We start from the raw sequence: 115,343 nt of genomic DNA, 5'->3' as shown, positions 1-115,343 counted from the left end.
CGGTTTTTACCGCTTTACGTGCGTGGAAGAACGAATTTTAACAAATACAGGCTTGTCACTCATAGGGAGTGGCAAGTATTATCATCGGCCGTTTATTAAAAAGGCTGTAACATGCGAGTTAAGTACAGCTGGGCTTTGGTACTACTACTTTCTGGTTGCCAATTAACTCAGTCAGAGAATCCAGACCAAGCTTCCGAGCAAACCAACACCTCCCCTACTAAAGAAGTTTCTCAAGCGAACGTTTCATCGGGAGCGATCCAAGAACAACCAAAAGTTGAAACACCCGTCGTTACTCCACAAACACAGCAAGATGTTTGGAAACGTATTGCGATGCAACTTGAAATGGAAGTGCCGGACCAAAAGAAAGTCGACTACTACCGCACTTGGTACCTCAAGCACCCTGGTCATCTAAAAACTGTATCAAAACGCGCTGAACCTTTCCTTTATTTGATCACAACTAAGATTGAAGAAAGAGACTTGCCTTTGGAGCTGGCCCTGTTGCCCGTCGTTGAAAGCTCGTTTGATGCATTTGCTTATTCTCACGGTAGCGCTGCTGGACTATGGCAGTTCATTTCGGGTACTGGCAAAGCTTACGGACTAGAACAAAACTTCTGGTACGATGGCCGCCGTGACGTAGCCGCTTCAACCGACGCTGCATTGGATTTCTTAACCGACCTGAACAAACGTTTTGATGGGAACTGGCAACACGCAATCGCTGCCTACAACAGTGGCGGTGGTCGTGTGAACAGCGCAATCCGTAAGAACAAGAAGCTGGGTAAGCCAATCGACTTCTTCTCTCTAGACTTACCAAAAGAGACCAGCAGCTATGTACCTAAGCTACTTGCACTGGCCGACGTGATTGCCAACCAAGAAAAGTATGGCATCGATATCCCTGCGATCCCGAACAAGGCAGTACTGACTCTGGTTAACCCAAATGAACAACTTGATTTAGCCATTGCCGCAAGCTACGCCGACATTCCTGTCAAAGAGCTGCAAGGCTACAACCCGGCTTATAACCAGTGGGCAACGGCACCAGAGAAACACCAACAATTATTGCTTCCTCTAAGCTCTGTTGAGAAGTTCAACAAAGAAGTGGCAGCCAATAAAGGCAAAGGCATGAAGTTGGTGCGCTATAAAGTGCAATCTGGCGATAGCATCAGCGTACTGGCGAGTAAATACAACACCACCAGCAAAGTGATCCGCTCTGCAAACGGTTTGAGCAACAATAATATTCGTGTTGGTCAGCACCTATTTATTCCAACATCAACCAAAGACGATAAGACATACGCACTAAGCGCTTCAAATCGCCTAGCAAGCACACAGTCAAAGAGTCGTGGTCAATATAAGCTTAGCCATACCGTAAAAAGTGGTGATAGCCTATGGACGATTGCGCGCGCAAATAAGGTATCTCACCAATCACTGGCTAAGTGGAATGGCATGGGACCACGTGACACTCTTAGAATTGGTCAAGAACTGGTCATTTGGAAGAATAGTTCAGACGGTGCCATCATCCGAACTGTCTTTTATAACGTAAGATCAGGTGACACAGTCAGCGGTATTGCATCAAAGTTCAAAGTAAAAAGCGCAGATGTTGTAAAATGGAACGCTTTGCAGAACAAGAAATACCTACAGCCAGGACAAAAACTGAAGCTGTATGTTGATGTAACTAAGGTAAGTGTATGAACCCGTCAAGTAACCCACTCGTCATGCTGTTGGATATATTCCGTTCACCAACAGCGTGTTTCTTAGCGCTTTATCAACGAAGTGCTTGGGGATGGCAACCCTACGTCGTATTAATGCTCAGCCCATTCTTATTTTGGGGAGCCTATTTTTCGAATGTAGATTTTGCATGGTTAAGCGCTGAGTTGTCACAGCAACTGGCTCAAACAAACCCTGACCAATTGGCGTTACTTGACAGTAATACTCTACTCGCGAGTGAAATCATCAGTGATGTATTCGGCCGTACGTTAACCATCATTCTGTTGGCATTTTGGTTTAACTTAGCAACAAAGCCAAGCCAACACCAACATAGCTTTTGGCGATGGTTTGCAGCCGCATCGGTAGTGATATTCCCTGCCGTTCTAGGCGATGTAGCAAGCTACGCAAGCCTGATACTCAAGCACGGGCATGTGATGAGCTACGCGGCCGACTTGAACAGCTTAAACGGCTTAATCAAGTTGCCACTAACCAATGATTGGTCGCAATTTGCCAGCTCATTACCACTCTTGTTGCCTTGGTACATTGTATTGGGTTATGCCGCAGTATTAACTTGGACGGAGTTTGAGCGTGGTCAGGCACTGGTCATCTCTGGTTTGCCATGGGTTGGCTATTACCTAATCTGGGCTCTCTACATTTTAATCTTTTAAGCTGAATAGATAAAAACAAGGCTAGCGAAAATTCACTAGCCTATTTATTCCCCTGCTTATTACCCAAAGTAACCACAGTGTGAATGGTGAATAGCTAAGATCCAATGACTAATAGGCTAATAGGCTAATAGGCTAATAGGCTAGATAGCTTCTTCTATTTAGCCTTAAAGGTCACTCGCATAGGGTTATGATCAGAGGCGTCCGTAATGGGCGCCTTTGCTTTGTCTACTTCTAACCCTCGATAGAACACATGATCGAGCACCAACCCTGTCATAAACTGTGTACGGTTATCTGGTTCAAAAGCAACTTCCGTCAAACCTACCTGTTCCAACGCATCTTTCAATACAGCAAAGCGAGCTTCACTCCAACTGTTAAAATCCCCAGCAAAAATAACAGGCCCACGATACTTTTGGAGATTGTCGGTTAAGCTCTTGAGCTGAGCCTCATAATCTTCCGTACCAAAGGTAAAGTTCACCGCATGGATATTAATCACAGCCAGTTCTTCGCCATTACTTAGCAGATAGCGAGACCAAAGTGCAGATTTAGGTAATTGAAGCCAAGGTTCTTCATGAGTATAAGCACAAGCTTCAATCGGTAGATGCGTCGCTAGGTTGAGTACGCCTGCACTTTGTTCAAAAGCTTCAAATGCATTCACTCGAGTACTTCCCCATTGACCACTCGTTACCCATTGGCGAAGCCCTTCTGTCATACTCGCTTCTTGCAGCAAAACTAAATCGCTACCGGCTGACAGCTGATTTAACTCACTTTGCCAATTATTTCGGTTTTGCTTATAGATATTCCACACGGTAATGTCTAGGCCATCAGACACATCAATCGCTTTCGGGGCTGAGTTTTGGTAGCAGCTGTAGATATCGTTGCTAGTATTTTGAGAAGAAGTGATCAAATTGGGTTTATTCGGGATCACGAAGATAATATGAAAGCTAACAACAGCAAGCGTTATCAATAGCGTGATAACAATGATGGTTTTCTTAAACATACAGCACCCTACCAGAAATGAAAAAGGAGCGATAAACGCTCCTTTTAAGGTAATAGTTTTTTTATACGGCGTCTTCGTCTTCTTCGCCAGTACGAATACGTACCACACGTTCAACTTCAGTAATGAAGATCTTACCGTCACCAATTTTACCTGTTTGAGCCGTTTCGATAATGGTATCAACACATTGGTCAGCCACTTCGTCGGTCACAACAATTTCCAATTTCACTTTAGGTAAAAAATCGACCATGTACTCTGCGCCACGGTATAGCTCAGTATGACCTTTTTGACGTCCAAAGCCTTTAACTTCAGATACTGTCATACCCGTAATCCCCACTTCTGCAAGTGCTTCACGTACATCATCAAGTTTGAATGGCTTGATAATGGCTTCAATCTTTTTCATGTTCATCCCTTAAACTGTGCGAATAGCTCATTATCGGTTAGCTATAGTAAACATTCAATGAAAAAAGCCAGAGCATTAAAGCTCTGGCTCGAAATTTATCATCTTGTTTAATCAGCGCTTTAAGAAGGTTTTACTTAAGGCTTGAGTAGTAAGCAGCTAGATTAGCAATATCTTCATCACTCAGCATTGAAGCCTGAGCCTGCATTACAGCCGCCAAACCGCCGGTGCGCTGGCCGTTCTTATATGCCTTAATTGATGAAGCGATGTATTGCTCGTTTTGGCCTTTAAGATTTGGATATCCTGGGATCATTGCGATACCGTCTGCGCCATGACAAGCCGCACAGATTGCCGCTTTAGCTTGACCCGCAGCAACATCACCCGCCAGAGCGTTACCACTCAATAGTCCAAATCCAAGAACTAATCCTAGTGTAATTTTCTTCATTGCATATTCCATTAATTATTTTTATTAAAGTGACGATGAATTGTGACACAAACTTTTTCTACTTGCTCCAAAGCGCTTCACAATCTTGACCTTCGTAGTTTTTATCTACGAATAGGCCTAAAACAGCGATCACTCGATCGCCATCCATTAATATCGGCGTTCTACGTCTTAACCAGCTGGGTACTTGGTATTCCTGAAAAAGCTTCTTGAGTTTTCGACTATGACCACGACCAACTGGGTGAGCCGACACTCCTTCAGGGTTAAAGATCACTCGTAAGGTTCCGTTGGCTTTAGTAAGGGAAAAACGTTGTACATCTCGGTTATGAGATGCACTAGCACTCGACACCGCTTTCAAATGGATCTCACCTAAACCATCAGGCAATAATAAATTCTCATCAATCAAGATTTCACTTTCCCAGTTCGACAAATCTTTAGTGTCTTGTACCAAGTAGAGCTGATTATTAAAGCGCCTAATCTCAACATCATTCAACACCAGCTTAGGATTGGCGTCTGCCTGAGCACAAGCCACTTCATCCCAAATAAGTTTTAGCTGCTTTTGGCTTGGCATCGGTTGATTACAATGGCTGATCCACATTCTGATCAAACGTGCTCGTAACAAATCAGAATGCTGAGATAACGAATCAATGCTTAAGCTCTGGCTCTTACTGTTACAGCCTCCCAAAGCTTGTTGTAAGTGAGACTCAAGCAGTTCGTCGAGTAGCGACTCTTGTTCTGCACATAATTGAGCACTGCGACAGACCGATTCTCGAAAGCTAGGCCAGCGCTCTGTCAACGTCGGAGTGACTTGATGACGAATGAAATTTCGATCAAAGCGCAGATCCTGATTACTCTCATCTTCGACCCAAGTTAACCCCATATCGTGAGCCGACGCTTCGATGTCTAATCGAGTCACTGACAGCAGAGGTCTCACAATAAACGCTTTGCCAAACGACATCACTTTCGCCATTGAAGAGAGTCCTTTCGGACCACTGCCACGTTTTAACGCCAGCAAGAAAGTTTCAAGTTGGTCATCAATATGTTGGCCTGTAATTAGAACATCACCAAAACTAAGGTGCTTCTGAAGCGAATCATAACGAGCATCTCGAGCCAGCTTTTCAACACTTTCTCCGCTGTTAATATCTAGAGATACTCGCTCGATGGCTAAAGGAACCGACAAAGCATCACACCATGTTTGGCATTGCTCAGCCCAAAGATCAGCATTCTTACTGAGACCGTGATGAACGTGCACCGCACAGCACTCAATGTGATGGGACTTAGCGTATTTCGCGGCCAATTCCAATAACACTCGAGAATCAACACCGCCACTGAAAGCCACGATCAATCGACTAGGCTTGAGTGCGCTTTGATGAAGTACAGATGTGAAGGTTTCGATTAAGTGAGTCATGAGCGAGTGAACCATGAGAGTAGGTTTGAAGGGAGAATGCTTTAATAATAAAAAAGGGTTGGCACTGAGTCCAACCCTTTCATCATCTTGTTACTTGAAGCTGCCTCATTTCAAGGCACGCTTATCAGCAGTAACCGTAGCTCATTAGGCGTTGGTAACGGCGCTCAAGTAGTGCTTCGTTATCAAACTGCTCTAGCTCTTCTAGCTGTTTAACTAGCATGTCTTTCATGTTCTGAGCCGTTTGTACTGGATCGCGGTGCGCGCCACCTAGAGGCTCAGGAATGATTTCGTCGATAAGCTCAAGATCTTTCAGACGAGGAGCAACTAGGCCCATCGCTTCAGCAGCTTGTGGTGCTTTATCTGAATCACGCCACAAGATTGAAGCACAACCTTCTGGAGAGATTACTGAGTACGTAGAGTACTGAAGCATGTTCACGTAGTCGCCAACACCAATCGCTAGTGCACCACCAGAACCGCCTTCACCTACAACGTTACAGATAACCGGAACTGAAAGGCCGGCCATCACTTTTAGGTTCTTAGCGATAGCTTCAGATTGACCACGCTCTTCTGCACCAACACCTGGGTATGCACCCGCTGTGTCGATGAAAGTAATGATTGGCATATTGAAACGCTCAGCCGTTTCCATTAGGCGAAGTGCCTTACGGTAACCTTCTGGCTTTGGCATACCAAAGTTACGGATCACTTTCTCTTTAGTCTCACGACCTTTCTGGTGACCAATAACCATAACAGGACGACCATTTAGACGAGCCATACCACCCACTATTGCTTTGTCGTCAGCGTAAGCGCGATCGCCCGCCATCTCTTCAAACTCTGTGAAGGCATGCTCCAGGTAATCTTTGGTGTAAGGACGTTGAGGGTGACGAGCAAGTTGAGCTACCTGCCATGCACCTAAGTCACTAAAGATTTTCTGTTTAAGCTCTAAGCTTTTTTTCTCTAGTTGTTCAATTTCTTTGTCTAGATCTACCGCTGTGTCACCACCGTGACGCGAAACGTCACGTAGCGCTTCGATTTTTGCTTCAAGTTCAGCGATAGGCTTTTCAAATTCTAGAAAGTTCAGGCTCATCTATGAATCCTTGTTGATTCAGCTCCGCAGTTACGGAGCTAAATTTTAGTTAAATTCGAGTTCTACTTGGCTATTTCCAAGCAGCTGTTTTAATTCGTCTAGTAATGTATCACTTGGCGTCACACGCCATTCTGTGCCCAATGTTAACCGCGCTCTAGCGTCGGCACGTTGGTAGTATACATTGACTGGGACCGTTCCGGCTCTATAAGGTTCTAAGATTTGACCAAAGCGTTCAAAAAATTGACCGTTAATTTGGGATTGCTCGATAGATATCGACACCCCACGAGCATATTTCTCACGGGCGCTTCCTAAGTCCATGACCTCGCGCGCGGACATTTTAAGCCCACCATTGAAATCATCAAAGCTGACCTGTCCAGAAACAACCACAATTTTGTCTTTTTCGAGCAATTCTGCGTAGCGATCGAGCGCATCCGAGAACAACATCACTTCCATCCGACCCGATCGGTCATCAAGAGTCATCAAACCGATTCGAGTACCGCGCTTCGTGGTCATGACCCTAGCCGCAATGACCAAACCTGCAATCGTCAAGGATTGGTCACGACGAGTCGGCGTCGCATCTTTCAAGCGACAGCTGGTGTATTTCGCAAGTTCTTTAATGTAAGCATTCACCGGGTGACCCGTTAAATACAAACCAAGCGTTTCGCGTTCACCTTCTAGCCAAACCTTTTCAGGCCATTTAGGCACTTGAGTATACTTGTGTTCAACCTCTTCCGGAGCGTCGGTCAACACACCAAACATATCAGATTGACCGAACGACTCAGCATGGTGATGTTGGCTTGCTGCCTTAACCGCATCTTTCAAAGATGCCATCATCGCCGCTCGGTGAGGACCTAATCTATCTAAGGCTCCGGATAGAATCAACTTTTCGATAACACGTTTGTTGACCTTCTTCAGATCAAGACGTGCACAGAAGTCGAATAAGTCTTTAAAGTAACCACCTTTGTTACGCGCTTCGATGATGGCTTCAATTGGGCCTTCACCAACCCCTTTAATTGCACCGATGCCATAAACAATTGCGCCATCTTCATCCACATTAAAGCGGTAGAGGCCCGAGTTGATGTCAGGTGGAAGGAGCTTGAGCTTCATACGGAAACACTCATCGACAAGGCCAATAACCTTCTCGGTGTTATCCATATCCGCGGTCATTACTGCCGCCATGAATTCCGCAGGGTAGTGTGTTTTCAACCACAGTGTTTGATAAGAAACCAGTGCGTATGCAGCCGAGTGAGATTTGTTAAAGCCGTAGCCCGCAAACTTCTCTACCAAGTCAAAGATCTTCATGGACAGTTCGCCATCAACACCATTGGCTTCAGCACCTTCTTTGAAGGTACCGCGCTGTTTTGCCATCTCTTCAGGCTTTTTCTTACCCATCGCACGACGCAGCATATCGGCTCCACCAAGCGTATAACCCGCAAGGATCTGAGCGATTTGCATTACCTGTTCTTGATACAGGATGATGCCGTACGTAGGTTCTAGTGTCTCTTTAAGCGATTCGTGTTGCCACGTTTCATCAGGGTAAGAGACCGCCTCTCGTCCGTGTTTACGGTCGATAAAGTTATCTACCATGCCTGATTGCAGAGGGCCCGGACGGAACAAGGCCACCAATGCGATGATATCTTCAAAACAGTCGGGTTGCAGACGCTTGATCAGATCTTTCATACCACGCGATTCCAGTTGGAATACCGCGGTGGTTTCAGAATTTTGTAATAGGTTAAATGACGCTTGATCATCCAGAGGAATCGACTCGATACGAACCGGATCTTTCCCCTCTTTCGCTAAGCGAGGGTTTACTAGGCCTAATGCCCAGTCAATGATCGTCAGTGTACGCAGCCCCAAGAAGTCAAACTTAACCAAGCCAGCAGTTTCTACGTCATTCTTATCGAATTGCGTTACTGGGAAGTTACCTTCCGCATCGGCATAGATAGGTGCAAAGTCAGTAATCGTGGTCGGTGAGATTACAACACCACCCGCGTGCTTACCTGCGTTTCGCGTACAACCTTCTAGAATTCGACATTTATCAATCAGCTCACGAACTTCTTCATCACCGTCGTAGAGTTCAGGCAATGCAGGCTCTGCGAGGAATGCTTTCTCTAGCGTCATGCCCGGATCAGGCGGAACCAGCTTAGAAATTCGGTCAACAAAACCAAATGGGTGGCCTAATACACGGCCAACGTCACGGATTACCGCTTTTGCCGCCATAGTACCAAAGGTGATGATCTGAGAAACGGCATCACGGCCGTACATTTCAGCTACGTGGTCAATAACTTGGTCACGTTTATCCATACAGAAATCGATATCGAAATCGGGCATGGATACACGTTCTGGGTTCAAGAAACGTTCGAACAGCAAGTCATATTCAAGTGGATCAAGATCGGTGATATCAAGCGCGTAAGCCACCAAAGAACCAGCACCAGAACCACGACCTGGGCCTACTGGTACATCGTTATCTTTTGACCACTGGATGAACTCCATTACGATCAAGAAGTAGCCTGGGAAACCCATGTTATTAACTACTTCTAGCTCGATTTTAAGTCGCTCATCGTATTCAGGCCTGCGTTCAGCTCTGACTTTTTCATCAGGAAACAAGAATGCTAAACGTCGCTCAAGACCTTCTTCTGATTTTTTGATCAAGAAGTCTTCAATCGCTAAACCTTCCGTTGGGAAGTTAGGTAAGAAGTACTCCCCTAAACGTACAGTCACGTTACAACGCTTAGCGATCTCAACACTGTTCTCCAATGCTTCAGGGATATCTGAGAACAACTCACACATCTCTTCTTCGCTACGGAGGTACTGTTGTGGACTGTAGTTTTTCGGTCGACGTGGATCAACCATGGTAAAGCCGTCGTGAATCGCCACACGGATTTCATGAGCGTCAAACAAGTCTTCGGAAATGAAGACCACTTCATTAGTCGCGACAACTGGCAGGTCTTCTTGCTCGGCTAATTCCAGCGCAAAGTGCAGATAAGACTCTTCGTCCGTACGTCCAGTTCGAATGAGCTCCAGATAAAAACGGTCTGCGAAATGTGTTTTGTAAAACTCAACGCTGCTTGCAACCAACTCTCTATTGCCTTTCAGCAACGCTTTACCAATCTCACCTTCTTTTGCACCCGATAAAAGAATCAGGCCTTCCGCATGTTCAATCAGCCACTCTTTATCAATAACAGGCTGATGCTGCACATGGCCACGAAGGTAAGCTTTTGATATTAATAACGTTAGGTTGTTGTAGCCTTTATTACTCGTTGCAATAACGGTGAGTTTTGTCAATTCATCGCCAAAATCAGGAGACTGCATCAAGAAATCAGCACCAATAATTGGTTTAACCCCACACCCATGGGCAGTACCGTAGAATTTCACCAAACCGCACAGGTTGGTAAAGTCGGTCAATGCTAGAGCAGGCATACCCATTTCAGCGACTTTTTTAACTAATGGTGGCACCTTGGATAGGCCATCCACCATCGAAAAGTCACTGTGTACGCGTAGGTGAACAAATTTTGGATCTGACATTATTTTTCCTGAGTTCTAGGTTTGAGCCTAGGATTACAACTGTGTGTATTCTATTTTTTTCTAGCGTCACTAAGCAACTTTATTCGATGCCAAAATCCAATCAATAGGAAGCGCTAATCAACGTAAAGCTCTAATCTATATAGAACTTATTCAATTTGCTCTAATCTATGCCAAGAATACGTTTTACTGGCTTAAAGCTTTTACGGTAATGCTCGGTTACGCCATGTTTTTCAATCGCTTCAAAATGCGCTTTTGTCGGGTAACCTTTATGTTTAGCAAAACCAAACTCTGGATGAAGCTTATCAAGTTCTTCCATCTCTTGGTCACGAACCACTTTAGCGATGATAGACGCTGCGCTGATTTCAGCCACCCGTAAATCCCCTTTCACAATAGCCAGACCGGCCATCGGTAGCTCAGGGACTCGGTTTCCATCTATTAGCGCCATATCAGGTTGAACACTCAGCCCGGCAATAGCACGCTGCATAGCTACCATAGTCGCTTGTAAGATATTCAACTCATCAATTTCTTGTGGGGAACAACGACCCACAGACCATGCCAAGGCTTTCTCTTTAATTTCAGGAAGCAGAACAAGGCGCTTTTTCTCAGACAGTTTTTTTGAATCGTTCAAGCCTTCGATTGGGTTATTCGGATCGAGGATAACCGCGGCGGTAACTACATCACCAACTAACGGCCCACGCCCCACTTCATCAACACCAGCGAATAACTGGTAGCCTTGAGGATACTCAAAAGGAGGAGATTCTTTTTTCTCTTTTACTGCCATGACAATTCTCTTTGTAACTTTTAAGCAAATGCTTTTGAAAGAAGCACTTTATGATTCAACACACTCTCGACCGATCAATTTCAGAACTGCGTTAGCTGCCTGTTTGTCAGCATCTTTACGAATCCAGTGATGCATTTCAGTAAAGCGTTCAATAAGTGGCGCGTTGTCAGTTGAAAGCATCTTATCGACCGATGGGAAAAGGTAATCTGGGTGACACTCTTCAAGAATGTGTTCTTTTACGATTTCTTCACCCGCTAGGATATTCGGCAACGAGACAAATTCTGTGATCGACAATTTCTTAACGATATAGCCAGTGAGCTTGTTGACCTTGTAGCCAACGACCATAGGTCGTTTCAGCAACATGCACTCAAGAGCAACAGTACCAGAAGCTAACAAAACAGAATCAGCAGCAGTAATCACATTGGTAGCCGTATCTTCTACCAAGGTAAATTCAAGTTCAGGTGCCGTCGATTGCCAGATCTCTGTAAACTGTTTCTTGCGCTGTTCATTAACCAATGCAACAACAAAATTGATATCAGGGTACTTTTGCTTAATGCGCTGACAAGTTTCGATAAATGGTTGAGCAATCAAACTCATTTCACCACCACGGCTACCTGGCAATACCGCTAACCACGGCTTATCTTGCTCTAAACCCAAAAGATCGCGAGCCTCTTTCTTATTCGGCTCCAGTGGAATGGTATCAGCCAACGTGTGGCCAACGAATTCACAAGCAACGTTATATTTATCATAAAACGCTTTTTCGAATGGTAAGAAAGCCAGTACCAAATCCGTTGCTTTGTCGATTTTAAAGATACGCTTTGGACGCCATGCCCAGACTGAAGGGCTGACATAATGAACAGTCTTAATGCCCGCGTTCTTAAGATCTAATTCAAGTCTTAGATTAAAGTCTGGCGCATCGATACCGACGAAGACATCTGGCGGGTTTTGCGTAAAATACTTAACTAGCTCCGCTTTCACTTTTAGCAAGCGAGGTAAACGACCAAGCACTTCTACAAGCCCCATCACGGCAAGCTCTTCCATTTCGAAAAGAGACTCACAACCAAGCGCCTTCATTTTTGGTCCGCCAATACCCACGAATTCAGCATTCGGATATTGTGATTTGATCGCTTTAATAAAGCCTTCGCCAAGCGTGTCACCAGAGAGTTCTCCAACAACGATACCTACGCGCAGAGGTTCATTCGAAACAAAGTCCAAGCTATTGGTTGCTGCTTCTTGCTGTGCCATAGTTTTCTAATTCCCTTCTTGCCTAAAACAAAAAAGATCGCCTAACGAGTAGCGATCTTTTTGTTATACCAATCTAACGAGGTAACTATTGTCATACTCATATTGATTGGTACATAACCACATCAAGTATTAACGAATAATACCGCGCTCAGAGCTCTCTAGCATTTCTAACATAGGAGTTACCGAAGCAAACTCTTTCGCCATTTCAACTAAAGCGGCTTTCGCTTCTTCAAGTGTTTTGCCTGAACGGTATAACTCTTTGTACGCTTTCTGTAATGCTCGAATTTCTGGTTTTTCAAATCCGTTACGCTTCAAACCCACTAGGTTAAGGCCGAATGGAGCGGCATGATTACCCTGTGCAAGCACGTACGGCAGTACATCTTGAACAACCGCAGAACAGCCGCCAATGTACGCATAAGCGCCAATTGAACAGAACGGGTGAATCGCAGACAATGCCATTACACCAGCGTAATCGCCAACCGTCACGTGACCGCCAAGGATAGCGTTGTTACCAATGTGAGTGTGGTTTCCAACGATTACATCATGCGCTACGTGAGCATTTACACAAAGTAAGTTGTCATCGCCAATCACAGTGGTCGCTTTGTCTTGAGTTGTACCACGGTGGATCTGAACTGCTTCACGAATCACATTACGGTCACCGATCACAACAGTCGTATCTTCACCACCGTATTTCTTATCTTGGTTTTCTTCTCCAATCACTGCGTGTGGGAAGATTCGGTTTTGCTTACCAATTGTCGTGTGACCTTTGATCACAACATGCGACATCACTTCAGTGTCGTCACCAATTGTCACGTTACCAGCAATGTAAGTGAAAGGACCAACCGTCACGTTAGCACCGATAGTTACATCACCTTCGATTACTGCTGCCGGGTGAATTTTCGCTGTTTCATGAATCATATTAAAACTCTCTACGAGCACATTTAAGTTCAGCTGAACATACAACTACGCCGTCAACTTTCGCTACACCGTTGAACGATGCAATGCCACGACGTTCTTTTAAGAACTCAACTTCGATAACCAATTGGTCACCAGGCACTACTGGCTTGCGGAACTTCGCTTTATCTACGCTAGCAAAGTAGTAAAGCTCATTACCAGAAGGAGCACCAAAAGATTTAAATGCTAGAAGACCTGTTGCTTGCGCCATTGCTTCTAAGATCAACACACCTGGGAATACAGGAAGTTGTGGGAAGTGGCCAGTGAACTGAGGTTCGTTAACAGAAACATTCTTAATCGCAGTCAGTGTCTTTTCTTTTTCAAAGCTAGTCACACGATCAACCATTAAGAATGGGTAGCGATGAGGTAATAGTTCCTGAATTTCAGTAATGTTCATCGTTGTCTGTTCAGTAGTCAAAGTCGTATTCCTATGTATATTCTTTATTTAATGAGAAGGATTATAAACGAAAAAGACTCGCTGTACGCGAGCCTTTTATTAGAAATGCTGGAATTATGATTCCGCGCTGTTCTCGATAAGTTTTTCAACGGTTTTCAAACGCTTGTTCATTTCATCAATACGATGAACTCGCGTTGCTGTTTTACGCCAATCTTTATTTGGCTGCAAAGGAATACCTGAAGAGTACATGCCTTTTTCGGTGATACTGCGCATTACCATCCCCATACCGGTGATTGTAACGCCGTCAACGATTTCTATATGACCATTAATCACACAACCGCCACCAATAATACAGTACTTACCTATCGTTGTGCTGCCGGCGATGATAGTACCACCTGCAATAGCAGAACCATATCCGATGTGAACATTATGAGCTATCTGAAGTTGGTTATCTAAGATAACGTTATCTTCAATAATAGTATCATCTAATGCGCCACGGTCAACGGTAGTACACGCGCCGATTTCTACGCGGTTACCAACACGAACTGAACCGACTTGCGGGATCTTAACCCACTCGCCTTTCTCATTCGCATAACCAAAACCATCGGATCCAATCACTGTACTAGATTGAATCAAACATGCTTCGCCAATCACCACTTCATGGTAAACACTTACGTTAGCCCAAAGCTTAGTACCTGCGCCAATTTTTGCATTTTGACCAATAAAGCAACCAGCACCGATAACGACGTCATCACCAAGCACTACGCCAGTTTCAATCACAGCATTGGCACCAATAGACACATTTTGTCCAATGGTCGCGTCGCCTGAAATTGAAGCAGAATCAGCAATACCCGTAGCTGGCGCTGGCGTGGAATCAAGCGCTTGAGCAACCTTAGCAAAAGCAACATAAGGGTCGCTGACCACAATAATGTTGGTCTTACACAGTTCACGCTCGCTCTCTTTAACCATAATAGCGGATGCTTTACAGTCACCAAGGTGCTTGCTGTACTTCACGTTCGAAAGGAACGTAATATTTCCTTCTTGCGCTTTATCCATAGGAGCGACTGCTGAAACGGTAACTGCACCGTCTCCGTGTAGCTCTCCACCGGTAATCGTTGCCAATTCGGCTAAGGTCAGATTCTTCATAAAACTTATTTCAGTGATTTAATTACTTTTTCAGAGATGTTGTATTCTGGCTTACCGTACTGCAGAGCTTGAATATCAACGATCATGTCGTAGCCTTCTTTCTCTGCAACTTTAGTTACAGCATCTTGAATTACTTTGAATAGCTTCTGCTTCTCTTGTGCTTCACGACGTTGGCTTGCTTTTTCTAGTGCTTGAGCTTTGATTTTGTATTTGCTGTCTAGTTGGCCGACTTCAATACGAAGTTTCTCTACTTCATCAGGCCCTAATAGCTCACCATCACGCTTAAGCTTTTCAATCTTAGTCTTAGCTTCAGCTTGGATACTTTGAAGCTCAGCAGCTTTATCTTTGAACTCTTCCTGCATTTTTTGAAGAACAACTTCACGCTGAGGTAGAGCCTGGAATACTTGTGCAGTATTTACATAGCCCACTTTTTGCGCAGCTTCAGCCGCTGTTGCAAAGAAAGAAGAGCTAAGAACTACAAGGCCTAAACCTGCTGCTTTAATCATATTTTTCAAAATATTGTCCTTTAAAGATTAGAAAGTTCTACCAATGGTGAATGTGAAGAATTCTTCGTCATCGCCTTCGTAGATTTTGATTGGTTTCGCTAGAGAGAAAACCAATGGTCCCATCGGTGACATCCACTGAAGAGCGGCACCATAAGATGAACGGTAATTTGTTGGGTCAGAGTAATCGTAGTAGTACTGTTGACCGCTATTCGGTGCACCACGGTCTACGAATTCGGTATCCCATACACTTGCCATATCGAAGAACACGCTAGTTCGAATCTGACTGCGCGCTTCATCAGAAGCAAACGGTGTTGGTACGATTAACTCTACGCTAGCCAAAGCAACCGCATTACCACCAACCGAATCATCGGTTGCAGAATTGTACGTCGGGTTGTTGCCCGTGCTATTTCCGTAAACAGCTTTTGGACCAGCTGAGTTAGAACCAAAACCACGTAGTGTTGTAAAACCACCCGCGTAGTAGTTTTCGTAGAATGGGAACAAGTTATCATTACCATCCGTTTGACCATAACCGTTACCATAGCCTAATCGACCACGCATCAATAGTGTGAACTCATGCTTTTTAGTCAACGGAATGTAATGTTTTACATCGTATTGCGCTTTGAAGTATTTAGCATCCGAACCAGGTACTGTCATTTTCGCGAAAGCACGTTGGTGGTTACCTTCAGTAGGGAAGAAGCCACGGTTAAGGTTGTTGCGCGTCCAAGAGATATTGATATCGAAGTCATCGGTTAAGATATGCTCATCACCGTATTGGTCAATACTTCTCGCAAACTGTTCAACTTGAATATAGGTAGGAACGTTACCGATCTTGTTGTGCGTATAACCAAAACCAAACTCGAGACGGTTCAGCTCATCCATAGGGAAACCCCATGTTAAGCTCGTACCATAACTTTGGTTGGTATAATCGACAATACCAGCTTCAGAGGCTTCAAATTCGTTGTAGAAGATTTTGCCGCCCATACTCACGCCATCAAGGTTCCAGTATGGGTCGCGGTAGTCTAAGCTCACATTCTTTTGGTAATCGTTCATCATGGCGCTTACGCCAACACGGTTACCAGAACCTGCAAAGTTATCTTGCTGTAAACCAACCTGGAAGCTGACACCCGATTCAGTACCGTAGCCAACACCGAAGTTGACGCTACCCGAGTTCGCTTCCTTAACGTTGTAAACCAGATCCACTTGGTCTTCACTGCCAGGAACACGTACCGTTTGCACATCGACCGTTTCAAAAAAGCCTAAACGGTTAAGACGGCTCTTACCTGTATCAATCGACTTGGAGTTCAGCCAGCTGCCTTCCATTTGACGCATTTCACGACGCAGTACTTCATCTTTCGTTGAGTTGTTACCCGTGAATCGAATATCACGAACGTAGATACGGCTGCCCGCTTCTACATTGATAACCAACGACACTTCTTTGGTCTCATCGTCAAATTCAGGAATAGTACGAACTTGTGGGTACGCATAGCCAGATTCGCCTAGAATTCGTTTCACGCTCTCTTCTAAAGACGTTACAGAAGAACCGTTATATGTATCGCCATCTTCGAATGGCACTAACGCTTCGAAGTCAGCCTCGCGGCCGATAAGCTCACCACGGAAAGAGACATCTTTAACGGTATAAGCTTCGCCTTCGTCTAGGCCTAGCGTGATGTAAACACCTTTCTTATCAGGAGAGATCGCAACCTGAGTCGAATCTACCTTAAACTTAAGGTAACCACGGTCAAGGTAGTAAGATTTCAACGCTTCGATATCACCAGCCAGTACTTGCTTCTGGTATTTTTCATCCGCAAGGAAATTCCACCATGCAACATCAACGTTCAAGTTGAAACGACTAAGTAGATCAGCGTCAGAGAAAACTTCGTTACCGATAAAGTTAATTTGCTGAATCTTAGCGGACACGCCCTCAGTAAACACAAACTTAAGGTCAGAACGGTTACGAGGCAGAGGCGTCACTACGGCTTTCACTGTCGCGTTGTACTTACCAACACTGTAGTAAAAATCTTCAAGGCCCTTCTCAATGTTACTCAGTGTAGTTCGGTCAAGGGCTTCACCTTCACGAACACCAGATGCATCTAGGTTCTGCTGAAGTTGTTCTTCTTTGATCGCCTTGTTACCTGAGAATGAGATACTTGCGATGGTCGGTCGTTCTTTGACTTGAACAACTAAAACATCATCATCGCGAAGAACTTTAACGTCCTCAAAGTTGCCTGAAGCATACAGTGCACGAATGATCTCAGACACATCGCCGTCATCCACTTCATCGCCAATACGTACTGGCATTTTCAGTAGAGCTGCACCAAGTGCAACACGCTGTAAACCTTCGATCTTGATATCTTGAACTACAAAGTTTTGTGCTCCGTTCGCAGCCACACTAGTGGCCAATAGACTTGCGAACAGAATTTGCTTAATCGCCATACTTATTCTAATTATTCCTTGCTACTACCAATGCCTGTGAGAAACCATTCACAGACGAGTAAAATCATTAAATATTGCCAGAGCCATCAAAGAGAAGAGGATTGCGCCTCCCACTCTGTATCCCATTTCTTGAACTTTTTCAGGTACAGGTTTACGAGTAACGGCCTCAATAGCGAAAAAGAGCAAATGTCCGCCATCAAGCATAGGCAGCGGAACTAAATTAATAATACCCAAGTTAACACTAATCAGAGCTAAAAAACCTAAGAAGTAAACCAAACCGTAATCGGCGGTTGCCCCTGCGCCTTTAGCAATTGAAATTGGGCCACTCAAGTTATTTAAGCCAACATCACCAACGATAAGCTTCTTAAGCATTGTCAGTGTCAAACCTATGATTTGACCTGTTTTATCAAATGCTTTTCCTACAGACTCAATTACACCAAATTGTAACTCAAAGCGATAATCTTCTGGCCATTCTGCGACTTCGGGAGCAATACCCGCATAGCCGATTGTAGAACCATCAGAAAATTCGCGACTATTCGGCGTCATAACCAATGACCGCTCAACACCATTTCGTAATACGACAAGGTCCAAGGGCATCATTGGGTGTGAACGGATTAATTCAACAACCGACTTCCACTGTTCAATAGGCTGACCATTAATTTCGACAATTTTATCGCCAGATTCTAGCCCTGCAGAATAGGCAGCACCGTCATCAATAACTTGAGCGAGCACTGTCGATATCTCTGGAGAATAGGGTCTAAAACCAAGCGTTGTCATTGCTGACTCAGTTTCTGGGTTGAACGACCAGTCAGAAATATCCAATGTTATCTGTTGTTCAAAGCCGATGTCGTCTTGAGAAGAAACCGTTACAGTCATGGACTCATCACCAATATGTGATATCAAACCCAAGTTTACTGATTCCCAATCTGCGGTTTTGATTCCTGAAATAGATTTAAGTTCCATTCCAGTTTCAATTCCGGCTTGTGCAACAATAGATTGCGGGGTGACCTCACCGATCACCGGTTTAACCGCAGGCACGCCAATCAAAAATACCAGCCAATATGCGAACACGGCAAAGATAAAGTTGAATGCTGGACCTGCCCCCACAATCGCCGTTCGTTTCCACAACGGTTTCTTATCAAAAGCGTATTGCTGTTCGTCTTCAGAAAGGTCATCAACACGACCATCAAGCATCTTAACGTAGCCACCCAATGGAATGACTGACAAGCTATATTCCGTTCCATCGCGGCCAACTTTACTCCAGATCGATTTACCAAAACCAATCGAGAATTTTTCTACTTTCACACCGCAGCGACGAGCAACCCAGAAGTGTCCAAATTCATGAACAGCGACCAGAATACCAAGCGCTACAATAAAGGATGCGAAGTTCCACAGAATTCCACTCATGCTAGCTGCTCTTTTATAAATTGAATGGCTATTTGACGAGACATATTATCGAGCTCAAGAAGGCTTTCCAAGCTATCTAAGCCCTCAGAGTTATGTTGTTCACATACTTTGTTCATAACATACTCGTTAATGATAGCAATATCGGTAAACTTTACTTGATTGTTCAAGAAAGCATTGACTGCAATTTCGTTTGCCGCATTAATCGCTGTTGTTGCATGCTGACCCAAATAGCACGCCTCAATGGCTAATCTCAAACATGGGTAACGAGTTAAATCGGGCTCTAAGAAGGTAAGCTCGCCCACTTTGGTGAAATCCAGAGGCTTAACACCCGCTTCTGTGCGTTCAGGATAAGACATCGTCAAAGCGATTGGCGTTGCCATATCGGGTTCGCCCATTTGAGCGAGCACCGAGCCATCCTTGTACTGAACCATAGAATGAATCACAGACTGAGGGTGGATAATAACTTTGAGTTGCTCTTGAGAGGCATTAAATAGCCATTTCGCCTCAATGTACTCTAAGCCTTTATTCATCATAGTTGCTGAATCGACAGAGATTTTAGGGCCCATTGACCAGTTTGGGTGTGCGATAGCTCGTTCTGGTGTTACCGACTCTAGCTCTGCAACATCCGTATAGCGGAAAGGGCCGCCAGAACCCGTCAAGAGAATATGGTTGATACCGTTCTCTTCCAGATTACAACGACCTAGATTGGTTTGTACATTTTGCGGTAAGCATTGAAAGATAGCATTGTGTTCACTATCGACAGGAAGTAGCTCAGCGCCATATTTTTCGACTGCGTCGATGAACAACTGCCCTGACATCACTAAGGCTTCTTTATTAGCAAGTAAGATACGCTTGCCCGCTTTAACTGCTGACATCGTAGGAAGCAAACCTGCCGCACCCACAATAGCAGCCATTACCGTGTCCACTTCATCTAGAGAAGCGACCTGACACATGCCTTCAGAACCAGAAAGAACTTTGATGTTTGGGTAATTTGTAGACAACACTTCAGTCAGCTTAGATGCTGCATCAGGGCAAGCCATAGCAACATAGCTTGGTTGCCACTTTTCAACTAACGCCAGCATCTTTTCAACATTCGAGCCTGCAGCCATTGCTACAACCGAATAGAGTTCTGGGTTTTGTTCAACGACTTTTAGTGTACTTGCACCAATTGAGCCGGTAGCGCCAAGGATAGTTAGATTTCGCATCACATATGACCGTAGAAATGTAATAAAGGGCAGAATCACTGCCCTTTTTTATTAGAATGCTAAATAAAGCAGAGCAAAGACAGGGAACGCAGCCGTTAAGCTATCTATTCTATCAAGTATACCACCATGACCAGGAATCAGATTACTGCTGTCTTTCACCCCAGAAACACGTTTAAACATGCTTTCAACAAGATCACCAAGAACAGAAATAACGACGGTCACAAGAGTAATAACAATCATGTGGAGAGGACTTGTGAATTGGATATCAAACAAGTCAGCAAAGATCCAGGCCACGATCACTGCTGTAATGATGCCACCAATAAGACCTTCAATCGTTTTATTAGGACTCACCGCAGGGGCCATTTTTCGCTTGCCAAAGCTCTTTCCTGAAAAATAAGCACCACTGTCTGCAGCCCAAACAAGCAAGCAAACGAACATCACCAATTTTGCACCGTGGTAAGGATCAACATCGATACCGTTAGCACGCAGGATAACCACACTCCAGAAGAATGGTAGCAAAGTCAGCACGCCAAATGCGTGACGAAGAATTGATGAGTCTTTCCATGCTGGCATAGACTTAGGATAAGTCACTGCCATACCACTTGCGATTACCCACCAAATTGAACCAATCGTTAGAATGGCATAGTGAGCACTCGATAAGTTATTAAGGCTAAATGCATCAAAAGGTATAAAAGCAAAACTTGCAGCACTTACCACAACTGTTGGAATCAACGCTAAAGAACGCGATTTGCTTTCAACAAACTGAGTCCACTCCCAAAAACCCAGTAGCGAGATTACCGCTAGTGAAAGAATAAACGTGGGAAGTGATAACTCGAAAATACCTAGAATAACTAGGGGAGCTAAAATCAACGCCGTAATAATTCGTTGTTTCAAACCAAAAAAATCCTTATTAACTGTCCATCAGAGCTTTAATTTGCTCACCGGTGCATCCAAAACGACGCTCGCGGTTTACAAACCAAGTCACAGCTTCTACTAAGCTGTCTTCATTAAAGTCTGGCCAGAATTGTTCAGTGAAATACATTTCGGCGTAAGCTAATTGCCAAAGCATAAAGTTACTAATGCGGCACTCGCCACTGGTGCGGATAAGTAGATCGACTTCTGGAATATCTGCCATCGTCAGGTGCTGTGTAATCATAGCTTCATCAATGTCTTCTACATTAATATCGCCAGACTTAACCTGTTGAGCAATCGAAGTCATCGCTTGCTGGATATCCCACTTACCGCCGTAGTTAGCCGCAATATTAATAACCATACCCGTATTGGTGCTAGTCAAAGCTTCCGCTTCTTCTATTTTCTTTTGTAGTCGCGCATTAAAACGACTTTTATCACCAATAACACGAAGTTGAAGATTATTTTTATGAAGCTTTTTTACTTCACTCGACAGCACTGAAATAAACAGTTCCATCAAGACACCCACTTCTTCTTCAGGACGACGCCAATTTTCACTACTAAAAGCAAAAAGAGTTACGGCTTTAATGCCAAGTCTGGCTGCTGAAGATATGGTTTTTCGAACGGCTTGAACGCCATTTTTATGACCAAAGACACGAGGCTTACCCTGAGCTTTTGCCCAGCGACCATTACCATCCATAATGATAGCAATGTGTTTAGGAAGAGAGTCTGTGAACGCTTGAGAATTATGCATAAAAGAGTGAATCAAATTCTAATAGTCGAACAGAATAGCATAAAAAAACGCTGCACCGTGAGTACAGCGTTTTTCCTGAAAGAAAAGAATATGGAAAATTAAACTTCCATCAACTCTTTTTCTTTAACTGCTAGAACTTCGTCTACGTTCTTAACCGCAGCGTCAGTTAGCTTTTGAATTTCGTCTTGTGCTTTACGATCTTCGTCTTCTGAAATTTCTTTGTCTTTAAGAAGCGCTTTTAGATCGCCATTCGCGTCACGACGGATGTTACGAATAGCAACACGGCCACCTTCAGCTTCGCCACGAACGATTTTAACTAGGTCTTTACGACGCTCTTCCGTAAGCGGTGGAAGTGGAACGCGAATAACCGTACCTGCAGACATAGGGTTTAAGCCTAGGTCAGAAGTCATGATTGCTTTTTCAACAAGAGGAGTCAGTGTTTTATCAAACACTGTAATTGCTAGTGTACGTGCGTCTTCAGCAATAACGTTAGCTACTTGAGTCAAAGGTGTTGGTGCACCGTAGTACTCAACAGTAAGACCAGAAAGTAGGCTCGGGTGAGCACGGCCTGTACGGATTTTTTGTAGGCTGTTTTTTAGTGCATCAACACTTTTTACCATGCGCTCTTGAGCGTCTTTTTTGATTTCGTTAATCACAATTTCACCTTGATTATGTTCTTTCTTCAAGAAAGCTTTTTATTTGGAGTGATAAGGATAAGCTTACCGAGGCATTATACTTCAGTAAGCCCGAAAAATTAGTCAGCGTCGCTGATTAATGTACCTTCAGTTTCACCCATAACCACGCGACGTAGTGCGCCTGGCTTATTCATGTTAAATACACGGATTGGCATTTTGTGGTCACGTGCTAGCGTAAATGCGGCCAAGTCCATTACTTTCAATTCTTTCTCAAGAATTGTGTTGTAAGACAACGTATCATACAACTCTGCGTCTGGGTTTGCTACTGGGTCAGCAGTAAATACACCATCTACTTTTGTTGCTTTTAGAACTACGTCAGCTTCGATTTCGATACCGCGTAAACATGCAGCAGAGTCTGTAGTAAAGAATGGGTTACCAGTACCAGCAGAGAAGATCACAACACGACCTTGACGTAGTTGGCTGATTGCATCTGCCCAGTTGTAGTCGTCACATACACCTTTAAGAGGAATTGCTGACATTACACGTGCGTTTACGTAAGCACGGTGTAGTGCGTCACGCATAGCAAGGCCGTTCATTACCGTTGCAAGCATCCCCATATGGTCACCAACAACACGGTTCATACCCGCTTCTGCTAGGCCTGCGCCACGGAAAAGGTTACCACCACCGATAACAACACCAACTTGAACGCCTAGTTCAACTAATTCTTTTACTTCTTGAGCCATACGATCAAGGATCGTTGGGTCAATACCAAAACCTTCTTCGCCTTGTAGCGCTTCACCGCTAAGTTTTAACAGAATACGTTGATACGCTGGTTTAGGGTTCGTAGTCATGGAGCTTACCTTCCAAAGAGTTGATGATTAACAGTCATGGATAAAAACTGAAGAGCTCAGTTTGCATTCATAACAGCTAAAAGCCGGAAATAATTCATTATTCATAAAAAGACCGCAGCATTTGCCACGGTCTCTTTTCAAACAATACGCTAAGGATTAACCTTTTTGTACCGCTGCAACTTCGTCTGCGAAGCTCATTTCAGCTGCTTTCTCGATACCTTCACCAACTTCTAAACGAACGAAGGTAGTAACTGATGCGCCTTTCTCTTTAAGAATGTCAGCAACAGTTTTCTTAGGTTCCATGATGAAAGCTTGACCAGTAAGAGATACTTCGCCCGTGAATTTCTTCATACGGCCGATAACCATTTTCTCAGCGATCTCTTGTGGTTTGCCTTCGTTCATAGCGATTTCAACTTGAACAGCTTTTTCTTTTTCTACTACGTCAGCAGGTACGTCAGATGGGTTAACGTACTCAGGCTTAGAAGCAGCAACGTGCATAGCGATGTGCTTAAGCGTTTCAGCTTCGCCTTCACCAGCAACAACAACACCGATTTTCTCGCCGTGACGGTAAGAAGCTAGTGCAACACCTTCAACAAGCTCAACACGACGGATGCTGATGTTCTCACCGATCTTAGTTACTAGAGCGATACGTGCGTCTTCAAACTTAGCTTGAAGTGCAACGATGTCTAGACGTTCAGCTAGAGCAACTTCAGCAACTTCGTTAGCGAATGCAAGGAAACCTGCATCTTTAGCTACGAAATCAGTTTGGCAGTTCACTTCAAGAAGAGCAGCAACGCCAGCTTCTTCTTTAATGATGATTGCGCCTTCAGCAGCAACGTTACCAGCTTTTTTAGCTGCTTTCGCTGCGCCAGATTTACGCATGTTTTCAATTGCTAGCTCGATGTCGCCTTCAGCAGCAACAAGCGCTTTTTTACATTCCATCATGCCCGCAGCTGTGCGTTCACGAAGTTCTTTAACTAGAGCTGCAGTTACAGTTGCCATTCTCTATTCCTCAGTAAATTCTAAAAAAGATAAAAAACAGGGGCCTAATTAATTGGCCCCTGATATTGACTGTATTCAGTTCTTAAGCCATCGATTATGACCGCTTAATATGAACTAAATATGGCTCAGAGCCGCTATTATTCAGCTTCTACAAAACCGTCTTTTTCAGCAGCTACAGCAGCAACATCTTTGTTACGACCTTCTTTAACCGCGTCTGCAGCAGCGTTTAGGTAAAGCTGTACTGCACGGATTGCATCATCGTTACCAGGGATAACGAAATCAACACCGTCTGGGTTAGAGTTAGTATCAACTACAGCGTAAACTGGGATACCTAGGTTGTTTGCTTCTTTAACTGCGATGTGTTCGTGATCAGCATCGATAACGAATAGAGCGTCTGGAAGGCCGCCCATGTTCTTGATACCACCAAGAGACTTCTCTAGCTTCTCCATTTCACGAGTGCGCATTAGAGCTTCTTTCTTAGTAAGCTTGTCGAAAGTACCGTCTTGAGCTTGCGCTTCAAGTTCTTTCAGACGCTTGATAGACTGACGAACAGTTTTGTAGTTCGTTAGCATACCGCCTAACCAGCGGTTGTTAACGTAGAACTGGTTACTGTTGATAGCAGCTTCTTTAACAGCTTCAGATGCAGCGCGCTTAGTACCAACAAAAAGAACTTTACCTTTCTTCTCGCCAACTTTAGCGATTTCAGCTAGAGCGTCGTTGAACATTGGTACAGTTTTTTCTAGGTTGATGATATGTACTTTGTTACGAGCACCAAAGATGAATGGCTTCATTTTTGGGTTCCAGTAACGAGTTTGGTGACCGAAGTGAACACCAGCTTTAAGCATATCGCGCATTGATACAGTTGCCATTTTAAAATCCTCTATGGGGTTAGGCCTCCACATCCCCCATGAATCCGACCCCTAACAACTAACCACTTTTCAGCCGTTATCTGTGTTGTTGAGGCACCCCGGAACATGTGTCGGAATGTGTGTGATTTAAAGAAATAAGTTAGTGGACACAAAGCTTGTTTCGCCAATTGGAGAAAACAGTCCTGATGTCCGGCGCGCTTTATACCATATTTTGTCTATCTATGGCTAGAAAAAAATCCAAAAATGGCGACTGCTATACTCTAGCCTATTAGCGGATTTCACCGATAAATCGCGGCCTAATCAAATCGATTCAGCATCGTCTTACAGCGCAATATCGGCTTAAATTAAGTAGTATCCACCAGCATTGTATGGATATGGGAATGTTGCGCTAAAATGCTGCACTGATAGAATAGCCCCAATATGCACACTTAGGTGCTACCAAATTAAGAGATATGCAATGGCTGTAAAAATTAAAACTGCTGAAGAAATTGAAAAAATGCGCGTCGCCGGCAAGCTGGCTTCTGAAATTTTAGAGATGATTGAACCTCACATCCAAGTGGGTACAACGACAGAAGAGCTTAACCAAATCTGTCACGAGTACGCTCTAGAGAGAGGCGCATACTCAGCACCACTTGATTACCACGGTTTCCCTAAGTCTATCTGTACGTCTATCAACCACATCGTGTGTCATGGTATTCCAGCATCACAAGATGAGACTGGTAGCACAGGTCAATTCAAACCTGCAGTATTGAAAGATGGCGATATTCTAAACGTTGATATCACTGTGATTGTTCCTGATGACGAAAATGCAGACCTAAGCACTCGTCCGCAAGGTTACCATGGTGACACATCTAAAATGTTCCTTGTGGGTGAAGTTTCACCAGCAAACAAACGTCTATGCATGGTTGCTCAAGAAGCACTTTACGAAGGCATGCGTCAGGTTAAACCAGGCGTTCAACTTGGCCAAGTTGGTACTGCTATCGAGAAGTACATCAAGACAAACAACAAGAATAACCCACGCGCTAAGTTCTCTATTGTAAAAGATTACTGTGGTCACGGCATTGGTTCTGAGTTCCACGAAGATCCACAAGTCGTTCACTACAAAAACAGCGATCGCACAGTGCTAAAAGCAGGCATGTGTTTCACAATCGAGCCAATGATCAATGCTGGTAAATTTGGTTGCCGTCTAGATGACGAAGATAGCTGGACAGTGTACACAGCTGACAGCAAGAACTCGGCTCAGTGGGAACACACTTTAGTTGTTACTGATACTGGTTGTGAAGTACTAACACTACGCAGTGATGATACGATTCCACGTATCATGAAGAACGCTTAGTTCAACAAACTGAACACCTCAGACTTTTGACAATATCCTCGCATTGCCGAGGATATTTTTTTATCCGCTCAATTTCGATTTTGCATCAGCTTCTGTTAAATTGTTTACTATTCTCATTTGCTTGCACGGATAGCAGACTATGCCTTATCAATGCCCTATTACGTTCAATGACGAACAACTTGAAATCTGCGAATTAAAAAATCAGCTCGAAATCTTCACGCAGTATCAAAAGAGTGAATTTCTAAATCATCATCCAGTTACCGATTTGGTTCTGCTGCGCTCCGAATACATGGATTTGCTTCTCAACCGTTTATGGGAGCATTTCGGATTTAGCAAACTGCCTCATATTGCGTTGGTCGCAGTAGGCGGCTATGGCCGTGGTGAACTACACCCTTTATCCGATATTGATATTCTCATCGTCTCGCAAAGAACTCTGCCATCAGCACTAGGTGAGAAAGTCAGTCAATTCATCACCCTACTGTGGGATTTGAAGCTAGAAGTCGGCCACGCAGTCCGTACCATTGCCGAGTGTCTTGAGATTGGCATCGATGATTTAACCGTTGCGACCAACTTACAAGAGTCACGTTTACTATGCGGAAGCGAAGACACCTTTCAAGAGTTAAAGCTAAAGATTCATTCCGATTCATTTTGGCCAAGTGAGACCTTCTACAAGGCGAAGATTCAAGAACAGAGAGAGCGTCACGCTCGTTATCACGACACGACTTACAATCTAGAGCCGGATATCAAATCAACTCCGGGCGGGCTCAGAGACATCCACACTCTGAGTTGGGTAGCACGTCGCCACTTCGGTGCGACTTCTTTGTTAGAAATGAGCAAGTATGGCTTTCTTACCGATGCTGAATATCGTGAACTCGTGGAGTGCCAAGATTTCTTATGGCGAGTTCGCTTTGCACTGCATATCGAACTACGCCGCTACGACAATCGTCTTACCTTCGCGCATCAGGCTCAAGTGGCAGAACATCTTGGTTATACCGGTGAAGGCAATCGCGGCGTAGAAATGATGATGAAAGAGTTCTACCGAACACTTCGTCGTGTAGCAGAGCTCAACAAAATGCTGCTTAAGCTGTTTGACCAAGCAATCATTAACGGTGGTCAAACACAAGAAGCCGAGATTCTCGACAATGACTTCCAACGTCGAGGTTCATTAATCGAAGCGCGTAAGCCAGCCCTATTCCAAGCACGACCAGAAACAATTCTCGATATGTTTATCCATATCGCGAATGACTCGACGATCGAAGGGGTAAGCCCACCAACATTACGACAACTGCGAACGGCGCGTCGCCGATTGAACCGCTTCTTGCATACCATTCCTGAAGCTCGTGACAAGTTCATGGATTTAGTTCGCCACCCCAACGCACTGCACAAAGCTTTTAGCTTGATGCATAAACTGGGCGTGCTATCGGCGTACTTACCGCAATGGAGCCAAATTGTCGGCCAAATGCAGTTTGATCTGTTCCACGTTTACACCGTGGATGAACACAGTATTCGCCTGCTCAAGCACATCAACCGCTTTAGCCAAGTAGAGAACCACGACAAACACCCAATTTGTTGTGAAGTGTACCCTCGAGTTCAGAAAAAAGAACTCCTGATCCTGGCCGCTATCTTCCACGACATCGGAAAAGGCCGTGGTGGAGACCACTCCGAGATCGGTGCTGTTGAAGCTTACTCTTTCTGTATTGAGCATGGGCTATCGAAGCCTGAAGCCAAACAAGTTGCGTGGCTAGTACAAAACCACCTGTTAATGTCAGTGACCGCTCAGCGCCGTGATATCTACGATCCGGATGTGATTACCGAATTCGCCAAAAAAGTTCGCGATGAAGAGTCACTTGAGCTGCTGGTTTGCTTAACTGTCGCTGATATCTGTGCAACCAACCCAGAGCTATGGAACAGCTGGAAACGTACCCTACTCGCAGAGCTATTCCATTCTACGCAGCGAGCACTGCGTCGCGGCTTGGAAAACCCAGTCGATGTCAGAGACCGTATTCGTCACAATCAACAAATGGCATCTGCACTGCTGCGTAAAGAAGGTTTTTCCGCTCGTGAAATTGAAGTGTTGTGGCAGCGTTTTAAAGCTGACTATTTTTTGCGTCATACACACACTCAAATTGCTTGGCACTGTGAGCACCTACTTCGCTTAGAAGATCCGAGCCAACCTCTAGTACTTATCAGCAAAAAAGCAACACGAGGTGGTACAGAGGTATTCGTATACTGTAAAGACCAAGCGGCACTTTTCGCAACCGTTGTTGCCGAGCTCGACAGACGTAACTTTAACGTTCACGACGCACAGGTCATGGTCAGTAAAGATGGTCACGTTTTGGATACCTTTATCGTACTTGATCAGCATGGTGAAGCGATTGATGAAGCAAGACACAAAGCCGTTGCGAAACATCTAACTCATGTTCTAGCTGATGGCCGTCCAACTAAGATTAAGACACGTCGCACGCCTCGAAACTTGCAGCATTTCAAGGTAAAAACTCGGGTTGAGTTCCTACCAACTAAGAGCAAGAAGCGCACCTTGATGGAGTTGAGAGCTCTTGATACACCGGGGTTGTTGGCTCAAGTCGGCGCAACCTTTGCTGAGTTAGACATCAATTTGCACGGCGCTAAAATTACCACCATCGGCGAACGTGCAGAAGATTTGTTTATTCTGACCAGTGACGCGGGAGGAAGGTTGTCTGAAGAACAAGAACAAGCCTTAAGAGAAAGATTAACCGAACACGTTTCAGAACTCGCACCTTAGAAAGCTAATTTAGAGCTAGAAGTAAGTTGTGACTAGGAAACAAGTTTAGCTCTTGGAGCTGCTTTAATAGCCAAATAAGTGTGGGCAAAGATAGAGAGCGATCTTGCCCACAACTTACAATCAATTCACAGATATCAACTATCTAGCTCGTCGTTAGGCTGCTACATTGATCAAGTCAATTACATAAAAGTATTACATTCATAACCTAGAGGTCGCTTATGTATCCAAACCTCACTGGCTTAGGTATCCACGAACCTAAACAGATTGAACGTTACTCCCTTCGCCAAGAAGCGCACAAAGATATCCTGAAGATTTACTTTCGTAAGCAGAAAGGCGAACTGTTCGCGAAAAGCGTTAAGTTTAAGTACCCACGACAAGTAAAAAGTGTGCTTGTTAGCGGCGGCAATAATCAATACAAAGAAGTGACAGAGATTAACCGCAACCTCACTCTTGTGATTGATGAACTCAACAAGATCACCAAACCGACGCCAACGGCGGAGGTGGATGTGAAGCAGAAGATCCTTACTGACTTGCGCCATCTAGAAAAAGTGGTATCAAGCAAGATCGCAGAGATCGAAGCCGATCTAGAAAAACTTAAATGATCCCGCGATTAACTGTTAGCTAATAACTAATAACTAACCTACATTAGTTATGTCGTTAAGGTCGCACAGACATCAAAAAGGGCTGATATCACTATCAGCCCTTTGTTTTTTATTCTATTTTCTCTATTCAATTAGACTCGTGATTGCTTAAACACGCGTGACTTACTTCGACAAGCAAGTTTGAGCATCGATTAAGTGGGCATCCCACTCAAAAGTTTCAAACAACCTTAACCACGTTTCATCTAAGTTCGCCTTCATCACCAATTCTTCTTTAGTGAAAGGATGAATGAAGCGCAATTCAGAAGCATGCAGCAACAGACGGTGTGAGTCTAAATCATCACGGAACAGTCGGTTATGCTTACCATCACCATGTGAAGTATCGCCTACAATCGGATGTCTTAGATGAGCCATGTGACGACGCAGCTGATGTTTACGTCCTGTCTTTGGCATCATCTCAACTAAGCAATAACGACTGGTAGGAAAACGGCCTGTTGAATACGGCACTTCGACTTTCGCTAACGGCTCGTAAATGGTGACGGCCTCTTGTGGTTCTTTATCTTCTTTCGCGAACTTATCGGCGATCTTATCCAACTCGACCTTGAGTGCATAATCGAGCGTATCGCCCTCTTCTATCCACCCACGGACAATCGCATGATAAGTCTTTTGCATCTCATGGTTGGCGAACATCGGCATCACCTCAGAGGCAACTTCACTCGACAGAGCAAACACCAATACGCCAGACGTTGGACGGTCTAAGCGATGCAGAGGAAATACGTGCTGACCAATTTGGTCGCGCAGAGTCTGCATCACAAACTGAGTCTCGTGTTTATCCAACCATGAGCGATGCACTAGCATACCCGCAGGCTTATTCACCGCGACAAAATACTCATCTTGATAAATGATCTCTAACATTACGCGCATACCTCATCAATGCTCTGAATCGTCACTAGCAGTTCAGCTTTGTCTGCCTCATTTTTCCACACTTCACCAAAATAAGGATGAATCGCAAAGCCTTTCGGTAGGCTCATTTGGGCATCCATCATTGCGTTGATCTTTACGATAAAGATCCACTGCAACCACTCTTCTGGCTGTAGCGAGTCAATCGCAAAAGGCTCAACGCTGGCCAAAGCTTCATTCGAAGGCGGAAGTTCACTCCATAGCGAACATTGGCGCATTTGTTGTTCTAATTGTTGAAGTAAAGGAGGTAACTTTGTGGCAGCTGTCATTTTTCACCAAGTTATTTATCTAGTGACCTTGAAATTGGGGCATAGAGTACCATCTATTTAGGAAAGAAAGTTAGGAGCTTTATTACTATGGAAACCATTCACACGCTCACTCAGTTACTAAAGAATAGCGGTTGCCAATACGACATCTACGACCTAGGTCGTCGTATCCAGAAAATCGACAACACCCTATTCTCTGATGTTGAGCAGGGGAAACAGCCATACCCGTTTCCACTTCAGAAACAAGCTCACTTAGCGATTAGCTACTGGAACGAACACAAGCAACCTTGGATCTGGTTCCTAAAATTCAAACTCGATGAAAGAGGCTTACTGCATCAAGGGGATGTGGCTAATTTTCTTAAGTTTGTTATCGAAGCGATGGGCACACGTTTGAACGGTGATATCAGCGAAGAGCAACAACAAAAGCTGTCTAACAACCCATACACCTTCAAGCCTTCAGAAGACAAAATGGCCGTATTTCATAGCCAAGTAAGAGCAGGGTTAGACCTAGCGACGAGCCAATATTACGAACACGCTCAACACTACTTCACTGGCGATCTAGGTTGGGACAACTGGAAAACCGTTGGTCTTCAAGGCATCACCGATATGTGTGCTCGCTTAGGCAGTCAGCAAAACGGTGTCGCTATTCGCAAGGCATTGAATAAACTGCCATCAGAGCCGCTATACGCAACACTAGGGGCGCTTGAGCACACGCAAATCAATGATAAGCTCGCTCAACGCTTACAAGAAATGGCAGACAATGAGATTAACAGTCAAGAGCCGGATCTGTTCTTACTGTCAGCTTTGGTTCGTGCCCTTTCCGGTGCAGAACAAAGGATCGCGAATAACATCATTAACCAAGTTCTCGCGAGTCCACGCTTTAGCCACCAAGAGGTGTTAATTGGTTTAGCGGGTCGCAGCTGGCACGCACTACAAGATCCAGCGATTGCCGAGCAATTCTTGTTGCGCCTCGCACAAACAGGCAACCAAAACCTGTTCAATCAGTTATTTGCAGATTTAGTGATGATTCCGACACTAAGAATGGTATTTTTGCCGTTGTTGAATTCGAACCCATCACCAGAACTCGCAAACGCATTGATTGAGTTACAACAAGCGGCTAAGTCGCAATAAAAACTAGACAGAACAGCTCAGTAGCTCGTAACAACGAGCTCAAAACACAATTGGAATAGAAAGATAAAAGGAAGTATGGACTAAATGATAGATAACTTAGTGGCTATTTTGATGCTGTGCTTCTTTTGCTTTCTGTTTTGGCAGCAGCGCAGGCAATCCGAGCTTGCGAAAGCTGCCATTGCGAGAAAGTGTAAAGAGCTCGACTTGCAGCTATTAAGCGTTGCCTTCAACGGTCATAAACTTAAGATGCGCCATGAGCTCACGACCATTTGGCGCTGGCATACTGTGTACCATTTTGAATTTTCGGCATTAGGTGATGACCTATACCAAGGAAAACTGACCATGGTCGGCTTCCGCTCTATGCGGTTTGAGCTACAGCCTCATAGAATGTAACGTCGCAGTGCGCGTTATAGCTATATTCATGATAAGGGCCAAACGAATCTTGTTTGGTTTCCTTAAATTCAAACCCTAGTTTTTCTAATAACTTAATCGATGGGTTGTGGCCGACATTCACAGTCGCAACAACATTCGTTAGGCGCTCTTCAAAACACACCAAACTTAAAAATGGTTTTAGCACCTCACTAGCAAAGCCGCGATTCCAATGCTCTTTATCCAAAATAAAGCCAAGCTCATGCCTACCCTCTTCTGATGAAATAAAGACATGTCCAAGATATTCACGGGTTTGGTTGTGGATGATAGCGCGGCAGAAGCCGACGTTGTCTTGCAGTATCTCTTGAAATAAGAACTTCGCAGAGGCAATAGAGTGCGGCCCATTCATTTCAGAACGATTAACGGGGCAGCAATTCAACTTGATAAAGTCGTGTTGTAGCTGTTCGGTATAAGGTACCAACAGCGTTCTTGAGGTTGCTATCGTCATAAAACACTCCTTGTGTTGACCATTAGCAGAAAAGCAGATGTCGCGATCTTAGAGAAAAGCTCCTGAATTAAAGAGCCCCCTAGAGAGAAGAAAAGTCTCAGATAAAGAAAAGCCCCGACACCGAAGTGTCAGGGCTAGGGTCTTACTCGCAGCAGTCCGGCTACTAATAAATGCTCCATGCATCATCCATAATAGTGGCTGTAATCCTTCAGCTCTTTCCTTTACTTCGCCGTCCTAGCGGTGTCCAATCATCCTGAAAGCTAACAATCCTAGTTAGCGCACATCACTTGTTCCGTGAGCGGTGTCCTTTACATCGTCCTGATGCTAATCCAACCCTTTAAATCCTAAAGGTGTCCATTGTCATTCCGTTGCAGCTAACTTCCTGTTAACTGACTGTATCCCTACAATGTCCTTACGCTCCATGCTTGACTACTCAATCCTAAGTAACCAAATCTTCATCCTGAAGATAACCAAATCCTTGGTGCTTTCCTGTTCCGTGTCAGAATCCTTCCGACAAGGTTTAATTTACGCGATTTACGATTTGGGACAATAGATTTGCATCACATTTTGAATTCATAAAAGTTGTTAATTATATAAAACAACAAAAAATCAACCACTTAATCATATGCACCTCAATCTCTCTAGCGATGTATTCGTGTTATCTCACAACCTTTGTAAGAGATCTCTCACAAGCTATGGGCGGTTTTATGATTCGCTATCACTCACCAGAGCGAGTAAAATGGCTGAAGACTAAAAATGGAGGTCAACATGCTGACAAAAGATGTGTCTGAAGAGTTGAAATCAGTGCTTGAAGGACTGCAAGCACAAGGGAAAGAGCCTACAGTTGCTTTAGTTAAAGCTCGTATGAGTACATCGGTTCCGATGCCCGCTTTAATCACAACCATCAAGAGCTGGAAAAGCGCGAATCGCGTTCCTAAAGTTGAAGTCGCGACACAAGAAGAGCCTGCACTTGATCGTGTTAGCCAACTGGAAAAGCAAATCCTTGAACTTACCACCCGCGTTGCCACGCTAGAAGCCAAGTTAACTGATCAATAAATTAACTGAGCAATAAGTTAACTGAGCAATAAGCTAACAGAGAAATAGAACACTATGAAAATATGGGTTGATGCGGACGCTTGTCCCAAGGTTATCCGAGAAACAATCGTACGCGCAGCTGAGCGCACAGGGGTCGAATGTACCTTTGTCGCGAACCATTTGGTTCCCGTTCCCAAGCGTAATAACATTCACTCAATTCAAGTCCCAAGCGGATTTGATATTGCAGATGATGAAATCGTAAAACGCACTGAACCCGGTGATCTCGTGATTACATCCGATATCCCTCTCGCCGATGAAGTGATCACCAAAGGTGGTCAAGCACTTAGCTCTCGTGGCGAGCTCTACACCAAAGAAACCATCAAAGCGCGCCTGAACATTCGTGACTTTATGGATACCATGCGTTCAAGCGGCATCCAAACGGGTGGACCAAGCGCCCTCTCACAGACCGATCGTCGTGAGTTCGCGAATCACCTTGATCGCCTGCTAGCAAAGCGCTAATCATTAAGAAACATTGATATTCGTTCATAGCCATAACCGTGAACCTGTAGATATGTTTGTCGACATACTCCGTTCTTGTTACTTAACACTTGATACTAAGTGTTACTTTAACGGAGTATTGATGATCCATCTTGCCACCATCTCTTCTTTTTAAATCATCCCAATTTTCTACACTCTTTCAGATCACTTTCCGTGATTGGTACACCATAATTTCGATCAAAAAAAACCTGCACAAGGCAGGCTTTAAAATCTAACAATATGACTTGTACTAACGTTACTACGGCGTGTAGAACGTTGCTGCACCTGGGCCTACTGGAAGACCAAATACGAACACCCATAGGTAGAACAAGATGCTCCAACCGAACATAAAGCAGATTGAGTATGGAAGCATTGTAGCAATCAGAGTACCGATACCAAGGTTCTTCATGTAACGCGTCGCTACAGCAAGAATAAGACCGAAGTAGCTCATCATTGGTGTAATGATGTTCGTCGTTGAATCACCGATACGGTAAGCTGCTTGAATCGTTTCTGGTGCGTAACCAACAAGCATTAGCATAGGTACAAAGATAGGTGCTGTTACTGCCCACTGAGCAGAAGCCGAACCGATCATTAGGTTAATGAAGCCACACATTAGGATAAATGCAAAGAACAACATTGGGCCAGTAAGACCGATATCTTGTAAGAAGCTAGCGCCACCAACAGCGATTACTTGACCAAAGTTAGTCCACTTAAAGAAAGCAACAAACTGTGCAGCAAAGAATACAAGAACAATGTACATGCCCATTGAAGACATAGACGTTGCCATCGCATTGATCACGTCACGATCGTTCTTCATTGAACCGGTAACTTTACCGTAAACAAAACCAGGAATAGCGAAGAATACAAAGATAAACGCAACAATACTCTTCAGGAATGGAGAACCCGAAACCGTACCAGACGCTGAACGTAGAACACCGTCAGCTGGAACGATAGTCCACGCTAGAAGTGCAGAAACAGCCAATACAGCAATACCTGCTAGTTTTAGACCTTTCTTCTCAACATCCGTCAGTCTGCCCATCGAATCATTTGATAAATCTTCAGAAGCTTCTTCGTCGTTGTATTTACCCAACTTAGGTTCAACAATCTTCTCAGTTACAAATGCACCTGTAATCGCGATGAAGAAAGTAGAAACAAACATGAAGTACCAGTTTGACTCAGGACCAACCGTGTAAGACGGGTCAATCATCTGTGCCGCTGTTTCTGTAATACCAGAAAGCAGTGGGTCAACCGTACCGATAAGTAGGTTTGCAGAGTAACCACCTGACACACCAGCGAATGCCGCAGCAAGACCAGCAAGAGGGTGACGACCTAAAGAATGGAAAAGCATTGCTGCTAGTGGAATAAGTACCACATAGCCAAGCTCTGATGCTGTGTTAGAGATAATACCTGCAAACACAACCGTTACTGTAACCATGCGCTTAGAAGCACCCATTACCATGCCACGCATTGCAGCAGATAGTAGACCTGAGTGTTCAGCAATCGCTACACCAAGCATAGCAACAAGTACAGTACCTAGTGGAGCAAAACCAACAAAGTTCTTAACTAAGTTAGTCACAATAAGTTGTAGACCTTCTGCGTTAAGCAGACTTACAACGTGGATCATGCCGTCAGCAGCACGACCTTTAGCACCTTCTGGTCGAGGGTCCATAACAGACACTTCGAAGTAACCAGCAATACCTGAAGTAACGAGGATTGCTAAGCAGAAGATTGCGAAAAGAGTGATTGGGTGGGGTAATAGGTTCCCCAAATATTCAACGCCATCTAAAAAGCGAGTAAAAATAGGTTTTTTAGGCGAATTGTTTTTTATTGAAGCTGATGAACTCATCAGTTCCCTCCTTGTAGTGATTCCTGTGCAATTGTGACAAAGATGTTTAAATTGCCCGCGCAGATTACTCGACAAAAGGGTCAATTAGAAATCGTAAATGTTACAAAGTGTGTAACAAACTATTCTTTTTAACTTAATAAAAACAAAAAATTAGCAAATAACTCCAATTAAAGCATGAAAGTTAGGTTTATAATTGGTACGGATGCATTCATTCGATTTATACTTGCGTTTGTAAGTTATTGATAAAGTGATAAATAAGAAACAACGTACGCTAAGTGAGCACATACTCTCCTGCAAAGTTCCTCTCGAAGGAAAAGAAAAACAGACAAATGAATGAAGTTTGACTTTCCCCTCGTTTTTACACTCATGTCACATCAAATTGACTGACTATTTTTGAACCGCTTTGAATCTCGGGTTGGATTTACAGATGACATAGAGACGGCCTCTACGCTTTACTATTTGGCAATCTGGGTGACGGCTTTTCGCACTTTTCAGTGATTTCACAACTTTCATTCTATTTCGCTCCCTTACCTAATTGACCAAAACGACGAGTGAAGTTCGCAACGCGTCCCTCTTTATGTAGCACTCGCTGTTTACCCGTATAGAAAGGATGCGACTTTGACGACACCTCAATCGTGAAGTAAGGATAAGTATTTCCGTCTTCCCATTCGATAGTGCGATCTGTTTTCAATGTTGATCCGATTAAGAAGTACTCATCGACACTGGTGTCATGAAAAACCACGGGGCGGTAATCAGGGTGGATATTCGGTTTCATTGTATTTCCCTTAAATAACTAACTTGATATGTTATAACATATCGAATGATAATTATTATCAAAAGAAAAACAAGTGATTTTATGATATTTTTCCGTCTTAACTGAAACCAGAGAACACCTTGCTATGTACACCATTGAACCTGTTGGCTTTATTGAGTCTCCTTATAAAGAGAAGTTCGCTGTGCCAAGACAGCCTAGGTTAGTACCCACTTCTACCTCAAGAGTCAGGCTAGTTGAAGCAGCGAACTGCCTTGAGTCTGTTCGTGATATTGAACAATTTAGTCATGTGTGGTTGTTGTTTTTGTTCGATAAGAACCTTGAAGCAGGATGGAAACCAACCGTGAGGCCACCTCGCCTTGGCGGGAACGAACGTATTGGTGTATTCGCGTCTCGTGCCACATTCAGACCGAATGGAGTGGGTATGTCCGCGGTTGAGCTCAAAGGTGTATCTCAAAAAAAGGGACAAACTTGGTTGGACTTGGGCAGTGTTGATCTCGTTGACGGCACACCGATCATCGACATCAAACCTTATATCCCCTACTCGGATTCAATTCCCGATGCACTAGGAGGGTTTGCCGCCGATGAACCTGAAGTGCTAGATGTGAACTTCTCGCAGCAAGCCCAAAGTAAGCTCGCAAACCACCCACAAGCACGCCATATCATTCAGGTGATCAAAGAAGTATTAGGCCAAGATCCTCGCCCTGCCTATAAGAAAGGTAAGCCTGACAATAAGGAATATGCGGTAAATTTGTTCGATCTTAACGTGAAATTCGTGGTTGAAACGCTTTTCATCAATGTAACTGACATTGAACGCTTTTGAGATCCCAAATAGGCTGATATTATATGCGGCTATATCAGATTTGCTGTGGTTACGAACGACAGCAAGTTTTCTTTTATCAATGATGAAACGGATACCATAGAATGCGTACCAGTAACTACCTTCTTTCTACTCTGAAAGAGACTCCAAACGACGCAGAAGTTATCAGCCACCAGCTGATGCTACGTGCAGGTATGATCCGTAAGCTAGCTTCAGGTTTATATACTTGGCTACCTACTGGTCTACGTGTACTGCGTAAAGTCGAAAATATCGTTCGCCAAGAGATCGATAATGCAGGTGCCGTTGAAATCTTGATGCCCGTAGTTCAACCGTTTGAGCTTTGGGAAGAGACTGGCCGTTCTGAAAAGATGGGTCCTGAGCTACTTCGTTTCACAGACCGTCATTCTCGTCCATTTGTTCTTAGCCCAACAGCAGAAGAAGTGGTAACGAGCCTAGTACGTAACGAGATCAGCTCTTACAAACAGCTACCTCTAAACCTGTACCAAATCCAGACTAAATTCCGTGATGAACGCCGCCCTCGTTTTGGCGTAATGCGTGCTCGTGAATTCTCTATGATGGATGCGTACAGCTTTGATATCGATAAAGAAGGCTTAGAAAAGTCTTACCAAGCGATGCACGATGCTTACTGTAAAGCATTTGACCGCATGGGCCTTGAGTACCGTCCAGTATTAGCAGACTCTGGCGCAATCGGTGGCAGCGGCTCTCAAGAATTCCACGTTCTTGCTGAAAGCGGCGAAGACCTAATCGCATTCTCTTCAGAATCTGATTACGCAGCGAACATCGAGAAAGCAGAAGCACTAGCTCCAACGACTGAAGCGGCAGCGCCAACTCAAGAGATGGAACTGGTTGATACGCCAAACGCAAAAACAATCGCAGAACTTGTAGAGCAACACGGTTTAGCAATCGAGAAGACAGTTAAGACTCTATTCGTTAAAGCTTCTGATGAAGTAAATGCAGACATCATCGCGCTAATCATCCGTGGTGACCACGAGCTTAACGAAGTGAAAGCAGAGAACCTTCCACAGGTTGCTACTCCACTAGAGATGGCTTCTGAAGAAGAAATCCGTGCACTTGTTGGTGCAGGTCCTGGTTCACTTGGCCCTGTTGGTCTAGAGCTACCATTCATCGTTGACCGCTCTGTTGCTGTAATGAGCGACTTCGGTGCTGGTGCAAACGTAGACGGTAAGCACTACTTCGGTATTAACTGGGGTCGTGACGTTGAGCTTGCTCAAGTTGAAGACCTACGTAACGTAGTTGAAGGCGACCTTAGCCCATGTGGTCAAGGTACCATCCAACTTAAGCGCGGTATCGAAGTTGGTCACATCTTCCAACTAGGTAATACTTACTCTAAAGCAATGAACTGTAACGTACTTGGTCCTGATGGTAAGAGCGTAATCCTAGAAATGGGTTGTTACGGTATCGGTGTTTCACGTGTTGTTGCATCTGCTATCGAGCAAAACCACGATAAATTCGGTATCACTTGGCCAGACGCACTGGCACCGTTCCAGGTTGCTATCGTACCAATGAACATGCACAAATCTGAGCGCGTTAAAGAAGCCGCTGAGAAGCTATACGCTGAATTAACGGCTATGGGAATCGAAGTACTATTTGATGACCGTAAAGAGCGCCCAGGTGTTATGTTTAAAGATATCGAGCTAGTGGGTATCCCTCACACTATCGTTATCGGTGATCGCAGCATGGACGAAGGTAACTTCGAATACAAAAACCGTCGTACTGGTGATAAAGAAGCAATCGCTATGGACACGGTTATCGAGCACCTTACAGCTCAACTAGCTTAGTAATCCGATTACTCGCTAGATATACATTGAAAGGCTACCATTAGGTGGCCTTTTTTGTGCCTGTCGTTTCTCTTCAAACTCCCTTCTATTTATCACCAGAGTAAATAACGTAAGTTAATCCCCTGTTCATCTTTAAATCCGTATATTGGGTTCATCAACTCTTTAGACACGATTACATTGGAGGTATCAATGGATATCAAAAGCTTACTTAACCAAGCACTTAAGTCAGATCTCGTTAAACAAGGTACTCAGAAGCTTTCCCAAGGCTCTTCAAGTTTAAGTGGCCTAACTCAAGGCGGCAGTGGTAAGAATATCAACAAAAGCACGCTCGGAGCCTTCGGCGCAGGCGCAGTTGGCGGCGGACTCTTAGGTGCGTTAATGGGCTCTAAGAAAACCAAGAAAATGGGTAAGAAAGCCGCTGGTATTGGTGGCGCAGCGGCACTTGGCGCACTCGCTTACAAGGTCTATAACGACTATCAGTCTAAACAAGGCCAAGCACCGAATTCCGAACAAGCTCAATTTGATGAGAACGACTCAAACCATAGTGTGCTGATTCTAAGATCGATGATTGCTGCGTCCAAAGCCGATGGTCATGTCGATGAAGAGGAGATGGCAAAGATCGAGCAAGCGGTCGAAAATATGGGCGCCGATTATCAACTGACTAAATTGGTGTCTGAAGAATTGCACAAGCCACTCGACCCAAGCGAAATTGCTCAATTAGCAACGTCACCTCAACAAGCGAGTGAGATCTACTTAGCCTCTTTGATTGTAGCGGATGAGCAGAACTTTATGGAGAAGGCTTACCTCAAAGAGTTAGCAAAGCAGCTCAACTTAGCTGATGAAGTCACTCATCAGCTTGAACAGCAGATCTCTAGTTAAGCGGTAATTATCAGGCGCATCAGTAAATATCACGCTAAACCGCAAGTATCACGCTAAGTAACAAGTTAGCAAAGTGATACATTGAGCATCAACAGAATGAGATATTGAGCAAGAACAAACTAACTCTGAACTTAGTCAGATCCACTTTGTTTTTGCTTATCTCTATGTGTATATTGAGATCAGTTATCATTTGGTTAGGTATAAAAATGAAAGTATACGATTGTTGTGATTTGGTGCGTGAACTGTATTCTCAAATTGGCAGTGGCGACCAAGGCTATATCCCTAAAGCGATCACCTGCGCGGTAAAAACATTGAACGACCTTGCTGCAGATGAATCTCTTCCTAAAGAAGCAAGAGATCGTGCTGCATTTGCCGCAGCGAATCTACTGATCTCAGATTTCGAGGACTAATATGAACCTCGCTAACTTTGAAAAGATGGATCCTGTGATGTTGATGAGCATCGTCAACATGAAGCTGCGTGACGACTTCGGCGGTGATTTAGATCGAGTGGTCAACTTCTACGAAATCGACAAAGCGGCATTGACTGCAAAACTTGCGTCTGCCGGTTTTGAGTTTCTTCCGGAAGCAAAACAGTTTCGATAATCATTTAGAATAAACTTAAATTTTAAAGACCAACCTCTGTGTTGGTCTTTTTGTTTCTAGGGCAGGCTAAACACGAATAAACTTATTATAAATTATCTGTTTGTACCTATACTTTTATATCCTAGAGTCAGCCAACACTCCTTGAATCAAAGCGTGTTGTTGTATAGGCTACTCCAAACAGCATATAAAACTCATCACCAAATTCGATGATATCGAAGGACTAACAATGAAAAGACTCGGACTTTTAGCCGTTATCGCAGCCGTATTTACCGCAGGTTGTGCTTCAAATACTCAACAAGACAACTTCCGTGAAGCCTCTTTTGAGCTGTGTAATACTGAAGTCGATATCTACTCTGTAAGCCATGATGAAAGAGTACGTATCGTCTGTTCTGATGGTTCTAAATTCGCTTTGAACAGCGAAGATACACTAGAAGTAATGCGTGATATCAACATCGACTACTGCGATGGCGAAGGCTTAGGCAAATTCAACGAGAGCCGCAGCTACTACTCGTTTAGATGTAAGTCAGGTACTTTACTGAGCATCAAAAAGTAAAACCGATACCAACAAACATCAGCCCTTTTTAGTACCTGCCTTTCTGTATTTTCAGATAACCCAACGCTCATACCGACGAACACAAAAAAGGCTCCCAACAGGAGCCTTTCAAATCGTATTTTTCAATCAAATAGCTTTAGTTCAAGGAAAAGGCGCGGAGTTTACGAATGTAAATGAGCACCTTTGACACAGAAATTAAGCTATTTGAGCCAGAAAAATTAAGCGTAAACAGGTAGACGCTTACAGATTTCTAATACTTTTGCTTTAGTTGCTTCGATAACAGACTCATCACCCATGTTATCTAGGATGTCACACATCCAACCTGCTAGCTCTTTCGCGTCTGCTTCTGAGAAACCACGACGAGTGATAGAAGGAGAACCGATACGGATACCTGAAGTAACGAACGGGCTACGTGGATCGTTTGGTACTGAGTTCTTGTTCACTGTGATGTTAGCTGAACCTAGTGCTGCATCAGCCTCTTTACCTGTGATGTCTTTGTCGATTAGGTCAACTAGGAACAGGTGGTTCTCTGTAGAACCTGAAACGATGTTGTAACCGCGTGCTAGGAATTCAGCAACCATTGCTTTTGCGTTAGCAACAACGCGAGCTTGATATTCTTTGAACTCTGGCTCTAGAGCTTCTTTGAACGCTACTGCTTTACCAGCGATAACGTGCATTAGAGGACCGCCTTGGCCGCCAGGGAATACTGCTGAGTTTAGCTTTTTGTAAAGATCTTCACCTTCGTTAGAAAGAATAAGACCACCACGAGGACCAGCAAGCGTTTTGTGCGTTGTTGTTGTAACAACGTGAGCGTGTGGAACTGGGTTCGGGTAAACGCCTGCAGCGATTAGACCGGCAACGTGAGCCATATCTACGAAGAAGTAAGCACCTACTTTGTCAGCGATTTCACGCATGCGCTTCCAATCACAAACTTGAGAGTAAGCTGAGAAACCACCGATGATCATCTTAGGTTTGTGCTCGATAGCTAGCGCTTCCATCTCTTCGTAATCGATTTGACCTGCTTCATCGATACCGTAAGGGATGATGTTGTAAAGCTTACCAGAGAAGTTTACTGGAGAACCGTGAGTTAGGTGACCACCGTGCGCTAGACTCATACCTAGAACAGTATCGCCAGCATTCAGTAGTGCCATGTATACAGCGTTGTTTGCTTGAGAACCTGAGTGAGGTTGTACGTTCGCGTATTGAGCGCCAAACAGTTCACATGCACGTTCGATTGCTAGAGTTTCAACTTTATCTACGAACTCACAACCACCGTAGTAACGCTTACCAGGGTAGCCTTCAGCGTATTTGTTTGTAAGTTGAGAACCTTGAGCTTCCATTACACGTGGGCTTGTGTAGTTTTCTGAAGCGATAAGTTCGATGTGCTCTTCCTGACGAAGAGTTTCTTCTTGGATAGCTGCGAATAGGTCCGCATCGTAATCAGCAATGTTCATGTCACGCTTAAGCATCTGTATCTCCTGACTCAGATTGTACTGAAAGTTTCAAAAAAACCACACAACGACCGAAAGCAAACGTTTCCGTCACCGTTTTGATGTGACGCATTCTACATAATTTGATCTAGGTCATAAAGAGCTAATTGCAATTTTATCATGCAGTTTTTTCATAATCACATATAAGATTCATCATGGTTATTAAGCTTATCCAACCAAAGATGACGCTTACTGTCAATTTTACGCTTTACACCCTGTAAAACGCAGATTACATAGGTTTACCTTAATTTTGCCCCTCAAGCTACCGAAAGCTAAGGTTTTTCTCTACTATGCACGCCTTTATTGGTTAGGTAATTATTAAAACGATGGAAAAACACTCACGTAAAGAAGATTGGGTAGCTATTCTCACTGGCACGTTTTTAGTGGCGTTAGGCGTCTTCTTTTTACAGTCAGCGAACCTGCTTACCGGTGGTACTACTGGCTTGGCTCTGCTTTTGAGTCAATTCTTACCTGTAACCTTCGGTATTTTGTACTTTGTGGCCAACTGTCCATTCTATTTATTGGCATGGAAACGATTTGGCCGTAGTTTTGCCATTAGCAGTGCAATTGCTGGTGCGTTAGTTTCTGTGTTTGCCGATCATTTATACCTCGTTATCTCACTAGAAGTTCATAACGAGATCTACTGTGCTGTTGCCGGTGGCTTATTAATGGGCTTAGGTATGTTAATCCTATTCCGTCATCGCTCCAGCTTGGGTGGCTTCAACGTATTATGTTTGTTCATCCAAGACCGCTATGGCATCTCTGTAGGTAAAACTCAGATGGGCATTGATGCCTGTATTCTGTTTGCTTCTTGCTTCTTCGTATCGCCTTGGGTAATTGCCGTTTCGGTATTGAGCACCGCAGTATTGAACATCGTATTGGCAATGAATCACAAGCCTACTCGTTACTCGGTGAATTACGCGTCTTAATACCCATCCCCCTATGAATTACTAGCTGTTTTTAGTAACAAAAACAGCTAGAATTTAGGTTTTATAAACCGTCGCCTTTTCTATGCAAGATTACCTCTCCAGCGCCAAAGACCAACAAGCCTCTATTTATATTGAAGGCTTGGAGTTCAACCCCAACACACGAGTCTTAAGCTGCGACGAGCAGGTCATTGATTTAGAGCCTCGTTCTATCGAGCTCTTAGAGTTATTTCTTACCAGCGTTGGTCAACCGCTCGCCGCCGAGCACATCATTGAATCTGTCTGGCAAAGCAACTTCATTTCCAAAAATGTTCTGACCAACCGAATCAGTACCTTACGTTCAGTACTTCAAAAACACCTGCCTGATAGCGACGCAACCAAAATACTAGTGACTTACCCACGTAAAGGCTATTTTCTAAACCCAAACTCGGTTAGTTTTGCCGCGACCTCCCCTGAAACTGCACCGAATGATGCAGAACTGGAATCTCCAGTCAGTCAAGAAAGGAATAGATCTAATCCAGTTAACCCTTGGTTAGTCGTGGTGTCTTTGGCTTTGCTGATCAGCACTGCGGTAATGAGTTACATGCTTTGGCAATCTCCCACTCGCGCTTCAGAAATTGAACGTGACCAACGATTGATTCCTAAGGTCGAGCTTCTCCTGAACCGATTGGATGCCATTGGTGAGAATTCCAGAAAATACCGAAAAGTCGTAAAAGCATTATTACTTCAACAGCAGATTGAATACGCCTACACCGATCTTGCTAACCAAGATGCGCCAAGCTACTTCCTTGACCCTATTGATAGCTCTCCCTTCTTTCCGGGCGCAAAGAACATGCGTACCAGTGATTACCTGCTTAACATTCAGCTCAAAGATCAAGAAGTGGACAAACGCCTTATCGCAAAGATAAGCCTGATTTACCCAAACTCAGGGAAGCTCGCATTTGGTGGTGTTTACTCTATTGATGTCAATAATATCAGCAGCAGCCTTATGGAGATCAACCGAGAGCTAGCTAACTACTTTGCACTGCCAGCACCATTACCGCCAGAATGGTCAGTCGACAATGCCGAAGTCAGCGAATTGCTAAGTGGAAAAGCCATAGCGCTGGATGACATCAAGCTCAATACCATGACGTCGACTCTGATTGCGCGTCAACTTGCGCTATTTGAAACAGATCAGAAGAAGCTCGTCGCGTTCACTAACCTTGTTCAAACTCGTTTTAACCGACTACCAGACGAACTGAAGCTGTGGCTTGGTATCATTCATTTCAAACTAAGAGACCTGCAAACCGCAAAAGAGCTTCTTACCAATACCTCAGGCAACTCTAAGATCGAAAATGCGTTGGTTTATATGATGGTTTCTCATATCGCTTATAAGCAAGACAACATGGAGAAGTTTCGCCTGAACTACATGGAGTCTCTAGTTGCCTTATTGAGAGTGGTTCCATCCGAAGATCTATTCGCCCGGCTATCCAAACCAGAATCAAAATCAACCTGCCTGCAACCTTGGAAGAGCTTGAAGCTAAGCGTTAAAGACCCACTTATCATAAAACAGTGGGAAAGCTTAATGCTAAATTACTGCACAGCTGTTGGGCAACAGTTCTCAAATCAAAACAAAAAACCATTTAAAATAAACAACTTAAACATAAATTAAGATCTTATGTGACTTCGTTTTTTGCCCTATTTACTCTTCAAACAATAACATTCCTAAAAACATAGAGCCCACCAAGGGCTTCCAACTTTAGGAATGTTCAACATGAAAAAAACAATGACCCTGCTAGCGACCTCTCTCTTTGCTCTCTATGGTTGTGGCGGCTCTTCTTCTGGTTCAACAGATGGTAATAAAGGTCCAAACAATCAGGTTGATTACCCGATTGAGAGCTCTGCATTTTCCCCGAAACCAGAAACAACATTGGGCTACTCATTTACCACAGATGGTCAGGCTGAAGGCGTGATGACAATGAACTTCACTCCTGTAAGCGGTGAACTCATTATTGCAGGGTTAAAAGAAGAGGCCGGCAATGAAGAGGTCGTTCAAGTTATCAATGACCTGATCAATTACGGCATCACCGAATTTTATGTTTCTGAAGACATCATGACGAATGCTGAAGGTACACAAGAAGACGGCAGCATTTATTTTGCAGGTCCGGACCGTGGGTTACACGAAATCACCAACGCTTACTTCATTGGTAGCCAATACATCACAAGAATGATGTACAGCAGCCCAATGTTCCGTTTGAAAGGAACAGACGTAAAAGAGAGCAACCCGATCATTGATATCAGTGAGGAAACCGTTTCGTTACAAGTCACGTTAGATGGCGAAGCAGTCGCTAACATGCTAAATGACTTTGAAGATCACTCGTGGGTAGCAAGCCTTCCAACTGACGCCTCGTGCCGAGTCACATGGCAACAACAGATTGAAGAAACAGGCGAACGTAAGAGTTTCAAGATCTCTGATAAATCAATCGAAGCTGCGAACCTAACAGAGAAAAACACCTACAACGTCAACTGTGAAGGCATGGATTCCGCAGAATTTGGCACATCATCAGAGCACTGGTTCAACCCAAGCATCGGCTTAATTGAACAGATTGAATTGATGTCTGTAGAGCAATCTACTATTGAAGAATCAGCAGCGATACTGACCTCAATTAGCTAGCCTGGACTTAGATTCACTAAACCTAAGCTTAACCGTGAGCTAACCGCAAACAATAAAAAAGGCTTTGGGAGCACTCCAAAGCCTTTGTTCAAACCTAAATCTTTAGGGGGAACTGAGAATTAGGTTTATTGAAATAGTAACGAGGCTAATCTTCAATCAAGAGAATACGAGTCTCGTAAGGTCGCAAAACTTGATGATGAGACGCCACTAAACTCTCGCTCACTTGATAATTAGACAACAAGCTCTTAGCCTTCGCCATCTCAAAACGTTCAGGTAAAACGCATTCAGCCTCTTCACCATAATAGTTATTAATGCACAGTAGAGTTTGCCCTTCACTCTCACGAACATACGCAAATACAGATGAATGCTCAGGCAATAGATCTTGATAGCTGCCATCCGTAATCACCGGTAGCTGTTTACGTAACTCAATCAAAGCCTTGTAGAAGTAAAATACAGAGTCTTTATCTTCCAGCGCTTGCTCGGCGTTGATTTCCGTGTAGTTATTCGCCACATCAAGCCATGGTTGAGCTTGTGAGAATCCGGCGTAAGGCTCACTGTTCCACTGCATTGGCGTACGAGAGTTATCACGAGACTTCTGCGCTAAGATCGCCATCATATCTTGATGAGCCACACCATCACGGTTAACCATGATATCGTACATATTGGTACTCTCTACATCATGATACTGACTAATCTCGGTGTAACCTGGGTTGGTCATGCCAATCTCTTCACCTTGATAGATATAAGGTGTACCTTGCATCATGTGCACAGAAGCAGCCAACATTTTAGCCGACTCAACACGATATTGTTGATCGTTGCCCAAGCGGCTCACGACTCTTGGTTGGTCGTGGTTACACCAGAATAGTGCACCCCAACCTTTTCCGTTCAAGCCAGTTTGCCAGTGGTTAAAGATTGACTTGAGCTGTAAGAAATCGAACGGCGCATTGGTCCACTTCTCACCATTGGTGTAATCAACCTTGAGGTGGTGGAAGTTAAACACCATTGATAGCTCGCTGTTATCAACGTTTGAGTATTTCTGACAGTGTTCCAACGTAGTTGAAGACATCTCACCAACCGTCACGCTGCCGTATTTCTGGAATACTGCTTCGCTGATCTCTTTCAGGTATTCGTGCACTCGTGGGCCGTCGGTATAGAAACGGCGACCATCACCGATATCATCATTAGGGAAATCTTGCTGCTTTGAAATCAGGTTGATTACATCTAAACGGAAACCATCGACACCCTTCTCAGCCCAGAAGCTAATAACATCTTTCACTTCTTCACGTACAACCGGGTTCTCCCAGTTAAGGTCGGCCTGTTCTTTTGCGAATAAGTGTAGGAAGTATTGTCCAGTCTCTTCATCTAATTCCCATGCATTACCACCGAACTTAGACTGCCAGTTGGTTGGTGCTTGACCGTTTACTGGGTCTTTCCAGATGTAATAATCACGGTATAGGCTGTTTTTGTCACCCAGTGCAGACTGAAACCATGCATGCTCTGTTGAAGTATGGTTTACCACGATATCCATCACGATACGGATGCCACGTTGATGCGCTTCAGACAGTAACAAGTCGAAGTCTTCCATGGTGCCGAATTGAGGGTTAATCGCGTAGTAGTCTGAAATATCGTAGCCATTATCGATCATAGGAGATGCGTAAACAGGGGTTAGCCAAATCGCATCCACGCTCAAGTTTTTGAGGTAATCCAGTTTCGAAATGATCCCTTTGATATCGCCAGTACCTTTACTGCCACTGTCACAAAAGCTCTTTGGGTAGATTTGATAGATGGTTGCGGTTTTCCACCAGCTTTCATCATGTTCAGTCATCGCCATCTCTAACACTCACTTACCAGAAAATATAAAATAAAAATCACCATGCAAATCATGGTCGAATAGCCGTTATGACTAAGATAAAAAGCGATAACTCACATTGGAGTCATCGCTTATTAAATGCATTACGCGTTCGCGGTTTCTAACTCACCCTTGGATTGGGCTCGCTTGTAGAAGAACAGGGTTAGCGTGATAGGCAATACTATCGCCACTAGCATCGCGACTAAGTAAATCGACCAATATTGAGGTTGAATCGATAAGATGCCCGGCAAGCCACCAACACCGATACCATTCGCCATCACACCTGCGCTGCCACAAATCGCGGCTGCAACAGCACTACCAATCATTGCGCTCAGCATTGGGAATTTGTATTTAAGGTTGATGCCGTACATCGCTGGTTCCGTCACACCGAAGTACGCAGAGATTGCCGCTGGTACCGAAATGTCTCGTTCGCCTTCGCGCTTACTCAAAATGATGATGCCGACAACCGCTGAAGCTTGTGCAATGTTTGATAGCGCAATCAAAGGCCAGATTGGTGTGCCACCTAAGTCTTGCATCAGTTGTAAGTCCACAGCGTTGGTTGTGTGGTGAATACCCGTGATAACCAAAGGCGCGTATAGGAAGCCAAAGACCACTGAACCAAGAATCGCGAAGTCACCTGTCATTGCCACTTTGGCAGCGAATGCCACACCATCACCCAACATGCGACCGAATGGACCAATAAAGGCGTGAGCCAGAATCACAGACAAGATGATCGAGACAAATGGCACGACAACTAGGTACAGATAAGAAGGTACAATGCGCTTAAGGTTGGTCTCAATGAAAGCCAGAGCCACGCCCGCTAACATCGCAGGGATCACCTGAGCTTGATAACCGACTTTCTCAATCACGAACAAACCAAAGTCCCACACCTCAGGTACCGATTTACCTATCATGTAAGCGTTCATCAATTGTGGGGAAACCAAGGTCACACCGAGCGTGATACCCAAAATAGGGGTTCCGCCGAGTTTCTTAACCGTTGCCCAACACACACCAACCGGTAGGAAGAAGAAGATCGCTTCGCCAATCAACCACAAGAAAGAATGAACGGTAGCCCAGAATTGGCTTATCTCAACCAAGGTTTTGCCGTCGAACATGCGAATGTCGCCAATCACATTACGGAAACCAAGAATCAAACCACCCGTAATAATGGCAGGTAGCAGTGGTACGAAAATTTCGGCTAAATGGGAGATACCACGCTCAAGGAAGTTCATGTTCTGGCGAGCCGCTAGTTTCGCCTCATCTTTTGATGATGCATCTTTACCGGTTTGCTCAATAAGAAGGGCGTACACCTCATCAACCTCGGTGCCAATAACCACTTGAAATTGACCTGCGTTAGTAAAGCAGCCTTTTACCAGCTTAAGCTTCTCCAATTCTGCTTTGTTCGCTTGTTCCGTATCATTCAATACAAAACGCAGTCGAGTCAGACAATGGCTGACACTCGCAATATTCTCTTTGCCACCGACTAACTCGATAAGACGCGCAACGTCTTGCTTCGCTATCTTACTCATACTACCCCACCCTGGTTTCATTCAATTACTCATCTAAACCATGCAGCGATAACCACTCGGATTTAGACTTATGGGAACATTCCCAATCACGGTTATTATAATGCCCACATGAATGATAAATTAAAATGGGAACAGTCCCATTAATTGAAAGAGATCACACTCTAATTTTAATCTAAGCGGTTCAATTTCGCTTGATTGAGTGGATTATAGAATAGGTGATTGAGTGTGATGAGAGATCTCTGCATTGCCTAAAAGCTGAGAGATCAATAAATTAGCGGCCAATTTACCCGCAGATTGATACCCAGGGTCAATACTAAATACTCGCGGAAACAAGAAGGAGAGAAGATCATTGCCACCAACACCGGTCACCACCACATCTTCACGTTGTAGTTCTTGCAGACGTTTGATTACACCAAGAGCCAATGTGTCGCTAGCACAAACAAGTGCTTGAGTGGTAGGAGTCAGTACCTCATCCACCAGCTGATACGCACTTTCATGATGAAGTTGGCCAGTACGATAATTGGCAATCACTCCAGCGCTTTCACACCACTCGAGATAGGCCTTAAGACGCAGTTCACCTGTTGATTTATCGCTAGGATCAACGCCAATGAAACCAACCTCAGAGATTCCCTGCTCTGCTAGATGCGTTAACGCACTATTGATCACCTGTTGGTTATCATAGTTAATCGACGTCACGTTCTCGGTATCCAGAGCAATCACCACCGCTTTGTGTTCCCAAGCTTCAATGGCAGGAATATCACAGTCAGTAAAGCCAAACACAATGATGCCATCTACATTGCGACGCTTGAGAACCTGCAGATGCTCATTGGCTTTTTCTCTATCAAGCTGACTTTCCATGATCACGACATCGTAATCCGCTCGATACAATTCGGCCAGCATCGTACTTACCGCTTTGTTTTCAGAGGGGGAATCCAGACGAGAGATGATGACACCGATGACTTTTTGACTGCCACCACGCATCGACTGCGCAGACTTCGAAGGCGTGTACCCAGATTCTTGAATGACTCTTTCCACCCTTTCACGGGTTTCAGGTTTTACTTTGGGATCATTGGTCAGAACACGAGATACGGTAGACTTACCAACACCGGACAGCTTAGCAATATCGAGAATAGTGAGTTTTTTGCTCATAAAAAGTCTGACGTTAAAGGGAAGAGAAAGAAAAAGTGAGGGCGAACTCCCTCACTTAACTGTTTGTAAATCCTAGTAGATAACTATGACCTACTTTCGGCAGTTTTTATAGATAACACGACCAAGTTCTAGACGTGCATTGTCACCTTTAGTTCGTAAAGTTACGCTGTTAATCAGTTCAGAGGTTCCATCATCTAAGATGTACTTCGTTCCTGAGCCTGCCGCTATTTGAGTGAGGCGATATTCATTCTCGGGTAAACGTAATACCGCTTTTTCATCACCAAGGTAAGCGACCTTAAATGAAGCGTCAGACTCACATTGATAAATCACGAATTGATCGTCCGATACTGCGCTCTCAGTCTCAGGAGCTGCTGATTTAGAGCATCCGAATAACGCTACCGTACATAGAGATGCTATCAACAATGCTTTCATACTGCGTTCCTCATCTTTATATAGTGAATAACACTTATATCTAAGTGAAAGAGACTTAGTGTCTTAACCTTTTAAGAATGCTGGTACATCTTTAATACTGTCAATCACGACACTTGCAAGCGCTTCACCTTTTTCAGTGATTGGCTTACCGGTTCTTACCAGTACTTTAGTGCCAACACCCGCCGCTTCTGCAGCCATCATGTCTTCAGCTTTATCGCCGATCATGACCGAGTTAGCCATATCAATCTTCAGAAAGTCACGCGCAGAAATGAACATGCCTGGCTTTGGTTTACGACATTCACAATCTTGTTTGTAGTCACCAACACCGTGCTCAGCGTGGTGCGGGCAGTAATAAATACCATCTAGCTCAACGCCGTTATCAACAAAGTTCCAATCCATCCACTGCGTTAGAGAAAGAAAACGGTCTTCACTAAACATGCCGCGAGCAATACCAGATTGGTTGGTCACTAACACCAATAAATAACCCATATCTTTAAACGCTTTCGCCGCTTCAAACACACCATCGATGTATTCAAAGTCATGTTCATCATGTACGTAGCCGTGATCAACGTTAATCACACCATCACGATCTAAAAAAACAGCAGGTTTAGACAAAATTCAGTTCTCTATCAGCTCTCTATTAATCATTAATTATTACACGCTTTATTTGCTTCATCACTATCTATTTAGTTTTGCGTTCGTTAACGATTTGTTTCTAGTTTAACTTCGCAACTCGCGTTTAGCCGTCTAGACGTAAAAATATCTATTGACTTAGATCATAGAACACCATAGCATCATCTGTAAATCGAGTGAGTCATCAATATATTATTCTGTTCTACCTGCACGGGTTTCTCTATGATTAAAGTGAATCAAGTCAATAAGGTTTTTTATCAAGGCACTAAAGAAATCAATGCCTTAATTGATATCAACCTCCACATTCCTCAAGGTCAAATCTTTGGAGTCATCGGCTCTTCAGGTGCAGGCAAAAGTACCCTTATCCGTTGTGTAAACATGTTGGAAGCTCCAACATCAGGTGAAGTGATTGTTGACGGTATCGACCTGACAAAACTCAGCAAATCAGAACTTAGCGAAGCACGCCGTAACATCGGCATGATATTCCAACACTTCAATCTGCTGTCTTCTCGTACTGTATTTAACAATGTAGCACTGCCTTTAGAGCTTGCTGGTAAAGATAAAGCTGCGATTGAAGCGAAAGTGAGTGAACTACTTGAGCTTGTCGGCCTATCGGATAAGCGTGATACCTACCCTGCGAACTTAAGTGGTGGTCAAAAGCAGCGTGTCGCGATTGCTCGTGCGCTAGCTTCAGACCCGAAAGTACTACTGTGTGATGAAGCGACCAGTGCTCTGGATCCAGCAACGACTCAATCTATTCTTGAGCTGCTACGTGAAATCAACCGCAAGCTACACATCACGATCCTACTTATTACGCACGAGATGGACGTAGTTAAGAGCATTTGTCACGAAGTCGCGATCATTGGCGGTGGCGAGCTAGTAGAGAAAGGTACAGTTGGCGACATATTCGCACACCCTAAGACAGAGCTAGCACATCAGTTTATTCGCTCAACGCTAGACCTATCTATCCCTGAAGATTATCAAGCGCGTTTGCAAGAAACTCGTGTTAACAGTAGCTACCCATTAGTACGTCTTGAGTTTACTGGTGCAACGGTTGATGCTCCGCTGATGACGCAAATTGCTCGTAAATTCAATATCGATGTCAGCATCTTAAGCTCTGACCTCGATTACGCCGGCGGCGTGAAGTTCGGCATGATGGTCGCTGAGCTGTTCGGTAACGAAGCCGATGATAATGCTGCTATCCAATTCCTACGCGACAACAATGTAAAAGTAGAGGTGCTTGGTTATGTCCTTTAGTTTCAACGAGATTGCTGACTGGATCAGCCTTAACGGCAACCTTCTATTGGAAGCAACAGGCGAGACACTTTACATGGTTGCTGTTGCTGGCATCGTTGGTTTCGCTGTCGGTATTCCATTAGGCGTTATTCTACACACGACTAAAAAAGGTGGCCTGTTAGAGAACACCAAGCTAAACAAAATTCTTGGTGCGGTTGTGAACGTGGGCCGTTCTGTGCCTTTCTTAGTACTGATGGTAGCGATCATCCCTCTCACTAAGATGCTGATTGGTACCTTCATCGGTACAACCGCAGCGATTGTTCCGCTGACGATTGGTGCTATCCCATTCGTAGCTCGACTTATCGAGAGTGCACTACTTGAAGTACCAACAGGTCTAGTGGAAGCAGCTCAGTCAATGGGCGCAACACCCACACAAATCATCAATAAGGTTCTGCTTCCTGAAGCACTGCCGACTATCATCAACTCAGTGACGATTACGCTAGTGACTCTTGTGAGTTACTCGGCAATGGCTGGAACTGTGGGTGGTGGTGGCCTAGGTGATGTCGCGATTCGTTACGGATTTCACCGCTACGATGTGACCATTATGGCAGTAACAGTCGTCATGTTGATTGTGCTAGTACAAATTATTCAATCAATCGGTGATTCATTAGTTCGCCGCGTTGACCACAGATAACGACTTACAGACCAAAATCAAAGTCGTCTGAACCAAATTAAATAGATTTATTAAAAGGAGATTATTATGAAATTTAACCTTAAAGGTTTACTTACTATTGCAGCAGTAGCTTCAGCGCTAGTACTAGCAGGTTGTGGTGATAAAGAAGTCGATACTTCTAAGATCAAAGTTGGCGTAATGGCAGGTGCAGAAGCACAAGTTGCTGAAGTAGCAGCTAAAGTCGCGAAAGAGCAATACGGCCTGGATGTTGAACTGGTCACTTTTACGGATTATGTAACACCTAACGCAGCGCTAGATGATGGTTCTATCGACATCAATGCATTCCAACACACGCCGTACCTAGATCAGCAAGTTGCTGACCGTGGTTACAAGCTAACGGTTGCAGGTAACACTTTTGTTTACCCTATTGCAGGTTACTCTAAAGAAGTTAAATCGGTAGACGAAATCCAAGATGGTGCTCGTATCGCTGTACCAAACGATCCAACAAACCTAGGTCGTTCTCTACTGCTTCTTGAGCAGCAAGGTTTACTTGAACTTCGTGAAGGTGCAGGTCTTCTAGCTACCGTTCGTGACATCGTTGGTAACCCTAAGAACCTAACGATTCTTGAACTAGACGCAGCTCAACTGCCACGTTCTCTTGATGATGTGACGTTATCTATCATCAACACTACTTACGCGAGCTCTATCAACCTGACTCCACAAAAAGACGGCGTATTCGTTGAAGACAAAGATTCTCCATACGTGAACCTAATCGTTTCTCGTGAAGACAACCTAAATGCAGAAAACGTACAAAACTTCGTTAAAGCATATCAAACTGAAGAAGTGTACAACGCAGCTTCTGACATCTTCCAAGGTGGCGTAGTTAAAGGTTGGTAATCAGCTTAAATAGACACTTATAGATACCGAAAGGGGCTGACTCAATGTCAGCCCCTTTTTTAATGATGAAAGTTTGCTAGAAAGTAAAGCTTCTCAGGGTGAATCAAACGAAGTCGATTACTTGAGCTGATCCCAAGAAATGTTGGATACCAGACGGCAATCATCACACTTGAAATAGAAAATATCGTGGATTGGCGCATCTAACAGCCATTCACCACCACATTGTGGGCATTTGCGCTCTTTTTCATCTTTCAGGCTGATCCCACCGACACGATATAAGTAGTAGTAAGTTGGAATCTTAGTCAGAAATTCAATGCGCCCTCTTAGACCCCAACCGCGTTTAAACAACACACTCTTAGTATCACTGATCTCGGTTAGCGTTGCATGTTCAGCACGGCAACCACCACCCATTTGCACTTCATCACAGGCTTGCCATTCGGTCTGCCATTTCAGTACGGCTTTATGATCGCCATTAAATGTCGGCGGGTTACGATATAGTGGGATCGGCAACAAGCTATCGCCACTGCGCAGCGGCGAACAGGTATGTACGAATGTCGTGTATAACACCTGCCAACTTGGTGTTTCATCTTCGGCTACTTCTTCGGAGTTAAGATCTCGGCCAAGCAGACGCATCTTAGGCGCTAATAAACTCGCAGCAGATAAGCGCTCGAAACAGACTTTGACGAAGTCTGAATGATTACGTGGGTGTAAGCTATCTTGCTCCGGACACACAACGCGAACATAGAATTCACCGTCGCCCATCACGATTGGAAACTCACGACCTAACACTTGTCCGTTATAACGAAGTGCATCCATTAAGCCATTAACCGCCTTATCGACAGCGCTTACCGTTGTGTTATCAAAACACTCAAATTGAAGTTCTAGTACGTACATCTATTTATACCGCTGGTTGTAGCTTTTCTAAAAATTCTGCCAATGTCTCGGCTAGTACATCACGATTTTTGGTGCCTAAGCGCTCTAGGATCACGTTCCCCGTTAGGTTACAGATAGAGATAACATCCAGTTCAGCATCAGTCGCGGCAATGAAAACCGTTGGTTTTAGCTTCAAACGACGCTGAGTCACTAGGTGACCTAAGATGTTTTCTTGTAGGCATTCGAAATCTTCATCACTCCAAATCTGTAACAGAGTCAGTTCGTTACCATCAAAAGTCGCGTTCATATCCGCACTAAATTGTGCGCCGTAGAAAGTCTTAACATCTTCATGCAGAGTCAGCTCAATACCCGTTTCAACATTGGTGAAATCTGCGAATTGCTCACGTGGATAGTGTTTCCACAACACGGCATCACCACTCTTTTCTTCTACGCATGGCGATACGATGTCCACCAACTCCTCATTACGAGGTAAGCTTTGGTGTTGCTGCTGCCACGCGTCAACGTATCGCTGACTGAAAGAAAGTAGTGCGTCTTGAGCGCGTTGAGTCATGAAAATCTCCTAAACACAAAATAATAAATAGAATCCGAGCCCTTTCCGTGCCGATTAAGCGATGACTTAATGACAGGGTAATGGGGATTCAGTAAAATCGACCCCATTCTAATCGAATTTGAAACGAAAGTATGAGCAAATATTCTGACGCAAAAGAGCTAGCGGGTTTAACCCTAGGCCAAAAAACTGAGTACTCTAACCAATACGATGCAAGTTTATTGCAACCAGTACCTCGTAGCCTCAATCGTAATGATCTTGCGTTAAACGGCGAGCTGCCTTTTGTTGGTCATGATATTTGGACGATGTACGAGCTTTCGTGGCTAAACACCAATGGCTTACCACAAGTGGCTGTTGGTGAAGTGTTCATTCCGGCAACTAGCCAAAATTTGATTGAGTCAAAATCTTTCAAGCTGTACCTAAACAGCTACAACCAAACTCAGTTTGAAAACTGGGCTCAAGTCACTGAGCGTCTAACTCAAGATTTGTCAGCATGTGCAGGCGAATCTGTGATTGTGAATGTAAATTCAGTAACCGATTACACCAACCAACCTATCGTGACGATGGGAGGTGACTGTATCGACAATCAAGACATCCAAATCACCAGCTATGATTTTGAAGCGTCACTGCTTGAAGGGGCTGCTGGCGAGCAAGAAGTCGAAGAAACTCTACATAGCCACTTATTGAAGTCAAACTGCTTAATCACCAATCAACCGGATTGGGGCAGCGTAGAGATCGCATATTCCGGTAAGCAAATTGACCGTGAAGCTCTGCTACGCTATTTAGTTTCTTTCCGCGAGCATAACGAATTCCACGAACAATGTGTTGAGCGTATCTTCACTGACATCATGAAATACTGTGCACCATCGAAGCTAACCGTATTTGCACGTTACACGCGTCGTGGCGGTCTGGATATCAATCCATACCGTTCAACTGAGCAAGATAGACCAAGCCACAATAAGCGTATGGCTCGCCAATAATCGGCGTGAACCGCCCACACTTATTTGAACCTACAAAATCTTTAAAGGGACATTGAAATGCGTTGGTTATACGTTGTTAGTCTATTCATTTTAAGCTTAAGCACATCGGTTAATGCGTCTGTCTATTCGTCGGCGCTCCTCAATGAAGCCAATAACTTGGTTGAGATAGAACCGAGTCAAGCAAAACGAATGGCCAACAGCTACCTAACGCTACGTATCCTTTCAGATCAACGCGAGAAGAGCCCGTCAGCTATTTCTCGTGAAGAGGCCGACTCTTCGATTAGAACCCCAAACAGCAGTATCGATGCGTATAAGATCTTAGCGAAAGCAGAGTTTAATCTAGGCAACATTCGTATTGCGATTCAGCACATCGACAAAGCCTATGAGCTAGCAAAAACCTATAAGCTTGAGTATCTAAAGTTAGATTTGGAAATACTTAAAGTTAGGTTACTTTGGCTTACGGGCAGAAAATCTGCCCAAGCAGAATCAGAGCTAAAAAAAATAGAAACAAGCTTAGAGTCGGTTAATAAGACCTTACGCCTGACGGAAGGGATTACCTATCGCTTAATCATGTTGAAAGCCGACATTTCCTCTTATAACAACAACGTAGGGGAAGCAGAAAAACTCTATCAAGAAGCAAAAACTTACCTAGAACAGCGTCACTCGGAAAAAGTCGTCATTGATTACCACATCACCGTCGGCGAGTTTTATCTTACCCATAAAGAGTACAACCATGCACTATCTGAGTTATTGTACGGCTACTGGAAATCAGTAGAAGGTAACCTGAGTTCGCGCTTGGCTAAAGTAAACCGCCTACTTGCACAGCTTTTCTTTGAACGTCAAGTATTAGATAAAGCTCTAGAGCACCTGTCTCAAGCTGCTGACTTTTATGATAATTTTGAAAGCTCTCCCATATTAGCGCAAGTACTAAAAAAGATGGGTGATGTGTACTTCAATCAAGGCAAATATAACCTTGCCCTCGTGCACTTTTTCAATGTCCTTGATCATGAGAGTACAGACCGAGACATCTACCAAGTCATTGACATTCGTCTAAGTTTATCTGCGACTTACTTACGACTTTATAACTACCCTCTAGCCGAGCAATACCTAGCACGAGCTCTTGAACTGCTGGAGTATTCCGACATTCCTAAATTGGAAGGCCGCGCTGCACTCTTATCCGCAGGTTTGGCATACCACCTACAAGAAAGCGAAGATGTAATTAAGCATGCGACACGTGCGCTCAAGATTTCGCGTCAGGTAGAAAACATGCGCCTGTCGCAACACTCCTACCACTTGCTCTCTTTAGGTTATGAGCAAGCAGGGCGTCCACAACAAGCGCTAGCAAATCTCAAACAATACAATATCCTTGTCTCTTTGGAACAACAAAAACTCAACCGTGTTGGTGAAGACGCATTCCGCCAACAAAAAGAGTTTGCCGAGCAAACGCTCCACTATGCAGGTCAAGAACAAGAATTAGAGAAATACAAACTTGAGCACCATAAGTTCCAGAAAATATCGTTCGCCTTATTTTTGTTCAGCATTGTCTTGTTCTTCTTTGTGCTACGCCGAGGCTACATCATTCAAACCTTAGTCACGGAAATGGATTCACTGCGTACCGACCTATTTACACACTCACGCTCAAAGCTTCCAAATCTAAGAATGCTGAACGCGAAGCTATCAAATTCTCTAGAACAAACCAGCCAAAACTTCGAACAATGGCAACTTGGTGAGTTGATTCATGAACCACTCAACGACCGTTTACGCTTTGTGATGATAGATTTACCGTTCCTACGCAATATGTACACTCAGAACGGTTATAAAGCAGGTTTAGAGCTCGAAGATGCTTTCGGCGAGTTCCTTAAATCTAAGCTTGAAGGTCCTGCGCGCGTCTACCACTTCTCGGATGCGAACTTGCTTTACATCGAACCAAATGCTGACCGTGATACATCGCCTGAGGCTATGTTCAGAAAGATTCAATCTTGGATTAATCACTTCGAACCAGAGCGAAACATTAATCGAACCGTCCGCATGGGCATCGCTGACTACCCGTTCTTGCCACGCGCTTATACCGCGATTAACGACCAAGAACTCCTCGATGTACTATTAATGTCGACCAACCTGGCACGTGAAATCAGCCTCAAAGAACGCAGTAGCCAATGGGTTTACCTTAAAGCCATCGACAATGCCCCCGCAGCGAGCCTTGCAACGAGTAACATAAGAGAGGCTTGTAAACATGCGATTAATCAAGGGTTAATAAAGATACAATCCTCACACCAGAATGAGGACAATATCAAAAAAATGCTAAAAGATGACTGATTTGCGAGCGGTTAAACGTCGTAGGTCGTGACCTTATTTTTAGTTTTGTTATTATCAAGGTCACGGAATTTCATCTATACGATCGAGTACGATCTACGCGGCGCTAATTAATACATCTATGGGCATTCTTGAAAAAGACATTCAGGCGCAACTCCACCAGCTGAAATATCAGTTGGATCAAGTCCGCTTGACGCAAAGAGATACCTCGTTCAAATTTATTCGAGAACAAAAAGTTCTCAAGCGTATCGTTACGTCTTTAAGTGATGCATGTGTTGGCAGCAACACTCATTTAGATGAAAATCTCATTGCCCTTAGGGAAGAGCTCGAAAAGCAAAAAGACATTAGCTCAATGATCCCCAAGTTGGCAGTATTAGAAAGGATGCTCAAGCAAAAAACGTTGGCTATGGATAAACAGAACGGATATCTGGATGATAGTATTAAGCACAGTGGGGAAACGCTGCAGCGTATAACTGGCCTTCCGGCACAGCTAAAGCGCGATCTAAGAAACTTACTTAGCTTCTCCGAGTGTCATGGCAGTCAAAAAGTCGACCATGCGATGAAGCTTCTCAGTATTTATGAGCGTGCCATTAAGATTATGGCAAACAACTCACGCACTCATTTTGCCGACGTAGATCAATCAACTGAACAAGAACTCCTTTCCGAACTATCAAACGAATTACAACACCTGATCACTGAACTCGACTTCGAGGGTGAATCGGGGGATCTACTGACCGATATTCGAGCGAAGCTACTACTTGGTGTTTCAACACAAAACCTACTTGAGCTAGCACTTCAGATCCTCAAACTGGTGATTGATGGCACGAGCCTAGAGCGTAAGCAGTCTGAACAATTTATAGAACAACTCAATTCCTCGCTCGCTTCTAGTATCAAAACAGCAGATCAAAACTCCGACCAGAGCCAAAGCTATTTTGAACATCGCCAAGGTCTTAATTCTGAGTTGAATGAACTTGTTACTAAGAGCCAAAGCTCTGTTGATAAAGCAACGGATATTGATAACTTAAAACTTTCGATAAACCCGCTACTCAGTGAAATTGCCTCTCTTTCAGAAAGACTGAATCACGCAGAACAGAAAGAACAAGCTCTAATAGAAAGAATGAGCTACGGAAAAAACCAATTAGATTCGCTCTATGAAGTCACCCAAGATTACCGCAAGCGTCTAGAAGATCAGGCTCAGCGTATGCTGCTTGACCCTCTGACTAAGATCTACAACCGTACCGCCTTCACCGATCGTTTAGAGTTAGAATATCGTCGCTGGATTCGCGCACAACACTCACTAAGAGTCGTGCTGCTAGATATCGATAACTTCAAAGCAATTAACGATAGCTTTGGCTATACCGCTGGTGACAAAGCACTCAAGATCATCGCAAGAGCGATCACCAAAGAAATTGGTACTACCGATACTGTCGCTCGCTTTTCTGGTGAAGAGTTCATCTTGCTACTTCCCGAGCAAAGCGATGAATATTGCCATCAAGTGACTCAAAGCATCCAGAATCAAGTCAGCCGCTTACCTTTCAAATTCCGTGACCAACAAATCACAATTACCTTGTGCGCGGCAAGTACTCCGTTTAAAGAGTCAGACACACCTGAAGAAGTATTAGAGCGACTCAATAAAACACTAAACAAAGCCAAACAGCGCGGTAACAACCAACTTGTTTGGGACTAAGACAGCCCTAGATTTAATTTATTTCATTTTTTCAAATACTTATCACATACCATATCCCTCAATGTTTGCTAAGCTAATGATTAACATTCGCTTAACAAGCATTCTTGGCAAGCAATGCTGTATTTAAAAGAGCAACGCTGTCGTAATCGTTTCGTCTGGTTAATTCTCTCGCCTTTAACCAAACACTTTCAACGTTAGCTTCTCATCTCGAACTAAAGGGCTACTTCCAACGTCCCCTAGTTCCTTTCAACAAGGAGGCACTATGATCACTCATATCAGCCCTGCCGGTAGCATGGATTTACTCTCTCAACTTGAAGTTGAGCGTCTTAAAAAAACCGCATCTAGTGATCTGTACCAGCTTTATCGTAACTGTACGTTAGCGGTACTCAACTCGGGTAGCCACACCGACAACTCCAAAGAGCTGCTCGATAAATATCAATCGTTTGATGTTGAGGTCGTCCGTCGTGAGCGCGGGATCAAACTCGAACTGAGCAACCCTCCAGAACATGCCTTTGTCGATGGTGAAATCATCAAGGGTATCCAAGAACACTTATTCTCAGTGTTGCGCGACATTGTCTATGTCAACATGCACCTTGCAGATAACCAAAGACTCAACCTAACCAATGCCACTCATATTACCAACCTTGTATTTGGCATTTTGAGAAATGCAGGCGCACTTACGCCAGGTATCGAACCTAACCTGATCGTGTGTTGGGGTGGTCATTCAATTAATGCCACTGAATACCAGTACACTCGCGAAGTGGGCAATGAACTTGGCCTGCGTGAGCTGAATATCTGTACCGGTTGTGGACCGGGGGCAATGGAAGGGCCAATGAAAGGGGCTGCCATTGGTCACGCTAAACAGCGCTATACAGACCACCGTTACTTAGGGCTAACTGAACCATCAATCATTGCGGCTGAGCCACCAAACCCGATAGTGAACGAACTGGTGATCATGCCAGATATCGAGAAGCGTCTTGAGGCATTCGTTCGTATGGCGCATGGCATCATTATTTTCCCCGGTGGCCCAGGTACGGCTGAAGAGCTGCTGTATATCTTAGGGATCATGATGCACCCAAATAACGTCGACCAACCAATGCCAATTGTTTTAACGGGCTCAAAAGAGAGTGAAGCTTACTTCCGCTCAATCGATAAATTCATCGGCGAAACCTTAGGGCCTGATGCGCAAAAACACTATGAGATCGTAATTGATGACCCAGCACGCGCTGCGAAAATCATGAAGCAGGCAATGCCAGATGTACGCTCTCACCGTAAAGAGACTGGCGATGCTTACAGCTACAACTGGTCACTGCATATTGAACCTGAGTTCCAACTGCCATTCGACCCTACGCATGAATCTATGGCGGCGCTTGATCTGCATATGAATCAGAAAACAGAAAGCCTTGCAGCTAATCTGCGTAAAGCCTTCTCAGGAATTGTGGCAGGTAACGTCAAAGCTGAAGGTATTTTGGAGATAGAGAAACATGGCCCCTTCCTCATTGATGGCGACAAAGAGCTGATGACAAAAATGGACCAGCTGCTGAATGACTTTGTTGAACAGCATCGAATGAAACTGCCGGGCGGCACTGACTATGTTCCTTGCTATAAAATTATGCCTAGCAGCGAATAACGGCAAGTAACTGATAACAAGCCACAAGCATAAAATTAAACAAGTCATGACGTTTACGTCACCAAAGTTTCAACTCACCAAGTGATACGTTACTATAAGGGGCTAGCAGCCCCTTATTTATTGCCTATTTAGTGGAAACTTATGTCTATCCATCTTGTTATTATCGATGCCTTGAACCTCATCCGACGCGTGCACTCTGTTCAGCCGGACCCAACCGATATTGCAAGAACCATCACCACGACAGCTCGCACTCTTAATCGCATCCTAAACGAATCAAAGCCCACTCATATCATTGCGGTATTTGATCATCATTTACAAGATCGAGGTTGGCGCGCGGAAGTCCTTCCCGCTTATAAGCAAAACCGTAAGCCGATGCCAGAACCATTGATGAAAGGTCTCGATGCGATTCAACAAGCTTGGTGGGAATTAGGGATTGATTCACTGCTCTCTGACGGCGATGAAGCGGATGATCTAGTTGCAACATTGGCAAAGAAAGTTGCTGACCACGGAGAAACTGTCACTATCATTTCGACAGATAAGGGCTACTGCCAACTGTTGTCTCCAACGCTACAAATCCGTGATTATTTCCAACACCGTTGGTTAGATAAGCCCTTTATCGAAGCGGAATTTGGCGTAAAGCCAAAGCAACTGGCAGATTACTGGGGATTAACGGGCGTCAGCTCAAGCCAAGTCCCCGGAATTCCAGGTATAGGGCCAAAAGCAGCCAAAGAGATATTAACGACATACCCTGATATCGAAACAGCATTCCTAGCTGAAGACTTACCGAAAAAGTATCGTAAGAAATTCGATGAGCATATCGAGTCGGCTCGCGTATGTAAGCTCGTTTCTGCACTCAAAACAGACATCGATTTGGGTTTTAATCTGCAAGATATTCGCTACGAAGCTGTGTCTTAATCTGACGTCACAAATTCAGTCATTAAAGCTAACCGTTAGAAATAAATCCGCTTATAAATCAACAAATAGAAAATAAATCATTAGAAAGCAGAAAGCCTTAGTCTGAACTAAGGCTTTTTTGTTGTTTCATTTTAAGACGAAACATTGCACTTATACTGATAACTCTCTATTTCTAGAATAACTTTCAGCTAAGAGCAGATTAGAAGCTATAAGCGATAGAAGCTTTAAAGTTACGACCCGCTTCATAGCTGGTGTACTTTTCTGAACCCCAAGAGATACCAAAACCAGTATGCTCAGCGTACTTCTTATCAAGCAGGTTATCGATACCAAGGTTCATCTCTAGGTCTTTAGCAAACGTAGGTGTGTAAGCCGCCCAAATGTTGTGCGTTGCGAAGCCTGAGCGTTTGATCTCTTTGCCTTTTTCGTTCTCGTAATCGTTCCCCGGAACAAAGCGTGAATCCCAACCAAACACAAATTCATTGTTTAGGCTGTAGTTAAAACCGGCCTTAAAGTTATGAATACCGGTTTTATTCATGTGACTTGTCTTGCCGTTTTTCAGGCTCTTTTGCTCACCATCAGAGTAAGAGTGGTTAGCGTAAACACTTAATGCATCTAACTGATAGCTCAATACTGTCTCTACACCCCAAACTTCAACATCATACTTATTAGATAATGTTGCGTTGTTCTTAGTTGGGTGCATTTGGTTATCAAGGTCATAGGTATAAGCCGTGAAACCTAGAATCGCGTAATCAGCCGCAAGCAAACGTGTTAGCTCGTAATCAAAGCCAGCTTCGTAGTTATTACCCGTCATCGCCTTAGTATCAGACTGCTTAACTTTGCTTGGTGCTTTCATCGTTAGCGTTTCTGGTAGTGACGCGCCTTTAAACAGACGACCGTAACCTACACGAAGTTTTAGGTTTTCCGTTGTTTGGTATTCACCTTTGAACTTTGGAGATAGCTGATCAAACTCACCCTTATACACGCCACCCAGTTTATGAACGTCGTAACGAAGACCTGTTGTCAGACGGAAATCGCTGAATTCGTACATATCTTGTAGATACAGACCGTAAGCCGTCACCGTACCACCATCCATGCTGTAGTTCTCGGTTTGACCTTGCTTAGTACCGCTTAGATATACGCCTTGACCAGCATCAATCCATTGCTTGGCTTTGTAGCCCTCAAGACCATAAGTAAGCTCATGCTCACCAACCCAAGAAACGTTACGAATGTCACCACCAATGGTTGTTACATTGTATTCACGCTTAGGGTAAGACATTTTGCCATCTTTGAACCATTTACCTGCCGGTGTTTTGCCCCAAGCGGTACCTTCAAGAGCATCACGATCCATGTATTGACGGTTGTAGTAAACATTACTTTTCAGATGAACTAGATCACTACCTGCATCGTATTCGTGCTGTAGCGTCACTGTATCGCGATTAAGCGAATGATAGTCGTGTTTATCGTCAGCATACAGAGCACCCGCCTTTTCGCCAGAAAGCTGACGCGTACCACCATCACTGTATCGGTTGAAAGTCAGTTTAAATTCATTGGCATCATTAGGAATGAAAACAACTTTAGCCAAACCCGACTTAAGCTCACCCTGCTTAGAGGTTACCGCTTCTTGATCAGGAATGTGCAGATCGCCATCTTCTGAATAGTTCGCAATACCCATGAACTCTAGCTTGTCGTTCACTTTTGCATACACAGCAACGTTGGTTGCAAAACGCTCATAAGCTGTTTGATAGCTTGTTTTTACTCGAGCACCAACGCTTTCACCCGGCTTAAGAAGATCGCTTGGGTCTTTCGTTTCGTAGCTAAATGAACCATTGATAGCACCAGAACCTGACAGTGCAGAGTTACCACCTAATTCAATTTCAGCTCTTTTTAGCATTGCAGGATCAATCGCTTGGTCACCAGAGTGGTGGAAAAGCTGACCTTCTTGTCGCGCACCATCAATAGTCACTACGGCAAATTTGTCTTCCATACCACGTACAAATACTTTGCGAGAGTAACGTGCGTTCCCGTCAACCGTAACGCTAGGCATAGTATTCAAAACATCTTTGATGTCTGATGCTTGCTTCTTTTCCAGTGTGTCAGAGTTGATTTCAGTCTGAATCAATTGGTCAAGGGCAGAACCGATAACGACTACGGTTTCTGGTTCGTCGGCAGCAAATGCTGTAAATGAGGTTAAGGCAACCGTAACGGCTACTGATAGTGCTTTAAGTTTCATAATGCGACTTATATTTTATAGATTTAAGTGAAAGTGCACGAATGGTACACGACACTAATTACAATGTTAATTGTAATAGTTATCATTTACATTCTTTACTTACATTTACTTACTTATAATAAAATACAATTTGATTAGGATGTTCTTGCTGTAATTTACTGCTGAATTTTAAATAAACCCTTCTTCGTTTCATCGCTGAACTAGGTAGCCGTAAGTATCGATAGCTTACGGCTTTTTTGTCTCATATCGACACTAATAGTCGACAATTCGACGACTATCAACCAAGTTGAATTAGTCATATTTACACTTAAATATGACTAAAAAACGCACATAGACCAACCTTTCTAAACTATCAGTACGAAGCGATAATCAAGCTCATAAACAAACTTAAGATATAAAAAATGCCCCTAAAGGAGCATTTTATTTATCACTGACACACTAACGTAAATATTAGTACGGTGAGATATTCGAAAGCGACTGAATATGAACCGTGATCTCTTCGCGATCGTGGTAAAGGTGCTTCGCCTGCATCTTGAACTTCACTTTGTTATCAATCAGGAACTGTTTTAGGTTTTCGATATCCTGCAGAACTTCATCGTAACGGCCTTTCATTGGCAGTTTAAGGTTGAACAGTGCTTCTTTCGCCCAGCCTTTGATGATCCACTCCCCCATTAAATGAGCAACACGAGCCGGCTTCTCAACCATGTCACAGATAATCCAAGTGACGTTCTTACGGTCAGGTTCGAATTTAAAACCATCCACCATGTGGTGCTTAATTTGACCCGTTTCCATTAGGCTGTCTGCCATCATGCCGTTATCAACACAGTGAACAAACATAGAGCGCTTAACCAATTGGTAAGTCCAACCACCTGGACACGCGCCTAAATCTACGCCCCACATACCCGGAGCCAGACGTTCGTCCCACTCATCACGAGGGATGAATACGTGGAATGCTTCTTCTAGCTTCAATGTAGAACGGCTTGGCGCATCTGATGGGAATTTCAAACGAGGAATACCCATGAAGAACTGTGAGTTGTTAGTTGGGTAAGAGTAACCAACAAAACAGTGACCCGGCGCGATAAAGCATAAATGAAGCACTGGCTTCTTAGCGTTGTCTTTCGCTGTCATCAGCCCTTTACCGCGCATTGCCTGACGCATTGGCACAGTAAACTTACGGCAGAACTTCAAAAGCTCTTTCGCTTCATTAGTGTCTGGTGTTTCAATACGGATATCGCCACAACGTGGGAAACCTTCTTTCTCAGAAAGCGCCTCAAGAATTGGAGAAATACGATCATCAGTCGGCAGATCTTTGATTTCAACCGCTACCGCGATCATTTGACGAGCAAAGATCAACGATTGGAAGTCGATCTCTTTTACCAGTTTATCGGCTTCGCCTGCTTGATAACATTCAAACAATACAAAGCCTGTATTGTTCTTTAAGCGAGGAAAACCAAACACTTCCAGTTGTGTTGCCTTGTCTTGAATTTCGCCAGCACATTCTTTTTCAAAACCAGAGCGACAATAAAGTAGTACGTGTTTCACTGAGTTACCTCTTTTATATTCAAAGCAGCGAAGGAGAAGACTCCCCAACCAATGATAAATAGTAGACCACCAAACGGTGTTATAGGGCCAAACCATTTTATTCCTGTCAGTGCTAAGCCATAAAGGCTGCCACTAAAACAAAGGATGCCGATGATAAAGCAAATTGCCGCAATGAAAAAATATTTTTGTGATTTAGCACCAAGTTTCATCTGTAGCAGAGCACCACACGCCAATATTGCTAGTGTATGGATAAACTGGTACTGAACACCTGTCTCAAACACGCCTAGCAGATACTCTGGCAAGACAGCTTTTAACCCGTGAGCGGCGAAGGCACCTAGCATTACGGCTATTGCGCCAGAGATACCTGCAAAAGTGAGTAAATACTTACTTCTCATTAAGCACCTCTTTGATAAACGCCGATAGTTTCTCAACGGTTAACGCTATGTTCTGCTGTTCGGTGTAGCCAGAGCTCTTACGAGGCTTAAAGCTGTGATCGCCATCAGGAATAAACTCAACACGAATCGAATCCGACAGGTCGAAATCAGCAAACTCTTCTCGCTTACCAAAGGTATCACGTTCACCTTGTAGAATAAGACACGGCTTTGCTAACTCAGCCAAGTGCTCACCTTTGTATTTCTCTGGTTTGCCTGGTGGATGGAAAGGAAAGCCTAAACAGGCCATTGCAGCCACCTTATCCACTTCAGACAAATGACTCGCCATACGTCCTCCCATCGACTTACCGCCAATAACAAGCTTATCGGCATCTACCTGTCCGATAATCTCTTGGTAAGCTTCGAGCAGTTTAGGGGCTCGATCAGGTGGACGACGCTTACCATCTTCAGCACGCTTGATCATGTAAGGGAAATTAAAACGAATCACTCGTATCCCTTTAAACGCCAGCCCTTTTGCTACCGACTGCATGAATTCATGATCCATGCCTGCGCCAGCACCATGTGCAAAGATAAAAGTTATTGGGTTGTCTTCACCATCAATGATGAGGTTATTCATCAAGTAAGTCCTCTTGTTCACTTTGCGCTTTCGCCAACATCCAATCACGGAAAGTCGCAATACGCCCCATGTCAGCTTGTTTCTCATGACACACCACATAGAAGGCGTTCTTACTTACCAACACTTCATCAAAAGGTGCAATCAAACGACCTGCTTCGATTTCAGGTTGCGCCAACACATTATTACCCAAAGCAATACCTTGCCCGTGAGCGGCCGCCTGCAACACCATGGTTGAGTGACTGAAGATAGGACCATGGTTAACGTTAACCCCATCGATGCCATTTTGCTTGGCAAACTGTTTCCAATCCTTTCGAGATGTATCATGTAATAGCGTATGGCATGCCAAATCACTGAGAGATTCTAAAGGTTTAGCTCCTAGCAGCACGGAAGGTGAGCAAAGAGGGATCAAATATTCTTGGTAAAGCTTATCGGCTCTGAGCCCCGACCAGTTCCCTCGGCCATAGTAAATAGCCACGTCTACATCATCGGTCAGCGAGCCTTCATCCATATCAACGGCTTTGATTCTTACATCAATATCAGGTTCTTGCTGATTAAAGTCAGCGAGTCTTGGTACCAACCATTGAATAGCAAAACTCGGCGGCAAACTGATGGTCAATGCGCCCTTCTCACTTCGCTCAAGAACTTTGTCTGTCGCTTCTGCCAGTGATGTAAAAATATCTTTGATATCCAAGAAGTAGCTTTGGCCTTCTTCCGTCAGCAACAAAGAGCGGTTTCTTCGACGAAACAGCTTCAAAGATAAGAATTCTTCAAGCGCTTTAATCTGATGACTGACCGCGGCTTGAGTAACAAACAACTCTTCTGCGGCACGCGTAAAACTCAAGTGTCGAGCAGCAGCTTCAAACACTCTTAGCGAGTTTAATGGGGGTAATCGACGAGACATAGTTACTCTCTAAATAAGCATTAGTTTTTTTTATCTGAAACATTATAATTTGTCCATTGCCTAGCGGCCAGAGAAATTCTATATTTCATCCCGCAGCAGCTAGCCTGAACGGCTTGATTCTCTCTAGAATCAATTGGTTTAGCTCCTGCGATGTTGTGTTTGCAAACTCGTTCTTTTCGAGTTGGGTAGAGTTCTACCAAATGTTTTGTTGCAGTTCTACACTGAAACGAGGCATGTACTTCCTGTATTTATTTTGACCTGTCTGTCAAATTTGTTTACACCGCCTTATGGGCGGTGTTTTTTTATGTCCAAAGAAAAGTAACAATAAGTTTATCAATAGCTGTGCTAATTAATCTTTATTATTTTTCATCGCTAATCACAGAATCAGACACCCACTCAAATAAACAACTGAACACATACAAATAGCACCATTGAGTTGCACTAAAAAGTAACAGAATACTTCAAGATACTCACACTTCTTCAGTACTTATAGACCCGTTTAGATCTCACCAGTTCTATCAATCCAAAATTTCAAAACTGAGCATGACGATAGCACGTCCAAACGCATGCCTCTGTCTACTGTCAATCCTTCATCATAGACAATAAAAAAGCCGCTTACTTTTCAGTATGCGGCTTTGCAAAATTATTAACGGTTGGTCAACACACCACTATGGGCGGTAAACCTTAACGTTGTGGAAGCCTTGTTCTTGCAAGTAAAGCGCTTGCAGACGGCTCATGACACCACGGTCACAGTACAACAAGTACTCTTTCGATTGGTCTAGGTCACCAAACTGAGTTGAAAGCTTGAAGAACGGGATGTGTTTGATTTCAACACCATCGATCTCTAGCGGGCTTTCATCTTCTTCGTCTGGGCTACGGATATCAAGAACGACAGCGTGCTCAGCAACGGCTTGAACTTGCTCCACTTCTGGTGCCTGTTCTTGGCTCTCTTTCTCGATATCACGGATATCCATAATACGAGCGTTCTCGATCACTTGCTCCAGCACTTCGAAGTTAAACTTAGCTTCTTCCGCTTCTAGTTTGCCTTTCTTCGCTTTCACGGTTGGCTTCTTAGAGATAACACCACAATACTCAGGCATTACTTTAGCGAAGTCTTCAGTACCAATCTTACGAGACAGGTCGATGATGTCTTCTTTGTCCCAGTTGATAAGTGGACGAAGGATCAAAGTGTCCGTCACGTTGTCGATATGACGCAGGTTAGTTAGCGTTTGGCTAGAAACCTGACCAAGAGCTTCACCCGTTACTAGTGCTTCGATACCAAAACGCTCTGCAACCATACCACCAGCACGCATGAACATACGCTTAAGAACAACGCCCATTTGACCGTCTTCAACGTTCTCAAGGATCTCTGCAACTACAGGTTCAAAATCAATAGAGATGAACTTCACCTTTGCAGATGAACCGTATTTATCCCATAGATAATGAGAAACCTGCTTAACACCAATCTCGTGAGCAGGGCCACCAAGATTGAAGAAGCAGTAATGCACTTTAGAACCACGTTTGATGTGTAAGTAGCTTGAAACACCAGAATCAAAGCCACCAGAGATCAAGCTAAGCAGATCTTCTTGAGTACCAAGAGGGAAACCACCTAGGCCTTTATGACGTTCAATAACTTGGTTTAGCTTATCGTTCTCGACTTCAACTTTAACGGTAATATCTGGATTTTTCAGTTTTACTTTTGCTGATTCAACCGCTTGATTTAGACCGCCGCCTACGTAGCGTTCTAGCTCGATAGAAGTAAAATCATGCTTACCACGACGCTTAGCACGTACAGAGAAAGTCTTACCTTCAATAAGAGCACCGCTACGCTCGAGAACTTGCTCGTAAATGTTGTGCAGGTCTTTAAATTCTGATTGCTGAACTTCAAGGGAGTGATGAATACCCGGAGTTTGCGTCAATACTTCAAGTGTTTCTTTAAAGTATTTGTCGCTCTCAGACGTCACTTCGATATGGTCACGGCGGTTGAAGACAGCCACAGACTCAGTACGACGCTGAAGAATAGTACGAATATTACGTTCTAGAATCTTTGTGAAGCGCTTACGCACCGATTCACTTTTTACAAAAATTTCCGGGTGGGGCTTAACAATAAATTTCATAGTACTTTCACGCCAATAAGGTTCACAATTTTAATAGGTTCATCACCACGTAAAAGGTCATTTCACATAGTTATTGAAGCAATAATAGATCAATATTAAATCTAAGGGCGCGAATTATACATGAGAAAATCAAACAAGGAAAAGAGTGCGTGCTTTGGTGCCATTAATAAACTCACCTTAGTGACAAACTATCGTCTCGATTTCATCCAAGCTCATTTATCCATATCTTCTCTTCTCTTCTCTTCTCTTCTCTTCTCTTCTCTTCTCTTCTCTTCTCTTCTCTTACTAGCTTGGTACAAACACTTTTGTGTATCACACAAAGAAAAAGCCCAATCTACGACAGATTGAGCTTTGGGATGCATATTCTTGATAAATACTATTCAGTGATTACTGGGACTTCTTCACTGTAAAGCGGTTCGCCCTGCATAATGCTGATTTCAACACGACGGTTTAAGCTACGTTGCCATTCAGTATCGTTCGGCTCTACTGGCTCTGTATCGGCCATACCGCGAACTCTTAAACGTTGATGAGAGAAACCACGGACCTTTTCCATCTCTTGAGCCACAGACACCGCACGCTGCGATGATAAGTCCCAATTAGAACGGTAAAGCTCAGAATCAAGACGTTGATTATCAGTATGCCCAGAGATTCGGACAATGCCCGGAACATCTTTCACTAACTCGGCAACCTGTCTCACCAAAGGTCGGAACTTAGGTTGTAGGAAAGCAGAACCCGATGGGAATGCGCCTTTTTCACGAATTCGAATCACAATTTGCTGGCCAAGGTTTTCCACCTCAATCGCGCCTTGGTCGATCTCTCGCTCCAACGCCTTCTTGATGCTCTCCATCAAGGTTTCCATCTCTTGAGACTGTTCTTGAGCTTGCTGTTGCTGCTGATCTGATTCTGAGTTTTGGTTGTTGTGCGCAGAAACTTCTGCTGATTTACCACCCGTCATCTTGCCCTGATCACGCATTGTACCGCCAGCACGCTCAGATTCCCCTTCATGAAACTCGAGAGTTTGCTGCGTAATATCAATGGTTTGCTGCATGATTACATCAATAGGCGTCGGTTCTGGGCGACCAGGACGAAACTCCTGCGCAATAATGCTGGTACCTTTAGGAATGTCTTTTACTTCCAAGCGGTTTTGTACACCAAACGCGAATTTCATTGAGCCTGCGATCTGTTTAAATTTCAGTACGTCCATCTCAGAGAATGAGAGGAGCAGTACAAAGAAACACATCAACAATGACATCAAGTCAGCAAATGTTCCCATCCATTGTGGCAAACCCGGAGGGGGACATTTACATGGATTTTCTTCATCCATTTTTATTCCCCTTAAGCCATTTCACCATCAATCGTACGTTTACCTTCGTTAAGGTAACTCTTCAGGTAACCGTCAATAACTCGTGGGTTTTGACCATCTTGAATCGCGAGTACGCCATCCATCACCAAACGACGATTCAGTGTCTCTTGGTCACGACGTAGAGCAAGTTTGTCCGCGATAGGGAAGAACACCATGTTCGAAAGAATTGCACCATATAGAGTGGTTAAAAGTGCAACCGCCATCGCCGGCCCGATCGCTTTTGGATCATCCATGTTCGAAAGCATGGCAACCAAACCAACCAATGTACCAATCATACCCATTGCGGGTGCAACATCACCAAAAGCTGTAAATACTTTAGCGCCCTGTTCGTGACGTTCTGTGGTTAACGCGATGTCTTTTTGCAGTGCTGCACGCACCACATCACCATCATGGCCATCAACCAATAGGTCGATACCCTTTTGCATGAAACTGTTGCTGATTTCCATCTCTTCAAGTGCTAAGAAACCGCCTTTACGCGCGGCATCCGCCATCTCTACGACTTTAGCAATAAGATCTTCTGGTTCATCGGCTTTAAACATAAATGCTTTACCGGCAATTTTTGCCGCACCAAAGAACTGTCCCATGGTGAATTTCATTAGAACAACAAACGTTGAACCACCAATCACGATCAAAACGGATGTCGTGTCATAGAACATCCCGAGGCTTCCACCTAGGATCATTGCCATAATTACGAAGGCAAATCCACCAATCAAACCTATTAGGGTTGCTAAATCCACTGAGCACTCCTCATGCTTTTTTACAGTTCTACGTCGACGATAATATTCTTATCGGCAAGACTATAAGATCTTTTAGTTAATTCTTCGTCTAAGTATCACACTTTTCGTTTTTGAATCACAACTATTGGCTTACTTTGGACTTATCCAAAGCGTATAAACTCGATAAAGCCACGGTTATTCAATCAAAGTAAATTCAAGCGCCTTAAAAACGAACTTTCTAGCAAAAATTCTTGGTTACATTTGACCATCTTAGCGGCCTAGGGTAACGTTCGTTCATCTTTCCAAACGCAGATTTATTATGGCTACTAAGAAACCTGAAAATATGAGCTTTGAAGCGGCTATCGAAGAGCTTGATGGCTTGGTTGATCAACTAGAAAATGGTGATCTAGCTTTAGATGATGCGCTGAAAAAGTTCGAACGAGGCATCTCCCTCGCTCGTGCTGGTCAAAGTAAACTAAACGACGCTGAACAGCGTGTTAGCATCCTGCTGCAAAATGATGAAAATGCAGAACTGAGTGACTTTAACCCACAACCTGAATAACAAATTGTATGAGATCCCCTATGATCGAGACGTTATTGTCTTATCAAGCACGTAATAACGAGCAACTTAACCTTTGGCTTGATCGCCTGCCACACCAAAATCAGAATCTCATTAACGCGATGCGTTATGGGTTACTTTTAGGCGGCAAACGCGCACGTCCGTTTCTTGTCTACATTACAGGGGAAATGCTCGGTTGCACTGCGGAAGAACTTGACACTCCAGCTTCAGCAATCGAATGTATTCATGCCTATTCTCTGATTCACGACGACCTTCCAGCAATGGACGACGACGAATTGCGTCGTGGCCATCAGACTTGTCACATTAAATACGATGAAGCAACGGCAATTTTAACTGGCGATGCACTACAAACTCTCGCGTTTACTATACTTGCGGAAGGTACATTAAGTGCTGACGGTGAAAGCAATCGCGTTCGAATGATTCAACGCCTAGCTGAAGCCTCTGGTGCACAAGGTATGTGTATTGGACAAGCTCTTGATATTGAAGCTGAAAACCGCTCTGTCACGCTAGAAGAGTTAGAAGAAGTTCACCGCAATAAAACGGGCGCGCTAATGAAGAGTGCGATTCGTTTAGGTGCTCTCGCTGCTGGTGAAAAAGCGTTTGAAGTGATGCCTCAATTAGACAAGTTCGCCGATGCCATTGGATTAGCATTCCAGGTTCAAGATGATATTTTAGATATCACTGGCGATACTGAAACTTTGGGTAAGCCACAGGGTTCTGACCAAGATTTGAACAAAAGCACCTACCCTTCTTTGTTAGGTTTAGAGGGCGCTCAAGAAAAAGCGCAAACTCTGCTACAGGAAGCGCTTCAAGCTTTGGCTGCAATCCCATACAATACCCAGTTACTCGAAGAGTTCGCCCGATACGTCATCGAGCGCAAGAACTAAGACAATAAGCGCGCATTACCTATGACTCTTGATATATCCAAGTACCCAACTCTTGCTTTGGCTGATAAGCCAGAGGACTTGCGTCTACTTCCAAAAGAGACGCTTACACAGCTTTGTGATGAATTACGCACCTATCTTCTAAACTCAGTGAGCCAGTCAAGTGGCCACTTAGCATCGGGCTTAGGTACGGTAGAGCTAACCGTTGCTCTGCACTACGTGTACAACACGCCTTTTGACCAGTTGGTTTGGGATGTTGGTCACCAAGCCTACCCGCACAAGATCCTTACAGGTCGTCGTGACCGCTTATCGACTATCCGTCAAAAAGATGGACTGCACCCATTCCCATGGCGTCAAGAGAGCGAATACGACACGCTTTCTGTTGGTCACTCTTCAACATCGATCAGCGCCGGACTTGGTATGGCGATCAGTGCGAAGAAAGAGGGCAAGAACCGTAAAGTCGTGAGTGTGATTGGTGATGGCGCGATTACCGCAGGTATGGCCTTCGAAGCGATGAACCACGCGGGTGATATTCACAATGACATGCTGGTTATCCTGAACGATAACGAGATGTCGATCTCTGAAAACGTCGGTGCGCTAAACAATCACCTAGCTCAAGTTCTTTCTGGCAGTCTTTACACGTCAATTCGTGAGGGCGGCAAGAAAGTGCTATCGGGCGTTCCGCCGATTAAAGAGCTCGTTCGTCGTACAGAAGAACATCTAAAAGGCATGGTTGTCCCTGGCACCATGTTTGAAGAGTTAGGCTTTAACTACATTGGTCCGGTTGACGGTCACGATGTGAATGAGCTGATTAAAACGCTGAAGAACATGAGAGACCTTAAAGGCCCTCAGTTCCTGCATATCATGACCAAGAAAGGCAAAGGCTACGAGCCTGCTGAGAAAGATCCAATTGGTTATCACGGCGTACCTAAATTCGATCCTGCACACTCAAGTCTGCCTAAGAGCACCAGCTCTAAACCAACTTTCTCTAAGATTTTTGGCGACTTCCTGTGTGATATGGCTGCGCAAGATCCTAAGCTGATGGCAATTACGCCAGCAATGCGTGAAGGTTCTGGCATGGTACGTTTCTCGAAAGAGTACCCAGAGCAATACTTCGATGTAGCGATTGCTGAGCAGCACGCAGTGACACTAGCAACGGGTATGGCGATTGCGGGTGATAAGCCGATTGTGGCTATCTACTCGACGTTCTTACAACGTGGCTACGATCAACTGATCCACGATGTCGCTATCATGGATCTACCGGTTATGTTCGCTATTGACCGTGCAGGTCTTGTTGGCGCCGATGGTCAAACACACCAAGGTGCGTTCGACTTAAGCTTTATGCGTTGTATTCCAAACATGGTGATCATGGCACCAAGCGACGAAAACGAATGTCGCCAAATGCTATACACTGGCCACCAGCACACAGGTCCAAGTGCCGTTCGTTACCCTCGTGGTAATGGTATGGGTACAGAGATTCAAAGTGAGTTTACTGCGCTAGAGATTGGTAAAGGTCGTATCGTTCGTGAAAGCAAAAAAGCAAAAGATGGCTCGAAAGTCGCTATCCTAAGCTTCGGTACTTTCCTTGAGAGTGCACTTCAAACCGCAGACGCTATCGATGCGACAGTGGCTGATATGCGCTTTGTGAAGCCACTCGATGAAGCTTTGATCAAACAACTTGCTGCAGACTACGATGTACTTGTTACTATCGAAGAAAACGCAATAGCAGGTGGTGCGGGCGCGAGTGTGATTGAATTCTTGATGCAAGAGAAACTACTGATGCCAGTATTGAATCTTGGCCTCCCAGACAAGTTTATTGCTCAAGGAACACAGGATGAGCTGCATGAAGAGCTTGGCTTAGATGCGAAAGGCATTGAGAAGTCGATCTCTGACTATCTTGCTAAATAGCCTTAACACGTAAGCTCTAAAGTCGTAAGCAATAAAAGCAAAAAAGGTTGGCCCTAGGGTCAACCTTTTTAGTATCCGAGACTTAGCTTAATGTGCTTGCAACTAAGCCTTAATCCTTTAGCTAACTTAAACTAACCAGCCCGCGAAATGTGCCACTGCGTACAAGGCAACAGCCGCCATAATACCTGCCACAATATCATCAATCATAATACCTAAGCCGCCGTGTACTCGTTTATCTAGCCAGCCAATAGGCCAAGGCTTCACCATATCGAAAAAGCGAAATAGGACAAAACCAGTGAATAACCATTTCCAGTCATCCGTAGGGATATTCAATAAAGGCACTAGACCCATGGTGATCCAAAAGCCCGCAAACTCATCCCATACGATAGAGCCATGGTCGTGTACACCCATATCATCAGATGTCACCTGGCAGATCTTGATACCGATAATACAACTAACAACCACTACTGCGACATAAGCAGGGAAAGGTAACTGAACCAGCAATAGATAAAAGGGGATCGACGCAAGCGTGCCCATTGTGCCTGGAATAATCGGCGATAAGCCACTGCCAAAACCCGTAGCCAATAAGTGCCAAGGATTTTTAAGAGAAATAAGAGAAAGTGGATTTGTCATCAATTAACCTTAAAGTGATCGTAACCAGTTAAGTTCCAGCTTAGTGGTTCACCATTATTGTGTAATTCAAAATATTCTACAGGTCTTATCTGGCCAATGCAGGTGACTTTTGTACCTGTGTGCGACAAAGCACTTTCCAATGAACCTTTATTCTCTTCCGGCACGGTAAAGCAGAGTTCGTACTCTTCACCACTGGTCAATGCATACTGCTGTGCAGAACCGGTATCAGAAGAGAATTGAAGTAATTCAGCGGAGATTGGTAACGCACTCACATCAATGCTTGCACCGACCTGAGAACGCTTAAGGATGTGTTTTAAATCGGCAATAACGCCATCAGAGATATCAATAGCCGATGAAGCTAGGTTCACGAGCGCCTGCCCCGCCAATACTCGTGGAGAGCTGATGTAGTGCCTCTCTTCTAGCTCAAGTGCATAAGGCTTAGCTTTGTTCTGTTCTGGGTCTAATATCACCTCTAGCCCAGCTTTGCTGTCACCTAAGTTACCCGTTACGTAAATCCAGTCCCCCACTTTCGCGCCATCTCTGCGTAGTGCTCGGCCTTCTGGCACAAAGCCCTGTACAGTCAGCGTTAAACTCAGCGGCCCTTTGGTCGTGTCACCACCAATAAGTTGAATACCAAAATAGTCTGCAAGTTTGAAGAAGGAATCACAGAAGGGAGCAAGCCATTCTTCATCGATTTCTGGCATGGTTAACGCAAATGAAACCCAGGCAGGCGTCGCACCCATCGCCGCAAGGTCGCTAATGTTCGAAGCCAACGCCTTGTGTGCTACCCATGCCGGATTCGCCTCTGTTAAGAAGTGAGTGCCCGCAACTAAAGTATCCGTGCTAATCGCTATCTGAACATTACTTGGCGCTTTGACCAAAGCACAGTCATCGCCAGCAGCCAGATGTACGTCTTTACGTTGTGGTTGTCGATTTACAAAATATTTTTCAATCAGGTTAAATTCGCCAGACATCACATGCCCTATCTTTAGTCTTCATACAAATCACCGTAATTATTGATATTACAGAAATTTAGTTACAAAAAAGGCCAGCATAAAAGCTGACCTTTAGATTCAATATACGAACGTCTTATTTCTTACGAACGTGCGGTGCAGCTTTATCAAGCACACCGTTAACAAACTTATGGCTGTCTTCTGCTGCGAATACTTTCGCAAGCTCGATAGCTTCATTGATAACCACTTTGTATGGTACATCTTCGCGACGAGTCATCTCGTACATAGCTAAACGTAGAAGCGCTAGTTCCATCAAATCCAAATCTTGCATAGGGCGAGATACGAATGGACGAAGCTTGCTATCAAGTTCCATGTGGCTAAGAGCAACACCAGTTAGTAGGTCGCGGAAGTATGCAACGTCTGTTTCTGGCATAGCTAGAGCAGGTTCTGCGGCATGATGCTCTTCTTCATCATACTTACCACCAGATAAGAACTGTTCTTCAACGGTAGCAATATTTTCTTTAGTAATTTGCCAAGAATAAATTGCTTGTAGAGCAAATTGACGTGCGTTACGACGTGCGGCTGGTTTCACACTGGCCCCCATTAGGAATCGATTTCAGAAAGAACGTTGATCATCTCAAGTGCGCTAAGTGCGGCTTCTGCACCCTTATTACCAGCCTTGGTTCCTGCGCGTTCAATAGCTTGATCGATCGTATCAACAGTAAGAACACCAAACGCTACTGGAAGAGAAAATTCCAGAGACACTTGTGCCAAACCTTTATTACATTCACTACAAACATAGTCAAAGTGAGGTGTACCGCCACGGATTACTGTACCAAGAGATACAATCGCATCGAACTTACCTGTTTTTGCAACGCGTTGCGCTACAAGTGGAAGTTCTACTGCACCAGGGCAACGAACAACAGTGATGTTGTCTTCGCTTACTTGTCCATGACGCTTTAAAGTATCGATTGCACCAGAAAGTAAACTTTCGTTAATAAAACTGTTGAAACGAGCAATAACGATAGCAATTTTTGCATTTGGCGCTGGGAAGCCACCCTCGATCACTTTCATAAGCCTTCCTTTAACTATTTTCATCAAGTGAGAATCGCCGGATTCTAGCACAAAACTGTGAGCAATATCTAATGCTAATTTAGAAGAACAGACACCGGAGATGTAAAGATGATAACGCAGCGCTGCTGCCAACCATATTGGAGCAGCAAGTAGCCAAACTTGTGTATTCGACACGTTTTGAATCGGGCTTGGCTACTTTGCTCTTTTATCGAAATTAACCTCTAAAAGAGCCACTGAAATCATCGGTAAATTATGTCGCTATAAACGGACAGACGTCATCTTACTCGCAAACGTATTCAACAACGTTAAGGCCAAAACCACCCAATGCGTGGTAACGCTTAGTGCTTGAAGACAACAAACGCATATCATGAACACCGAGGTCTTGTAGAATCTGAGAACCCACACCAACACGACGAGAAGTACCTTGTTTCTTAGCCATGGTTGGTTGCTCATTCTTATCTTGCGCTTCGAATGTCTTCACTTTGTGAATCAAAGAATCAGAAGACTCTTCGTTGCCCAGAATAACCAGCACACCGCCTTCATCGCCAATGCGCTTCATCGCTTTATCTAGCGACCAGCTACGCTCGGTACCGCGATCAGAATGAAGCAGATCGGTAAACGTATCATGCAGGTGAACACGCACCAAAGGAGCACCTTCGGTTAAGCTGCCTTTTTGCATTGCGTAGTGGATCTGGTTATCGATCGTGTCACGGTAAGTCACAAGCTCGAAATCACCAAACTCTGTTGGAAGATGGCATTGTGCTACACGTTCAATCGTCGTTTCTGTGTTGTTACGATATTCAATCAAGTCAGCAATGGTGCCTAGTTTGATATCGTGTTTTTCAGCGAAGACTTCAAGATCAGGGCGACGTGCCATGGTGCCATCGTCATTTAGGATCTCAACGATAACAGATGCTGGCTCACAGCCTGCTAGACGAGCTAAATCGCAACCTGCTTCAGTGTGGCCTGCGCGCGTTAGAACACCACCTTCTTGAGCAGTCAGAGGGAAGATATGGCCAGGTTGAACTAAGTCAGCCGCTTTTGCGTCTTTTGCCACAGCAGCTTGAACGGTAACAGCGCGGTCTGATGCAGAAATACCGGTTGTTACGCCCTCTGCCGCTTCAATCGAAACCGTAAAGTTAGTCGTGTATTGAGCGTTGTTGTCTTGGACCATAGGCGCTAAACCCATGCGGTTTGAACGCTCTTTGGTCAGTGTTAAACAGATTAAGCCACGGCCATACATCGCCATGAAGTTAATCGCTTCTGGCGTAACATGTTCAGCTGCCATGATCAGATCGCCTTCATTTTCGCGATCTTCATCATCCATCAGGATAACCATTTTCCCTAGGCGAATGTCTTCAATAATTTCTTGAGGAGTACTAATTGGCATTGTTCTATATCCTTTGAAATGGTTCTGCTTCCTAGAACCGACACTATTTAAACCTGATGATATTGCTGCGCTTTTACAAAGTACTCTTTAGCAAGCTTTGTACAAACGGTTAAGCAAAACCATTCTGCTGTAAGAATTCCATCGTCAGTCGAGATTCAGGCTCAGACTCTTGCTGCTGGCCTTGCAGTAAACGCTCCATATAGCGCGCTAATACATCGACTTCTAGATTCACTTTGCGACCAACATTGAATTGATCTATGGTCGTTTCTGAAGAGGTATGAGGAACGATAGTCAGCTTAAAGGCATTCTTGCGTAAATCATTCACCGTCAAGCTAATACCATCAACGGTGACTGAACCTTTTTGAGCTACGTACTTTGAGATCTCTGCTGGCATTTCAACCCAGAACTCAATCGCACGACCGACTTGGTTACGCTCAACAATCTCACCCACGCCATCAACGTGACCCGACACGATATGACCACCGAAACGCGTGGTCGGTAACATTGCTTTTTCTAGGTTTACCTTGTCGCCAGCTTGGTAATCGACAAAACCCGTTTTTTTCAGGGTCTCAAGCGAAAGGTCTGCACTGTAGCTGTGATCGTTATACTCAACAACCGTCAAACAAACACCATTGGTCGCGATACTGTCGCCTAACTTAACGTCAGCCATATCAAGATTACCAACATTAACCGTTACGGTGATGTCTTCTCCGCGGGGAGTGATTGCACTCAATGTACCTACGGCTTCTACAATTCCTGTAAACATTTTAAAACTCTTTTTGTTGTCAACGACATGTATTTGGTTAGCAGAACTATTTCCACTATGGTTTCGTTATTATTTGTTTCGCGATAATAGGTTTCGCGACGATGCGAATATCCACACCAACCTGTCGAACATCTTTAATTTCTAGGTCAATCACATCAGACATTGAAGTGAGTCCTAATGCGCCCATCAAACCTCGTCCGTCACTGCCCATTAGTTTAGGTGCTAAATAAAGGATTAGCTCATCCACTAGCTGCGCTTCAATCAAGCTTTTTGCCAAGGTAGCGCCCGCTTCGACCCAAATATGATCAATATGGTTCGCTGGCAATTGACGCATTAGATCGTGTAAATCGAGCTGACCTGCATCTGTGGTTTCGACTTCAATATCAGCAGAGGTTTCAGCGACTCTCAATACCGATGTTGGAGTTTGGAATAACTTGAGCTCAGGATACAGTTGATTTTGGCGATCAAGAATTACGCGAATTGGCTGACGCAACTCGTCTTCAACGTAATTTGTTTTGGTACTGCTTGGCAACTCTGCCCAACGAACATTCAGCGACGCGTTGTCTTCAATCACCGTTTGGCTGGTTGATAGCACCGCGCCTGATTTTGCTCGAAAGTTCTGAACATCACGACGCGCTTCTGGCGATGTGATCCATTGGCTTTGACCATTTTCCAATGCCGTTTGTCCATCAAGGCTAGCGGCCATCTTTAACTGAACAAATGGCATGCCCGTTTGCATACGCTTAATAAATGCAGGATTTAAATCGAGAGCATCTTGCTCTAACAAGCCGATTTCAACCTCAATACCTGCGTCGCGTAGCATCTTGATACCACGGCCTGCGACTTTAGGGTTTGGGTCCTGCATGGCACAAATCACTTTTGAAACTTGAGCCTTAATCAAACCTTCAGCACAAGGCGGCGTTCTACCGTAATGAGAACAAGGTTCAAGTGTGACATAAGCGATCGCACCTTTTGCCTTATCACCCGCCATTCTCATAGCGTGTACTTCGGCATGAGCTTCGCCAGCTTTGGCATGGAAACCTTCGCCAACGATCTGGCCATCGGTTTGCACGATGACACAACCCACATTCGGGTTTGGTGCAGTAGTGTAAATGCCGCGTTTGGCTAACTGAATAGCACGCGACATCATTTGAAAATCTAGGGGAGTAAAGTTTGACATGATTGAGGAGTTAATCCTCTAATTTAGCGATTTCTTCGCCAAACTCTCGGATGTCTTCAAAGCTGCGGTAAACAGAGGCAAAACGAATGTACGCCACTTTGTCCAATTCTTTCAATTGGCCCATCACAAGGTTACCAATCATCTCGCTTGGTACTTCACGCTCACCAGTCGCACGGAGTTGTGACTTAATCGTGCTGATCGCAAGTTCAATCGCATCAGCACTCACTGGGCGTTTTTCTAGGGCGCGCTGCACACCACCGACCATTTTATCTTCATTAAATGGTTCGCGGTTTCCATTCGACTTTATGACTTTAGGCATCACAAGTTCTGCCGATTCGAAAGTCGTAAAACGTTCACTACATGCAAGGCATTGACGGCGACGACGAACCTGATGGCCATCGGCTACCAGTCTTGAATCGATTACTTTAGTGTCGTTCTCTGAACAAAAAGGACAATGCATATCACCTCCAAATAATTGAATATCAGTGTAACGGAATTGCCAAACGTTAGGAAAGAAAAAGGGCCAATTAAGGCCCTTTTGTGTGGTAATTCATTGATTATTGCTACTCGAGCGCCATTTCAAAAATGAGCTGAGGAGTAAAATTAACGACCAGCGTTAACCGCGAACTAAATAGTTCGCTTTACCTACCCACTTGTAGCTTGTCAGCTCTTCTAAGCCCATTGGGCCGCGAGCATGCAGCTTTTGAGTAGACACAGCAACTTCAGCGCCTAAACCAAACTGTGCGCCATCTGTAAAACGTGTTGATGCATTCACATAGACTGCAGCTGAACCGACTGAATTAATAAAGCGCTCTGAGCTCTCTAGACTGTTAGTCATAATCGCATCTGAGTGACTCGCGTTGTGTACGCGCATGTGGTCAATCGCTTCTGCAACGTCAGCAACCACTTTCACGCCTAGCGTGTAGCTTAGCCATTCTGTGTCAAAGTCGCCTTCAACCGCATCACGTTGGTCTTCAAAACCAGTAAGCAATAATTTAGCACTCGCGTCAGCAACCAAGGTTACTTTGCCTGCTAAACGCTGTGTTAGCTTAGCAAGGAAAGCCTCAGCAACCGCTTCATGCACTAGCAGCGTATCCAATGAATTACACGCTGATGGACGTTGAACTTTCGAGTTTTCAACCACATCAACAGACTTCTCAAGATCAGCGCTCTCATCAACAAAGATATGGCTGATACCGAAACCACCGATGATAACTGGAATAGTACTGTTCTCTTTACACATCTTGTGCAGACCAGCACCACCACGAGGAATGATCATATCCACGTAGTCATCCAGTTTAAGCAGTTGAGAGACAAGCTCACGATCGGGTTTCTCGATATACTGAACAGAAGCCGCAGGAAGTTCCGCTTTTTCTAATGCAGACTGGATTACTTTAACCAGCTCCATGTTTGAGAAGAATGTCTCTTTGCCGCCACGTAGGATGCTTGCGTTACCAGTTTTGAGACACAGTGCTGCAATATCGATAGTTACGTTTGGACGCGCTTCGTAGATAACACCAACCACACCAAGTGGTACGCGGCGGCGAGAGAGTGACATACCGTTTTCAAGTACCTTACTGTCAATTTCGCTGCCAACTGGGTCATTCAGGCTAATCACGTTACGCACATCGTTAGCGATACCGGTTAAGCGTTCTTCGTTCAGCAATAGACGATCAAGCAGTGCATCAGTCAGACCCGCTTCACGGCCAAGTTCGATATCTTTCGCGTTTGCTTCTAAAATCGTGGCTGCGTTTGCTTCTAGCTCATCAGCGATAATCGCCAATGCTTTATTCTTTTGCGCCGTTGATGCGGTCGCTAGGTGGAAAGCAGCGTCTTTTGCTGCAATACCCATGTTAGTTAAATCCACGTTTAACTCTCCCTAAATTCTGTCTGTCTTTGGATGCAAAAAGGTGATTCGCCTTCTCATCACGAGCTATTCTTGGATTACAACAAGGTCGTCACGGTGAATGACTTCCGACCCGTAATCGTATCCAAGAATATCGCCAATATCTTTACTGTGCTTGCCTGCAATTTTTGCTAGGTCTTGGCTTGAATAGCTAGCAATACCACGCGCAATTACTTTACCTTTGCTGTCTGTAACTTGGGTGACTTCACCACGAGAGAATTCGCCTTTAACTCGAACAACCCCTTTCGCCAACAAGCTGCTGCCTTTAGTGTTGACTGCGTTTACTGCGCCGTCGTCGACCACAATGTCACCAGCTGAAGCAGGGCCCGCTAGAATCCAGCGTTTACGGTTTTCAAGCGCTTCCGCTAAAGGTAAGAAACGTGTGCCTTGTGGGTTGTCACTCAGTGAGTCAAACACCACATTTTCAGCACTGCCCGCAGCAATAATTACTTCGATGCCAGCGCGGCGAGCAATATCAGCCGCCTGCAGTTTTGTCGCCATGCCGCCAGTACCTAACGTAGTACCACTGCCGCCTGCGATCTTGCGCAGTGTGTCATCAATAGTTTTCACTTCTTTGATGAGCTCAGCATTTGGGTCTTTACGAGGGTCAGCCGTAAACAGGCCTTTTTGGTCCGTTAATAGCAAAAGCTTATCAGCACCGCACAAAATACCCACTAAGGCCGACAAGTTATCATTGTCGCCCACTTTAATTTCGTTGGTTGCTACTGCGTCGTTTTCGTTTACTACCGGAATAATGTCGTGCTCAACAAGCGCATTGATCGTGTCACGTGCATTAAGAAAACGCTCGCGATCATCGAGATCAGCACGAGTCAGTAGCATCTGGCCAATCTTAAGGCCATAGATAGCAAACAAAGACTCCCAAACTTGAATCAACTGACTTTGCCCAACTGCCGCAAGCAATTGTTTGCTTGCCATCGAGTTGGGAAGTGCGGGGTAACCAAGGTGCTCACGTCCGGCTGCAATTGCGCCAGACGAAACCATAACCACAGAGTGGCCTTGTTTTTTTAATTCAGCACATTGACGAACCAGCTCAACCATATGAGCGCGGTCTAATGCCAATGTTCCACCAGTTAAGACACTGGTACCCAGTTTAACAACGACAGTTTTACTCTGTGTTGTTGTCCCGCTTTGATGATTTGTTGTCATGAAGTCTTTTATGAATAAAACAAATAAGAGGTGATGTTTTAGCAATCAAAAGGGGAATTCACAAGCAGAAAAGGTGCGAAATCGCACCTTTTTGCTTTATATAGAAGAGTAACCTTTAAAATCAGACGAATTCGACAGACTCTTCGTCTAACTGAACGCCGATTTCAAATTTCTTTTGAAGTTCATCAACCAGCTTTTGGTGAAAGGCTTCTTGAGTTCGAGAGACCTCAGCGATCGCCTTTTTAGGTAATGGCAAAGGATCCCAGTTACCATCGATGTTGTATTTACCCGTGTTGTACTTCGCCGAAAATCCTTCTTCCGACTTATCCAACTCCAACCACCAGCCCCAAAACTCACGTTCTTCTGGCGATTTTTTATCGTTCACACACACAGACAAGCAATCAAAAATATAGTGGCCTTCTTCTGATTGCGGCTCCCTTAAGTAAGGGCCTATAGCCTTTAAAACATTTAACAAGCGATAATGCGTAGGTTGTTGTGTCACTTCTGACATATTGAATCTCCATTTCAATGTTAAGAATGACGTTACTCAGAATGTTATACGTAGAAACTACGCAATTGGATTTTATAAATTATTTCTGAGTATCAGGTACTTACTTTGTACACTTTTCATGCTTAACTAATTTAGGAGAAATGTCATCTAAATAATTCATCCTCAAGCCACTTTATCGCCAATTCGAGGGATTGCTCATAACCTTGTGTAATTGATTTAGCTTTGATTTTCTTCGCTTTACCGTAATCACTGTAAATAGCAACAAGTTGGTTATCCATTGGAGGAGATACTGGGTCGCCCTCTAACGCTAATGCCAAGATAGGCACACTGGTTTTACTGTTTGACAGCAAACCTTGTACCTTGAGTGACCACGCCATCAATTGCCCAGAAAGACTATTGATATCAACGGCCCCTTTACCAAGACGTGAAGCCAAAACATCTAAATGCATTTTAGGCATCTGTTTCAGTTTGTCGGCATGAACAAAGATATCGTGAATTGGCGCGCCTAAAGAGATACACGCTTTAAGCTTATGCTGCTCAAGGAAAGATAATCTCACCATCGCATTGCCACCAAAGCGGAAGCCAAACAAGCCAACCTTGTGGTGATCGACCCACGGGATATTAGGCAGTTCATTCAAGACAGCTTGGTGAAGACAAGATGAGTCTTCTGTTAACGGCCAATGTGCACTGTGCCCTATCGATGGCATGTCTACCGTTAGCATTGCAATGTTCTTTGGTGCTAAGTAATCCCTAAACAAACGCCACATATCGGTTTGCAAGCTATCTAGACCAGCGCTGACAATCACAACCGGTTGTGGTTTGTCTGTTTTGGTAAGATGCAAGTTCGCTTTGATCTTCTTGTTTTGGTATGGAATATCAATCTGTTTGACGATCAACTTCGTATGCTTAATTGCTTCAGAATAAGCTGCGTTGGCCAACACTTGAGCCTGAGCCGCCAAATTGTCGTTCTTGAGATGTGGGTAGCCAGCAATGCTGAAGCACAACGATGCTGAAAACAGCTCTTCAGCCATTTCTTCACCCTTCTTCTCGTTCGAGCGATTTTGATGCTGCATACCCAGTTTGGTCCATTCGTATGCCCAGTTACCACTTCGGTAACCCATGACCGTATCAAGCCACTCATCGGTTGTACGAGAGTTATCTGATGACGCGATGCGAGCCAATACCGCTTCTTGCTCAATGGGGTTAACGCCTTGCCATACCCACTGAAGACGTCTTAGGTTTCGGTACCATGATGAGTTTTGCTGTTCACGCTTCTCATCCAATAGCGCTTCAGAGCTTGGCATGTATTGTGTCAGCATTGAGGTCTCTTTAGCCTGCTTGTGCTTTACAAACAAGGTTTCCGAAAGGTTCGAGCTCGTTTCTTCTGATTCAGACATTGGGATACTTAATAAGAAATGGTTGTTACTAATCATATAAAAAAAAATGACCCTATAAAGGGTCATTTCTCAAAAAACTAAGTTTACGCTTATTTTGACTTGCGATTTACCGGCTCAACGTAGCTTAGGCTAGTATCCCAAGGTTGCTCAATCCATGTGTCTTGAGCGATATCAACGATGTACTCATCTAGCAAGTCAGCACCAGATGGCTTTGCACACACAGCGATCAGTTTCGCTTTCGGGTACATTTCACGAAGCTTGCGTGCAGTGTCACCACTATCAACAAGATCTTCAACGATTAGGAAGCCTTCGCCGTCACCTTCAGGTGCTTTAACGACTGTCATATCACGTTGGTGATCGTGGTCGTAGCTAGAAATACAAATCGTATCTACGTGACGAATACCTAGCTCACGAGCCAAGATTGCACCAGGAACCAAACCACCACGGCTCACTGCCCAGATGCCTTTCCACTGCTCTGCTGGCATTTGCTTTTCAGCAAGTTGACGACAGTAAGTCTGCATGTTGTCCCAAGTGATAACGAATTTGTTGCTCATAGTATAAAACCTAATAATTTTGTCATGTTATTAGAGGCTACTTCAAACATAGCCTCTTCAGCGATTAAGCAGAAATCTAGACGATTAAGCGAAAGTATATTTAAGAATAAAGATAGCCGACATTACCCACACAGCAGGTGAAACGTCGCGACCTTTACCACTTAGCAGCTTAATTGCAGCGTAAGCGATGAAGCCTAGTGAGATACCCTCAGCGATAGAGTATGTCAACGGCATAAGCAGACATGTTACCACGACTGGGGCTGCTTCCGTAAGATCACGCCAATCAATACCAACTAGGCCAGACATCATCAAAATTGCTACATAGAACAACGCACCAGATGTTGCGTAGGCTGGAATCATACCGGCAAGCGGTGAGAAGAAAAGAGCCAGTAGGAACAAGATACCAACAACAACCGCTGTTAGACCAGTACGACCGCCCTCTGCTACACCCGCAACACTCTCAACGTAAGAGGTTGTGTTTGATGTACCTAACAATGCACCAATAGATGTTGCTGTAGAGTCAGCAAGCAGTGCTTTGTTTAAGCGCGGCAATTTGCCGTCTTCTTTGATTAGGTTTGCTTTCGTTGCAACACCAACCAGAGTGCCCGCTGTATCGAATAAATCGACGAACAAGAAAGCGAATACTACTGAAATCATACCTATTTCAAATACAGCAGAGAAATCAAGCTGCATGAATGTCGGTGCAAGACTTGGTGGTGTCGACATGATGCCGCCGTATTGAACGTCACCAATAGCAATACCAACAGCTGTGATAGCTAGAATAGCAATCATCACTGCACCTTTTACACCACGGTGAACAAGAGCAATCGTAAGGAAGAAACCAAGCGCACCTAGGATAGGAGCAATCGCGGTAATGTCGCCCAGTGAAACTTTCGTTGCTGGGTTAGAAACAACGATGCCTGCATTGCTAAGAGCAATAAACGCTAGGAAAAGACCGATACCTGCAGAGATACCAACACGCAGAGACATTGGGATCGAGTTGATAATCCATTCACGGATCTTAAAGATGCTTAAGAAGATGAAGATCACGCCCGATACGAAAACCGCTGCCAGAGCAACTTGCCACGTATAACCCATCCCCATTACAACAGCGTAGGTAAAGAATGCATTCAAACCCATGCCTGGAGCTTGAGCAATTGGGTAGTTAGCAACAAAGCCCATGATGAAACAGCCAATAGCAGCTGCTAAACAGGTTGCTACAAATACAGCGCCATGGTCCATACCAGCATCAGCTAGAATCATTGGGTTTACAAAAATGATGTAAGCCATTGTTAGGAAGGTTGTTAGACCTGCGATGATTTCAGTGCGCACATTGGTGCCATTTTCACTGAGTTTGAATAGCTTTTCGAACATTATCGAATCCTATAAGGGTAAAAAGTAAACGGTTGCGTAATCGATTGGCTGTGGATTATAAAGTTATCAAATAACAAATTCCAGATAGAATTAAGGCTCTAATCGATCTTTATCAGAATGCAGTATGAAACAGAGCGATTAAAAATGAAGACTGAAAGATAAAGTAACCATTAAAAACAATAAGATAAGTAAGATAAATACGATGAAAGTACTTGGCCATTTTTTAAACCATCAGTTATTTTCATTGAGAATCTAGCTAATAAATTCCGAATTCAAACCCACAATAGTTATGTATTTTTCAACAGGATCAGTAATAAGGCGCAAATTGATATTTCGGCGTTTAAAAAACAACCACGCAGAACAGCAGGAAAAGTGATAAGCGAAAGCGGTTTGGAAAAGTAGCAGGCAAAAAAAACGCCACTCAAAACTGAGTGGCGGTAGAATCTGTCAACCAAAAGGGCTGTAAAATAATTCCAATATATAGGGGTGAACAAAACTGTTCGAGTTACATGCTTGTGGTATTAGTAACCAAAGCTTGTAGGGTATGCAAAGTTGCTAGTGTAAACAGAGCTGTTAATCCAGAACATTGCAGATGGTAAACCTTTCATAACTATCACCTTAATAAATCAATAAAAAACGAATTTGATTTCTCGGTTCCTTGGAGGCGATAAAACGGACTCATCCTTTGAGCATTTACTCTTCACTTCAGAAGTTGGTTATTAATATACCCTAAAGAAAAAAGATTACAAGTATTTTTTGCTATACGTCACACTTTTGGCTATTTACGGTTGTTTTGCAAACTCATTTTTGTAATTAAATTACAAAATAGAATTAAACAAACGTTTGCCTGTACCGTTTATAAGCATCAACGCGCTTATTTATGATCAGATAGACAAGATCGCTTTCAAAATTTGAGCTATTTGAGGTTTAGAACCGCTACTCGTCAAAACGCTCAAGTGGTATGCTGTTGCCATCAAAACAGACCCATATTTTAGATTTTTGTTCTAGTTTTTTGCCATTACAAAACCTAAATATATGGTTATCAAATAAAAAGGAGTCATCCGTGTCTGAATTCCATTCTGAGATCAGTAAATTGTCCCCTGCCCCTATTTGGCAGTTTTTCGATAAAATTTGTTCAATCCCGCACCCTTCGAAACATGAAGAAGAACTTGCTCAATACATTATTGCTTGGGCAACAGAGCAAGGCCTAGATGTACGTCGTGACCCAACGGGTAACGTATTCATCAAAAAGCCTGCAACGGCGGGTATGGAAAACAAAAAAGGTGTCGTGCTGCAAGCTCACATCGATATGGTTCCACAAAAGAACGAAGACACAGTTCATGACTTCGCTAAAGATCCAATCCAACCATACATTGATGGTGAGTGGGTTACAGCGAAAGGCACAACGCTTGGCGCTGATAACGGCATGGGCATGGCTTCGTGCCTAGCGGTTCTTGCTTCAAACGAAATCCAACACGGCCCTATCGAAGTTCTACTAACAGTAGATGAAGAAGCAGGTATGACTGGTGCTTTCGGTCTTGAAGCGGGTTGGTTAGAAGGCGATATCCTTCTTAACACCGATTCAGAGCAAGAAGGCGAAGTGTACATGGGTTGTGCTGGCGGTATCGACGGCGCAATGACATTTGAAATTGCTCGTAACGCGATTCCAGCTGACTTCGTAACACGTAAGCTAACGCTAAAAGGCCTAAAAGGCGGTCACTCTGGTTGTGACATCCACACAGGTCGTGCAAACGCAAACAAACTGCTTGCTCGCTTCCTAGCGGGTCACGCAAAAGAGCTAGACCTTCGCATCGTCGAATTCAAAGGTGGTAGCCTTCGTAACGCGATCCCTCGTGAAGGTTTCGTAACGGTTGCTGTTCCTGCGGCAAACCAAGAAAAACTGGCTTCACTATACAACTACTACACTGAGCTGCTTTCAACAGAGCTAGGTAAAGTAGAAGACAGCATCGTGACTTTCAATGAAGAAGCTTCTGTAGAAATGGGCGCACTTGCGTCAGCAGACCAAGCTCGCTTTATCGCGGCACTTAACGCATGTCCAAACGGCGTGATTCGTATGAGTGACGAGATTGAAGGTGTTGTTGAAACGTCTCTAAACGTAGGTGTTATCACAACAGAAGAGAACTCAATCACAGTGCTTTGCCTGATCCGTTCTCTTATCGATTCAGGTCGTAGCCAAGTAGAAAACATGCTTCACTCTGTTGCTGAACTAGCAGGCGCTAACATCGCATTCTCTGGTGCTTACCCAGGTTGGAAGCCAGATGCAGATTCAGAAATCATGCACATCTTCCGCGACATGTACGAAGGTATCTACGGTCACAAACCAAACATCATGGTTATCCACGCTGGTCTTGAGTGTGGTCTATTCAAAGAACCTTACCCGAACATGGATATGGTTTCTTTCGGCCCAACCATCAAGTTCCCTCACTCTCCTGATGAGAAAGTGAAGATCGATACGGTTGAGCTATTCTGGAATCAAATGGTTGCACTGCTTGCAGCTATCCCAGAAAAAGCATAATTCGATAAACTATGTATGTTCAATAAATGGTGTTTCCAATAAATAGGGCTCTTCACTAAATAGCACTTTTCAGTAAACACCGTTTATAGACACAAAATAAAACAGGTACTCAATGAGTACCTGTTTTTGTATCCAATCTTTGTAGCTATGTACTTGTGACTAAATAAACAATTAAGCGCGTGAAGCCGCGTAGCTTTCTAACTCATCAATTGAAGTTTGTGCTACTACTTCGCCGTCGATGAAATATGTCACCATCTCACCATCACGAACTCCGATCAATGTCGCACGCTCACCAGACTGGTAAGTGATGTCCATTTGGATCGTGTTTTCGTCGATCTGCTGCATTTGACCTTTCTCAATCATATCAGCACTCGTAATCGGACCCATTGGTGCTTCAGTCAGTGACTTATCAAGCTGATTGTTGATATCAAGGTAAGTATCAATCTTAGTATCAAATATATGCGGTGCACCTGTTAGTGGGTTGCTGCCCGTCCAGAACTCTAGTGAGTTGAATACCAAGTAATCAGCTGCAACTGTTAGACCGTAAGCCGGTGCAAGCAATATGTTCAAACCACCACGAGCGTAACGGTTATCAACGGCTTTAAGGTTGAACTTCATTAGGTAACCCGTTACTGCATTGCTACCAACACAGCCAGATAAAGCAACAGATACCACCGCTAGTGCTACAACTTTTGAAATTGTTTTTTTCATTTTCATCTCGATATTTGAATTTGGCCGCCAAAAAATGGCGGTGGATAATAGCAACCAACCAAATGACAAATATCAGTGTACTGTCAGAAAAACCACAATTTGAAACACCCTATAATGAGTCAAATTAAAACTGGAAGCTTATTTATAGACAGCTCCATAGAAAACTTTTGTCGTCACCGTAAACCGATTGATTCGTACTAAAAATCAACGATTGGTACATTCCGTGTTAACGAATTATCACCATGTTGAGAACAATCTAAATGGCAAGACTAAAACCTAATCAACCATTCGAATTACTTGGTTATACTGTTCAGCCAGGACAACGAATGGAGATTGAACTGCAAGCGGCTCAGCTTTACACGCACTCTCCACTTTCGATCCCGATTGAAATTATTCACGGTCGCCAAGCAGGCCCAACACTGATGGTAAATGCGGCTATCCACGGCGATGAGCTAAACGGTGTTGAGATTGCACGACAACTGACCAATGCGATTGATCCAAAGAAACTGAAAGGTACCTTGATTGTTGTGCCTATCGTTAACGTGTTTGGCTTTATCCATAAATCTCGTTACCTACCAGACCGTCGTGACCTAAACCGTTGCTTCCCTGGCAGTGAGAAAGGATCGCTAACATCACGCATCGCTTACACTTTCTTTGAGAATGTGGCGAAGCACTGTGATTTTATTTTGGATCTACACACAGGTGCGATTCACCGTACTAACTTGCCACAGATCCGTGCAAACCTGTCGAACCCAGAAACATTGCGCATCGCAAAAGCGTTCGCAACACCAGTGATCATTGACTCACCACTGCGTGACGGATCACTTCGTAGCGAAGCGGAAAAATTGGGTATCCCTGTATTAACTTACGAAGGTGGTGAAGCGTTGCGTTTTGATCACCTAGCGATTCGTGCGGGTTACCTTGGCGTGCATCAAGTGATGAAAGAAATCGGCATGCTGCGCCCAAACCGTAAAAAGTTGCCAGAGCCAGTGTTGAGCAAATCCACCAGCTGGATCCGCGCTGAGTCAGACGGTATTTTGCGTAACATGGTGAGACTTGGCGAACAAGTTGAAGCAGGACAAACCCTAGCTTACATAAGCTCTCCGTTAGGTCACCAAGAAGGCCAAGTGATCACAACCAAAGGCGGTATCGTGATTGGCCAACAAACTCTACCGTTGGTGAACGAAGGTGACGCAGTATTTCACATTGCTTACTTCAAACAAGATGACGATGAAGTGGGACAATCAGTTGATAGCTATATTGAAGAAGTAGCGGAAGATGATTGGCTAACGGCGCTTAACAACTAATCAATGACATGTAGTCACTAGCAAGAAGTGGCTACATTTTCGAAAATAAACTCCACAAACTAAAAAGCCCCAATACACTTTTGACTAGAAAGAAAAAAGTTATATTGGGGCTTTTTTTACTTGTCCCTTATCTTAAAATTAAGGAACCTGTAAATTAATTAAGAGCTGGATTACTCAGCGTCTTCTTGCTCTTCTTCACGAGCTTTTGCGCGTGCTTCACGTGCTTGCTCAGCTTTAAGCTCTTTAGTATGACGTAGTTCGTCACGCTCTTTACGCTGCTCTGATTTACGCTCGTTACGTTCAGCTTGGTTTGCGATGAAAGATGCTAGCTCTTTCTCTGCCCACTCTTGTGCTAGAGCTTCAGTTTCAAAACCAGACTCACGCTTAGATACTGTTGTGCTGCGAGACGTTACTTGACGAGTAATCTCTGCACACCAACCGTTGCGTTTTTCTGTAAGGCGGATATCAAATTTTTTGTTCTTAGACATGTTCTATTTTTTCCTAAGGGAGATCATTAAGGGATCGGTCAACTTTGATAACTCCATCTAAGTGAGCATCTTTTAACACCATCCCTTGGTAAGCGCGGTATTAGAGCACAAATCAATGAATATTGCTGCAAATATTTGCAGCGGATCACACTCCAGTGCTGTAAATCGTGTGTGCCGGATTTCAATGGGTTCGTAACTCTCCGATTCACCATCAACTTCTATGCTATTTTATCGACAACAATGAAATGAACGGTTCTCAAACAGAGACAAATTAAAGCGATAACTAGCTGCGATCAAAAAGGGAAGCTCAGTGCTTCCCTTTAAAAATGTGTTAGAAAATCAATACGCTTACCCCGGATGACCATCCACTCTTGGTGTTAACAGCATCATGCCAAACTTCCAGATAAACAGACCAAACGCCAACGTCCATAAACCCGCGCTGATGTTGACCATCTCAAATAAGTAAGCAGGGAAGAAAGTGACACCTAAACTACGAACTAATGCCGCGATAAAGATAGCCGAGAACGCCAGCGCCATACTTGGCCCTTTATAGATAGCACGGCCTGTGTGTCCCATGGTGACACGTGTGATCATCGCAAGAATGAGCCCGCTCAAACCGCCAATCGCAAACAGGTGCAGCATGTTATGGCTTGCAAATGGGTTATCTAACAAGCCTCTTAGCAACAAGCTCAAAGGAATACACAAATAAGCCGCATGCAGTGACCACACCAAAGGCTCAGACAACGTTGTCCAAGGCTTCCAACGAACAAAACGCACCAACTGAATCACACCTGCAAACACCATCAACTCATTGCCCACTTGAGCAAAGGTCAACGGGAAGAAGCTCAGCACAAACAATCCAACCAAAGGCAGGTTCGCTAGCCATTCCAACCAAACCAGTGGTTGTGCTTTTTCAAAGTCAAAACGACGGGCCGTGAAGAACGGGATAACTCGTCCACCCATTACGGATAATAGCAAGGTAAACCACCATAACATTGCGTGCCATACTGCAGACGATGGGAATGGAGGCATGCCTTTAATCGTCGCGTAACTAGCAAAGTTGGCGACGATAGCCAATATAAACAGCGGCACAAAAAACAAGTTCTTCCAGCCTTTCGATTTCACGACACGGAAACCAATCTCGTAAGCGGCAAAGATCAAGAACAACGCTTCAACCGATGAGATTAACCACAATGGCGCCGGTGTCCAAAATAGAATACGAGGTGCGAGCCACAAACCAACGAGCGCTGCTAATCGATAATGTTTAGTTCCGTTGACTCCCGTCCACGTTTGCACCGCAGTCAGAACAAAACCAACCACAATCGCCATAGAAAAACCAAACAGCATTTCATGTACATGCCACCAAAGCGCGGGGACTTTTAACACTTCAGGCTGACCATTTTGGAACATGACAACCCAAGCGACGATAGCAATCACGGCATAGAGACTGCCAAGAAAGAAGAAAGGTCTAAAACCTAAACGAAGATAAGCTGGAATCGCATCTTCTACGCTTTTATCTGTGATATTTAACAAACTCATTCCTCATTTCAGATAACAAGCCAAGTGTGGCTTATATTGAATTGCTACCAATAGCCAAATTCAAGGTGCAGTAATCATCACCGCAATATTGCCTAACACAAAGCATGAAACGCGCCAAAGATATAAAACCAATAAAAACAAGCAACAAGGTGTATTTAGAGAACAAAAAAGTGTCAATTAAACACACCACAAAAAGTCATTTAGACTCGAATATGTGTAAAATAAAAACTACTGACATTTGATGAAGCCAAACATATAGTAAGACTAGTCTCAAATACAAAAGAACAGACAGGGAACGCGATGTATATTTTTGGTTATGGTAGCTTGATCAACTCCTCTTCTCGTCAACTCACAGGTCAAACAGGACAAGCTATTCCTGCGATAGTGCACGGCCTAGTGCGTCACTGGAGTAAAATCGACGACAGCTATGTTTTGTCACCGTTGATCGTCAATCTTGGTGAGGGACAAGTGAATGGTGTTTTGCTTGAGGTCGATGATGTTGCGTTGGCTGAATTTGATCGTCGTGAACGCGGTTATCACCGAATCGAATTGAAAGCCGATCAGATAGAGAGCCAAACTGACTTTATAACGGATCAATCGATCTGGGTATACATCAAAGACGAGATTGAAGCGCCTTGTGAAAACAGCCCTATCGTTCAAACCTATGTTGATACTGTCATGGCAGGATGTTTAGAGGTGTCTGAAAGCTTTGCTGCGCACTTTGTGGAACATACACAAGGTTGGCACCATCCATTAGAAAATGATCGCCACCAGCCGAAATACGGCAACCTTGCTGGGGTTTCTGATCACCACCACAGTGTGATTGATGGCTTGATACTGACCGTTCGTAGCTAGTTGATACTCATAATTTGTCGGTCTACATAGCTCGTTGCTCTTAGTCAGTTAACTCGACCGTTAACTGTTCTAAATCGGGGTTAAACAACTCAAACCTGTAAACACCTAAGAGATTAGAGCTAACTTAGAACAAAAGAAAAAGCGCTAGGGGGAGCTAGCGCTTTTAAGACCAACTAAGTCCGTTTAGCCTGGTAGTTTTTTCAGCTATATCATTAGGATATAATCAATTTTTTTACTTAGGTAAATCAAAAAGCCTATTCTTTACGACTGCTTTTAGTCGTAAATTAAGTATAGTCGGGTTCTTATAATAATCCGGATTTTTCTAAAAATAATTCGCATAAAATTGATGACCGAACAACTGCTGCAACTATGCAGCAACCACAGATGAAACGGCTTGTGTAAAAAGCTTTCTAAGTAGCTTATTTTTATCATCTAAATGCTTAGCCTTGCGATAGATGAGCTGTATATCAAAATCAGGCACATCGATAGGTGGCTCCACTGCTACCACGGTATCTTGGTCTTGAGTATCATTGCGTGCCACCAGTTTGGGGACGATACACAATAACTCCCTACCTCTTATCAAACGTTTTACTGTTAAAAAATTACTTGAAGATATAGCGACTTTTCGACTGAAACCTAGCTCAGCCAATCGAATATCAACACCTGTTTTTAGAGCCCCCGCAGGAGAAACCAATGCATGTTCTACAGACACAAACTGATCTAAAGACATTGGTTGTTCAATAGATAAAACCGACTGATCGAACAAACACACATGTTGCTCTGTATACAAATGCTTGGTTCGATAAGGCTTTGGTACCTCACCAAAACTGCCGATCGCCATATCAAGCTTGGCGTCTTCAAATACTTGCTGATAGTTACTCCGGTTTACATTGAACAGCACGACTTGCGAATTAGGAGAGGATTGCTTGATGAGGTCAAACAATGCTGGCGCGAACATCTGCTCAGCATAATCGGTAAGACCAATCTTCCAAGTCCCTTTATAAGTCGCGGCATCAAACGATTTAGACAGTAACACCTCTGACTGGATGGTATTGAGCAGAGCTTCTACCGTACTGGACAGTTCAATGGCTCGATCGGTCGCCTCCATCTTGCTACCGACACGCTCAAACAGAGGGTCATCAAACAACTTTCGTAGCCTTTGTAAACTATGACTCATCGCAGACTGGCTGACATAACAACGTTCAGCCGCTTTGCTCACACTGTTCGTTTTATACAGTGCCTGTAGTGCAATCAATAAGTTAAGGTCAATTCCTTTCCAGTTAAAATCAGCCACAAATCAATCCCATATCATTCATAGTTATAATTAAAACAATTAATTTGAATCATAGTTCAACTCCACCTAAATTACGCTAAACATTTATCTGGAATCGATCATGCTTTCAATTTTTAAAACCTTTTTCTGGCTTGGCTGGATTAGCTTCGGTGGACCAGCGGCACACATTGGCTACTTCCGTAAAACCTTTGTTGAGAAACTGAATTGGTTATCCGACGAAGAGTACGGGCAAATTGTCGCCCTCAGTCAATTTCTTCCGGGTCCAGGCTCAAGTCAGGTTGGCTTCGCGGTTGGTTACAAAAAAGGTGGCTTAACCGGTGCGATTGCCGCATTTGTCGGTTTCACCTCCCCTTCTGTCATCCTAATGTTGATATTGGCCTTAGTGAGCAACCAGTTGTTGGAAGCACCGCTTTTCATTTCAATCATCCACGGACTTAAGCTACTCGCGGTCGTGGTTGTAGCTGACGCCACTTTCGGCATGTACAAAAACTTTTGCCAATCAAAGATGGCAACAGCACTGTGTGTGATCACCGCGATTGTTCTACTTTTGATTCCAGGGATCTGGCCTCAAGCCTTAGTACTCCTATTTGCAGCGATGGTTGGCAGTAAGTTCTTAACCTCGCAAGACTTAAAAACAACGCCTTCGACACATAAGATATCCATAACACCGCTAGTGATTTTTGTAGCACTACTGATTGGTTTACCTCTATTCAGTGCTTACTCTCAAGGCATTGAAGTATTTGGCTTGTTCTACCAAGCAGGCAGCTTGGTATTCGGTGGCGGGCACGTGGTTCTTCCTCTGCTACAAAATGGTATTGGTGATCAACTGTCCCAAGATACCTTCCTAACAGGCTATGCCGCTGCGCAAGCTGTACCTGGCCCAATGTTTACATTAGCCACTTATCTAGGCTATGTGTTGATGCCATCGGCACCGATTACAGGTGCACTGCTCGCAACAGTTGCGGTGTTCTTACCGGGTTTCTTATTGCTACTGGCTGTACTGAAGAATTGGCAGGCGATTGCAAGCAAGCCTTTGGTGGCAGGTGCGCTTACCGGTGTGAATGCAGCAGTTGTTGGTCTATTGCTTGCGGCCCTGTATCAACCCATCTTCACAAGCGCAGTGAGCAGCGGCATAGACTTCGCTCTGATCATTGTTGGTGTGTGGTTATTAAAAACCGTAAAGGTCCCGATTGTAGGGTTAGTGGGTGTGTTTATGTTGTTTGGCGCAATTACAGGTTTGGCGATCTAAGCTATCAATTAATAGACAGACAAATAAGAAGTGAGAGGTTTGATCGCTTACTTCTTGTTTTCCCGCTCTTCTTTCAAAAACTAAAAGCATCTTTTACTTCCTATAGTGGTTTAACCCCGTGGAAGTTAAAGAACAAATTGCAATCAATAAGCGGTACAAAGCTCAGCGGCCAAAATGATTTTTGGTGTTCAGGAAGGTAATACCTTAAGAAAGCGATTAAGTTATTACATGGATTGACATGCTCTCTCGCCATAATGTAATCGTAATGCCACCCCTTCTGTAAGGCGTGTTTTCTTGTCGTCATATAACGGCCTATTTTCCAAGCGACCCCAGGATCGGTAGGAATCAAAATAGACAGAGTGCCTCCAGGCTTTAACACTCGTAACCACTCTTTGATCACCAAATGAGGCTCGTATAGGTGCTCCAATATATGAGTTGCGATCACGCGCTCGAAGCTATTGCTTTCAAAATCTAACTCACAAGCATTAGTTACGTTAAAAGTGAGTTTGTCATAAGAATTGATACGACTGAGTTGCTCTTTTGCCACCTCAAGAGCCGCAGCATCGCCATCACTCACGATATACTCGTCAAAGGTGTGTTTGACGTGCAGCAAGTGTTCACCTGTACCGGAGCCCACTTCTAACACTCTCGAAAAGTGTTCACTTTCACCAAATGGCTTTTCACATGCTATGTGGCCAGCTCTCATCACATAACCCGTTGTATTGCCGTTATAAACTCGCTCATCATATTCGTCACTGAAACGGGACAAATAATCGATCCACTCTTTGTCTTCATCCTTGCTTGTTCTCATGCTTGATTCCTATTCAGATAGCGTTTTATCACTCGTTCTTAATATAGAAAGAATCCTCATCTCTCGCCTACCTCGTGATACGTTGTCGAGTATCAACCCACAGAAAAAAGACATCACCGCTATCAACGCAATTGAGCTAGACAAAATCGCAGTAGGCACCCTTTCGACGAGCCCAGTATCGATGAAGTCGATGATAACGGGGATTCCTAAAACCAATGAAATGAAGCAAAGCAACATAGACAACACGCCAAAGAAAAACATTGGCTTTACATCTCTCAATAAGAACAAAATGAAATTGAGAATTTTGAGCCCATCACTAAAGGTATTCAATTTACTGGCTGTGCCTTCAGGCCTTGATTGATATTGCGTCGAAACTTCTTTGATTGGCATATTATGATGTAGCGCATGAACGGTAAGCTCTGTTTCTATTTGGAAGCCATCACTGAAAATGGGTACGGTTTTGACAAATCGATGGCTCATAATTCGATAACCAGAAAACACATCACTCAATTGAGCATTGAATGCTAAATTAATCAGCGATGAAAACAGCTTATTTCCTAGGATATGCCCTTTGGGATAAGCCATTGAAGCTCGCTCTCGACTTCCAATAATCATATCGAGTTTTTCATTATCCAATTGTTCGATCAGCGCAGGGCATATTGACGCATCGTAAGTGTCATCACCATCAGCCATCACATAGATATCAGCATCAATATCAGAGAACATTCTCCTGACAACCTCCCCTTTACCTTGGCGAGGCTCATGTCGAACAATAGCCCCAGCTTTCAAGGCCTCGTTTACCGTGTTGTCGGTTGAGTTGTTGTCATACACATAAATAGACGCATCAGGTAAAGCCTGCTTAAAAGACATAACTGTCTTTCCGATAGCACCCGCTTCATTAAAACATGGGAGTAATACTGCAACTTTTATACTATTCATAAACTCTCCCTAACCCTAAATATTCGGTAGCCATCAGGAACATCGTCATATATGGTCTCCAACCAGCTGGGAACATTTGAGCTGTATAATTTGTTTATAAGAGCCTCTTCACTTGCTGATTTTTTCAAAACCATTAAATGGGCGTCATTTCCTATAACAATATAATCAATGTTCTTAGCTTGGATTTCGTCCTTGGCTAAACTCATATCCCCCTCTAACATAACCTCTATAAGAAATTGATTACCAACGATATTTCTATGATAAGGAGCTGCAATTATGCGGTTATTAGTGCGGGCCAACACAGGTGCTCCCGTCTCAATTCCTGTTAGAATAACCTTTGATTCGATGCCCTTTTCTTCCAATACTCTAAATAGAGTTTTCTTGTCATTTTCAATTGTATTTCGTTCAAAATCATCATTACCAACCGCTATCACTAGAAATGCCATTACTAATGGAGCTCCTAATAATATAATCAACACTTTAAATATTGAATATTTTACAAACTCAGACAACCTTATAACTACATAAGCCTGAAAAGGGCTTGATAAAATAAAACATAATCTTATCACCCTAACCTGCCAGAATATGGCAAGGAATAAATTCAATACGAAAATAATATACAATATTGTACAATGATGATTATTAACTCTAAAAAAAGGATACAATAAAGCAGGGATGACCAGTAACACATAATTATCAATAGATAATAATCCATTCTCACTTATATACTGAAAAATTGATTTAGCTTCAGAAACATGGTCAAGCCAATAAGTCTGAAGTATAGGTGGATAATCGACAAACAAAGCACTGGTAATATTTGGATATAACAAAGCTACTGGAGTCACATATCCAACACCCAATATAACAAACACAAATGAACGCAACCCAAAAGGCCAACTATCAAATTTAAACCAATTGTAATTATTAACAAAAGCCCAACCAACAAAAAACAAAACCACAATAACAAATGACACTTCATCGTACTTAAAATCAAAGAACTCATTATAAGGTCTGTTTAATAAAACGGAGATAACAACTGAAACACAGCAGAACAGATATAGCCTTGATACATAAACAAACCAACTCTTGCTAACAAAAAAACAATACACAGTGTAGACGATAAAAAAAATCGCAAACAAAAGGATATTGTCTAACCCAGTCCATAACGACAATGCCAATAGAATAGATTGAGCATACACTCGCCATAATTGATTAATTTGACTTACAGTTATAGGTGTTAGAGATAGGAACAAGATAGCCAAAATAAGCTGAATATTATGATGATCTATGGAGCCAGGAATAAAATGCATAACCGATGGGGAAAACAGAGCAAACATCATGCTCAAAAACCGATAGCGCTCTCCGAAGTAGTGGTTACATAAATAGAAGCATGACAGTGAATAGAGGAGTAGATAAAGCAAAGGTACAATAGAAATAGACAGTGAATAAGCGGTACTTTCATCCACAACAAACAATAAAGGATACGCAATAACAGAAAGTATCAGATCGGGGAATCGGGACCAATGGATAACAATACCATCAGCGGCATTGAAATTATCCATTGGTTTTAGATACCAGCGCCCACTATTCATCCAATCTTGAAATTGAACAAAGCGCATGTAATCGTCATTATCATTTAAAACCAGTGTTGAGATACTCTCCCATTTATAGAAAAATATCGCAGTCGCACACAGCAGCCAAACAACAGAAATAATGATGATATCTTTATTAAAACTTTCACTCTTAGGCAAGATGAATATCCTTTTCATTAACCCAAAGATAATAATTTAAGTCGTTACTGCTCCATCTCTCTTACCTCAGATAACGCTCTATTTAAGTTGTCATTCGCCACTTTATAATAAGATGCTTTTTTATCGATAGCTTGTTGTAGATAGGGAATGGCTTCGTCAGGCTTACCCTGCAAAATTAAAAAATAACCGACATTATTCAAAGCTTCAGGAGCTTCCATGTGTCTCATAAAAACGTTGGTTGCCTTTTTGATATCCCCGGCAGCCAAGTAAATAAGCGCAAGGTTGTTTTGAGCCTTTTCATTATTAGGTTCTATCTCTAAAGCCGAACGAGTGTATTGATACGCTTCCTTGTAATTGCCATACATGTAGTGGGAGTACCCCATATTCAACAAAGCTTTAACTGAACTTTTGTCTATTGTCAGTGATTTTTTAAAGTACTCTTGCGCTATCTGGTGTTTTCCATCGACATCTTCCAGCACACCTATCCCCATGAAAGCTAATTCGGGAGACATGCTATCAACCTTCAAACCAGCCACTTCACTTTGACTTAAGGCTTGGTAATTTTTAATTGTTTCACTACTTTTTAAACGAACTTGATCTGCATTAATCGCTTTAAAGAAATAACTCCGCCCTTCCTCTTTGCGACGCTGCTTTGTATACAAAACACCTAATTGCTCTAGGACTTCGGTATGTGCAGGGTTAAAATCTAATGCTGCTAAATAAGCTTTCTCGGATAGTGCATAGTTACCACGAGATGAATGAATTTGGCCTATCGTAAAAAGCGTTTTATCGTGAAACTCTTTCTCAGGAAAGGATAGAGAGCGAATATATTCATAAAGGGCCAAATCGATATTGTTATCCCTCAATGCTACATCACCACGCATAATGGCTTCTTTCTCACTCAGTGGAGGGTCATCACTGCTTAAGGTATCGATTGGTTTACCTGAATACAACTCTGCATCAAATTGGTTTGTCGGCTCATCCGAGGATGCACAACCAAGAATAACGAACACTAATAAAGCTAGAAAATATCTACTCACTCGTATCATAAACTTACTCCTGGTGCACCAAGTGCATCAATAACAATAATGATCCCAGGCCCTAACGCGACAATAAAAAAGCAAGGCCAAATAAACAACAACATAGGGAACAACATTTTAGTCGGTATCTTGGCCGCGATTTCTTCAGCAGCTTGCTGACGCTTATCTCGAAAATCTACCGTATAATCACGAAGAGTCTGCGCTAAGCTTCCCCCCATTCTAGACGCATGAGAAAGCAAAGAAACCAACCCCTCTAATTCGACTAGCCCCGTCCGGTCAATGAACTGCCTTAGCGCATCTGGCATGGTGACACCTGCTTGTATCTTGGCAAAAACAGTCTCCAATTCATCGGCTAACTCTGGCTGAGAAACATAAAGCTCAGAAGCAACTCGTCCAAGTGCTGCATTAAAGCCTAGACCAGATTCCGTACAAACTACAAGAAGATCAAGAGCATCTGGTACACCATTTCTAATTTTCTTCTGTCGCTCTTTTTGCAACTTGCTCAAGATAATATTGGGAGTGAAAGTCCCAAGAAAGACGCAGGTCATGATCAATAAATTATTGTAGCTACCACCGAATGAGATGTAATAAACCATAAAGCCCGCGATGATACCGACCAAACTCGATAACACTTTCAATGCATAAAAAACCGATAACGCATTTTTTTCATGAAAGCCTGCATGCATCAACTTTTGTGAGTAGGTTTCATTATCCTTTTTATTACCTTTACTAATAAAAGGACTCAGCGACTCCAACGTATTAGAGAAGTCATAAGGCTTTCTATTATTGGGTGAACCCGTTTCTGATATCTGTTTGAGCTTTTTATCTAAAGGGGATCGGGTTCCCAAAATAAACAACCCTAGAGTCAATGTTAACAAAATGGTGGTAAGCAAAATCATTACGTAGATAACCATCTGAGAGCTGACTCCAAAGTCCGCTAACATTTGCTTCCAAACTTCAATGTTTAATAATTCCATAGGTTAAATCTCTATGCTGATGATTCGCTTAATCCATAGGGCTCCAATCGCTAAAAGTACGATACCAACACTGACCATTGAAACGCCGCGAGGGTCATTATAAAGCGGCTCAATATAATCTGGATTCGCCACTTTTAAAGCAAAAAACAAACCAAATGGGGATAAGGTTAATATCCATGCTGATAGCCGACTTTCAGCAGAAAGCGTTTTTATTTTCCTTTCTAGCTTAAAGCGAGATCTTAGAACTTCGGATACTTTTTGAAGATTTTCGGAGAGGTTACCCCCCGTTTCTTTCTGCAACATTACGGCACTAGAAAAAGCTAACATTGATACGGTGGGGACACGCTCTGCCATTTGTAAGATAGCCAAACGTAAATCGTAACCATAGTTAAGTAGGTTATAGGTATTTTTAAACTCGGCACCGATAGGGTCAGGGAGTTCTTCACCAACCTCATTGAATGATTGAATTAGCGGCTGCCCAGCTTGTAATGCTCGTCGAATAATATCCAACGCTTCAGGGAGCTGCTCTTCAAATCGAGCCATTCGATAACTCACTCGATTTTGCACATACAGGTAAGCAACAACCCAGACAGCAATGAATGCAGTTAGGCTAATGAACCACTCTTGTTGAGTCATTATTGATATCAGAGTGAGCGACACACCGCATAGAGCAACAATGAGTAAAAAGCGACTTAGCGAAACTCTAATACCGGCTAACTCCAACATCCGTTTTAAGCCAGCAAAATAAGGGATAACGATGAGCTTGCGATCTAATGGGGATAAGTCTTTATTATAATGCTCTTTGAGTAGCGATAAGCTCTCTTCATCGATATTACGTTGGGTCTCTTTCAAACGTCGAGAAAGCTCTTTATGCTTAGCTTTTTTCCCCGCAGCAGGCAATAACAAAGCTTGGGAGATAAAAAGCACCGCGATGAATAATAGGCCGAGTGAAACACTTACATTATCCATAATATCTCCTTAACCATGAGTCTCAGTGAAGAGCTCGAAAGGCAGATCGAGTCCACGTTTAACTAACTGGTCATGATATTGAGGTACGACCCCCGTCGCAGTGAAATAGCCGATAATATTGCCATCTTCATCAATACCTTTACGTTGAAAACGGAAAATTTCCGACATGGTAATCACCTCCCCCTCCATGCCGTTGATCTCTTGAATGCTCACCATACGGCGCTTACCATCTTCTTGTCGCTCCATTTGAACAACAAGGTGGATAGCCGAAGCAATTTGGGCTCTTAAGTTTTTGGTTGAAATGTTCCAACCAGCCATAGAGAACATGTTTTCAACACGGCTTAAGGCATCTCGGGGGGTATTGGCGTGAATAGTTGCAAGAGACCCATCGTGACCAGTATTCATTGCCGCCAACATATCAACGGCTTCGCTACCACGCACCTCACCAACCACAATTCGGTCTGGTCGCATACGTAAGGTGTTTTTGACCAACTCTCTCTGACTAATCTCCCCTTTCCCTTCTAAGTTAGCAGGGCGGGTTTCTAGGCGAATAACATGGGGCTGTTGAAGTTGTAACTCTGCAGAGTCTTCTATAGTAATGATTCGTTGGTCTCGAGGGATGAAACCAGAAAAGATATTCAGTGTGGTTGTTTTCCCTGACCCCGTCCCTCCTGAAATCAAGATATTAAGTTCTCCTTTCACGGCAGCTTCGACAAACTTAGCCATTTGAGGCGAGACGGAGTCGTAGCTAATCAAGTTATCCATCGTCAAACGATCAACGGCAAAACGACGGATTGAAACGGAAGGACCATCAAGAGCCAAAGGAGGGATAATGGCGTTAACACGTGACCCATCAACTAAGCGCGCATCTACCATAGGTGATGCTTCATCTATCCGACGCCCTACCTGACTTACTATGCGATCAATAATGTTTCTCAGGTGACGGTCATTCAGAAAAGTGTATGGCGTTTTTTCGAGTTTACCCCTTCGCTCAACGTAAACACTTTTAGGGCCGTTGACTAATATATCGGAGACCGTTTGATCGGCTAATAGAGGCTCAAGCGGCCCAAGGCCAAAAACCTCATCTTCTATCTGCTTGATAACCCGCTTACGCCCTTCGGCACTGAGTGCATGGCTCCCATCGTCAGCCATCAATTGTACGATGGCTTCATGTAGGTCTAGCTTAGCTCGCTCTTTTTCCAAGCTTGAAAGCAACCCTAAGTCTAACGTTTCAAGGAGCTGCTTATGGAAAAAGTGTTTAATTGATAGCTCTTGCTCGAGAACTTTCCGAGCCTCATCAATCGCCTTTTCTTTTTCTACATGAGCTTCTGCACTGCGAGAGTGGCTAGACACCTCAACGCTTGATAAACGTTCAACAGGATTGGCATCTTCTGAATCATGCGAAATCTGTTCTACTCTTTTTTCAAACTCTGGATTTACATTTTTTCGTTTAAAGAACATCACAATCCCTCGCGTTTACTTTTTATCAACCCATTATGAAAACAGCTTTTTCAGCCACCCTTTCTCTTCCTGCTCTGGTGGTGAAAGAATGTGTGACAAATCGATAATAGAGCGAGTAATAGAACTTTTCTTTCTCGACTGAACTAGCGGTTGCCCCAAGTTGGCACTCTCTAATGCAACTTTGAAATCATTAGGCATAAGGTGTATGTCATGCTTACCTACCGCCTGTTCAATATCTTTTAATTTAATTGAGTGTCGCTTTTCATAACGGTTCAGAATGACCTCAATAGAATCACTTTGTAAGCCATACTCAAATTTCAGAGACTTAATGAGTCGACTTGTGTTTTTGACTGACACTAGGCTCTGTTGCAAAACAAGAAGCACCTTTGTTGCTGGTGATATTGCGGATGCAAACACATGGTCTAATCCTCTAGAGAGGTCAATGATCACATATGGGTAAAAACGGCGTAATATAGGAAGCAATCGGCCTATTTTCTGTGCCTGTTCAAAGTCATCAGCATTGTTCTCATGCTTAAAGCTTAGAACATGTAAGCCAGATTCGTGCTTATTTACCAAAGTTCCCAACGATATTTCATCTAGGTCATTCGAACTATTGATCGCATCCGAAACACTATAAGTAGGAACAATATTTAAATAATCAGGAATCACACCAAATTGAAGGTCGATATCAAGTAACAAAACCTCACCGGGGTGCTGACTGGCCATCTCAATAGCGGTATTCAACGCCAAGGTGGTCGCCCCCATTCCCCCCTTGGTGTTTAAAAACAGAATAAACTCACCGTAGCTTGAGTTCTCAAGCTTTTCGGCCGCCGTTTTCTTGAGCAGTGGGAGCAAATCAGAAAGCGTCACGTTGTGAGATAAGAAATCAGAAGCCCCTAGACGCAGCGCGATTTTTAATGAGCCATTGTCACTTTCATCACCGAGTACAACTAAAGATAAATCTTGTTCTTCTAGCGATAGATCATAACCCTGTAGCTCAACCATTTTTTGAGCCCAGTTGCCATGTGCTTCAACAAAAATAAGTTCTGGAACATCGGCACTTTTTAAGTACTCCTCACTCATTGCTCCGAGAGAAAATGATGTCACATGCACATTTCGACATTTCTTCAGCTCTTGGCTCATGTGTGAGAGAAAACCCTCAGTACTGTAGATCAACCAGACTTTTAGGTTTGTTCTCAAACGCGTAATATCGTTCTCATTAGGCGTGATTTTGATCGCTTCCCCCATACCGCTACTCCTGTATAAAATAACTTATGGACACCGATTCCGAGTTTCGGAGTCCGCCCTTACCACACCTAAACTTTCTGCAGGTAAGATGGTTTCAAATGAGGGAGCAGCCAAGTAACCACTCGTACCTAAAAAACTCAAATTATCAATTAATTGAATTCCGTACCCTGTCGCTCGTGCCCTTACAAATTTAATGCTACTAAAGACAGGATCCGTATCATAACCAGATGTAATTTCATTCCCACTCACATCTAAATATGCAACTTCCAAATTCGCCGCGGTAAAACCAACAAGAGGGAGATCAGCAACAACCATTCCCGCGATATTGTCCCTATCAGCAACGTAGCAAACCGTGGCTAACCTTGCTGCCTTTCTGGTCGCTTCACTGACCATTTGAAGCGAAAATATGTAAGCACCCAGCGCTAAAATAAGGAAGACCAAGAGAAAGACTAGCCAAGACACTATGGTAAATTCGATAATAGCGATGCCTTTAATACGCCCTTTGTACCGTTTCATCACAACACCCTCATTATCGAAGAGACACTAATCGGAATAGAAAAGCTCGCCGAAGAAAACGGGATCGACACAAAGTGAGGAATATAATTGTAGGTCACACTCACACGTACATAGCTATCTGTATTCGGTGGGCTAATTGTCACGTCAGAAACAACTAAATTCGACAATATCGCCGTTCCAGCTGTGTTTTGACCATAAACCACCACATTCTGTATTTCTGACGACAGAGCCAGCGTTCCACCTTTGGTTCCATAGACTTCACTAACCGCATAGCGGGCGCCATTTTGAACGGATTTAGATATCACATTGTAGTGAATCATCATATTGCCCAGTTCAAGCACTAATATAAGGAAGAACAGCAATACAGGAGTCGCGATTACCATCTCGATAGCAGCAAAGCCACGATTAGATTTAATTAAAGGTTTCATAATCAAGACTCCCCACTATCAGGATCCTTATACAAAACAATCTTATAAGTTCCTTCCGTTGTTGATTCTGTACTACCTGAACCACCAACCACACTACAGGAGTGAATGAACTCACCAAAGACGGCTGGTGTACCTGAGTTATTAGTTGGTGCTTTTTGCAACAAGAAAAAACAACCAATTTTATTCACAGTAAAGTCAGTGGCACCACCACTTTTACCTGTGCAATCCACCATAGGTATCGGTAAAATACGACGCCAAGCGACACCATTTGCTGCGCACCCTGAACCATTACTTGCTATACATGCGTTGGTATCAGCTTCATATTGCGCGTAGGTATAAGTGCCATCAAAATCGATATCCCCTGTACTTGCATCAATCGTAATCTCATCGCTAGGCTCTGTAGTTATGTAGTCAGAAGGGTAATCTGATGCCGTTAAGCCACCACCATAATCGCCAAAACGAGTATTCAAGCCATCGCCTGTTGGGCCAACCGTGCCGCCAGGTTTGGTCGTGATATCTTCACCAATTTTAACGGGTTGGTCATAACTACCACCTAACCCCTCTTTTATAGCCTTACCACCAGACCCAAAGTCTAATAAATGATAATTACCGTTACCCATTTCAGATAAGCTACTGTCACCCACCTTCAATGCATGGACAGTCCCGACTTCATAACCAAACACGCTCGTTATTGCATCGCCAGTAACGTCATGATATCCATCTTCAGGATCGACGTCGTTGTCCGAAGTTCCGTCACCAATGCAAACCCCAATAGGCACAACGTTATTGACAACCTCTTGCCCGGAGCTTGGCCCAGCGACGGCACTTGCTGAAACCTCTTTTACTAGTCCAAACATTTGAATAAAGAACTCATCCATATCCAACGAATCTACTCGAACGCGTACATATACATCATCGTCATCACCGAAGGTGGCTGTTCCAGTAAAATCCTGAGGATCGTTAGAGTAATCAATGTTTATGGAAGCGGTGGTAAAATCAATCTCATGATTCCCTGTTGACGCTGCCATTGCATTTAACGCAGTGCCTATTTCAGCATCCACCGCATCTTTGTCTTTACTATTGTCCAGTATGGTTGCTGCAGCTAACGCCGCTGAATCTACGGCATTTTGTAAGCGTGTTTTATTAACCAGCATATGGTTAACATCTACAGCCAACGCTGACACAGCTAAGAAAACAAGCAGAGCAGCGGTAACTAATACGACAACTAAGCCTTGCTGTTTTCTGGGACTTTTTGATACTCGATACAACATATGAGTACCTCCAGATTTAGTTAAATTCTTCTAAGATCTGGCTACTACTTCCAGACAGTTCGTTTTCACCTCTGCCTACATATCTATCGTAACCAGTCTGCATCCGCTCCCCTGTACCATCCGGTACCACGAGTAAATTCTCTTGGGTCGCATTAGGGTTATACGTTTGTTCTGTTTTTACGAGTGCTACCGAATGCCCTAAACGAGCATCATTAGCACAGCCAACTAACACCATTACGAGAAAGACCATCATTATTCTAATCATATCTATCTCCTTATAAATCATGTCCAAATGAGCCTTCGCTACCACCATCTGTTGGTGATATTCCCTGTGAAGCTTGAGATTGCTCTGAATCCGATTCAGACGGTTCAGCGATATAAGCGCTTCGACCTAATAAGTAATATTCCAGATCATTCGGATCAACAAAGGCGTCTGTTGGTAACGTTACTTTACTTCGGTCAATAGGACTCGCAAGTCGAGGGGTGACAAGAATGACAAGTTCTGTTTCACCAGATACATACTCTTGACTATTAAAGAGTTGCCCTAAGATGGGGACATCACCAATACCCGGCATTTTGTTACTCACATCCCTAACATTCTCGCTGAGCAACCCAGCAATACCAATAGTTTGTCCGTCGGCTAGCTCAAGCGTCGATGACGCGCTTCGACGAGTAATTGGTGGGATAAAGTAGGTCGCATTGGTTGTTCCTGGGTCAATCGTTAACGAGCTGCTATTGGCAATTTCACTCACATCAACAGCCAAGTTTAGATTGATCTTTTTATCACTCAGAACCGTTGGGATAAATTTCAATCCAACTCCATACTCTTTATATTCAATCGTAATGCCATCTTCATCTGGCACAGGGATAGGGAATTCACCACCCGCTAAAAACTCAGCTTTGGAGCCACTTAATGCCGTTAAGTTAGGCTCAGCTAATACTTTCGCCACACCATTCTGTTTGGCTACATCCAGGGCGAATGTAAACAGGGTATTACTATCAATAAACGAGCCTAAAATGCCGTAATCAGTAGAGGTTGGAATATCAAAGATTGGCGTAGCCCCTAGAACACCAGCAGGAACTGACGACGCCCCCCAAGAAATATTCGATCCGCTCGTTTGGAAGAAGTGAAAGTTTGCATCAAATTTTCTCACCAAGCTTCTTTGAACCTCGGCAACCGTCACTTCCAACATAACTTGTTGAGCACCACCAATAGACATCAAGTTGATAACACCTGTCGCTGCAGCTTGCTCGCTACCACTTTCCTTCGATTCATCAGCCGTTTCACCCGAAGAGTAGGTTTCTGCTATTCGCATCGCTACATTCATTTGTTGCTGATTACTCACCTGCCCACTCAGCAGCAAGCGATTCTGGGCACTGTGCACCTCTATAGTTTCATCAGGAAGAAACTCATATAACTTCGCTTTTAAGCTATTAAGATCATGAGTGACTTCGATGTTGATCGATTCAATCAGCTGGCCACGGGAGTCCCACGCCATTAGGTTAGTAGCACCTAATTTTTTTCCGATTAAAAACAGCTCGCTCGATTTCAACATCACAATATCAAGTACATCAGGATCACCAAGCGACACTTTGCTCGCTTTCCCTGACAACACCACATGTGTTGATTTGTGATGAGGAACCGTTACCGTTTTACCCGTTTGTAGAGCAGCAAAGCTCAGTGTAGAGAAACAAACAAAGCTCAAAATACACGTTATTATTATTTTCATAACTCACCTCAATCCTTGACGCGAACACTAGATGCTTGAGTACCTTTAATGATCGTCACACTCGGCTTAGGTACGTATCGACGAACAACCTTTTTCTCAACTTCATGAGGGTTTCTCAGTGTCAGTTGAATACTGCCTTTACTCTTCGCTGTTAAAAGTTTTTCAGCATCTTTAGGTGAAACCTCTAATGTCACAGCTCGTACGATAATAGGACTGTTTTCATTCGTTTTTGCCGTTTGGTCTACTGCCAATACCTTGATATCTTTCAACACGGTACGAGTTGCTGCTGAGTTTTTGCTGTAAGAAACGGTGCTAAGTATGTCAACTTTATTACCTGGTAATAGAAAACCAGCCACACCAATAACATCATCCACTCGTATTGTTACCGCACGTTTATTCTCAGGTATTAATGCAGCAAGCGTTGAGCCTTCTCCTGGAATAGTAAAACGCATTTTATGAAGCACTTCTCCAGCATAAATAGTATTGGCCACCACTTTGCCAACCAATTCAGAAGCATCGGAAAAATTATTTTCATTAATCCAATCAACTTCCATCAACTTTGTCGCTAAGAACTGCTCCTCAATAATGGTTCCAGCTTCAATTTCTTGTGATGCCACCACGACTGGATGACGCTCCACAGTTTCAACTTCAACGGTTGGTTGAACTTGATCTTCCATCCACTGCTTAGCAAAAAATACAGCCGCTAAGCCAAATACTACGGACAGTAAAAACAGTAGGAAAACTTGACTCTTATTCATTATTTTCTTCCTCGTGTCCATCAGAGGTAAAATAGACTTCCCATGCCATGGAAAGAATATCGAAGGTAATAACAGGCGGGAGTTGTTCAAACGAAAGAATATCTTTGCTTATACCAACGAGATCTTTCGGTAAACATGGGAAAAGTGGCACCTTAAGAAGCGTGTGCATTTGAGACAAACGCTCAAAGAATCCATCTTGAAGCTCTACTTCTTTATCAGCAACGACGCTCATCCATAAAGCTTCATAGTCTCGTTGGTTAAGTGGCTTGAATTCAATCTTGTAACCTAAACGACGCAAAAAGGCAGGGTCGCTTATTTTCTTGGGATTTAGATTGGTAGAGAAGGCCAGCGTTAATACAAATGGCATCGTTATCTGCTGACCATTAGGCAGCGACAAATAATCGAATGAGTACTCCATCGGTACTATCCAACGATTAAGAAGCGCATCCACAGGCATGGGCTGACGACCAAGGTCATCAATGATAAAAATCCCATTGTTTGCCATCATTTGAACTGGAGCTAACCAGACTCGACTATTTTCTGAGTGATTGACTTCAAGCATATCCATCGTCAGTTCTCCCCCAACCTGGATATTGGGTCTTTCACAATTAAGCCAACGCTTGTCGTACTGATCTTTGAGGGAAATACTTTGATCGCTGCCGTTACTATCCAACGGCTTATGATGTTGCGCCGAGAACACCTTGATCTTACGAATCCCCTCATAATCAGGCGTAAAAACAATGAGGTAGACGCGCATCGCCGTCTTTGAT

Annotated in this window: 109 protein-coding genes and 1 pseudogene (1 of these 110 running past the window's edge); 34 read left to right on the top strand and 76 right to left on the bottom strand. The window is 43.8% G+C overall.

All coding sequences use genetic code 11. The features are described from left to right. The 3 genes from gloB to AB6E08_RS01860 all read left to right on the top strand — a co-directional run. Nucleotides 1-41, top strand: partial view of a hydroxyacylglutathione hydrolase gene (gene gloB, locus AB6E08_RS01870; RefSeq protein WP_009847396.1) — the 3' end only. The gene continues 718 nt to the left of window position 1, outside the view; 41 of the gene's 759 nt are visible here — the last part of the coding sequence; its start codon lies beyond the left edge, outside the window; its stop codon occupies nucleotides 39-41. A gap of 70 nt (nucleotides 42-111) precedes the next feature. Next, complete coding sequence (locus AB6E08_RS01865; RefSeq protein WP_017103656.1) at nucleotides 112-1,683, top strand: LysM peptidoglycan-binding domain-containing protein; 1,572 nt, start codon at nucleotides 112-114, stop codon at nucleotides 1,681-1,683. Further along, nucleotides 1,680-2,366, top strand: a complete 687-nt coding sequence (locus AB6E08_RS01860; RefSeq protein WP_009847398.1) for a YIP1 family protein — start codon at nucleotides 1,680-1,682, stop codon at nucleotides 2,364-2,366. The genes AB6E08_RS01865 and AB6E08_RS01860 overlap by 4 nt, the downstream gene beginning before the upstream one ends. Before the next feature lie 154 nt (nucleotides 2,367-2,520). Here AB6E08_RS01860 and AB6E08_RS01855 read toward each other — a convergent pair whose 3' ends face one another. From AB6E08_RS01855 to rpsB, 21 genes are all read right to left on the bottom strand, one after another. After that, nucleotides 2,521-3,363 (bottom strand): endonuclease/exonuclease/phosphatase family protein, encoded by an 843-nt coding sequence (locus AB6E08_RS01855; RefSeq protein ID WP_009847399.1) that lies wholly within the window; start codon nucleotides 3,361-3,363, stop codon nucleotides 2,521-2,523. Nucleotides 3,364-3,424: 61 nt separating this feature from the next. Then, nucleotides 3,425-3,763 carry a nitrogen regulatory protein P-II gene (glnB, locus tag AB6E08_RS01850; RefSeq protein WP_017063373.1) on the bottom strand — a complete coding sequence of 113 codons (339 nt, stop codon included), beginning with the start codon at nucleotides 3,761-3,763 and terminating at the stop codon, nucleotides 3,425-3,427. Nucleotides 3,764-3,893: 130 nt separating this feature from the next. Then, complete coding sequence (locus tag AB6E08_RS01845) at nucleotides 3,894-4,217, bottom strand: cytochrome c (protein ID WP_012604592.1); 324 nt, start codon at nucleotides 4,215-4,217, stop codon at nucleotides 3,894-3,896. A gap of 46 nt (nucleotides 4,218-4,263) precedes the next feature. Next, complete coding sequence (gene tilS / locus AB6E08_RS01840; RefSeq protein WP_372063878.1) at nucleotides 4,264-5,610, bottom strand: tRNA lysidine(34) synthetase TilS; 1,347 nt, start codon at nucleotides 5,608-5,610, stop codon at nucleotides 4,264-4,266. Nucleotides 5,611-5,734: 124 nt separating this feature from the next. Further along, on the bottom strand, nucleotides 5,735-6,694 hold the full coding sequence (accA, locus tag AB6E08_RS01835; RefSeq protein ID WP_102503508.1) for an acetyl-CoA carboxylase carboxyl transferase subunit alpha: 960 nt from the start codon (nucleotides 6,692-6,694) through the stop codon (nucleotides 5,735-5,737). A 45-nt stretch (nucleotides 6,695-6,739) separates the two neighbouring features. Next, nucleotides 6,740-10,219 carry a DNA polymerase III subunit alpha gene (dnaE, locus tag AB6E08_RS01830; protein ID WP_009847404.1) on the bottom strand — a complete coding sequence of 1,160 codons (3,480 nt, stop codon included), beginning with the start codon at nucleotides 10,217-10,219 and terminating at the stop codon, nucleotides 6,740-6,742. 160 nt (nucleotides 10,220-10,379) lie between these two features. Beyond that, nucleotides 10,380-11,000, bottom strand: a complete 621-nt coding sequence (gene rnhB, locus AB6E08_RS01825; protein ID WP_372063880.1) for a ribonuclease HII — start codon at nucleotides 10,998-11,000, stop codon at nucleotides 10,380-10,382. Nucleotides 11,001-11,048: 48 nt separating this feature from the next. After that, nucleotides 11,049-12,245: a lipid-A-disaccharide synthase gene (gene lpxB / locus AB6E08_RS01820; RefSeq protein WP_122046029.1), complete on the bottom strand. Its 1,197-nt coding sequence runs from the start codon at nucleotides 12,243-12,245 to the stop codon at nucleotides 11,049-11,051. A gap of 129 nt (nucleotides 12,246-12,374) precedes the next feature. Beyond that, entirely contained in the window at nucleotides 12,375-13,163 is a 789-nt protein-coding gene (gene lpxA / locus AB6E08_RS01815; RefSeq protein ID WP_009847407.1) for an acyl-ACP--UDP-N-acetylglucosamine O-acyltransferase, read from the bottom strand. Nucleotide 13,164: 1 nt separating this feature from the next. After that, the gene (fabZ, locus tag AB6E08_RS01810) at nucleotides 13,165-13,617 is read right to left on the bottom strand and encodes a 3-hydroxyacyl-ACP dehydratase FabZ (protein ID WP_009847408.1); all 453 of its coding nucleotides are present in this window, start codon (nucleotides 13,615-13,617) and stop codon (nucleotides 13,165-13,167) included. 93 nt (nucleotides 13,618-13,710) lie between these two features. After that, the gene (lpxD, locus tag AB6E08_RS01805) at nucleotides 13,711-14,742 is read right to left on the bottom strand and encodes a UDP-3-O-(3-hydroxymyristoyl)glucosamine N-acyltransferase (protein WP_371695425.1); all 1,032 of its coding nucleotides are present in this window, start codon (nucleotides 14,740-14,742) and stop codon (nucleotides 13,711-13,713) included. A gap of 5 nt (nucleotides 14,743-14,747) precedes the next feature. Beyond that, a complete protein-coding gene (locus AB6E08_RS01800; RefSeq protein WP_009847410.1) occupies nucleotides 14,748-15,248 on the bottom strand; it encodes an OmpH family outer membrane protein in 501 nt (166 codons plus the stop codon). Between the two features lie 27 nt (nucleotides 15,249-15,275). After that, nucleotides 15,276-17,681 carry an outer membrane protein assembly factor BamA gene (gene bamA / locus AB6E08_RS01795; RefSeq protein ID WP_012604598.1) on the bottom strand — a complete coding sequence of 802 codons (2,406 nt, stop codon included), beginning with the start codon at nucleotides 17,679-17,681 and terminating at the stop codon, nucleotides 15,276-15,278. A gap of 48 nt (nucleotides 17,682-17,729) precedes the next feature. Continuing rightward, the gene (rseP, locus tag AB6E08_RS01790; protein WP_017103660.1) at nucleotides 17,730-19,088 is read right to left on the bottom strand and encodes a sigma E protease regulator RseP; all 1,359 of its coding nucleotides are present in this window, start codon (nucleotides 19,086-19,088) and stop codon (nucleotides 17,730-17,732) included. Next, nucleotides 19,085-20,293 carry a 1-deoxy-D-xylulose-5-phosphate reductoisomerase gene (gene ispC, locus AB6E08_RS01785; protein WP_017103661.1) on the bottom strand — a complete coding sequence of 403 codons (1,209 nt, stop codon included), beginning with the start codon at nucleotides 20,291-20,293 and terminating at the stop codon, nucleotides 19,085-19,087. Before ispC ends, rseP begins: the two co-directional genes overlap by 4 nt. 51 nt (nucleotides 20,294-20,344) lie before the next feature. Next, nucleotides 20,345-21,187, bottom strand: a complete 843-nt coding sequence (locus AB6E08_RS01780) for a phosphatidate cytidylyltransferase (protein WP_012604601.1) — start codon at nucleotides 21,185-21,187, stop codon at nucleotides 20,345-20,347. Between the two features lie 16 nt (nucleotides 21,188-21,203). Continuing rightward, complete coding sequence (locus AB6E08_RS01775) at nucleotides 21,204-21,956, bottom strand: isoprenyl transferase (RefSeq protein WP_371708267.1); 753 nt, start codon at nucleotides 21,954-21,956, stop codon at nucleotides 21,204-21,206. Between the two features lie 98 nt (nucleotides 21,957-22,054). Further along, on the bottom strand, nucleotides 22,055-22,612 hold the full coding sequence (gene frr / locus AB6E08_RS01770; RefSeq protein ID WP_009847417.1) for a ribosome recycling factor: 558 nt from the start codon (nucleotides 22,610-22,612) through the stop codon (nucleotides 22,055-22,057). Nucleotides 22,613-22,710: 98 nt separating this feature from the next. Next, the gene (gene pyrH / locus AB6E08_RS01765; protein ID WP_009847418.1) at nucleotides 22,711-23,442 is read right to left on the bottom strand and encodes a UMP kinase; all 732 of its coding nucleotides are present in this window, start codon (nucleotides 23,440-23,442) and stop codon (nucleotides 22,711-22,713) included. 156 nt (nucleotides 23,443-23,598) lie between these two features. Then, nucleotides 23,599-24,444: a translation elongation factor Ts gene (gene tsf, locus AB6E08_RS01760; RefSeq protein ID WP_009847419.1), complete on the bottom strand. Its 846-nt coding sequence runs from the start codon at nucleotides 24,442-24,444 to the stop codon at nucleotides 23,599-23,601. A gap of 137 nt (nucleotides 24,445-24,581) precedes the next feature. After that, nucleotides 24,582-25,313: a 30S ribosomal protein S2 gene (rpsB, locus tag AB6E08_RS01755; RefSeq protein ID WP_009847420.1), complete on the bottom strand. Its 732-nt coding sequence runs from the start codon at nucleotides 25,311-25,313 to the stop codon at nucleotides 24,582-24,584. A gap of 457 nt (nucleotides 25,314-25,770) precedes the next feature. On the opposite strand from rpsB, the gene map reads away from it, so the two are divergent. The 3 genes from map (at nucleotide 25,771) to AB6E08_RS01740 (ending at nucleotide 30,012) form a co-directional block, all read left to right on the top strand. Beyond that, on the top strand, nucleotides 25,771-26,649 hold the full coding sequence (gene map, locus AB6E08_RS01750) for a type I methionyl aminopeptidase (RefSeq protein ID WP_012604605.1): 879 nt from the start codon (nucleotides 25,771-25,773) through the stop codon (nucleotides 26,647-26,649). Nucleotides 26,650-26,788: 139 nt separating this feature from the next. Next, a complete protein-coding gene (gene glnD, locus AB6E08_RS01745; RefSeq protein WP_009847422.1) occupies nucleotides 26,789-29,410 on the top strand; it encodes a bifunctional uridylyltransferase/uridylyl-removing protein GlnD in 2,622 nt (873 codons plus the stop codon). A gap of 218 nt (nucleotides 29,411-29,628) precedes the next feature. Beyond that, nucleotides 29,629-30,012 carry a DUF3461 family protein gene (locus AB6E08_RS01740; protein WP_004734354.1) on the top strand — a complete coding sequence of 128 codons (384 nt, stop codon included), beginning with the start codon at nucleotides 29,629-29,631 and terminating at the stop codon, nucleotides 30,010-30,012. A 162-nt stretch (nucleotides 30,013-30,174) separates the two neighbouring features. On the opposite strand, the gene truC is transcribed toward AB6E08_RS01740, so the two are convergent. Both truC and AB6E08_RS01730 read right to left on the bottom strand, forming a co-directional pair. After that, entirely contained in the window at nucleotides 30,175-30,924 is a 750-nt protein-coding gene (gene truC, locus AB6E08_RS01735; protein WP_029225463.1) for a tRNA pseudouridine(65) synthase TruC, read from the bottom strand. Continuing rightward, nucleotides 30,924-31,238 (bottom strand): YqcC family protein, encoded by a 315-nt coding sequence (locus tag AB6E08_RS01730; protein WP_009847424.1) that lies wholly within the window; start codon nucleotides 31,236-31,238, stop codon nucleotides 30,924-30,926. The genes truC and AB6E08_RS01730 overlap by 1 nt, the downstream gene beginning before the upstream one ends. An 87-nt stretch (nucleotides 31,239-31,325) precedes the next feature. Here AB6E08_RS01730 and AB6E08_RS01725 point away from each other — a divergent pair, with 87 nt between their 5' ends. Beyond that, nucleotides 31,326-32,366, top strand: a complete 1,041-nt coding sequence (locus tag AB6E08_RS01725) for a DUF3549 family protein (protein ID WP_372063886.1) — start codon at nucleotides 31,326-31,328, stop codon at nucleotides 32,364-32,366. 84 nt (nucleotides 32,367-32,450) lie between these two features. Further along, nucleotides 32,451-32,759: a DUF3301 domain-containing protein gene (locus AB6E08_RS01720; RefSeq protein WP_009847426.1), complete on the top strand. Its 309-nt coding sequence runs from the start codon at nucleotides 32,451-32,453 to the stop codon at nucleotides 32,757-32,759. On the opposite strand, the gene AB6E08_RS01715 is transcribed toward AB6E08_RS01720, so the two are convergent. Beyond that, complete coding sequence (locus AB6E08_RS01715; RefSeq protein ID WP_017096806.1) at nucleotides 32,725-33,243, bottom strand: GNAT family N-acetyltransferase; 519 nt, start codon at nucleotides 33,241-33,243, stop codon at nucleotides 32,725-32,727. The two genes, AB6E08_RS01720 and AB6E08_RS01715, sit on opposite strands and share 35 nt — an antisense overlap. Nucleotides 33,244-34,011: 768 nt before the next feature. Here AB6E08_RS01715 and AB6E08_RS01710 point away from each other — a divergent pair. Next, a complete protein-coding gene (locus tag AB6E08_RS01710; RefSeq protein WP_069591668.1) occupies nucleotides 34,012-34,299 on the top strand; it encodes a hypothetical protein in 288 nt (95 codons plus the stop codon). Between the two features lie 54 nt (nucleotides 34,300-34,353). Then, nucleotides 34,354-34,797 (top strand): YaiI/YqxD family protein, encoded by a 444-nt coding sequence (locus tag AB6E08_RS01705; RefSeq protein ID WP_009847429.1) that lies wholly within the window; start codon nucleotides 34,354-34,356, stop codon nucleotides 34,795-34,797. Nucleotides 34,798-35,074: 277 nt separating this feature from the next. Here the strand turns inward: AB6E08_RS01705 and AB6E08_RS01700 are convergent, their stop codons facing one another. The 3 genes from AB6E08_RS01700 to AB6E08_RS01690 form a co-directional block, all read right to left on the bottom strand. Beyond that, entirely contained in the window at nucleotides 35,075-36,661 is a 1,587-nt protein-coding gene (locus tag AB6E08_RS01700; protein WP_009847430.1) for an AbgT family transporter, read from the bottom strand. Nucleotides 36,662-37,048: 387 nt separating this feature from the next. Then, on the bottom strand, nucleotides 37,049-37,174 hold the full coding sequence (ykgO, locus tag AB6E08_RS01695; RefSeq protein WP_009847431.1) for a type B 50S ribosomal protein L36: 126 nt from the start codon (nucleotides 37,172-37,174) through the stop codon (nucleotides 37,049-37,051). 1 nt (nucleotide 37,175) lies between these two features. Beyond that, nucleotides 37,176-37,436 carry a type B 50S ribosomal protein L31 gene (locus tag AB6E08_RS01690; protein WP_009847432.1) on the bottom strand — a complete coding sequence of 87 codons (261 nt, stop codon included), beginning with the start codon at nucleotides 37,434-37,436 and terminating at the stop codon, nucleotides 37,176-37,178. Nucleotides 37,437-37,560: 124 nt separating this feature from the next. On the opposite strand from AB6E08_RS01690, the gene tsaA reads away from it, so the two are divergent. The 6 genes from tsaA (at nucleotide 37,561) to AB6E08_RS01660 (ending at nucleotide 42,108) form a co-directional block, all read left to right on the top strand. Next, nucleotides 37,561-38,256 carry a tRNA (N6-threonylcarbamoyladenosine(37)-N6)-methyltransferase TrmO gene (gene tsaA, locus AB6E08_RS01685; protein WP_372063890.1) on the top strand — a complete coding sequence of 232 codons (696 nt, stop codon included), beginning with the start codon at nucleotides 37,561-37,563 and terminating at the stop codon, nucleotides 38,254-38,256. A 101-nt stretch (nucleotides 38,257-38,357) separates the two neighbouring features. Continuing rightward, complete coding sequence (locus AB6E08_RS01680) at nucleotides 38,358-40,073, top strand: proline--tRNA ligase (RefSeq protein ID WP_102257775.1); 1,716 nt, start codon at nucleotides 38,358-38,360, stop codon at nucleotides 40,071-40,073. Nucleotides 40,074-40,262: 189 nt separating this feature from the next. Beyond that, on the top strand, nucleotides 40,263-40,952 hold the full coding sequence (locus tag AB6E08_RS01675) for a tellurite resistance TerB family protein (protein ID WP_372063892.1): 690 nt from the start codon (nucleotides 40,263-40,265) through the stop codon (nucleotides 40,950-40,952). 206 nt (nucleotides 40,953-41,158) lie between these two features. Further along, complete coding sequence (locus AB6E08_RS01670; RefSeq protein ID WP_009847436.1) at nucleotides 41,159-41,362, top strand: YaeP family protein; 204 nt, start codon at nucleotides 41,159-41,161, stop codon at nucleotides 41,360-41,362. Nucleotide 41,363: 1 nt separating this feature from the next. Beyond that, entirely contained in the window at nucleotides 41,364-41,555 is a 192-nt protein-coding gene (locus AB6E08_RS01665) for a DUF4250 domain-containing protein (RefSeq protein WP_009847437.1), read from the top strand. Nucleotides 41,556-41,781: 226 nt separating this feature from the next. Further along, nucleotides 41,782-42,108, top strand: a complete 327-nt coding sequence (locus tag AB6E08_RS01660; RefSeq protein WP_017100777.1) for a hypothetical protein — start codon at nucleotides 41,782-41,784, stop codon at nucleotides 42,106-42,108. A gap of 218 nt (nucleotides 42,109-42,326) precedes the next feature. Here AB6E08_RS01660 and glyA read toward each other — a convergent pair whose 3' ends face one another. Then, complete coding sequence (gene glyA / locus AB6E08_RS01655; protein ID WP_017072688.1) at nucleotides 42,327-43,577, bottom strand: serine hydroxymethyltransferase; 1,251 nt, start codon at nucleotides 43,575-43,577, stop codon at nucleotides 42,327-42,329. 347 nt (nucleotides 43,578-43,924) lie between these two features. Here glyA and AB6E08_RS01650 point away from each other — a divergent pair, with 347 nt between their 5' ends. From AB6E08_RS01650 to AB6E08_RS01640, 3 genes are all read left to right on the top strand, one after another. Beyond that, nucleotides 43,925-44,527 carry a YitT family protein gene (locus AB6E08_RS01650; RefSeq protein WP_372063895.1) on the top strand — a complete coding sequence of 201 codons (603 nt, stop codon included), beginning with the start codon at nucleotides 43,925-43,927 and terminating at the stop codon, nucleotides 44,525-44,527. A gap of 82 nt (nucleotides 44,528-44,609) precedes the next feature. Then, complete coding sequence (locus tag AB6E08_RS01645) at nucleotides 44,610-46,175, top strand: winged helix-turn-helix domain-containing protein (RefSeq protein ID WP_017100775.1); 1,566 nt, start codon at nucleotides 44,610-44,612, stop codon at nucleotides 46,173-46,175. A 102-nt stretch (nucleotides 46,176-46,277) separates the two neighbouring features. After that, nucleotides 46,278-47,177 (top strand): hypothetical protein, encoded by a 900-nt coding sequence (locus tag AB6E08_RS01640; protein WP_372063897.1) that lies wholly within the window; start codon nucleotides 46,278-46,280, stop codon nucleotides 47,175-47,177. Nucleotides 47,178-47,322: 145 nt separating this feature from the next. On the opposite strand, the gene treC is transcribed toward AB6E08_RS01640, so the two are convergent. From treC to gmhB, 5 genes are all read right to left on the bottom strand, one after another. Continuing rightward, nucleotides 47,323-49,008: an alpha,alpha-phosphotrehalase gene (gene treC, locus AB6E08_RS01635; protein ID WP_372063899.1), complete on the bottom strand. Its 1,686-nt coding sequence runs from the start codon at nucleotides 49,006-49,008 to the stop codon at nucleotides 47,323-47,325. 122 nt (nucleotides 49,009-49,130) lie between these two features. Beyond that, a complete protein-coding gene (gene treB, locus AB6E08_RS01630) occupies nucleotides 49,131-50,555 on the bottom strand; it encodes a PTS trehalose transporter subunit IIBC (RefSeq protein ID WP_372063901.1) in 1,425 nt (474 codons plus the stop codon). Nucleotides 50,556-50,759: 204 nt separating this feature from the next. Then, a complete protein-coding gene (treR, locus tag AB6E08_RS01625) occupies nucleotides 50,760-51,704 on the bottom strand; it encodes a trehalose operon repressor TreR (protein WP_012604622.1) in 945 nt (314 codons plus the stop codon). Between the two features lie 90 nt (nucleotides 51,705-51,794). Further along, complete coding sequence (locus tag AB6E08_RS01620; protein WP_012604623.1) at nucleotides 51,795-52,136, bottom strand: MliC family protein; 342 nt, start codon at nucleotides 52,134-52,136, stop codon at nucleotides 51,795-51,797. A 63-nt stretch (nucleotides 52,137-52,199) separates the two neighbouring features. After that, entirely contained in the window at nucleotides 52,200-52,751 is a 552-nt protein-coding gene (gmhB, locus tag AB6E08_RS01615) for a D-glycero-beta-D-manno-heptose 1,7-bisphosphate 7-phosphatase (protein WP_017100771.1), read from the bottom strand. A 240-nt stretch (nucleotides 52,752-52,991) separates the two neighbouring features. Here gmhB and metN point away from each other — a divergent pair, with 240 nt between their 5' ends. The 3 genes from metN (at nucleotide 52,992) to AB6E08_RS01600 (ending at nucleotide 55,575) form a co-directional block, all read left to right on the top strand. After that, on the top strand, nucleotides 52,992-54,026 hold the full coding sequence (metN, locus tag AB6E08_RS01610; protein ID WP_012604625.1) for a methionine ABC transporter ATP-binding protein MetN: 1,035 nt from the start codon (nucleotides 52,992-52,994) through the stop codon (nucleotides 54,024-54,026). Then, nucleotides 54,016-54,699 carry a methionine ABC transporter permease gene (locus tag AB6E08_RS01605; protein ID WP_009847449.1) on the top strand — a complete coding sequence of 228 codons (684 nt, stop codon included), beginning with the start codon at nucleotides 54,016-54,018 and terminating at the stop codon, nucleotides 54,697-54,699. The genes metN and AB6E08_RS01605 overlap by 11 nt, the downstream gene beginning before the upstream one ends. Before the next feature lie 66 nt (nucleotides 54,700-54,765). Continuing rightward, the gene (locus tag AB6E08_RS01600; RefSeq protein WP_372063904.1) at nucleotides 54,766-55,575 is read left to right on the top strand and encodes a MetQ/NlpA family lipoprotein; all 810 of its coding nucleotides are present in this window, start codon (nucleotides 54,766-54,768) and stop codon (nucleotides 55,573-55,575) included. A 117-nt stretch (nucleotides 55,576-55,692) separates the two neighbouring features. Here the strand turns inward: AB6E08_RS01600 and AB6E08_RS01595 are convergent, their stop codons facing one another. Together AB6E08_RS01595 and syd are read right to left on the bottom strand one after the other, a co-directional pair. Beyond that, the gene (locus AB6E08_RS01595) at nucleotides 55,693-56,469 is read right to left on the bottom strand and encodes a Zn-ribbon-containing protein (RefSeq protein ID WP_017099508.1); all 777 of its coding nucleotides are present in this window, start codon (nucleotides 56,467-56,469) and stop codon (nucleotides 55,693-55,695) included. Between the two features lie 4 nt (nucleotides 56,470-56,473). Next, complete coding sequence (gene syd, locus AB6E08_RS01590; RefSeq protein WP_009847453.1) at nucleotides 56,474-57,019, bottom strand: SecY-interacting protein; 546 nt, start codon at nucleotides 57,017-57,019, stop codon at nucleotides 56,474-56,476. A 131-nt stretch (nucleotides 57,020-57,150) separates the two neighbouring features. Between syd and queF the strand changes: the two genes are divergently transcribed. From queF to xni, 5 genes are all read left to right on the top strand, one after another. After that, nucleotides 57,151-57,996 carry an NADPH-dependent 7-cyano-7-deazaguanine reductase QueF gene (queF, locus tag AB6E08_RS01585; RefSeq protein ID WP_017099509.1) on the top strand — a complete coding sequence of 282 codons (846 nt, stop codon included), beginning with the start codon at nucleotides 57,151-57,153 and terminating at the stop codon, nucleotides 57,994-57,996. 57 nt (nucleotides 57,997-58,053) lie between these two features. Continuing rightward, complete coding sequence (locus AB6E08_RS01580) at nucleotides 58,054-60,312, top strand: tetratricopeptide repeat protein (RefSeq protein ID WP_372063907.1); 2,259 nt, start codon at nucleotides 58,054-58,056, stop codon at nucleotides 60,310-60,312. Between the two features lie 118 nt (nucleotides 60,313-60,430). Further along, nucleotides 60,431-61,996, top strand: coding sequence for a GGDEF domain-containing protein (locus AB6E08_RS01575; protein WP_012604633.1), 1,566 nt, complete (start codon nucleotides 60,431-60,433; stop codon nucleotides 61,994-61,996). A 262-nt stretch (nucleotides 61,997-62,258) separates the two neighbouring features. Further along, nucleotides 62,259-63,626, top strand: a complete 1,368-nt coding sequence (ppnN, locus tag AB6E08_RS01570) for a nucleotide 5'-monophosphate nucleosidase PpnN (protein ID WP_102249101.1) — start codon at nucleotides 62,259-62,261, stop codon at nucleotides 63,624-63,626. Nucleotides 63,627-63,767: 141 nt separating this feature from the next. Next, a complete protein-coding gene (gene xni / locus AB6E08_RS01565) occupies nucleotides 63,768-64,541 on the top strand; it encodes a flap endonuclease Xni (RefSeq protein WP_102249102.1) in 774 nt (257 codons plus the stop codon). Nucleotides 64,542-64,740: 199 nt separating this feature from the next. On the opposite strand, the gene AB6E08_RS01560 is transcribed toward xni, so the two are convergent. The 8 genes from AB6E08_RS01560 to pomA all read right to left on the bottom strand — a co-directional run bounded on the left by AB6E08_RS01560 (nucleotide 64,741) and on the right by pomA (nucleotide 74,439). Further along, the gene (locus AB6E08_RS01560) at nucleotides 64,741-66,771 is read right to left on the bottom strand and encodes a TonB-dependent receptor (protein ID WP_017096795.1); all 2,031 of its coding nucleotides are present in this window, start codon (nucleotides 66,769-66,771) and stop codon (nucleotides 64,741-64,743) included. Nucleotides 66,772-67,221: 450 nt separating this feature from the next. After that, a complete protein-coding gene (rlmM, locus tag AB6E08_RS01555; RefSeq protein WP_029223796.1) occupies nucleotides 67,222-68,313 on the bottom strand; it encodes a 23S rRNA (cytidine(2498)-2'-O)-methyltransferase RlmM in 1,092 nt (363 codons plus the stop codon). Further along, on the bottom strand, nucleotides 68,310-68,708 hold the full coding sequence (locus AB6E08_RS01550; protein WP_017069500.1) for a DUF423 domain-containing protein: 399 nt from the start codon (nucleotides 68,706-68,708) through the stop codon (nucleotides 68,310-68,312). The genes rlmM and AB6E08_RS01550 overlap by 4 nt, the downstream gene beginning before the upstream one ends. Beyond that, nucleotides 68,698-69,321: an alpha/beta fold hydrolase gene (locus AB6E08_RS01545; protein WP_029223795.1), complete on the bottom strand. Its 624-nt coding sequence runs from the start codon at nucleotides 69,319-69,321 to the stop codon at nucleotides 68,698-68,700. Before AB6E08_RS01545 ends, AB6E08_RS01550 begins: the two co-directional genes overlap by 11 nt. Next, complete coding sequence (locus AB6E08_RS01540; protein WP_017063339.1) at nucleotides 69,314-70,222, bottom strand: transcriptional regulator GcvA; 909 nt, start codon at nucleotides 70,220-70,222, stop codon at nucleotides 69,314-69,316. The genes AB6E08_RS01545 and AB6E08_RS01540 overlap by 8 nt, the downstream gene beginning before the upstream one ends. A 668-nt stretch (nucleotides 70,223-70,890) precedes the next feature. Continuing rightward, the gene (thiI, locus tag AB6E08_RS01535) at nucleotides 70,891-72,339 is read right to left on the bottom strand and encodes a tRNA uracil 4-sulfurtransferase ThiI (RefSeq protein ID WP_009847462.1); all 1,449 of its coding nucleotides are present in this window, start codon (nucleotides 72,337-72,339) and stop codon (nucleotides 70,891-70,893) included. 376 nt (nucleotides 72,340-72,715) lie between these two features. Then, nucleotides 72,716-73,663 carry a flagellar motor protein MotB gene (locus AB6E08_RS01530; RefSeq protein WP_009847463.1) on the bottom strand — a complete coding sequence of 316 codons (948 nt, stop codon included), beginning with the start codon at nucleotides 73,661-73,663 and terminating at the stop codon, nucleotides 72,716-72,718. Nucleotides 73,664-73,674: 11 nt separating this feature from the next. Beyond that, entirely contained in the window at nucleotides 73,675-74,439 is a 765-nt protein-coding gene (gene pomA, locus AB6E08_RS01525) for a flagellar motor protein PomA (RefSeq protein ID WP_009847464.1), read from the bottom strand. A gap of 298 nt (nucleotides 74,440-74,737) precedes the next feature. Here pomA and xseB point away from each other — a divergent pair, with 298 nt between their 5' ends. The 3 genes from xseB to dxs are packed head-to-tail and all read left to right on the top strand — an operon-like array spanning nucleotide 74,738 to nucleotide 77,790. Then, the gene (gene xseB / locus AB6E08_RS01520; RefSeq protein ID WP_004734405.1) at nucleotides 74,738-74,980 is read left to right on the top strand and encodes an exodeoxyribonuclease VII small subunit; all 243 of its coding nucleotides are present in this window, start codon (nucleotides 74,738-74,740) and stop codon (nucleotides 74,978-74,980) included. A gap of 20 nt (nucleotides 74,981-75,000) precedes the next feature. After that, complete coding sequence (ispA, locus tag AB6E08_RS01515; RefSeq protein WP_017099514.1) at nucleotides 75,001-75,885, top strand: (2E,6E)-farnesyl diphosphate synthase; 885 nt, start codon at nucleotides 75,001-75,003, stop codon at nucleotides 75,883-75,885. 21 nt (nucleotides 75,886-75,906) lie between these two features. Then, complete coding sequence (dxs, locus tag AB6E08_RS01510) at nucleotides 75,907-77,790, top strand: 1-deoxy-D-xylulose-5-phosphate synthase (protein ID WP_017099515.1); 1,884 nt, start codon at nucleotides 75,907-75,909, stop codon at nucleotides 77,788-77,790. A gap of 126 nt (nucleotides 77,791-77,916) precedes the next feature. On the opposite strand, the gene pgpA is transcribed toward dxs, so the two are convergent. The 14 genes from pgpA to AB6E08_RS01440 form a co-directional block, all read right to left on the bottom strand. Next, the gene (pgpA, locus tag AB6E08_RS01505) at nucleotides 77,917-78,423 is read right to left on the bottom strand and encodes a phosphatidylglycerophosphatase A (protein ID WP_009847467.1); all 507 of its coding nucleotides are present in this window, start codon (nucleotides 78,421-78,423) and stop codon (nucleotides 77,917-77,919) included. Further along, nucleotides 78,423-79,397: a thiamine-phosphate kinase gene (gene thiL / locus AB6E08_RS01500; protein WP_009847468.1), complete on the bottom strand. Its 975-nt coding sequence runs from the start codon at nucleotides 79,395-79,397 to the stop codon at nucleotides 78,423-78,425. Before thiL ends, pgpA begins: the two co-directional genes overlap by 1 nt. A gap of 115 nt (nucleotides 79,398-79,512) precedes the next feature. Next, on the bottom strand, nucleotides 79,513-79,980 hold the full coding sequence (gene nusB, locus AB6E08_RS01495; protein WP_004734399.1) for a transcription antitermination factor NusB: 468 nt from the start codon (nucleotides 79,978-79,980) through the stop codon (nucleotides 79,513-79,515). Beyond that, nucleotides 79,980-80,450: a 6,7-dimethyl-8-ribityllumazine synthase gene (ribE, locus tag AB6E08_RS01490; protein ID WP_004734398.1), complete on the bottom strand. Its 471-nt coding sequence runs from the start codon at nucleotides 80,448-80,450 to the stop codon at nucleotides 79,980-79,982. Before ribE ends, nusB begins: the two co-directional genes overlap by 1 nt. Before the next feature lie 280 nt (nucleotides 80,451-80,730). Further along, complete coding sequence (gene ribBA, locus AB6E08_RS01485) at nucleotides 80,731-81,840, bottom strand: bifunctional 3,4-dihydroxy-2-butanone-4-phosphate synthase/GTP cyclohydrolase II (protein WP_017096788.1); 1,110 nt, start codon at nucleotides 81,838-81,840, stop codon at nucleotides 80,731-80,733. Nucleotides 81,841-81,949: 109 nt separating this feature from the next. Continuing rightward, nucleotides 81,950-82,606: a riboflavin synthase gene (locus AB6E08_RS01480; RefSeq protein ID WP_004734396.1), complete on the bottom strand. Its 657-nt coding sequence runs from the start codon at nucleotides 82,604-82,606 to the stop codon at nucleotides 81,950-81,952. A gap of 55 nt (nucleotides 82,607-82,661) precedes the next feature. After that, nucleotides 82,662-83,786: a bifunctional diaminohydroxyphosphoribosylaminopyrimidine deaminase/5-amino-6-(5-phosphoribosylamino)uracil reductase RibD gene (gene ribD / locus AB6E08_RS01475; RefSeq protein WP_372063913.1), complete on the bottom strand. Its 1,125-nt coding sequence runs from the start codon at nucleotides 83,784-83,786 to the stop codon at nucleotides 82,662-82,664. Between the two features lie 10 nt (nucleotides 83,787-83,796). Continuing rightward, on the bottom strand, nucleotides 83,797-84,246 hold the full coding sequence (gene nrdR / locus AB6E08_RS01470; protein WP_004734394.1) for a transcriptional regulator NrdR: 450 nt from the start codon (nucleotides 84,244-84,246) through the stop codon (nucleotides 83,797-83,799). Nucleotides 84,247-84,402: 156 nt separating this feature from the next. After that, nucleotides 84,403-85,653: a glutamate-5-semialdehyde dehydrogenase gene (locus tag AB6E08_RS01465; protein WP_102257772.1), complete on the bottom strand. Its 1,251-nt coding sequence runs from the start codon at nucleotides 85,651-85,653 to the stop codon at nucleotides 84,403-84,405. 66 nt (nucleotides 85,654-85,719) lie between these two features. Further along, nucleotides 85,720-86,904 carry a glutamate 5-kinase gene (gene proB, locus AB6E08_RS01460; protein ID WP_017099520.1) on the bottom strand — a complete coding sequence of 395 codons (1,185 nt, stop codon included), beginning with the start codon at nucleotides 86,902-86,904 and terminating at the stop codon, nucleotides 85,720-85,722. 76 nt (nucleotides 86,905-86,980) lie between these two features. Then, the gene (gene crl, locus AB6E08_RS01455) at nucleotides 86,981-87,370 is read right to left on the bottom strand and encodes a sigma factor-binding protein Crl (protein ID WP_009847473.1); all 390 of its coding nucleotides are present in this window, start codon (nucleotides 87,368-87,370) and stop codon (nucleotides 86,981-86,983) included. A gap of 143 nt (nucleotides 87,371-87,513) precedes the next feature. Beyond that, nucleotides 87,514-88,767, bottom strand: coding sequence for an esterase FrsA (gene frsA / locus AB6E08_RS01450; RefSeq protein WP_009847474.1), 1,254 nt, complete (start codon nucleotides 88,765-88,767; stop codon nucleotides 87,514-87,516). An 89-nt stretch (nucleotides 88,768-88,856) separates the two neighbouring features. Next, nucleotides 88,857-89,321 carry an oxytetracycline resistance phosphoribosyltransferase domain-containing protein Tet(34) gene (gene tet(34) / locus AB6E08_RS01445; protein WP_009847475.1) on the bottom strand — a complete coding sequence of 155 codons (465 nt, stop codon included), beginning with the start codon at nucleotides 89,319-89,321 and terminating at the stop codon, nucleotides 88,857-88,859. Nucleotides 89,322-89,405: 84 nt separating this feature from the next. Then, entirely contained in the window at nucleotides 89,406-90,695 is a 1,290-nt protein-coding gene (locus AB6E08_RS01440; protein WP_012604654.1) for an NCS2 family permease, read from the bottom strand. A 1,063-nt stretch (nucleotides 90,696-91,758) separates the two neighbouring features. Between AB6E08_RS01440 and AB6E08_RS01435 the strand changes: the two genes are divergently transcribed. Then, nucleotides 91,759-93,231: an aminoacyl-histidine dipeptidase gene (locus AB6E08_RS01435; RefSeq protein ID WP_017099522.1), complete on the top strand. Its 1,473-nt coding sequence runs from the start codon at nucleotides 91,759-91,761 to the stop codon at nucleotides 93,229-93,231. A gap of 171 nt (nucleotides 93,232-93,402) precedes the next feature. Here the strand turns inward: AB6E08_RS01435 and AB6E08_RS01430 are convergent, their stop codons facing one another. Continuing rightward, nucleotides 93,403-93,942 carry a DUF3332 domain-containing protein gene (locus AB6E08_RS01430; protein WP_372063917.1) on the bottom strand — a complete coding sequence of 180 codons (540 nt, stop codon included), beginning with the start codon at nucleotides 93,940-93,942 and terminating at the stop codon, nucleotides 93,403-93,405. A 260-nt stretch (nucleotides 93,943-94,202) separates the two neighbouring features. Between AB6E08_RS01430 and AB6E08_RS01425 the strand changes: the two genes are divergently transcribed. Beyond that, nucleotides 94,203-95,249 (top strand): succinylglutamate desuccinylase/aspartoacylase family protein, encoded by a 1,047-nt coding sequence (locus AB6E08_RS01425; RefSeq protein WP_017099524.1) that lies wholly within the window; start codon nucleotides 94,203-94,205, stop codon nucleotides 95,247-95,249. A gap of 170 nt (nucleotides 95,250-95,419) precedes the next feature. Here AB6E08_RS01425 and AB6E08_RS01420 read toward each other — a convergent pair whose 3' ends face one another. Together AB6E08_RS01420 and AB6E08_RS01415 are read right to left on the bottom strand one after the other, a co-directional pair. After that, on the bottom strand, nucleotides 95,420-95,737 hold the full coding sequence (locus AB6E08_RS01420) for a DUF3622 domain-containing protein (protein ID WP_009847480.1): 318 nt from the start codon (nucleotides 95,735-95,737) through the stop codon (nucleotides 95,420-95,422). Nucleotides 95,738-96,085: 348 nt separating this feature from the next. Then, nucleotides 96,086-97,270 carry an NnrS family protein gene (locus AB6E08_RS01415; RefSeq protein ID WP_029223096.1) on the bottom strand — a complete coding sequence of 395 codons (1,185 nt, stop codon included), beginning with the start codon at nucleotides 97,268-97,270 and terminating at the stop codon, nucleotides 96,086-96,088. A gap of 306 nt (nucleotides 97,271-97,576) precedes the next feature. On the opposite strand from AB6E08_RS01415, the gene AB6E08_RS01410 reads away from it, so the two are divergent. Then, nucleotides 97,577-98,131, top strand: coding sequence for a gamma-glutamylcyclotransferase family protein (locus AB6E08_RS01410; protein ID WP_017099525.1), 555 nt, complete (start codon nucleotides 97,577-97,579; stop codon nucleotides 98,129-98,131). 367 nt (nucleotides 98,132-98,498) lie between these two features. On the opposite strand, the gene AB6E08_RS01405 is transcribed toward AB6E08_RS01410, so the two are convergent. Then, on the bottom strand, nucleotides 98,499-99,425 hold the full coding sequence (locus AB6E08_RS01405; protein ID WP_017099526.1) for a LysR family transcriptional regulator: 927 nt from the start codon (nucleotides 99,423-99,425) through the stop codon (nucleotides 98,499-98,501). A 100-nt stretch (nucleotides 99,426-99,525) separates the two neighbouring features. Between AB6E08_RS01405 and chrA the strand changes: the two genes are divergently transcribed. After that, the gene (chrA, locus tag AB6E08_RS01400) at nucleotides 99,526-100,674 is read left to right on the top strand and encodes a chromate efflux transporter (RefSeq protein ID WP_372063920.1); all 1,149 of its coding nucleotides are present in this window, start codon (nucleotides 99,526-99,528) and stop codon (nucleotides 100,672-100,674) included. Nucleotides 100,675-100,774: 100 nt separating this feature from the next. Here the strand turns inward: chrA and AB6E08_RS01395 are convergent, their stop codons facing one another. From AB6E08_RS01395 to AB6E08_RS01325, 15 genes and pseudogenes are all read right to left on the bottom strand, one after another. Beyond that, the gene (locus AB6E08_RS01395; RefSeq protein WP_017099527.1) at nucleotides 100,775-101,485 is read right to left on the bottom strand and encodes a class I SAM-dependent methyltransferase; all 711 of its coding nucleotides are present in this window, start codon (nucleotides 101,483-101,485) and stop codon (nucleotides 100,775-100,777) included. Nucleotides 101,486-101,494: 9 nt separating this feature from the next. Next, entirely contained in the window at nucleotides 101,495-102,424 is a 930-nt protein-coding gene (locus AB6E08_RS01390) for a glycosyltransferase family 2 protein (RefSeq protein WP_017099528.1), read from the bottom strand. Further along, nucleotides 102,421-104,193 carry a hypothetical protein gene (locus AB6E08_RS01385; RefSeq protein ID WP_017099529.1) on the bottom strand — a complete coding sequence of 591 codons (1,773 nt, stop codon included), beginning with the start codon at nucleotides 104,191-104,193 and terminating at the stop codon, nucleotides 102,421-102,423. Before AB6E08_RS01385 ends, AB6E08_RS01390 begins: the two co-directional genes overlap by 4 nt. A gap of 26 nt (nucleotides 104,194-104,219) precedes the next feature. Further along, nucleotides 104,220-105,224: a lipopolysaccharide assembly protein LapB gene (locus AB6E08_RS01380; RefSeq protein ID WP_102249115.1), complete on the bottom strand. Its 1,005-nt coding sequence runs from the start codon at nucleotides 105,222-105,224 to the stop codon at nucleotides 104,220-104,222. Next, nucleotides 105,221-106,192, bottom strand: a complete 972-nt coding sequence (locus AB6E08_RS01375) for a type II secretion system F family protein (protein WP_012604666.1) — start codon at nucleotides 106,190-106,192, stop codon at nucleotides 105,221-105,223. The genes AB6E08_RS01380 and AB6E08_RS01375 overlap by 4 nt, the downstream gene beginning before the upstream one ends. Nucleotides 106,193-106,195: 3 nt before the next feature. Then, complete coding sequence (locus tag AB6E08_RS01370; RefSeq protein ID WP_012604667.1) at nucleotides 106,196-107,161, bottom strand: type II secretion system F family protein; 966 nt, start codon at nucleotides 107,159-107,161, stop codon at nucleotides 106,196-106,198. A gap of 9 nt (nucleotides 107,162-107,170) precedes the next feature. Further along, nucleotides 107,171-108,622: a CpaF family protein gene (locus AB6E08_RS01365; protein WP_372063923.1), complete on the bottom strand. Its 1,452-nt coding sequence runs from the start codon at nucleotides 108,620-108,622 to the stop codon at nucleotides 107,171-107,173. 33 nt (nucleotides 108,623-108,655) lie between these two features. After that, nucleotides 108,656-109,870, bottom strand: a complete 1,215-nt coding sequence (locus AB6E08_RS01360) for an AAA family ATPase (protein ID WP_012604669.1) — start codon at nucleotides 109,868-109,870, stop codon at nucleotides 108,656-108,658. A gap of 24 nt (nucleotides 109,871-109,894) precedes the next feature. After that, on the bottom strand, nucleotides 109,895-110,386 hold the full coding sequence (locus AB6E08_RS01355) for a TadE/TadG family type IV pilus assembly protein (RefSeq protein WP_029223094.1): 492 nt from the start codon (nucleotides 110,384-110,386) through the stop codon (nucleotides 109,895-109,897). Next, on the bottom strand, nucleotides 110,386-110,814 hold the full coding sequence (locus AB6E08_RS01350) for a TadE/TadG family type IV pilus assembly protein (RefSeq protein WP_372063925.1): 429 nt from the start codon (nucleotides 110,812-110,814) through the stop codon (nucleotides 110,386-110,388). The genes AB6E08_RS01355 and AB6E08_RS01350 overlap by 1 nt, the downstream gene beginning before the upstream one ends. A gap of 2 nt (nucleotides 110,815-110,816) precedes the next feature. Next, nucleotides 110,817-112,085 carry a TadE/TadG family type IV pilus assembly protein gene (locus tag AB6E08_RS01345; protein WP_102579748.1) on the bottom strand — a complete coding sequence of 423 codons (1,269 nt, stop codon included), beginning with the start codon at nucleotides 112,083-112,085 and terminating at the stop codon, nucleotides 110,817-110,819. Between the two features lie 16 nt (nucleotides 112,086-112,101). Beyond that, nucleotides 112,102-112,371, bottom strand: coding sequence for a hypothetical protein (locus tag AB6E08_RS01340; RefSeq protein WP_029223092.1), 270 nt, complete (start codon nucleotides 112,369-112,371; stop codon nucleotides 112,102-112,104). Then, entirely contained in the window at nucleotides 112,361-113,815 is a 1,455-nt protein-coding gene (locus AB6E08_RS01335) for a type II and III secretion system protein family protein (protein WP_012604674.1), read from the bottom strand. The genes AB6E08_RS01340 and AB6E08_RS01335 overlap by 11 nt, the downstream gene beginning before the upstream one ends. Before the next feature lie 8 nt (nucleotides 113,816-113,823). Next, nucleotides 113,824-114,573 carry a Flp pilus assembly protein CpaB gene (gene cpaB / locus AB6E08_RS01330; RefSeq protein WP_017099533.1) on the bottom strand — a complete coding sequence of 250 codons (750 nt, stop codon included), beginning with the start codon at nucleotides 114,571-114,573 and terminating at the stop codon, nucleotides 113,824-113,826. Continuing rightward, nucleotides 114,566-115,343: pseudogene (locus AB6E08_RS01325) on the bottom strand (AAA family ATPase); the annotation flags it as partial. The pseudogene AB6E08_RS01325 and the gene cpaB, both read right to left, overlap by 8 nt.

The sequence above is a fragment of the Vibrio sp. 10N.247.310.24 genome (genome assembly GCF_041467175.1).
In the GTDB taxonomy this organism is placed as follows: Bacteria; Pseudomonadota; Gammaproteobacteria; order Enterobacterales; family Vibrionaceae; genus Vibrio; species Vibrio tasmaniensis_A.
This window is presented reverse-complemented; position numbering and strand designations above follow the sequence as displayed.

Excerpts from the sequence above, each read along its gene's own strand:
- AB6E08_RS01865 (WP_017103656.1), top strand. The coding sequence starts at position 112 with ATGCGAGTTAAGTACAGCTGGGCTTTGGTACTACTACTTTCTGGTTGC.
- AB6E08_RS01860 (WP_009847398.1), top strand. The coding sequence starts at position 1,680 with ATGAACCCGTCAAGTAACCCACTCGTCATGCTGTTGGATATATTCCGT.
- AB6E08_RS01855 (WP_009847399.1), bottom strand. The coding sequence starts at position 3,363 with ATGTTTAAGAAAACCATCATTGTTATCACGCTATTGATAACGCTTGCT.
- glnB (WP_017063373.1), bottom strand. The coding sequence starts at position 3,763 with ATGAAAAAGATTGAAGCCATTATCAAGCCATTCAAACTTGATGATGTA.
- AB6E08_RS01845 (WP_012604592.1), bottom strand. The coding sequence starts at position 4,217 with ATGGAATATGCAATGAAGAAAATTACACTAGGATTAGTTCTTGGATTT.
- tilS (WP_372063878.1), bottom strand. The coding sequence starts at position 5,610 with ATGACTCACTTAATCGAAACCTTCACATCTGTACTTCATCAAAGCGCA.
- accA (WP_102503508.1), bottom strand. The coding sequence starts at position 6,694 with ATGAGCCTGAACTTTCTAGAATTTGAAAAGCCTATCGCTGAACTTGAA.
- dnaE (WP_009847404.1), bottom strand. The coding sequence starts at position 10,219 with ATGTCAGATCCAAAATTTGTTCACCTACGCGTACACAGTGACTTTTCG.
- rnhB (WP_372063880.1), bottom strand. The coding sequence starts at position 11,000 with ATGGCAGTAAAAGAGAAAAAAGAATCTCCTCCTTTTGAGTATCCTCAA.
- lpxB (WP_122046029.1), bottom strand. The coding sequence starts at position 12,245 with ATGGCACAGCAAGAAGCAGCAACCAATAGCTTGGACTTTGTTTCGAAT.
- lpxA (WP_009847407.1), bottom strand. The coding sequence starts at position 13,163 with ATGATTCATGAAACAGCGAAAATTCACCCGGCAGCAGTAATCGAAGGT.
- lpxD (WP_371695425.1), bottom strand. The coding sequence starts at position 14,742 with ATGAAGAATCTGACCTTAGCCGAATTGGCAACGATTACCGGTGGAGAG.
- AB6E08_RS01800 (WP_009847410.1), bottom strand. The coding sequence starts at position 15,248 with ATGATTAAAGCAGCAGGTTTAGGCCTTGTAGTTCTTAGCTCTTCTTTC.
- bamA (WP_012604598.1), bottom strand. The coding sequence starts at position 17,681 with ATGGCGATTAAGCAAATTCTGTTCGCAAGTCTATTGGCCACTAGTGTG.
- rseP (WP_017103660.1), bottom strand. The coding sequence starts at position 19,088 with ATGAGTGGAATTCTGTGGAACTTCGCATCCTTTATTGTAGCGCTTGGT.
- ispC (WP_017103661.1), bottom strand. The coding sequence starts at position 20,293 with ATGCGAAATCTAACTATCCTTGGCGCTACCGGCTCAATTGGTGCAAGT.
- AB6E08_RS01775 (WP_371708267.1), bottom strand. The coding sequence starts at position 21,956 with ATGCATAATTCTCAAGCGTTCACAGACTCTCTTCCTAAACACATTGCT.
- pyrH (WP_009847418.1), bottom strand. The coding sequence starts at position 23,442 with ATGACTACGAACCCTAAACCAGCGTATCAACGTATTCTGTTAAAACTT.
- tsf (WP_009847419.1), bottom strand. The coding sequence starts at position 24,444 with ATGGCAACTGTAACTGCAGCTCTAGTTAAAGAACTTCGTGAACGCACA.
- rpsB (WP_009847420.1), bottom strand. The coding sequence starts at position 25,313 with ATGGCAACTGTATCAATGCGCGATATGCTTAAAGCTGGTGTTCACTTC.
- map (WP_012604605.1), top strand. The coding sequence starts at position 25,771 with ATGGCTGTAAAAATTAAAACTGCTGAAGAAATTGAAAAAATGCGCGTC.
- glnD (WP_009847422.1), top strand. The coding sequence starts at position 26,789 with ATGCCTTATCAATGCCCTATTACGTTCAATGACGAACAACTTGAAATC.
- AB6E08_RS01740 (WP_004734354.1), top strand. The coding sequence starts at position 29,629 with ATGTATCCAAACCTCACTGGCTTAGGTATCCACGAACCTAAACAGATT.
- truC (WP_029225463.1), bottom strand. The coding sequence starts at position 30,924 with ATGTTAGAGATCATTTATCAAGATGAGTATTTTGTCGCGGTGAATAAG.
- AB6E08_RS01730 (WP_009847424.1), bottom strand. The coding sequence starts at position 31,238 with ATGACAGCTGCCACAAAGTTACCTCCTTTACTTCAACAATTAGAACAA.
- AB6E08_RS01725 (WP_372063886.1), top strand. The coding sequence starts at position 31,326 with ATGGAAACCATTCACACGCTCACTCAGTTACTAAAGAATAGCGGTTGC.
- AB6E08_RS01720 (WP_009847426.1), top strand. The coding sequence starts at position 32,451 with ATGATAGATAACTTAGTGGCTATTTTGATGCTGTGCTTCTTTTGCTTT.
- AB6E08_RS01715 (WP_017096806.1), bottom strand. The coding sequence starts at position 33,243 with ATGACGATAGCAACCTCAAGAACGCTGTTGGTACCTTATACCGAACAG.
- AB6E08_RS01710 (WP_069591668.1), top strand. The coding sequence starts at position 34,012 with ATGCTGACAAAAGATGTGTCTGAAGAGTTGAAATCAGTGCTTGAAGGA.
- AB6E08_RS01705 (WP_009847429.1), top strand. The coding sequence starts at position 34,354 with ATGAAAATATGGGTTGATGCGGACGCTTGTCCCAAGGTTATCCGAGAA.
- AB6E08_RS01700 (WP_009847430.1), bottom strand. The coding sequence starts at position 36,661 with ATGAGTTCATCAGCTTCAATAAAAAACAATTCGCCTAAAAAACCTATT.
- ykgO (WP_009847431.1), bottom strand. The coding sequence starts at position 37,174 with ATGAAAGTTGTGAAATCACTGAAAAGTGCGAAAAGCCGTCACCCAGAT.
- AB6E08_RS01690 (WP_009847432.1), bottom strand. The coding sequence starts at position 37,436 with ATGAAACCGAATATCCACCCTGATTACCGCCCCGTGGTTTTTCATGAC.
- tsaA (WP_372063890.1), top strand. The coding sequence starts at position 37,561 with ATGTACACCATTGAACCTGTTGGCTTTATTGAGTCTCCTTATAAAGAG.
- AB6E08_RS01680 (WP_102257775.1), top strand. The coding sequence starts at position 38,358 with ATGCGTACCAGTAACTACCTTCTTTCTACTCTGAAAGAGACTCCAAAC.
- AB6E08_RS01675 (WP_372063892.1), top strand. The coding sequence starts at position 40,263 with ATGGATATCAAAAGCTTACTTAACCAAGCACTTAAGTCAGATCTCGTT.
- AB6E08_RS01670 (WP_009847436.1), top strand. The coding sequence starts at position 41,159 with ATGAAAGTATACGATTGTTGTGATTTGGTGCGTGAACTGTATTCTCAA.
- AB6E08_RS01665 (WP_009847437.1), top strand. The coding sequence starts at position 41,364 with ATGAACCTCGCTAACTTTGAAAAGATGGATCCTGTGATGTTGATGAGC.
- AB6E08_RS01660 (WP_017100777.1), top strand. The coding sequence starts at position 41,782 with ATGAAAAGACTCGGACTTTTAGCCGTTATCGCAGCCGTATTTACCGCA.
- glyA (WP_017072688.1), bottom strand. The coding sequence starts at position 43,577 with ATGCTTAAGCGTGACATGAACATTGCTGATTACGATGCGGACCTATTC.
- AB6E08_RS01650 (WP_372063895.1), top strand. The coding sequence starts at position 43,925 with ATGGAAAAACACTCACGTAAAGAAGATTGGGTAGCTATTCTCACTGGC.
- AB6E08_RS01645 (WP_017100775.1), top strand. The coding sequence starts at position 44,610 with ATGCAAGATTACCTCTCCAGCGCCAAAGACCAACAAGCCTCTATTTAT.
- AB6E08_RS01640 (WP_372063897.1), top strand. The coding sequence starts at position 46,278 with ATGAAAAAAACAATGACCCTGCTAGCGACCTCTCTCTTTGCTCTCTAT.
- treC (WP_372063899.1), bottom strand. The coding sequence starts at position 49,008 with ATGGCGATGACTGAACATGATGAAAGCTGGTGGAAAACCGCAACCATC.
- treB (WP_372063901.1), bottom strand. The coding sequence starts at position 50,555 with ATGAGTAAGATAGCGAAGCAAGACGTTGCGCGTCTTATCGAGTTAGTC.
- treR (WP_012604622.1), bottom strand. The coding sequence starts at position 51,704 with ATGAGCAAAAAACTCACTATTCTCGATATTGCTAAGCTGTCCGGTGTT.
- AB6E08_RS01620 (WP_012604623.1), bottom strand. The coding sequence starts at position 52,136 with ATGAAAGCATTGTTGATAGCATCTCTATGTACGGTAGCGTTATTCGGA.
- metN (WP_012604625.1), top strand. The coding sequence starts at position 52,992 with ATGATTAAAGTGAATCAAGTCAATAAGGTTTTTTATCAAGGCACTAAA.
- AB6E08_RS01605 (WP_009847449.1), top strand. The coding sequence starts at position 54,016 with ATGTCCTTTAGTTTCAACGAGATTGCTGACTGGATCAGCCTTAACGGC.
- AB6E08_RS01600 (WP_372063904.1), top strand. The coding sequence starts at position 54,766 with ATGAAATTTAACCTTAAAGGTTTACTTACTATTGCAGCAGTAGCTTCA.
- AB6E08_RS01595 (WP_017099508.1), bottom strand. The coding sequence starts at position 56,469 with ATGTACGTACTAGAACTTCAATTTGAGTGTTTTGATAACACAACGGTA.
- syd (WP_009847453.1), bottom strand. The coding sequence starts at position 57,019 with ATGACTCAACGCGCTCAAGACGCACTACTTTCTTTCAGTCAGCGATAC.
- queF (WP_017099509.1), top strand. The coding sequence starts at position 57,151 with ATGAGCAAATATTCTGACGCAAAAGAGCTAGCGGGTTTAACCCTAGGC.
- AB6E08_RS01580 (WP_372063907.1), top strand. The coding sequence starts at position 58,054 with ATGCGTTGGTTATACGTTGTTAGTCTATTCATTTTAAGCTTAAGCACA.
- AB6E08_RS01575 (WP_012604633.1), top strand. The coding sequence starts at position 60,431 with ATGGGCATTCTTGAAAAAGACATTCAGGCGCAACTCCACCAGCTGAAA.
- ppnN (WP_102249101.1), top strand. The coding sequence starts at position 62,259 with ATGATCACTCATATCAGCCCTGCCGGTAGCATGGATTTACTCTCTCAA.
- xni (WP_102249102.1), top strand. The coding sequence starts at position 63,768 with ATGTCTATCCATCTTGTTATTATCGATGCCTTGAACCTCATCCGACGC.
- AB6E08_RS01560 (WP_017096795.1), bottom strand. The coding sequence starts at position 66,771 with ATGAAACTTAAAGCACTATCAGTAGCCGTTACGGTTGCCTTAACCTCA.
- AB6E08_RS01550 (WP_017069500.1), bottom strand. The coding sequence starts at position 68,708 with ATGAGAAGTAAGTATTTACTCACTTTTGCAGGTATCTCTGGCGCAATA.
- AB6E08_RS01545 (WP_029223795.1), bottom strand. The coding sequence starts at position 69,321 with ATGAATAACCTCATCATTGATGGTGAAGACAACCCAATAACTTTTATC.
- AB6E08_RS01540 (WP_017063339.1), bottom strand. The coding sequence starts at position 70,222 with ATGTCTCGTCGATTACCCCCATTAAACTCGCTAAGAGTGTTTGAAGCT.
- thiI (WP_009847462.1), bottom strand. The coding sequence starts at position 72,339 with ATGAAATTTATTGTTAAGCCCCACCCGGAAATTTTTGTAAAAAGTGAA.
- AB6E08_RS01530 (WP_009847463.1), bottom strand. The coding sequence starts at position 73,663 with ATGGATGAAGAAAATCCATGTAAATGTCCCCCTCCGGGTTTGCCACAA.
- xseB (WP_004734405.1), top strand. The coding sequence starts at position 74,738 with ATGGCTACTAAGAAACCTGAAAATATGAGCTTTGAAGCGGCTATCGAA.
- ispA (WP_017099514.1), top strand. The coding sequence starts at position 75,001 with ATGATCGAGACGTTATTGTCTTATCAAGCACGTAATAACGAGCAACTT.
- dxs (WP_017099515.1), top strand. The coding sequence starts at position 75,907 with ATGACTCTTGATATATCCAAGTACCCAACTCTTGCTTTGGCTGATAAG.
- pgpA (WP_009847467.1), bottom strand. The coding sequence starts at position 78,423 with ATGACAAATCCACTTTCTCTTATTTCTCTTAAAAATCCTTGGCACTTA.
- thiL (WP_009847468.1), bottom strand. The coding sequence starts at position 79,397 with ATGTCTGGCGAATTTAACCTGATTGAAAAATATTTTGTAAATCGACAA.
- nusB (WP_004734399.1), bottom strand. The coding sequence starts at position 79,980 with ATGGGGGCCAGTGTGAAACCAGCCGCACGTCGTAACGCACGTCAATTT.
- ribE (WP_004734398.1), bottom strand. The coding sequence starts at position 80,450 with ATGAAAGTGATCGAGGGTGGCTTCCCAGCGCCAAATGCAAAAATTGCT.
- ribBA (WP_017096788.1), bottom strand. The coding sequence starts at position 81,840 with ATGCCAATTAGTACTCCTCAAGAAATTATTGAAGACATTCGCCTAGGG.
- AB6E08_RS01480 (WP_004734396.1), bottom strand. The coding sequence starts at position 82,606 with ATGTTTACAGGAATTGTAGAAGCCGTAGGTACATTGAGTGCAATCACT.
- ribD (WP_372063913.1), bottom strand. The coding sequence starts at position 83,786 with ATGTCAAACTTTACTCCCCTAGATTTTCAAATGATGTCGCGTGCTATT.
- nrdR (WP_004734394.1), bottom strand. The coding sequence starts at position 84,246 with ATGCATTGTCCTTTTTGTTCAGAGAACGACACTAAAGTAATCGATTCA.
- crl (WP_009847473.1), bottom strand. The coding sequence starts at position 87,370 with ATGTCAGAAGTGACACAACAACCTACGCATTATCGCTTGTTAAATGTT.
- frsA (WP_009847474.1), bottom strand. The coding sequence starts at position 88,767 with ATGTCTGAATCAGAAGAAACGAGCTCGAACCTTTCGGAAACCTTGTTT.
- AB6E08_RS01440 (WP_012604654.1), bottom strand. The coding sequence starts at position 90,695 with ATGTTCGAAAAGCTATTCAAACTCAGTGAAAATGGCACCAATGTGCGC.
- AB6E08_RS01430 (WP_372063917.1), bottom strand. The coding sequence starts at position 93,942 with ATGAAAAAAACAATTTCAAAAGTTGTAGCACTAGCGGTGGTATCTGTT.
- AB6E08_RS01425 (WP_017099524.1), top strand. The coding sequence starts at position 94,203 with ATGGCAAGACTAAAACCTAATCAACCATTCGAATTACTTGGTTATACT.
- AB6E08_RS01420 (WP_009847480.1), bottom strand. The coding sequence starts at position 95,737 with ATGTCTAAGAACAAAAAATTTGATATCCGCCTTACAGAAAAACGCAAC.
- AB6E08_RS01410 (WP_017099525.1), top strand. The coding sequence starts at position 97,577 with ATGTATATTTTTGGTTATGGTAGCTTGATCAACTCCTCTTCTCGTCAA.
- chrA (WP_372063920.1), top strand. The coding sequence starts at position 99,526 with ATGCTTTCAATTTTTAAAACCTTTTTCTGGCTTGGCTGGATTAGCTTC.
- AB6E08_RS01395 (WP_017099527.1), bottom strand. The coding sequence starts at position 101,485 with ATGAGAACAAGCAAGGATGAAGACAAAGAGTGGATCGATTATTTGTCC.
- AB6E08_RS01390 (WP_017099528.1), bottom strand. The coding sequence starts at position 102,424 with ATGAATAGTATAAAAGTTGCAGTATTACTCCCATGTTTTAATGAAGCG.
- AB6E08_RS01385 (WP_017099529.1), bottom strand. The coding sequence starts at position 104,193 with ATGAAAAGGATATTCATCTTGCCTAAGAGTGAAAGTTTTAATAAAGAT.
- AB6E08_RS01380 (WP_102249115.1), bottom strand. The coding sequence starts at position 105,224 with ATGATACGAGTGAGTAGATATTTTCTAGCTTTATTAGTGTTCGTTATT.
- AB6E08_RS01375 (WP_012604666.1), bottom strand. The coding sequence starts at position 106,192 with ATGGAATTATTAAACATTGAAGTTTGGAAGCAAATGTTAGCGGACTTT.
- AB6E08_RS01370 (WP_012604667.1), bottom strand. The coding sequence starts at position 107,161 with ATGGATAATGTAAGTGTTTCACTCGGCCTATTATTCATCGCGGTGCTT.
- AB6E08_RS01365 (WP_372063923.1), bottom strand. The coding sequence starts at position 108,622 with ATGTTCTTTAAACGAAAAAATGTAAATCCAGAGTTTGAAAAAAGAGTA.
- AB6E08_RS01360 (WP_012604669.1), bottom strand. The coding sequence starts at position 109,870 with ATGGGGGAAGCGATCAAAATCACGCCTAATGAGAACGATATTACGCGT.
- AB6E08_RS01355 (WP_029223094.1), bottom strand. The coding sequence starts at position 110,386 with ATGAAACGGTACAAAGGGCGTATTAAAGGCATCGCTATTATCGAATTT.
- AB6E08_RS01350 (WP_372063925.1), bottom strand. The coding sequence starts at position 110,814 with ATGAAACCTTTAATTAAATCTAATCGTGGCTTTGCTGCTATCGAGATG.
- AB6E08_RS01345 (WP_102579748.1), bottom strand. The coding sequence starts at position 112,085 with ATGTTGTATCGAGTATCAAAAAGTCCCAGAAAACAGCAAGGCTTAGTT.
- AB6E08_RS01340 (WP_029223092.1), bottom strand. The coding sequence starts at position 112,371 with ATGATTTATAAGGAGATAGATATGATTAGAATAATGATGGTCTTTCTC.
- AB6E08_RS01335 (WP_012604674.1), bottom strand. The coding sequence starts at position 113,815 with ATGAAAATAATAATAACGTGTATTTTGAGCTTTGTTTGTTTCTCTACA.
- cpaB (WP_017099533.1), bottom strand. The coding sequence starts at position 114,573 with ATGAATAAGAGTCAAGTTTTCCTACTGTTTTTACTGTCCGTAGTATTT.